The sequence below is a fragment of the Pseudomonas helleri genome, assembly GCF_001043025.1.
Classification (GTDB): domain Bacteria; phylum Pseudomonadota; class Gammaproteobacteria; order Pseudomonadales; family Pseudomonadaceae; genus Aquipseudomonas; species Aquipseudomonas helleri.
Genome location: NZ_JYLD01000008.1, coordinates 171,086 through 286,428, shown reverse-complemented (window position 1 = coordinate 286,428; position 115,343 = coordinate 171,086). Strand labels below are relative to the sequence as shown.

General features: G+C 58.6%; 94 protein-coding genes and 1 pseudogene (2 of these 95 running past the window's edge). 54 read left to right on the top strand and 41 right to left on the bottom strand.

Going from position 1 to position 115,343, the window contains the following annotated elements:
- Nucleotides 1-809 carry the 5' portion of a site-specific integrase gene (locus TU84_RS15245; protein WP_048370298.1) on the bottom strand. 325 nt of this gene lie to the left of the window's left edge, so 809 of the gene's 1,134 nt are visible here — the first part of the coding sequence; it begins with the start codon at nt 807-809; its stop codon lies off the left edge, out of view.
- A 99-nt stretch (nt 810-908) separates the two neighbouring features.
- Between TU84_RS15245 and dusA the strand changes: the two genes are divergently transcribed.
- Nucleotides 909-1,919 carry a tRNA dihydrouridine(20/20a) synthase DusA gene (dusA, locus tag TU84_RS15240; RefSeq protein ID WP_048370297.1) on the top strand — a complete coding sequence of 337 codons (1,011 nt, stop codon included), beginning with the start codon at nt 909-911 and terminating at the stop codon, nt 1,917-1,919.
- Nucleotides 1,920-1,981: 62 nt separating this feature from the next.
- Here the strand turns inward: dusA and rssC are convergent, their stop codons facing one another.
- The 3 genes from rssC to TU84_RS15225 all read right to left on the bottom strand — a co-directional run bounded on the left by rssC (nt 1,982) and on the right by TU84_RS15225 (nt 4,676).
- Entirely contained in the window at nt 1,982-2,464 is a 483-nt protein-coding gene (rssC, locus tag TU84_RS15235) for an anti-sigma factor antagonist RssC (RefSeq protein ID WP_048370295.1), read from the bottom strand.
- Entirely contained in the window at nt 2,461-3,645 is a 1,185-nt protein-coding gene (gene rssB, locus TU84_RS15230; RefSeq protein WP_048370293.1) for a two-component system response regulator RssB, read from the bottom strand. Before rssB ends, rssC begins: the two co-directional genes overlap by 4 nt.
- 341 nt (nt 3,646-3,986) lie before the next feature.
- Nucleotides 3,987-4,676: an MlaA family lipoprotein gene (locus tag TU84_RS15225; RefSeq protein WP_048370292.1), complete on the bottom strand. Its 690-nt coding sequence runs from the start codon at nt 4,674-4,676 to the stop codon at nt 3,987-3,989.
- Between the two features lie 233 nt (nt 4,677-4,909).
- Here TU84_RS15225 and TU84_RS15220 point away from each other — a divergent pair, with 233 nt between their 5' ends.
- A complete protein-coding gene (locus TU84_RS15220) occupies nt 4,910-5,173 on the top strand; it encodes a DUF4404 family protein (RefSeq protein WP_048370290.1) in 264 nt (87 codons plus the stop codon).
- Between the two features lie 78 nt (nt 5,174-5,251).
- Here the strand turns inward: TU84_RS15220 and TU84_RS15215 are convergent, their stop codons facing one another.
- Nucleotides 5,252-10,108: an NAD-glutamate dehydrogenase gene (locus TU84_RS15215; protein ID WP_048370289.1), complete on the bottom strand. Its 4,857-nt coding sequence runs from the start codon at nt 10,106-10,108 to the stop codon at nt 5,252-5,254.
- 497 nt (nt 10,109-10,605) lie between these two features.
- Between TU84_RS15215 and TU84_RS15210 the strand changes: the two genes are divergently transcribed.
- Nucleotides 10,606-10,962 (top strand): hypothetical protein, encoded by a 357-nt coding sequence (locus tag TU84_RS15210; RefSeq protein WP_048370287.1) that lies wholly within the window; start codon nt 10,606-10,608, stop codon nt 10,960-10,962.
- A gap of 42 nt (nt 10,963-11,004) precedes the next feature.
- The gene (locus tag TU84_RS15205; protein ID WP_048370284.1) at nt 11,005-11,754 is read left to right on the top strand and encodes an amidohydrolase family protein; all 750 of its coding nucleotides are present in this window, start codon (nt 11,005-11,007) and stop codon (nt 11,752-11,754) included.
- Here TU84_RS15205 and TU84_RS15200 read toward each other — a convergent pair.
- Entirely contained in the window at nt 11,739-12,587 is an 849-nt protein-coding gene (locus TU84_RS15200; protein WP_048370400.1) for a DMT family transporter, read from the bottom strand. The two genes, TU84_RS15205 and TU84_RS15200, sit on opposite strands and share 16 nt — an antisense overlap.
- 126 nt (nt 12,588-12,713) lie before the next feature.
- Here TU84_RS15200 and TU84_RS15195 point away from each other — a divergent pair, with 126 nt between their 5' ends.
- The 10 genes from TU84_RS15195 (at nt 12,714) to TU84_RS15150 (ending at nt 26,252) form a co-directional block, all read left to right on the top strand.
- The gene (locus tag TU84_RS15195) at nt 12,714-13,580 is read left to right on the top strand and encodes a LysR family transcriptional regulator (protein ID WP_048370282.1); all 867 of its coding nucleotides are present in this window, start codon (nt 12,714-12,716) and stop codon (nt 13,578-13,580) included.
- Between the two features lie 330 nt (nt 13,581-13,910).
- Nucleotides 13,911-14,870, top strand: a complete 960-nt coding sequence (locus TU84_RS15190) for an AAA family ATPase (protein ID WP_016780594.1) — start codon at nt 13,911-13,913, stop codon at nt 14,868-14,870.
- Nucleotides 14,871-14,872: 2 nt separating this feature from the next.
- On the top strand, nt 14,873-15,817 hold the full coding sequence (locus TU84_RS15185; RefSeq protein ID WP_048370278.1) for a DUF58 domain-containing protein: 945 nt from the start codon (nt 14,873-14,875) through the stop codon (nt 15,815-15,817).
- Entirely contained in the window at nt 15,814-16,308 is a 495-nt protein-coding gene (locus TU84_RS15180) for a DUF4381 domain-containing protein (RefSeq protein WP_048370275.1), read from the top strand. Before TU84_RS15185 ends, TU84_RS15180 begins: the two co-directional genes overlap by 4 nt.
- Nucleotides 16,301-17,377, top strand: coding sequence for a vWA domain-containing protein (locus tag TU84_RS15175; protein ID WP_048370274.1), 1,077 nt, complete (start codon nt 16,301-16,303; stop codon nt 17,375-17,377). Before TU84_RS15180 ends, TU84_RS15175 begins: the two co-directional genes overlap by 8 nt.
- Complete coding sequence (locus tag TU84_RS15170; protein WP_048370273.1) at nt 17,374-19,113, top strand: tetratricopeptide repeat protein; 1,740 nt, start codon at nt 17,374-17,376, stop codon at nt 19,111-19,113. Before TU84_RS15175 ends, TU84_RS15170 begins: the two co-directional genes overlap by 4 nt.
- On the top strand, nt 19,110-20,744 hold the full coding sequence (locus tag TU84_RS15165) for a BatD family protein (protein WP_048370271.1): 1,635 nt from the start codon (nt 19,110-19,112) through the stop codon (nt 20,742-20,744). Before TU84_RS15170 ends, TU84_RS15165 begins: the two co-directional genes overlap by 4 nt.
- A gap of 38 nt (nt 20,745-20,782) precedes the next feature.
- Nucleotides 20,783-22,027, top strand: a complete 1,245-nt coding sequence (locus tag TU84_RS15160; RefSeq protein WP_048370269.1) for an exonuclease SbcCD subunit D C-terminal domain-containing protein — start codon at nt 20,783-20,785, stop codon at nt 22,025-22,027.
- Complete coding sequence (locus TU84_RS15155) at nt 22,024-25,665, top strand: AAA family ATPase (RefSeq protein ID WP_048370267.1); 3,642 nt, start codon at nt 22,024-22,026, stop codon at nt 25,663-25,665. The genes TU84_RS15160 and TU84_RS15155 overlap by 4 nt, the downstream gene beginning before the upstream one ends.
- On the top strand, nt 25,662-26,252 hold the full coding sequence (locus tag TU84_RS15150; protein ID WP_048370265.1) for a glutathione S-transferase: 591 nt from the start codon (nt 25,662-25,664) through the stop codon (nt 26,250-26,252). Before TU84_RS15155 ends, TU84_RS15150 begins: the two co-directional genes overlap by 4 nt.
- A gap of 384 nt (nt 26,253-26,636) precedes the next feature.
- Here the strand turns inward: TU84_RS15150 and TU84_RS15145 are convergent, their stop codons facing one another.
- Nucleotides 26,637-27,176, bottom strand: a complete 540-nt coding sequence (locus TU84_RS15145) for a cytochrome b (RefSeq protein ID WP_048370264.1) — start codon at nt 27,174-27,176, stop codon at nt 26,637-26,639.
- Nucleotides 27,173-28,255, bottom strand: coding sequence for a catalase family peroxidase (locus TU84_RS15140; protein ID WP_048370261.1), 1,083 nt, complete (start codon nt 28,253-28,255; stop codon nt 27,173-27,175). Before TU84_RS15140 ends, TU84_RS15145 begins: the two co-directional genes overlap by 4 nt.
- A gap of 183 nt (nt 28,256-28,438) precedes the next feature.
- On the opposite strand from TU84_RS15140, the gene TU84_RS15135 reads away from it, so the two are divergent.
- Entirely contained in the window at nt 28,439-28,945 is a 507-nt protein-coding gene (locus TU84_RS15135) for a sigma-70 family RNA polymerase sigma factor (RefSeq protein ID WP_048370259.1), read from the top strand.
- Nucleotides 28,942-29,691 carry an anti-sigma factor family protein gene (locus tag TU84_RS15130; RefSeq protein ID WP_048370258.1) on the top strand — a complete coding sequence of 250 codons (750 nt, stop codon included), beginning with the start codon at nt 28,942-28,944 and terminating at the stop codon, nt 29,689-29,691. Before TU84_RS15135 ends, TU84_RS15130 begins: the two co-directional genes overlap by 4 nt.
- A 40-nt stretch (nt 29,692-29,731) precedes the next feature.
- On the opposite strand, the gene TU84_RS26300 is transcribed toward TU84_RS15130, so the two are convergent.
- From TU84_RS26300 to TU84_RS15085, 10 genes are all read right to left on the bottom strand, one after another.
- Entirely contained in the window at nt 29,732-29,902 is a 171-nt protein-coding gene (locus TU84_RS26300; protein ID WP_164488144.1) for a hypothetical protein, read from the bottom strand.
- A 147-nt stretch (nt 29,903-30,049) separates the two neighbouring features.
- Nucleotides 30,050-31,222 carry a lactonase family protein gene (locus TU84_RS15125; RefSeq protein ID WP_082148732.1) on the bottom strand — a complete coding sequence of 391 codons (1,173 nt, stop codon included), beginning with the start codon at nt 31,220-31,222 and terminating at the stop codon, nt 30,050-30,052.
- Nucleotides 31,212-31,514: a DUF5629 family protein gene (locus TU84_RS15120; RefSeq protein ID WP_048370254.1), complete on the bottom strand. Its 303-nt coding sequence runs from the start codon at nt 31,512-31,514 to the stop codon at nt 31,212-31,214. Before TU84_RS15120 ends, TU84_RS15125 begins: the two co-directional genes overlap by 11 nt.
- 72 nt (nt 31,515-31,586) lie before the next feature.
- Complete coding sequence (locus TU84_RS15115; protein ID WP_048370252.1) at nt 31,587-36,263, bottom strand: dermonecrotic toxin domain-containing protein; 4,677 nt, start codon at nt 36,261-36,263, stop codon at nt 31,587-31,589.
- A gap of 274 nt (nt 36,264-36,537) precedes the next feature.
- Complete coding sequence (gene pepN / locus TU84_RS15110; protein WP_048370250.1) at nt 36,538-39,195, bottom strand: aminopeptidase N; 2,658 nt, start codon at nt 39,193-39,195, stop codon at nt 36,538-36,540.
- Nucleotides 39,196-39,208: 13 nt separating this feature from the next.
- The gene (locus tag TU84_RS15105; protein WP_048370248.1) at nt 39,209-40,039 is read right to left on the bottom strand and encodes a DUF2797 domain-containing protein; all 831 of its coding nucleotides are present in this window, start codon (nt 40,037-40,039) and stop codon (nt 39,209-39,211) included.
- Nucleotides 40,036-40,296, bottom strand: coding sequence for a YeaC family protein (locus TU84_RS15100; RefSeq protein ID WP_048370246.1), 261 nt, complete (start codon nt 40,294-40,296; stop codon nt 40,036-40,038). The genes TU84_RS15105 and TU84_RS15100 overlap by 4 nt, the downstream gene beginning before the upstream one ends.
- 29 nt (nt 40,297-40,325) lie before the next feature.
- Nucleotides 40,326-41,195, bottom strand: a complete 870-nt coding sequence (locus TU84_RS15095) for a rhomboid family intramembrane serine protease (RefSeq protein WP_048370244.1) — start codon at nt 41,193-41,195, stop codon at nt 40,326-40,328.
- Entirely contained in the window at nt 41,192-42,163 is a 972-nt protein-coding gene (locus TU84_RS15090) for a metallophosphoesterase (protein ID WP_048370242.1), read from the bottom strand. The genes TU84_RS15095 and TU84_RS15090 overlap by 4 nt, the downstream gene beginning before the upstream one ends.
- A complete protein-coding gene (locus TU84_RS15085; protein WP_048370239.1) occupies nt 42,163-43,053 on the bottom strand; it encodes an NAD(+) kinase in 891 nt (296 codons plus the stop codon). Before TU84_RS15085 ends, TU84_RS15090 begins: the two co-directional genes overlap by 1 nt.
- A gap of 99 nt (nt 43,054-43,152) precedes the next feature.
- On the opposite strand from TU84_RS15085, the gene TU84_RS15080 reads away from it, so the two are divergent.
- Together TU84_RS15080 and TU84_RS15075 are read left to right on the top strand one after the other, a co-directional pair.
- A complete protein-coding gene (locus TU84_RS15080) occupies nt 43,153-44,109 on the top strand; it encodes a DUF1853 family protein (protein ID WP_048370238.1) in 957 nt (318 codons plus the stop codon).
- A gap of 92 nt (nt 44,110-44,201) precedes the next feature.
- Entirely contained in the window at nt 44,202-44,747 is a 546-nt protein-coding gene (locus TU84_RS15075) for a cytochrome b (RefSeq protein ID WP_048370237.1), read from the top strand.
- 74 nt (nt 44,748-44,821) lie between these two features.
- On the opposite strand, the gene TU84_RS15070 is transcribed toward TU84_RS15075, so the two are convergent.
- Nucleotides 44,822-45,745: a 1-aminocyclopropane-1-carboxylate deaminase/D-cysteine desulfhydrase gene (locus TU84_RS15070; RefSeq protein WP_048370235.1), complete on the bottom strand. Its 924-nt coding sequence runs from the start codon at nt 45,743-45,745 to the stop codon at nt 44,822-44,824.
- Between the two features lie 194 nt (nt 45,746-45,939).
- Here TU84_RS15070 and mrdA point away from each other — a divergent pair, with 194 nt between their 5' ends.
- On the top strand, nt 45,940-47,835 hold the full coding sequence (mrdA, locus tag TU84_RS15065; protein ID WP_048370234.1) for a penicillin-binding protein 2: 1,896 nt from the start codon (nt 45,940-45,942) through the stop codon (nt 47,833-47,835).
- 110 nt (nt 47,836-47,945) lie between these two features.
- On the opposite strand, the gene TU84_RS15060 is transcribed toward mrdA, so the two are convergent.
- A complete protein-coding gene (locus tag TU84_RS15060; protein WP_048370232.1) occupies nt 47,946-49,994 on the bottom strand; it encodes a c-type cytochrome in 2,049 nt (682 codons plus the stop codon).
- Between the two features lie 267 nt (nt 49,995-50,261).
- On the opposite strand from TU84_RS15060, the gene TU84_RS15055 reads away from it, so the two are divergent.
- A complete protein-coding gene (locus TU84_RS15055; RefSeq protein ID WP_048370230.1) occupies nt 50,262-51,257 on the top strand; it encodes a GlxA family transcriptional regulator in 996 nt (331 codons plus the stop codon).
- Nucleotides 51,258-51,353: 96 nt separating this feature from the next.
- Here TU84_RS15055 and TU84_RS15050 read toward each other — a convergent pair whose 3' ends face one another.
- Together TU84_RS15050 and TU84_RS15045 are read right to left on the bottom strand one after the other, a co-directional pair.
- Nucleotides 51,354-52,694, bottom strand: coding sequence for an MFS transporter (locus TU84_RS15050; RefSeq protein ID WP_048370228.1), 1,341 nt, complete (start codon nt 52,692-52,694; stop codon nt 51,354-51,356).
- Between the two features lie 148 nt (nt 52,695-52,842).
- On the bottom strand, nt 52,843-54,054 hold the full coding sequence (locus TU84_RS15045; protein WP_048370226.1) for a M24 family metallopeptidase: 1,212 nt from the start codon (nt 54,052-54,054) through the stop codon (nt 52,843-52,845).
- A 244-nt stretch (nt 54,055-54,298) separates the two neighbouring features.
- Between TU84_RS15045 and TU84_RS15040 the strand changes: the two genes are divergently transcribed.
- From TU84_RS15040 to TU84_RS15020, 5 genes are all read left to right on the top strand, one after another.
- Nucleotides 54,299-54,997, top strand: coding sequence for a response regulator transcription factor (locus TU84_RS15040; RefSeq protein ID WP_048370224.1), 699 nt, complete (start codon nt 54,299-54,301; stop codon nt 54,995-54,997).
- The gene (locus tag TU84_RS15035; RefSeq protein WP_048370223.1) at nt 54,997-56,346 is read left to right on the top strand and encodes a HAMP domain-containing sensor histidine kinase; all 1,350 of its coding nucleotides are present in this window, start codon (nt 54,997-54,999) and stop codon (nt 56,344-56,346) included. The genes TU84_RS15040 and TU84_RS15035 overlap by 1 nt, the downstream gene beginning before the upstream one ends.
- A gap of 73 nt (nt 56,347-56,419) precedes the next feature.
- The gene (locus TU84_RS15030) at nt 56,420-58,660 is read left to right on the top strand and encodes a TonB-dependent siderophore receptor (RefSeq protein WP_048370221.1); all 2,241 of its coding nucleotides are present in this window, start codon (nt 56,420-56,422) and stop codon (nt 58,658-58,660) included.
- A 19-nt stretch (nt 58,661-58,679) separates the two neighbouring features.
- Nucleotides 58,680-59,561 carry an alpha/beta hydrolase gene (locus TU84_RS15025; protein WP_048370219.1) on the top strand — a complete coding sequence of 294 codons (882 nt, stop codon included), beginning with the start codon at nt 58,680-58,682 and terminating at the stop codon, nt 59,559-59,561.
- Nucleotides 59,562-59,755: 194 nt separating this feature from the next.
- A complete protein-coding gene (locus TU84_RS15020) occupies nt 59,756-60,997 on the top strand; it encodes an MFS transporter (RefSeq protein WP_048370218.1) in 1,242 nt (413 codons plus the stop codon).
- Here the strand turns inward: TU84_RS15020 and TU84_RS15015 are convergent.
- Nucleotides 60,994-62,184, bottom strand: coding sequence for a sugar transporter (locus tag TU84_RS15015; RefSeq protein WP_048370216.1), 1,191 nt, complete (start codon nt 62,182-62,184; stop codon nt 60,994-60,996). The two genes, TU84_RS15020 and TU84_RS15015, sit on opposite strands and share 4 nt — an antisense overlap.
- A 367-nt stretch (nt 62,185-62,551) precedes the next feature.
- On the opposite strand from TU84_RS15015, the gene TU84_RS15010 reads away from it, so the two are divergent.
- A complete protein-coding gene (locus TU84_RS15010) occupies nt 62,552-63,610 on the top strand; it encodes an aromatic ring-hydroxylating oxygenase subunit alpha (RefSeq protein ID WP_048370214.1) in 1,059 nt (352 codons plus the stop codon).
- Nucleotides 63,607-64,557 carry a PDR/VanB family oxidoreductase gene (locus TU84_RS15005; RefSeq protein ID WP_048370212.1) on the top strand — a complete coding sequence of 317 codons (951 nt, stop codon included), beginning with the start codon at nt 63,607-63,609 and terminating at the stop codon, nt 64,555-64,557. Before TU84_RS15010 ends, TU84_RS15005 begins: the two co-directional genes overlap by 4 nt.
- Here TU84_RS15005 and TU84_RS15000 read toward each other — a convergent pair.
- The 3 genes from TU84_RS15000 to TU84_RS14990 all read right to left on the bottom strand — a co-directional run bounded on the left by TU84_RS15000 (nt 64,554) and on the right by TU84_RS14990 (nt 68,098).
- Nucleotides 64,554-65,267 (bottom strand): GntR family transcriptional regulator, encoded by a 714-nt coding sequence (locus tag TU84_RS15000; protein ID WP_048370210.1) that lies wholly within the window; start codon nt 65,265-65,267, stop codon nt 64,554-64,556. The two genes, TU84_RS15005 and TU84_RS15000, sit on opposite strands and share 4 nt — an antisense overlap.
- Before the next feature lie 148 nt (nt 65,268-65,415).
- Nucleotides 65,416-66,642, bottom strand: coding sequence for an OprD family porin (locus TU84_RS14995; RefSeq protein ID WP_048370209.1), 1,227 nt, complete (start codon nt 66,640-66,642; stop codon nt 65,416-65,418).
- A gap of 124 nt (nt 66,643-66,766) precedes the next feature.
- Nucleotides 66,767-68,098: an MFS transporter gene (locus tag TU84_RS14990; protein WP_048370207.1), complete on the bottom strand. Its 1,332-nt coding sequence runs from the start codon at nt 68,096-68,098 to the stop codon at nt 66,767-66,769.
- 1,047 nt (nt 68,099-69,145) lie between these two features.
- Between TU84_RS14990 and TU84_RS14985 the strand changes: the two genes are divergently transcribed.
- Nucleotides 69,146-70,357 (top strand): MFS transporter, encoded by a 1,212-nt coding sequence (locus TU84_RS14985; RefSeq protein ID WP_048370206.1) that lies wholly within the window; start codon nt 69,146-69,148, stop codon nt 70,355-70,357.
- Nucleotides 70,358-70,364: 7 nt separating this feature from the next.
- Here the strand turns inward: TU84_RS14985 and nikR are convergent, their stop codons facing one another.
- Nucleotides 70,365-70,781 (bottom strand): nickel-responsive transcriptional regulator NikR, encoded by a 417-nt coding sequence (gene nikR, locus TU84_RS14980; RefSeq protein ID WP_048370204.1) that lies wholly within the window; start codon nt 70,779-70,781, stop codon nt 70,365-70,367.
- A gap of 92 nt (nt 70,782-70,873) precedes the next feature.
- On the opposite strand from nikR, the gene nikA reads away from it, so the two are divergent.
- From nikA to TU84_RS14950, 6 genes are all read left to right on the top strand, one after another.
- Nucleotides 70,874-72,448, top strand: a complete 1,575-nt coding sequence (nikA, locus tag TU84_RS14975; RefSeq protein WP_048370201.1) for a nickel ABC transporter substrate-binding protein — start codon at nt 70,874-70,876, stop codon at nt 72,446-72,448.
- Nucleotides 72,449-72,451: 3 nt separating this feature from the next.
- Nucleotides 72,452-73,393, top strand: coding sequence for a nickel ABC transporter permease subunit NikB (gene nikB / locus TU84_RS14970; RefSeq protein WP_048370199.1), 942 nt, complete (start codon nt 72,452-72,454; stop codon nt 73,391-73,393).
- On the top strand, nt 73,390-74,235 hold the full coding sequence (gene nikC, locus TU84_RS14965) for a nickel ABC transporter permease subunit NikC (RefSeq protein ID WP_048370198.1): 846 nt from the start codon (nt 73,390-73,392) through the stop codon (nt 74,233-74,235). Before nikB ends, nikC begins: the two co-directional genes overlap by 4 nt.
- Nucleotides 74,232-75,005, top strand: coding sequence for an ATP-binding cassette domain-containing protein (locus tag TU84_RS14960; RefSeq protein WP_048370196.1), 774 nt, complete (start codon nt 74,232-74,234; stop codon nt 75,003-75,005). The genes nikC and TU84_RS14960 overlap by 4 nt, the downstream gene beginning before the upstream one ends.
- Nucleotides 75,002-75,790: a nickel import ATP-binding protein NikE gene (gene nikE, locus TU84_RS14955; RefSeq protein WP_048370194.1), complete on the top strand. Its 789-nt coding sequence runs from the start codon at nt 75,002-75,004 to the stop codon at nt 75,788-75,790. The genes TU84_RS14960 and nikE overlap by 4 nt, the downstream gene beginning before the upstream one ends.
- A 108-nt stretch (nt 75,791-75,898) precedes the next feature.
- Entirely contained in the window at nt 75,899-78,013 is a 2,115-nt protein-coding gene (locus TU84_RS14950) for a TonB-dependent siderophore receptor (RefSeq protein WP_048370191.1), read from the top strand.
- A 50-nt stretch (nt 78,014-78,063) separates the two neighbouring features.
- Here TU84_RS14950 and TU84_RS14945 read toward each other — a convergent pair whose 3' ends face one another.
- The gene (locus tag TU84_RS14945) at nt 78,064-78,936 is read right to left on the bottom strand and encodes an alpha/beta fold hydrolase (protein ID WP_048370190.1); all 873 of its coding nucleotides are present in this window, start codon (nt 78,934-78,936) and stop codon (nt 78,064-78,066) included.
- 172 nt (nt 78,937-79,108) lie between these two features.
- Here TU84_RS14945 and TU84_RS14940 point away from each other — a divergent pair, with 172 nt between their 5' ends.
- The gene (locus TU84_RS14940) at nt 79,109-79,699 is read left to right on the top strand and encodes a CGNR zinc finger domain-containing protein (protein WP_048370188.1); all 591 of its coding nucleotides are present in this window, start codon (nt 79,109-79,111) and stop codon (nt 79,697-79,699) included.
- A gap of 34 nt (nt 79,700-79,733) precedes the next feature.
- Here the strand turns inward: TU84_RS14940 and TU84_RS14935 are convergent, their stop codons facing one another.
- Entirely contained in the window at nt 79,734-80,186 is a 453-nt protein-coding gene (locus TU84_RS14935) for a carboxymuconolactone decarboxylase family protein (protein ID WP_048370398.1), read from the bottom strand.
- Nucleotides 80,187-80,308: 122 nt separating this feature from the next.
- Here TU84_RS14935 and pdxR point away from each other — a divergent pair, with 122 nt between their 5' ends.
- Entirely contained in the window at nt 80,309-81,727 is a 1,419-nt protein-coding gene (gene pdxR / locus TU84_RS14930; RefSeq protein ID WP_048370396.1) for a MocR-like pyridoxine biosynthesis transcription factor PdxR, read from the top strand.
- 25 nt (nt 81,728-81,752) lie between these two features.
- Here pdxR and TU84_RS14925 read toward each other — a convergent pair whose 3' ends face one another.
- On the bottom strand, nt 81,753-82,442 hold the full coding sequence (locus TU84_RS14925; RefSeq protein ID WP_048370186.1) for an HAD-IA family hydrolase: 690 nt from the start codon (nt 82,440-82,442) through the stop codon (nt 81,753-81,755).
- An 806-nt stretch (nt 82,443-83,248) separates the two neighbouring features.
- Here TU84_RS14925 and TU84_RS14915 point away from each other — a divergent pair.
- The 8 genes from TU84_RS14915 to TU84_RS14880 all read left to right on the top strand — a co-directional run bounded on the left by TU84_RS14915 (nt 83,249) and on the right by TU84_RS14880 (nt 94,366).
- Entirely contained in the window at nt 83,249-83,788 is a 540-nt protein-coding gene (locus tag TU84_RS14915; protein ID WP_048370182.1) for a sigma-70 family RNA polymerase sigma factor, read from the top strand.
- On the top strand, nt 83,781-84,740 hold the full coding sequence (locus TU84_RS14910) for a FecR family protein (RefSeq protein ID WP_048370179.1): 960 nt from the start codon (nt 83,781-83,783) through the stop codon (nt 84,738-84,740). Before TU84_RS14915 ends, TU84_RS14910 begins: the two co-directional genes overlap by 8 nt.
- Before the next feature lie 102 nt (nt 84,741-84,842).
- Nucleotides 84,843-87,773, top strand: a complete 2,931-nt coding sequence (locus TU84_RS14905) for a TonB-dependent receptor (protein WP_048370177.1) — start codon at nt 84,843-84,845, stop codon at nt 87,771-87,773.
- 69 nt (nt 87,774-87,842) lie between these two features.
- Complete coding sequence (locus TU84_RS25245; RefSeq protein ID WP_053225241.1) at nt 87,843-88,619, top strand: energy transducer TonB; 777 nt, start codon at nt 87,843-87,845, stop codon at nt 88,617-88,619.
- 189 nt (nt 88,620-88,808) lie between these two features.
- Entirely contained in the window at nt 88,809-89,339 is a 531-nt protein-coding gene (locus TU84_RS14895) for an RNA polymerase sigma factor (RefSeq protein WP_048370173.1), read from the top strand.
- Complete coding sequence (locus TU84_RS14890) at nt 89,332-90,294, top strand: FecR family protein (RefSeq protein WP_048370171.1); 963 nt, start codon at nt 89,332-89,334, stop codon at nt 90,292-90,294. Before TU84_RS14895 ends, TU84_RS14890 begins: the two co-directional genes overlap by 8 nt.
- Before the next feature lie 69 nt (nt 90,295-90,363).
- Nucleotides 90,364-92,742: a TonB-dependent receptor gene (locus tag TU84_RS14885; protein ID WP_048370168.1), complete on the top strand. Its 2,379-nt coding sequence runs from the start codon at nt 90,364-90,366 to the stop codon at nt 92,740-92,742.
- Nucleotides 92,743-92,749: 7 nt separating this feature from the next.
- Nucleotides 92,750-94,366 carry an alpha/beta hydrolase gene (locus tag TU84_RS14880; RefSeq protein WP_048370165.1) on the top strand — a complete coding sequence of 539 codons (1,617 nt, stop codon included), beginning with the start codon at nt 92,750-92,752 and terminating at the stop codon, nt 94,364-94,366.
- 58 nt (nt 94,367-94,424) lie between these two features.
- Here TU84_RS14880 and hemB read toward each other — a convergent pair whose 3' ends face one another.
- Nucleotides 94,425-95,399, bottom strand: a complete 975-nt coding sequence (gene hemB, locus TU84_RS14875; RefSeq protein ID WP_048370157.1) for a porphobilinogen synthase — start codon at nt 95,397-95,399, stop codon at nt 94,425-94,427.
- A 183-nt stretch (nt 95,400-95,582) separates the two neighbouring features.
- On the opposite strand from hemB, the gene TU84_RS14870 reads away from it, so the two are divergent.
- From TU84_RS14870 to TU84_RS14860, 3 genes are all read left to right on the top strand, one after another.
- A complete protein-coding gene (locus TU84_RS14870) occupies nt 95,583-95,879 on the top strand; it encodes an ArsR/SmtB family transcription factor (RefSeq protein ID WP_048370156.1) in 297 nt (98 codons plus the stop codon).
- A gap of 54 nt (nt 95,880-95,933) precedes the next feature.
- Nucleotides 95,934-96,944: a zinc-dependent alcohol dehydrogenase family protein gene (locus TU84_RS14865; protein WP_048370154.1), complete on the top strand. Its 1,011-nt coding sequence runs from the start codon at nt 95,934-95,936 to the stop codon at nt 96,942-96,944.
- An 80-nt stretch (nt 96,945-97,024) separates the two neighbouring features.
- A complete protein-coding gene (locus TU84_RS14860) occupies nt 97,025-97,507 on the top strand; it encodes a YbaK/EbsC family protein (RefSeq protein ID WP_048370150.1) in 483 nt (160 codons plus the stop codon).
- 71 nt (nt 97,508-97,578) lie between these two features.
- Here the strand turns inward: TU84_RS14860 and pgm are convergent, their stop codons facing one another.
- Nucleotides 97,579-99,219 (bottom strand): phosphoglucomutase (alpha-D-glucose-1,6-bisphosphate-dependent), encoded by a 1,641-nt coding sequence (gene pgm / locus TU84_RS14855; protein ID WP_048370148.1) that lies wholly within the window; start codon nt 99,217-99,219, stop codon nt 97,579-97,581.
- 235 nt (nt 99,220-99,454) lie between these two features.
- Here pgm and eco point away from each other — a divergent pair, with 235 nt between their 5' ends.
- A complete protein-coding gene (gene eco, locus TU84_RS14850; protein ID WP_048370392.1) occupies nt 99,455-99,937 on the top strand; it encodes a serine protease inhibitor ecotin in 483 nt (160 codons plus the stop codon).
- Between the two features lie 55 nt (nt 99,938-99,992).
- On the opposite strand, the gene TU84_RS14845 is transcribed toward eco, so the two are convergent.
- From TU84_RS14845 to TU84_RS14825, 5 genes are all read right to left on the bottom strand, one after another.
- Nucleotides 99,993-101,099 carry a PQQ-dependent sugar dehydrogenase gene (locus TU84_RS14845; protein WP_409348716.1) on the bottom strand — a complete coding sequence of 369 codons (1,107 nt, stop codon included), beginning with the start codon at nt 101,097-101,099 and terminating at the stop codon, nt 99,993-99,995.
- A gap of 60 nt (nt 101,100-101,159) precedes the next feature.
- Nucleotides 101,160-101,534, bottom strand: coding sequence for a hypothetical protein (locus TU84_RS14840; protein WP_048370142.1), 375 nt, complete (start codon nt 101,532-101,534; stop codon nt 101,160-101,162).
- A gap of 131 nt (nt 101,535-101,665) precedes the next feature.
- Nucleotides 101,666-102,127 carry a hypothetical protein gene (locus tag TU84_RS14835; RefSeq protein ID WP_228392774.1) on the bottom strand — a complete coding sequence of 154 codons (462 nt, stop codon included), beginning with the start codon at nt 102,125-102,127 and terminating at the stop codon, nt 101,666-101,668.
- Nucleotides 102,128-102,376: 249 nt separating this feature from the next.
- A complete protein-coding gene (gene hdeA, locus TU84_RS14830) occupies nt 102,377-102,691 on the bottom strand; it encodes an acid-activated periplasmic chaperone HdeA (protein ID WP_048370138.1) in 315 nt (104 codons plus the stop codon).
- A gap of 292 nt (nt 102,692-102,983) precedes the next feature.
- Nucleotides 102,984-104,021 carry a zinc-dependent alcohol dehydrogenase family protein gene (locus tag TU84_RS14825; RefSeq protein ID WP_048370136.1) on the bottom strand — a complete coding sequence of 346 codons (1,038 nt, stop codon included), beginning with the start codon at nt 104,019-104,021 and terminating at the stop codon, nt 102,984-102,986.
- 334 nt (nt 104,022-104,355) lie between these two features.
- On the opposite strand from TU84_RS14825, the gene TU84_RS14820 reads away from it, so the two are divergent.
- Nucleotides 104,356-108,687 (top strand): membrane-targeted effector domain-containing toxin, encoded by a 4,332-nt coding sequence (locus TU84_RS14820; protein WP_048370135.1) that lies wholly within the window; start codon nt 104,356-104,358, stop codon nt 108,685-108,687.
- A 108-nt stretch (nt 108,688-108,795) separates the two neighbouring features.
- Here the strand turns inward: TU84_RS14820 and TU84_RS14815 are convergent, their stop codons facing one another.
- Both TU84_RS14815 and TU84_RS14810 read right to left on the bottom strand, forming a co-directional pair.
- Nucleotides 108,796-109,149, bottom strand: a complete 354-nt coding sequence (locus TU84_RS14815; protein WP_048370133.1) for a hypothetical protein — start codon at nt 109,147-109,149, stop codon at nt 108,796-108,798.
- Between the two features lie 49 nt (nt 109,150-109,198).
- Nucleotides 109,199-109,756 (bottom strand): TetR/AcrR family transcriptional regulator, encoded by a 558-nt coding sequence (locus TU84_RS14810; RefSeq protein WP_048370129.1) that lies wholly within the window; start codon nt 109,754-109,756, stop codon nt 109,199-109,201.
- 105 nt (nt 109,757-109,861) lie between these two features.
- Here TU84_RS14810 and TU84_RS14805 point away from each other — a divergent pair, with 105 nt between their 5' ends.
- On the top strand, nt 109,862-110,362 hold the full coding sequence (locus tag TU84_RS14805; protein ID WP_048370127.1) for an HPP family protein: 501 nt from the start codon (nt 109,862-109,864) through the stop codon (nt 110,360-110,362).
- 13 nt (nt 110,363-110,375) lie between these two features.
- On the opposite strand, the gene TU84_RS14800 is transcribed toward TU84_RS14805, so the two are convergent.
- A complete protein-coding gene (locus TU84_RS14800) occupies nt 110,376-110,651 on the bottom strand; it encodes a DUF2798 domain-containing protein (RefSeq protein ID WP_048370125.1) in 276 nt (91 codons plus the stop codon).
- Between the two features lie 129 nt (nt 110,652-110,780).
- Between TU84_RS14800 and TU84_RS14795 the strand changes: the two genes are divergently transcribed.
- Entirely contained in the window at nt 110,781-111,722 is a 942-nt protein-coding gene (locus TU84_RS14795) for a LysR family transcriptional regulator (RefSeq protein WP_048370124.1), read from the top strand.
- 748 nt (nt 111,723-112,470) lie between these two features.
- Nucleotides 112,471-113,217, top strand: coding sequence for an outer membrane beta-barrel protein (locus TU84_RS14790; protein ID WP_048370123.1), 747 nt, complete (start codon nt 112,471-112,473; stop codon nt 113,215-113,217).
- 52 nt (nt 113,218-113,269) lie between these two features.
- On the opposite strand, the gene TU84_RS14785 is transcribed toward TU84_RS14790, so the two are convergent.
- Nucleotides 113,270-113,806 carry a hypothetical protein gene (locus tag TU84_RS14785; protein ID WP_048370122.1) on the bottom strand — a complete coding sequence of 179 codons (537 nt, stop codon included), beginning with the start codon at nt 113,804-113,806 and terminating at the stop codon, nt 113,270-113,272.
- Between the two features lie 172 nt (nt 113,807-113,978).
- Here TU84_RS14785 and TU84_RS26485 point away from each other — a divergent pair.
- Both TU84_RS26485 and TU84_RS14780 read left to right on the top strand, forming a co-directional pair.
- A pseudogene (locus TU84_RS26485) lies at nt 113,979-114,191 on the top strand (site-specific integrase); the annotation flags it as partial.
- Nucleotides 114,192-114,211: 20 nt separating this feature from the next.
- On the top strand, nt 114,212-115,343 hold the 5' portion of the coding sequence (locus TU84_RS14780; protein WP_082148731.1) for an ABC-F family ATPase. Its footprint extends 455 nt past the window's final position; only the first 1,132 of its 1,587 coding nucleotides appear in the window; its start codon is at nt 114,212-114,214; its stop codon lies off the right edge, out of view.

Genomic DNA, 115,343 nt, shown 5'->3' with positions numbered 1-115,343 from the left:
GACTTCATGATGCGCCACGCCTCATCAGGCACAAGGCACCAAATGTCATTTCCGTATTTCTGGCCCGGGTTTTTCATGTCCGTAATGAGGACCATCTTTCGATCCTCATCAATGTCGGCCCATTTGATGCGGGTTATCTCTTCCTGTCGTCGCGTAGAGAAAAGGGCAAACGCGACGACACGCACCATATCTATTTCTTGTCTGCGCCTGTCGCGCATTTGGCTGAAATACTCAAACAGCTTGTCCAACTCCTCTAGGGTTGGCCGACGATTCCTTTCCTTGCTGCGGGTGACCGCACCCATCTTTCGCAAGACTTTGCGTGCGTCGGGCATGGCCATCGGGTCAATGTCATATCCCCAGGCTGGCCGGGCTACCGAAAGGACCGCACCAAAGTGAGCCAAGTCATTGCCAACAGTCTGAGCCTGGATTCCATCATCCTTCATTCGACCGTTCGCGTACTCAACCAGCTTTTGGCTGGTTATCTCTTTGTCTTCCAGTTTGCCAAGCCAGGTTTCACCAATCGCCTTCAGCGTGGCCCGCTTCGTTTTACCCAGGGGCCTGAGCTTCTCGTATTCAAGAAGGTAACGGTCAATCATTTCCTTGACCGTCACTCCTGAGCGATTGGCTTTGGTTATTGCCCCAGGAGCAGCCATTTCTGTTTCGACACGTTTGATCCAAGCGAGCGCGGACGCCTTCCGATCGAAGGTCTGGCTTTCCTGATAAACTGTGACGCCCTTTTGCATGATCCGGACCTGCGCGTTGTAAGCGACAGACCCGTCCTTGCGCTTGCGAACGGTTATAGAGCCCATTTTTTGCTGAACGCCTGAATGATTTTGCTGAATTTCAGCAACACCATATCAAAAATAAGCAAAAACGGTGGTAAACAGTAGTGAATGAGAGTTACACGAATGCACACAGAACCCACAGAAAACCTAGCCCGCCCAGTAGATTCGGTAGTTAGGAGGTTTTCTGTTGCGCCCATGATGGACTGGACTGACCGCCATTGCCGCTTCTTCCTGCGGCTGATGTCCAAACATGCACTGTTGTACACCGAGATGGTGACCACCGGTGCTTTGCTGCACGGGGATGCCGAGCGGTTTTTGCGGCATGACGATACTGAGCATCCGTTGGCATTGCAGTTGGGCGGCAGTACGCCTGCGGATTTGGCGGCGTGTGCGCGTTTGGCGCAGGCGGCGGGTTATGACGAGGTGAATCTGAATGTCGGCTGCCCGAGTGATCGGGTGCAGAACAATATGATTGGCGCGTGTTTGATGGCTCATCCGGCGCTGGTCGCCGAGTGTGTGAAGGCGATGCGCGATGCAGTGTCGATTCCGGTGACGGTCAAGCACCGTATCGGGATCAATGGCCGTGATAGCTACGCGCAGTTGTGCGATTTTGTCGGCACGGTGCGTGATGCCGGTTGCGAAAGCTTTACGGTGCATGCACGTATCGCGATTCTGGAAGGGCTTTCACCGAAAGAAAACCGTGATATCCCGCCGCTGCGCTATGACGTTGTGGCTCAGTTGAAGGCTGATTTCCCGGAGCTGGAGATTGTCCTAAACGGCGGTATCAAGACGCTGGATGAATGCCATGCACATTTGCAGGTGTTTGATGGTGTGATGCTGGGTCGTGAGGCGTATCACAACTCTTATTTGCTGGCGGAGGTCGATCAGCAGTTGTTTGGCAGCACAGAGCCGGCTATCACCCGTGCGCAGGTGCTGGAGCAGCTAAGGCCGTATATCGCTGCGCATATCGCCTCGGGCGGTTCGATGCATCACATCACGCGGCATATTCTGGGCTTGGGTCAGGGCTTCCCTGGCGCGCGACGTTTTCGTCAATTGCTGTCGGCGGATATTCATAAAGCCAAGGATCCGCTGGCGCTGCTGGATCGAGCCGCCGAGTTGCTGGAAGGCCGCTAATACCCGGGCAAGCAAAAGGGGCCGTACCTGTACAGGACGGCCCCTTTTTTGTGCGCCGTGGATCAATGGCGCTCGAGCGCGTTCACCAGGTCATGAAAGGCTTCACGGTTGGAATCATTGAGGCCCATCAGGATTTTGTGCGCTTCAAGCACCTTGACCCGCACCACGTCTTCAGTCTCGTCTTGCGACGGCAAGTCTGTGAGGCACTCAGGGCAAGGTATTGGTCTGTTGATGATATTGAAGACCTGATCGAAGCCCATCGACTGCAACAGTCGGGTGATGTCTTCGTGGGTGGTCACGACCGTCGGCAACAGGCCTATTTTTTGGCGCGACAAAATCGACAGTTTCGCCAGCAAGCCCAATGTGGTGCTGTCGATACTGCGAGTCTCTGTCAGGTCAATCACGATGGCCGTAAAGTTGCGCGCCGTGAAGATCCTTTCGATTGTCGCATCCAGTGCTGAACACAGTGTCAGACGCACTTCACCGACAAACTTCAGGACGAAGGTGCCGTCCTGTTCGGCGAACTGAATTCTACCGGTACTCATGTAAGATTCCTGCTTAACACCATCAGGGCGATATCATCCGGCATCTCCCCTAGCGTAGCTAATCCAAAAACCTGGCGCAGACCATCCAGGCTGCCACCCGCTGCTTTTACCAATTGAGGTAGAGCAGCTTCTTTCTCTTTGAGTGTAGGCTCGGCCAAAAGGTCCAAAATTCCGTCAGACATCAACGTCAGGCTGAATGTCTCGGGCAATTTAAGCACTTGATCTTCGTAAGTGGCCTCGTTGAACAGGCCGACCGGCAACCCTCGCCCTTCCAGATAAGTCACGCTGTCCGGGGTATAAAGTACCGGTAATGGCAGGTGCCCACCGATGCTGTAGGTCAGCAGGCCGGTCTCTTGGTCGATCACACCGCCGACCATGGTCACATGTTTGCCCAGCTTGCAGTTGATCAAGCCACGGTTGATGTGCGCGAGCACTTCAGACGGTTTGAACTCAGGCAAAGTGCCATTGCGCTTGGATTCAAATAGCAGACGCGTGGTCATGAACTTGAGCAACACGGTCACGAACGCTGAAGACGCGCCATGGCCAGAAACATCCGCCAGGTAAAACGCTACCCGACGCTCATCGACCTTGAAATAGTCGACGAAATCGCCCGACAAATACAACGACGGAATAATCTGGTGCGCGAAGTCGAATCCGTCGAGCGACCAAGGGCTGGTAGGCAGCATGTTCATCTGCACCTGCCGCCCGGCGTTCTGGTCTTCCTGCAGCAAGTGCAGGCTGGCTTCAAGCTCGCGGTTGGCAGATTCCAGCTTCTCGCGGTAGCGCTGGTTCTCGTGCAATAACCGGGCGCGGTCCAGCGCTCGATGCACGGAGTGCTCCAGCACCGCCAAGTCTTCAAGCGGTTTGATCAGGTAGTCGGCGGCACCCAGACGCAGAGCTTCGACCACATCGCTCATCACACCGGCGCCCGAAATCACGATCACCGGGGTCTGTGCCGAGCGCTGGGCGACCTGGCGAATCAACTCCAGGCCGCTCATTTGCGGCATGCGCAGATCGCAGATCACTAAGTCCGGTTGCTCTTGCTCGAACACCTTGAGACCTTGCACGCCATTACTGGCCTGCAGGACGCTGAAGCCGCTGTCTTCCAAATAGGCTGCCAAACTGGCACGGACTACTTCGTCGTCATCAATGATCAGCAGCGTGGCACTGGTTTTTTGCATGTGGGCAAACGGCGCCAGAATTAGGTTTGCGTCAGGGCTCGAACACATCGGGCCCAACGACTGAATAGGCTTTTGAACATCCCTCGTCAGAACGATTGTTTTAATCATTCCTGCAAAGGTGCTCGTGTAAGGCGCAGACGGTACTCCCATCTGCGGGGGGTTTCAAGCTCAGGCCGATAGCGGCTTGACGTGTTCACCCGGTTAAATTCCCTCGGGTTATAAGAACATCGTAAACAGCAACTAAAACCTTGGTTTAAACGCCCTTAAAGATGCATTTTTTTCATGAACTTGCATGCAAAAAACGGCCATAAAGGCCGTTTTTTGTGGGCAGGGTGAATGACTTAAAAGTCGTCTTCAACCTCGCCGTCTTTGATTCTGAACTCACGGTTTTGCAGGTACGCGTTACGAATAAAGACGTACTTGTCGCCGGTGATCAGTTTTTCTGCCGACAACAGGCTGGCACGCGCATCGATCACATCCATGCCGATCGCCATGTTGCGCGCCGGAATATCGTTCATGTAGCGGTATGGCTTGGTGAAGGAGTCCGGGTAGATACCGGCTGCGTCACGCACGGTGCTTGGGCCCAGCAGCGGCAAGACCAGATAAGGACCGCTTGGCAGGCCCCAACGGCCCAGCGTCTGGCCGAAGTCTTCGTCGTTGCGTTGCAGGCCCATTTTGGTGCCCACATCAAAGAAGCCACCAATACCGAAGATGGTGTTCATCAACATACGCGAGGTGTCGACAGCTGCGGCGTGAGGCTTGCCTTGCAACACGTCGTTGGCCAGGTTGCGCACATCGCCGATGTTTCGGTACATGTTGTGAATGCCGTCTTGCAGAAACTGCGGCGTGATGAACTGGTAACCCTGAGCAATCGGCTTCAAGGCATAGGTATCAAGCGTGTCGTTAAACGTGAATATGGCACGGTTGAAACCTTCCCACGGGTCAGCCTCGGTGGCCGCATTGGCAGCAAACGGTGCCATTGACACAGTGGCACACAGGCCAATTTGAGCAAGACGCTTGGTCCAGCGCATAGCAAAACTCCTTGAGAATACGTATCACTTGGGCGCTACGCCCTGGGGTCAGGCGATGAGTATAACGGCAATTGCATTTTTGACAGCCCCCTAAGCAGAGTTGGAGTGATGCTGGCCGATTTGATAGAGATCATGCACTCTAAGCGCGACTGGATTAATCTAGACGCCCGCTTGTTGATCTTTTGCGCTCCTCGAAGGTCTACAACAGTGCCTATCAATAAAGGATGAATGCTATGCCTGCCCGCGAACTGCAAGAACAACTCAATACCTTGCGCGAGCAACTGGACCAGAATCCGCCGCTCAATGAAGAACAACGTGAGCATCTAAACGATCTGGCCAAGCAGATTGAAGCCGAGATTGCTCTGGAAAAAGCCACTAACGACAGCAGCCTGGCTGACAACGTCAATCTCGCCGTTGAGCGTTTTGAAGTTGAACATCCCTCACTGGCGGTCACTCTGCGCAATATCGTGCAGACCTTGGGCAGCATGGGCATCTAACGCTCGCTCAGCTACCAGAAACAAAAAAGCCCCGGCTCAGTTCTACTGAGCCGGGGCTTTGTTTTACTGCTCAGGCTGTCAGAGCCCTGTTTGACCGCTCAATGCCAGATCCAGCAGCTCACGGTTGGCCACGGCATACATCGCGTAATCGTTGCCGGTAGCCGCACGCAGGTCGACCAGCATCGAGCGCCAGCGCTCAACCATCGACTGATTCTGCTCAAGCCACAAAGCTACACGTGCTTCGATTTCAACCGGGGCATCAGCCATCTGCAACACCGACACGGTGATTGCGCGCTGCTGCCAGTCAATATCGTCACGGAAGGCCTCGCGGGCCAGCGCCTGCCAATTGTTCTCCACCGGCAAGTTGCTGATCTGCTGCAGGTACCAGGTCAGGTCCAGTGCGCTGCCCACGGCAAAGTACGCCTTGGCCACATCCGCGGCGTTCTGACCTGTGACGTCAGACGCCTCGATGATCGGCAACAAGGTGTACAGGTGCGTGGTGCCTGCCACCATGCGCGACAGCAACTCCGGCACGCCCGCATCAACGTACGCCTGATAACGGGTCTCCCAACCTTCGCGGGTCGGGCCTTCCAGCAGTTCGTTAAGCTTGAGGCCCAACGCAGCTAGATGCGGACCAAAGTGCGCAACATCGCGCGCTGCGTCCAGCTCGTTACGACGGCTGCGCAAGAACCAGCGGGTGGCACGACGGCCCAGGCGCATCAGTTCGTCCATCAATGCCAGCTGAATCTCGGCCGGCACTTGATAGTCCAGCGCTTCGATCTGACGAAACCAGTGCGGGAGGTGGAAAATGTCACGCACGATGACATAAGCCCCGGCCACGTTGGCCGCGCTCATGCCAGTCGACTCTTTCAGGCGCTCCACAAAGGTGATGCCCATGTGGTTGACCAGGTCGTTGGCGATCTGCGTGCTGACAATCTCGCGCTTCAAGCGGTGACGGCGCATGGCTGCGGCAAACTTGTTGACCAGCATCGGCGGGAAGGCCGTTTCCATGTCGCGGGTCAGGTAGTCGTCATCCGGCACCTGGGAGTTAAGCAACGCCTCCTTGAGGTCGATCTTGCTGTACGAGATCAAGACCGACAGTTCAGGGCGTGTCAGCCCATGACCTGCGGCCACGCGCTCGTTGAGCTGCTCTTCAGACGGCAGGAACTCGATGGCGCGGTCCAGCTTGCCACGGGATTCCAGGTCGTTCATCAGGCGTTTGTATTCAGCAATGCGCTCATAGGCACGACGCGCTGCCAGAGAAATGGCCTGCGTCTGCTTATAGTTGTTGCCCAAGACCAGCGCACTCACTTCGTCAGTCATGCTGCCGAGCAGTTGGTTGCGCTGCTTCTCGGTCATATCGCCTGCCTGCACCACTTCATTGAGCAGGATCTTGATATTCACTTCGTGGTCAGAGCAGTCCACGCCGCCGGCATTGTCGATAAAGTCTGTGTTCGAGCCGCCGCCGTTCAGGCCAAACTCCACACGGCCCAGTTGGGTCATGCCGAGGTTACCGCCCTCGCCCACCACCTTGCAGCGCAACTCGTTGCCATTGACGCGCAACGCATCGTTAGCCTTGTCACCCACATCGGCATGGCTTTCCGTGCTGGCCTTGACGTAAGTACCGATACCGCCGTTCCACAACAGGTCTACCGGGGCCTTGAGCAAGGCATTGAGCAGCTCGGTCGGGGTCAGTTTGTCGGCAGTGATCGCAAAGCGCTCTTTCATCTCAGGCGAGATGGCGATGCTTTTCGCACTACGGGAGAAGATCCCGCCGCCCGCTGACATGATGCTGGTGTCGTAATCCGACCAGGCTGAACGCGGCAGGTCGAACAAGCGCTGACGCTCGGCAAAGCTGTTGGCCGGCTCAGGATTTGGGTCGATAAAGATGTGCAGGTGGTTAAAGGCCGCAACCAGCTGCAATTTGTCAGACATCAACAAGCCATTGCCGAACACGTCACCGGCCATATCGCCGACGCCCACTACGCTGATGCTGTCTTGCTGGACGTTGATCCCGCGCTCTCTGAAGTGACGCTGCACGCCCACCCAGGCACCACGGGCGGTAATGCCCATTTTCTTGTGGTCATAACCGGCCGAACCGCCCGATGCGAAGGCGTCACCCAGCCAGAAGCCGTAGTCAATGGCAATGCCGTTGGCAATGTCCGAGAAAGTAGCCGTGCCTTTGTCCGCCGCGACCACCAGGTACGGGTCATCGTCGTCATGGCGCACTACGTTCAATGGCGGCACCAGCGCGCCATCCTTGAGGTTGTCAGTGATGTCCAGCAGGCCGGAGATGAAGATGCGGTAGCAAGCGATGGCTTCGGCCTGTACTTCATCACGGCTACCGCCCAGTGGCAGGCGACGCGGAACAAAACCGCCCTTGGCCCCAACCGGCACAATCACCGAGTTCTTCACTTGTTGGGCTTTTACCAGGCCCAGCACTTCAGTACGGAAGTCTTCTTCACGGTCCGACCAGCGCAAGCCACCTCGGGCTACGTTGCCGAAACGCAAGTGAACACCTTCAACCCGAGGCGAATAGACAAAGATTTCAAACTTCGGCACCGGCTTGGGCAGCTCTGGAATCAGGTGCGGATTGAACTTGAAGCTGAAATACGAACGGTTCTGGCCATTGGCATCCGGCTGGTAGAAGTTGGTTCGCAGGGTGGCTTTGATCAGGTCCAGATAACGTCGCAGGATGCGGTCTTCGTTGAGCACCTGAACGTCGTCCAGTGCGGTCAGAATCGCTTGCTCCAGACGCTGTTGCTTGTCTTCCAGGTCTTCGGCGGTCAGCTTGCGCGCCAGATAGAAGCGAGTCTTGAACAACCGGGTCAATTCGCGGGCGATGTCGGTGTGGTTGTTCAGGGTGCTGGCGATGTAGCCCAGATCGAAGCCCAGGCGGATCTGCTTCAAGTAACGCGCATAAGCCCGCAGCAACGCCACATCACGCCACGGCAAACCGGCCGTCAGCACCAGACGGTTGAACGCATCGTTCTCGGCATCGCCCTGGACGATATGCACAAAGGCATCTTGCAGTGTGTCGTTGAGCTGCTGGATATCCAGGTTCAAGCCTTCGCCAGCGGTAAAGGCAAAGTCATGGATCCAGAACTCACGACCATTGGCGTGACGCAGGCGGTACGGGAACTCGCCCAATACGCGCAAGCCAAGGTTTTCCAGAATCGGCAATACGTCAGACAGCGCCAGCGGCGTATCGGCATGGTACAGCTTGCAATGCAGTTCCTGCCCGGCGCTTTGGCCCAGCGGCTGGTAGAAACTCATCACCAGCGGTTTCTTTTCGCTCAAATTGGACAAATGCTGCATGTCCACCACCGCCGAGTGCGCGGCAAAGCGCTCGCGGTAACCTGCCGGGAAGCCTTTCGGGAAGTCTGCCAGCACCTTGGTGCCATTGGCTTCACCAAAGCTTTCAACCACCAGACTGGCGTAGTCGTCGTTCCAGCTGCGGCACGCCTGAACCACTTCTTTTTCAAGCAACAACGGGTCGATGTCGATGCGGTTTTTCGGATCAACCCGCAGAATCAGCTGAACCCGCGCCAGCACGGATTCCGAGAAGAAGGTCCAGAACTCGCAATCCGACGCTTGCAGACGGTCCATCAGCACTTGCTGAATCTTCTGTCGCACTTCGGTGGAGTACACGTCACGCGGCACATAGGCCAGGCAGTAGCAGAAACGCCCATACGGGTCTTTGCGCAGGAACACGCGGATCTTGTTGCGCTCCTGGATTTGCACAATCGACATCACGGTGCTGAACAGCTCATCCACCGGGGTCTGGAACAGGTCATCACGGGGCAGGACTTCCAGCACCTGCGCCAGTTCCTTGCCCAAGTGAGCCTTGGCCTGGAAGCCAGAACGGCGCTCGATCTCGTCCACTTTGCGACGGATATAAGGAATCACTCGCACGCTTTCGCCATACACCGACGAGGTGTACAAGCCCATAAAGCGGCATTCCTTGATCACTTTGCCATCCGCGTCGATCTGGCGGATCGACACGTAGTCCGGGTACGCCGGGCGGTGCACACGGCTCGGGTGGGCAGCCTTGGTGAACGACAGCAGGGTCGGCTCACGCAGGTAGCTCACCGCATAATCTTCGATACGCAGGTCTTCAGCGGTCAAGCCGACGCGCAGCAGCTTGGTCAGGCCGAGGAACGACTGCGGGTCATATTCGATATGACCGCCGTCTGCCTCGTCACGTACCACAAACTCTTCATAGCCCAGGAAGGTGAAGTGGTTGCCCAGCAACCACTCCAAAAAGCTCTTGATCTCGGCTTTTTCACCTGCATCCACGGCATATGGGCAGTTATCGACACTGGCCAGCAGCTCCCTGACCTTTGCCTTCATCGGCTCAAAGTCAGCCACGGCAATGCGCACTTCACCCAGAACCTGCTCCAGCTCCTTGCTCAGTACATTCAATTCAGCGGCGTTCGAGCAGCGGTCAATCTCCAGGTACATCAACGACTCTTGCGCGATGCCTTCACCGGTAGTGCCTTTGGGCAGAATTTCCAGCAGCTCGCCCTTGCTGCCACGACGCACGCTCAATACGGTGGTTTGCAGGGTGTGGATGCTGTAACCACGGCGGTTCAGCTCGGTACGCACCGAGTCCACCAGAAACGGCAAATCGTGATGCAACACTTCAACCGCGGTGTGGGTTGATTGCCAGCCATGACGCTCGTAATCGGGGTTGAACACCCGCACTTGCGGCTGGTCCGGGTCAAAGCGCTCCAGCAACCGCCAGGCCGACAGGGTGCAGCCGGCGAGATCGGACATGCGCCGTTGGGTGAGTTCGTCCAGTGAAATGATGCCGAAGAATTGCTCAGCAAACAGGGCTACTTGTGGCAGAGCCTGCTCACTGACGTGCTGGGCCAGTGCAGATTGCAGTTGATGCTGGAAGTCGGCTTTGCTGGCTGCGGTGAAGAACGCCATCTGTGGTACTCCGCTTGGGCTTGTTATTGAGAGAAGCGTCGCGTGCTATTCCCGCTTGGGGGAGCTGTCACTACTGTGCTCAACCTTCAAGAACACAGCGTGACAGGGAGGTGAAGCTGGCTGAAACCCTGAGGTCACAACATTATTCCGGGATGCTTATCGGTAAAAACGACTGCCAGGTCCACAGGCTGCATGTTTAGCGATAACCATCAACAACGCAGCTTAACGACTGCATCGCCCGGCCTGCTTGCGGTGCGGCGACATATTCGGTCATGGGGCGGCAATCTTGTGACCCGGACAGGAACAACCCTAGCAGTGGACACTCATATAACTTCATAAAAAAGCCTTAATTTCTGTCGGCAGTATCAGAAATATCTGACACGAAATAACAGGCCATCAGCCACCTACCCAGATTGAGCCAGCATAAAAACGCGAGGGCTGGCAAAATCGCCGCTTGTTCAGTGATTAGATGCGCTCAGCGCCAGGAATTCCCCACCATGCAAATGACCACCGCCCTGCTCATGGCCAACCCGTGTGACGACGAAGAAGACAACATGGCCATGCTGTGCTGCCACAGCGACAAGGGCGAAATGTTTCTGATGTCGCGCTATCCGGACGAGGACGAACTGGAAATCACCCTGGATGATGAGCCCTCCAGCCTCGACGGCGTAAAGGTCACACTCAGCCCGACGCGCCTGCTGATCGAAGTGGCGCCCGGCGATGCCGACGTGCTGAACGGCAGCGACCATCTGGAGATCCTCCATAGCGCTGATGCCGATGAACTGGCCGAGATCGAGCAAACCCTGAAAAACATTCTCGACGGCACCGGCACCTACATCAGCGAATTGAACTGACCCACTACAGCCCGAACCCGCACACCGACAGGTATGACCGCCATGCGCCAACTCTTCGATGCCCACTGCCACATCATCGACAAGGCTTATCCGCTGATTCCCAATAACGGGTACGTGCCAGACTTTTTCAGCGTTGATGATTACCTCGCGCGTACCCGCGATCTGGGCGTCGTCGGGGGCGCGGTGGTTTCAGGCTCGTTTCAGGGCTTTGATCAAACCTACCTGATCGCCGCACTCAAACGCTTGGGCGCAGGCTTTGTCGGCGTCACCCAACTGCCCGCCAGCGTCACTGACGCCGAGCTTGAAGCGTTGAACCAGCACGGCGTTCGTGCCCTGCGCTTCAACCTCAAGCGCGGCGGCTCAGAGCAACTCGACCAGCTCGAATCACTGGCCAAGCGCGTCTACGACTGCGTGGGCTGGCATTCAGAGCTGTACGTCGACTCTCGGGAACTGGCGCCGTTGTACGAACGTTTGCTGCGATTGCCAGCGCTGAGCATCGACCATCTGGGGCTGAGCCACGAAGGTTTGCCGGCTTTGCTGCGCCTTGCCGAGCACGGGGTGCGCATCAAGGCCTGCGGTTTTGGCCGGGTTGACTTCGACGTACCGCAGGTACTTAAAGACATTCACGCGGCCAACCCGAGCGCCTTGATATTCGGCACTGATTTACCGTCAACCCGCGCACCAAGAACATTTGAAAACAATGACATAGATGTTGTAGTTAATGCCTTGGGTGAAGCCGGGGCGCAAAAGGCACTGTGGCAAAATGCCCGGAATTTTTATCGCCTGGACTGAGGTTCGCGGCTCATCGCAATCACGCTCCCCAGCACAATAGCCGCCCCCGCAATCACTCCGGCTGAAACTTCACTGCCCAACACACCCGCCGCCAGCGCCATGGCGACGGGCGGGATCAGGTACATCACGCTGACCGAACGGCTGACTTGGGTGTGATTCAGTACAAAGCCCCATAACAGGTACGCCAACGCACTGGGAAACAACCCAAGGATTAACACCGCCACATTCACCCGGACCGGCGCCTTGAGCACCTCGTCCGTCAGCCCGGGCCAGTACACGCAGAGCAGCAGTGTGCCGCCCCAGACCATGTAACAGACGATGGTTAACGGGCTGTAGCGAGTAGAAATGTGTTTTTGCAGCACGAAATAGATGCTCCAGGACAACGCCGCCAGTAACAGCACCAGGCCCTGCGGGTGGAACTCACCCACGCCTTTATCGCCCCAGATCACCACCACGACCCCGAGCAAACCAACCGCGACCCACAACCAGCGCCACCCGCTGACGCGCTCCTTGAGGCACACCGCGGCGATAAATGTGCTGAACAACGGCGCGGTTTGCGCCAGCACACTGGATGCGCCGGGGCTGACCCAACGCTGGCCCATGTTCAACGCCATGTGGTGCAACGCCACGGCGAACAACCCCAACAGCATCAACCAGGGCACATCCCGCATCCGAGGCACGCCAATGCCGATAAACAGCGCAATCAACGCCATAAACAGCGATGCAATTAAAAATCGCAGCCAAGCCAGGTGCCCCGGCGAGTAGCTTTCCAGCCCGATATGGATCCCGATCGGTGAATAGGCCCAACACAACACGACAGCCGCCATGGCCATGGCCAGTTTGAAAGGTAACGACACGTTAGTGATCCTGAACCCATTGAAGTGGTGTTCAGTGTTTATCGCGCTCACGTGGGGCCACAAGTGAGATATAAAGAGCCCAGAATTCATCAGGAGTGAACAATGGAGCTCAGCCAGTTGCGCATGGTCAAGGCCGTGGCAGAGTGCGGCAGCATTGCGCTGGCCGCCGAACAGTTGCATTGCGTACCGTCGAACATCACCACTCGCATTAAGCAGCTGGAAAGCGAACTGGGCACCGCACTGTTCACCCGCGCCGGTCGCGGCTTGCGCATCAGCGCAGCCGGGCAGGTGTTTTTGGGCTATAGCGAGCAGATTCTGGCGCTGGTCGATCAGGCCAAACGCGCGGTTGCGCCCCAGGCCGTGCCCACCGGCAAGCTGCGCATTGGCGCAATTGAGTCCTGTGCAACCGGCAGACTGCCGCCCTTGCTCGCCGACTACCATCAGCGTTACCCGCAGGTCACCTTGGAGTTGGTCACCGGCAAATCAAAACAATTGCTCGATGATGTTAAACATCACCGACTTGACGGGGCCATGGTTGCTGGCTCAATCACTCAAACAAAACTATCTAAAACAATGCTTTACAACGAACACCTAGTGTTGATTGCGAGCCCTAAACTGGCGCCGCTTGCGCAACTGGCTGACGTGCACCGGCATACCGTGTTTATGTGGCCGCCCGGCTGCCCTTACCGTGCGGCGCTGGAAAACTGGGTGGCGGAACACGGGCTGGAAGTCAGCAAAATCGACTACGCCAATTGGGGCAGCATCATTGGTTGTGTCAGTGCTGGTGCAGGCTTGGCGCTAATACCCGAAGGCATGCTTCAGCAGTTTGGCGCCTGCGCACACCTTGTCACTTACCGCTTCCCCGAACTTGCACCCATGCCCAACCTGTTTTTCTGGCACAGCGAAACCGGCTCGCATGCCGCACGCGACGCCTTTGCCGCACTGCTGGCAGAGCACTTTGCGCCATAACACACAAAACCCTGTAGCCGCTGACGAGGCACGAGGCTGCGATCGGCTGCGATCGGCTGCGCAGCAGACGTAAATGGGCCGCTGGGTTTATCCGCCAAATCGAGGTCTGAGGATTTACGATCGCTGCGCAATCGATCGCAGCCTCGTACCTCGACAGCGGCTACAACCCCACCCAAATGAACACCATTCTCAACAACCTGTCTGATTTGGTTTTTTTGCACAAAAAGCCCGCCTGCGATTAGTCCGAAACCCTCGCAATGGATTAAAGTAACGCCCCCGGCAACGGCGTAATTTATGCGGCGTTGCAGTCCTTTTCAGGAACAGTCATCGATGGAACATCGTGAAGCGCTACTGGCGCTGCGAACCTTTCTTTCAACGCAGATTCTCGGTCAAGAAAAACTCATTGACCGCTTGTTGATCGCGCTGCTGGCTGACGGCCATATGCTGGTCGAAGGCGCGCCAGGCCTTGCCAAGACCAAAGCCATCAAAGAGCTGGCGGAAGGTATCGAAGCGCAGTTCCATCGCATTCAGTTCACCCCCGACCTGTTGCCTGCCGACATCACCGGCACTGAAATCTATCGCCCCGAAACCGGCAGCTTTGTCTTCCAGCAAGGCCCGATCTTCCACAATCTGGTGCTGGCCGACGAAATCAACCGGGCACCGGCCAAAGTGCAATCGGCCCTGCTTGAGGCGATGGCCGAGCGCCAGGTCAGCGTCGGGCGCAGCACTTACGAGCTGTCACCGCTGTTTCTGGTCATGGCCACGCAAAACCCCATCGAGCAAGAAGGCACTTACCCGCTGCCAGAAGCCCAGCTCGACCGTTTTCTGATGCACGTGAAAATTGGCTTCCCTGACGCAGCAGTTGAGCGCCGTATCCTGCAACAGGCCCGTGGCGAAGCCCTCAACGGTGAAACCAAGCCTGAACGCCGGGTCAGCCAACAGGCCATTTTTGCCGCCCGCAAGGAAATCCTCGGGCTGTACATGGCCGATGCGGTAGAGGAATACCTGGTGCAATTGGTCATGGCGACCCGTACGCCCGGCAAATTCGACCCGGAAATGGCCGAATGGATTGCCTACGGCGCCAGCCCCCGTGGCTCGATTGCCCTTGATCGCTGCGCCCGTGCACACGCCTGGCTCGCCGGTCGCGACTTCGTCAGCCCGGAAGACATCCAGGCCGTGCTGTTCGACGTGCTGCGCCACCGTATTATTTTGTCTTTCGAAGCCGAGGCGGCTGGCATCGACCAGGACCGCGTGGTGCAACGCATCCTTGACGTTGTTGCCGTTGCCTGACGATGACCGCCCTCCTGCCCGCCGAGCCCGGCATTCGTGTGACTCTCACCGAACTGATCGAGATGCGCCATCGCGTGCGCGAGGTGCAGCTGTTCTCCACCCCCGGCCACCGTAGCCCGCTGGTGGGCTTGCACCACTCCAAGCTGCGCGGGCGCGGGGTCGACTTCGATCAGGTACGGATTTATCAGGCCGGGGACGATGTGCGCACCATTGACTGGCGCGTTACCGCACGCACCCAGGAACCACACACCAAGATGTTCCATGAGGAGCGCGAACGGCCAATCTTCATTCTCGCCGAGCAAAGCCGTCGGCTGTTCTTCGGTTCAGGGCTGATGTTCAAGTCGGTGCTTGCCGCTCAAGCCGCGAGCCTGATTGGCTGGGCCGCGCTAGGCCATAACGACCGGGTGGGCGGCCTGGTGTTTGGCGACCACGAGCATTACGAAATCAAGCCACGGCGCAGCAAGCAAAGCCTGCTGCAATTGCTCAACCGCTTGGTGCGTGTCAATCAATCGCTGCACACAGAAGTCCAGTCAGACCGTGATGCACTGGGAATGGCCTTGATCCGCGCCCGCGAGGTGCTGCGCCCCGGCAGTCTGGTGGTGGTGATTTGTGATGAGCGGGCACTGACCGACGCCGCCGAACAGCAATTGAGCCTGTTATCACGCCATTGCGACTTGATCCTGCTGCCGTTGTCCGACCCACTGGATCACGCCCTGCCCGCCGCCGGGCTGCTGCGCTTTGCCGAGCGCGGAGCCCAACTGGAACTGGACACGCTCAACTATGATTTGCGTCAGGCTTATCGCGCTCAGGCTGAAGCCCGTATCGCCCGCTGGGAGCTGCTCGCGCAAAAGCTGCGGGTATTGTTGATGCCCCTCAGCACACAAAGCGAAATGATCGAACAACTGCGTGAGTTCCTGAACGCCAAACGCCCCGGCAAATCGTCATGAACGAGCTCGAACACTTGCAACCGCTCATCACCCCGCCCGCGATTGGCTTGTGGCCACCAGCGCCGGGCTGGTGGTTGCTGCTGCTCCTGATTCCGGCTCTGGGCTGGGGTTTGTGGTGGTTGCGCCGTTATCTGCCTGCCAAGCGTCAATTGACCAACACCGAACAGCCCCTTGACCCGGTACGCGTAGCGGCCCTGGAAGAGCTGGCGCGGTTCAACAAACCCTACGATGGCGCGCCTGCCGGTGCATGGCTGCAGCAACTCAACGGCCTGCTCAAACGCCTGTGCCGCAGCCACTACCCGTACAGCCAGAGCCATACGCTCAATGGCCGCAAGTGGCTGGCGTTTCTCGACAACCGCTGCCCGGCCGCCGGTTTGACCCGCTGGATGGTGCTGGTAGAAGGCGCGTACAAGCCCGAGTGCAAACTCGATGACAAGGCCATCGCCGGGCTCAATCAAGCGGTTGAAACCTGGATTCGCAAACATGTTTGAGTTCGCCTGGCCCTGGCTATTCGCCTTACTGCCACTGCCCTGGGTGATGCGCCTGGTGCTGCCGGCTGCCGACAGCGGCGAACCTGCACTCAAAGTCAGTTTTTTGGGCGATCTCGAAGAACTTGCCCGGCGCAAAGCGCGGCCCACCCTGCCTTCGCTGCGTCAGCAAATTCCGTATGTGTTGCTGTGGTTGTTGTTGCTGACCGCCGCAGCCCGCCCGCAATGGCTGGGCGAACCACTACCGATTGCCGCCAGCGGCCGCGATTTGTTGGTGGCCGTGGACGTCTCGGGCTCCATGGACTACCCGGACATGCACTGGCACAACGAGGACATCACCCGCCTCGATTCGGTGAAAAAGCTGCTGGGCGACTTTCTTGAACACCGTGAAGGCGACCGTGTCGGCCTCATCCTGTTTGGCAGCCAGGCGTATCTGCAAGCCCCGCTGACCTTCGATCGGCACACCGTGCGCACCTGGCTCGACGAGGCGCGCATCGGCATTGCCGGTAAAAACACGGCCATCGGCGACGCTATTGGTCTGGCCGTCAAGCGCCTGCGTCAACGCCCGGCGCAGAGCCGGGTGTTGATCCTGGTCACCGACGGCGCCAACAACGGCGGCCAGATCGATCCCTTGACCGCGGCCCGCCTGGCGGCTGAAGAAGGCGTCAGAATCTACCCGATCGGGGTCGGTTCCGACCCGCAAGAGAACACCGCCAAGGGTCTGTTCAGCATTAACCCGGGCGTGGACCTGGACGAGCCGGCCATGGAAGAAATCGCCCACATAACCGGCGGCCGCTACTTCCGTGCCCGCGACGGTAACGAACTGTCCACCATCAAAGACACCCTCGACCAACTTGAACCTGTCGCCCAGCAGCCCACTCAGGCACGCCCGGCGCAGGCGCTTTACAGCTGGCCTTTGGCTGGTGCACTGCTGCTCAGCGTGCTGCTGGTGATCCGCGAGCTATGGCCCAACCATCCGCTGCAACGTTTACTGAGCAAGGAACACTTTCTGCCTCAAAATCCTGACTGGCGCTCGCGGCTCAAACGCCTGCGCTTGCGGAGGCGCCGATGAGCGCGCTCTGGCCGCATTGGTTTCGCCCCGAATGGCTGCTGGCTCTGCCGCTGCTGTGCTGGCTGCTATGGAAACTCTGGCACCGGCAAAAACGCGCCGGGCGCTGGCAGATGATCCTGCCTGAAGCCTTTCATCGCGTCTTGCTCAGCGGCGGTAATGGCCGCGACAGCAAACTGCCGTGGATCGCCCTCGGCCTGGCCTGGCTGCTGGCGTTGTTTGCCTTGCTCGGACCAAGCTGGGAACGCGTTGAACAGTCCGCGCAAAAACCGGCCGACCCGCTGGTGGTGATGCTTGAGCTGACCCCGCAAATGCTCGCGACCGACAGCCAGCCCAACCGCCTCGAACAGGCACGGCGCAAACTCTACGACCTGCTGCAAAGTCGCAGCGATGCGCAAACGGCAATCATCGTCTACGCCGGGAGCGCCCATACGCTGGTGCCGCTGTCCGATGACATGGCCACCAGCCGCAACCTGCTCGAAGCGGTCAAGCCATCGATCTTGCCGCAACCGGGCAATCGCGCCGACCTCGCCGTCAACAAAGCCCTCAAGCTGCTGGATCAAGGAGCGCTGGGCGAAGGTCGTCTGCTGCTGGTGACCTCATCGCTTAGCGAACAAGAGCGCGCAGGTATCCGCAAGGAACTGGACGGCCACACGCTGCCGCTGTTGATACTTGGTGTCGGCACCCGTGAAGGCTCGCCGGTGGTCGAAGAAAACGGCGAGTTTCTGAAAGATGCCCAGGGCGCCATCCTCCTGCCGCGCCTCGACAGCCCGAGCCTGCGTGCCTTTGCCGAAGACGTAGGGGGGAGTTACCGACAAGCAAAGCTGGATGACAACGACCTGCGCGGCCTGGGTTTGCTCGATGGCCCGCAACATTTACGCGACGACGGCCAGACGCTGCGCCTGGACACCTGGTCTGACCAAGGCTACTGGCTATTGCTGCCACTGCTACTGCTGGCCGCGTGTGCGGGTCGTCGTGGCTGGCTGTTCTGCCTGCCGCTGCTCTTCATGCTGCCTCAACCCAGCTACGCCTTCAGCCTGACAGATCTGTGGTTGCGCCCCGACCAACAAGGCCAGCGCCTGCTTGAGCAGAAAAAACCGTTACAAGCCGTCGAACACTTCAAAGACCCATTGTGGCAAGGTCTGGCGCTGTATCAGGCGGGCGACTACAGCGCGGCAGCTCAGCGCTTTGGCGAGGTCAACAGTGCCAGCGCACACTACAATCGCGGTAACGCATTGGCCATGAGTGGTGAGCTTGAGGCGGCAATTGACGCCTATGAGCAAGCACTGGAGCTGCAACCCGACCTGCAAGTCGCCGCGCAGAACAAGGCGCTGGTCGAGCAAGTGCTTGAGCAAAAACGCGAACAAGACACACCACCGCCGGACAAAGTGCCAGAAAAACCCGCCGAACCCGACGAAACCGATCCGTCCGTCAGCAGCAGTAATGCCACGACCACCGGCGAGAACGGCCAACATGATCAAAGCAGCGCGGCCACCGACCCGGCCGCCCATGCCAACCCGGACGACGCCGTCGAACCGCCACCGGCCGCCAACGAGCCCGGCAACGAACCGGAAGAACAGACCACAACCCGTCCACCCGCCCCGACCACGGATGTGCTGGATGACGAACACCACCAGGCGCTGGAGCAATGGCTCAGACAGATTCCAGACAACCCCAGTGAATTGCTACGACGAAAATTTTGGTACGAACAGCAGCAACATCAGGACTCGCCGCAATGAATCGCTTCTGCGTTTTACTCTTTTTGCTCTGTTGCTGGACAGTACCCGCCCATGCGCTGGGGCTGGTCGCCAGTGTTGACCGCGATCAGCTCAACTCCGGTGAAACCGTCGAGCTGACCCTGGAGACCAATGACGCCACGTTGTTCGGCAAACCCGATCTGGCGCCACTGGACACCCTGTTTGAAGTGCGCGGCACGCGTCAGGTCAACCAACTGACCACACTCAACGATGACAACAAAGCCACCACCCGCTGGATTATCACCCTGCAACCCAAGCAAACCGGCACCGTGACCATTCCGTCCCTGCAAGTGGGCGATTACCACAGCTTGCCGATCAACCTTACGGTGACCCAGAGCAGCGCCAGTGACTCCGAGCTGGCCCCTGTATTCATTGAGGCCAGCCTCGATCAGCCTAGTGTGTACGTACAAGCCCAGGCGATTTTGACCTTGCGCGTTTATCACTCGGTGGCGCTTTACGACGACAGCAACTTGACCCCGCTGCACCTGCAAGACGCCATCGTTGAGCAACTGGGCGAGTCGCGCACTTACGAAAAGCTGATCAATGGTGTGCGCCACGGCGTGATCGAGGTGCGCTACGGCATCTACCCTCAACACAGCGGCGAGCTGCAAATCCCTGCGTTGACCTTCAGCGCGACCCAGGTGGACAACCAGCCCGGCAACACCTCGACACCCAACGCGCCAAAGCCCGGGAAAATGGTCCACGTGACCTCCACCGAGATTCCCTTGCAGGTCAAACCCAAGCCAGAAGACTACCCGGCCACTACCGCTTGGTTACCGGCCCGCAGCCTGAGCCTGAGCGAAACCTGGAACCCCGAGCCAGATCATTCCAAAGTGGGCGACTCGCTGACCCGCACCCTGACCCTCAAGGCCGAAGGCCTGTCCAGCGCCCAATTACCGCCGCTGCCCGCCACCGACGTGAATGGCTTGCGGCGTTACCCCGACTTGCCGCAACTGAGCAATCAGGTCACTGACAATGGTCTGATCGGCAGCCGCGAAGAGCGTGAGGCCTTGGTGCCGACGCGAGTGGGCCAAGTAGAGCTGCCCGCCGTTGAACTGGTGTGGTGGAACACCCACGAAGACCGTCTTGAACGCAGCTACCTGCCCGCCCGCACCTTGCAGGTGGCGGCCAACACCAGCCTGGCCGCCGACACGCTGGCCGGCGCTGGCCCGGTCGTCGACAGCGATGACTCAACGCTGTGGCTGTGGCAACTGAGCACCTTGCTGCTGGCCTGCACCACATTGATTGGCTTCGGCCTGTGGTGGCGCGCACGCTGGCAACCGGCCATTCTGCGAGCTGCGCAAACCGGCCCGAGCCCACGCACACTGCTCGACGACATCAAGCGCGCCAGCCTGGCCAACGACCCGCAGGCCACGCGCCAGGCGCTGGACGCCTGGGCGCGGCAACAACCAGAAACCCTGGCCGAAATGGCCGCACGTTTTGTACTGCTGTCCGATGCTCTGGATGGCCTTAACGGCGCGCTCTACAGCGAAACCGGCCAATACTGGCAAGGTGAAGAGCTGTGGAAAGCGATTCGCAGCATCCCGGCCGCCGAACGCGAGCAGGACACCGCCAGCGAATCCAGCAGCCTGCCGCCGCTCTACCCCAAATAATCGCGGGTACGCTTTACCCTTTTTAAACGGATTTTGTTATGCGCCTTTTTCACACTTCCGACTGGCACCTGGGGCAAAACCTCCACGGCCAGGAACGCGACTTCGAACACACTTGCTTTCTGAGCTGGCTACTCACCCAACTGGCCACTGAACAACCCGATGTGTTGCTGATTGCCGGGGACATTTTTGACACCGTCAACCCGCCGGTCAAAGCTCAGGAACGCCTGTACGACTTCATCGTCAGCGCCCACGAGCAACAACCCAAGCTGACCATCGTGATGATCGCCGGTAACCACGACTCCGGCTCGCGCATCGAATTGCCCGCGCCATTGATGCGCCGTTTGCGTACCCATGCACTGGGCCGTGTGCTGTGGCTCGATGACGGCCAACTGGATGCCGAACGCCTGTTGATTCCACTGCCTGACACCTCTGGCGAAATCGCCGCATGGTGCCTGGCCCTGCCCTTCTTGCGCCCGGCCGAAGTCACCGGCGCGCACTTGGGGGATGATTACTTGCGCGGCATTGGCCAGGTCCACGAATGGCTGATTGAAGCCGCCAACGCCAAACGCAAGCCCGGGCAAGCGCTGATTGCCATCAGCCACGCGCACATGGCCGGCGGTTCGGTGTCCGAAGACTCCGAACGCAGCCTGATCATCGGCAATGCCGAAGCCCTGCCCGCCAGCCTGTTCGGCCCCAGCATCAGCTATGTTGCGCTGGGCCATCTGCACAAACCGCAACGGGTAAACAGCGAAGAGCGCATCCGCTATTGCGGTTCGCCGATCCCGCTGTCGTTTTCCGAGATCGGCTACCAGCACCAGATTCTCGACGTCAAACTCGACGGCGAAACCCTGGTCAGCGTCGAAAGCCGCTTGATCCCGCGCGCCGTCAATCTGCAACGGGTCGGCCCGGCGCCCCTGCTTGAAATTCTTGGTCAGTTGGCAGAGTTGCCGGACATTGACCTGCTGGCCGACACCCAGCGCCAACCGTGGCTTGAAGTGCGGGTCAAGCTGGACGAGCCGCAGCCCGACTTGCGTCAGCAAATCGAAACCGCCCTGCAGGGCAAAGCCGTGCGCCTGGTGCGCATCTCTGCTGAATACGCCGGTAATGGCAGCCACGCCGGGGACAACGACGCCGCACAATTGATCGAGCTGGACCAATTGACCCCACAAGAGCTGTTCAGTCGCGCCTGGCAGGACAACTACGGCAGCGAAGCCGATGAGCAAACCCTCAAAGACTTTGCCGTGCTGCTGCAAGAAGTCCAGATGGAAGGTGAACAGCCATGAAAATCCTCGCGATTCGCCTGAAAAACCTGGCTTCACTGGCGGGCCCTTTTGAGCTGGACTTTACCGCCGAGCCACTGGCCAGTGCCGGGCTGTTTGCAATCACCGGTCCCACTGGCGCCGGTAAAAGCACCCTGCTCGACGCCTTGTGCCTGGCCTTGTTCGGTGCAGTGCCACGGCTGAACAACACCGGCCGGGATGCCAAGGTCCCGGATGCCGACGGCGAGATCGCCACGGGCGACCCGCGTACCCTGCTGCGTCGCGGCACCGGCGAAGGCTATGCCGAAGTCGATTTCGTCGGCATTGATGGCCGCCGCTATCGTGCTCGCTGGGAAGCCAATCGCGCCCGCGAAAAGGCCAATGGCAAGCTGCAAGCCAGCCGCCAGAGCCTGCGCGATCTGGACAGCGATCAACTGCTGGCCAGCCAGAAAAGCGATTACAAAGTGCAGCTGGAGTCACGTCTGGGCCTGAACTTTGAACAGTTCACCCGTGCCGTAATGCTGGCGCAAAGCGAGTTCAGTGCGTTTCTCAAGGCCGATGACAACGAGCGCAGTGAACTGCTGGAAAAACTCACCGACACGGCGCTGTACACCCGTCTCGGCAAGCGTGCCTTCGACAAAGCCAAAGAAGCCCGCGATGCGCACAAGCAGCTGCTAGATCAAGCCGTCGGCGTAACCCCGCTGGAGCCCGAAGCCCGTGCGGAGCTGGACCAGCGTCATAGCGAGGCGCAAAAGCTGCTGAAAACCCGGCAAAGTCAGCTCAAGCAACTTGAACAGCAACACACGTGGCTCAAAACCCTGCGCGAGCTGCAAGAACAGCAACAGAGTGCCGCCGAACAGCTCCATCAGGCCCAAGCCGAGTGGGACGGCCAGGCCGAGCAACGACAAACCCTCGATTTACTGGAACAGCTGGCGCCCCAGCGTCATCAATTCACCCGCTTGGCCGAACTGGACGCGCAACTCAGCCCACTGGCCGAGCAGATCGCCGGGCACTTGCAACAGCAGACTGAGCTGGGTCAACGCCAGACTCAACTGCAACAAGCACTCCAGACTGCCCAACAGGCGGCCAATCAGGCCCAGGCCGAGCTACGGGATGCCGCACCGCATCTGCAAAAAGCCCATCTGGAACACGCCAATCTCACGCGTCTGACCCAGGCCCTGGACGCGCAACAGGCGCTTAAAAAGCAGGCTGAAGACGCTTGCGCCGAAGGGCAAAAGGCCTTGCACGGCTTGCTAGAGCGCCAGCAGCAAGGTACAGAACGCTTGGCGCAGATCGCTGCGCAGTTGGAACACAGCGCCGAACTGGCCCCCTTGGCCAATGCCTGGGACGGTTACCGTCGCGGCCTGCAGCAATTGGTGCGCCTGAGCACCACGCTGAACAAAGGCCGTGAGGAATTACCGGCGCTAGAACAACGCGCCAGCCAGGCAGCTCAGCAGCTCACTGAACTGCACAGCAGCCTGGAAATCTTGTTCCAGGAAGCCGCTGCCGAACCCCACGCCGTCAATGAGCAGATCCAGACCCTGGGCAGTCTGCTGGCAGACAACCGTCAGCAACAGCGCGCCTTTGAAGACTTACAGCGCCTGTGCAGCAGCCAGTTGGCCCTTGAGGCACGTTTACAGGCGGTGCAGGTCAAACTGCAAAACCTGCAAACCGAACGCGAAACGCTCATCGGCCAAGGCACCCAGACCAAAAAAGAATTTGAAGCTGCCGAGCAAGCCTTGCGCGTGACTCAGCAGTTGCTTGAACGCCAGCGCCTGGCCCGCAGCGCCAGCGTCGAAGAGCTGCGCGCACATCTTCAGGACGATCATCCCTGCCCGGTCTGCGGCAGCCATGAACACCCGTATCACCAGCCTGAAGCGCTGTTGCAGAGCCTGTCGCGCTTTGACGAGGAAGAAGAGACCAATGCGCGCAAGACGGTCGATACCCTCAAAGAAACGCTCAACCAGTTGCGTGAGCAACTCGCCGGGGTCAACGCGCAACAGCGCGAACTGATACAGCAGCATCAGCAACTTGGCGAAGAAATTCAGGCGCTGGCGCCCGGCCTGGAAGCCCATCCGCTGTATGCGCAATGGCAAGGGCAAGACCCGGCCAAGCGCGAAGCCTGGCTGACTCAACGCTTGAGCCAGTTGCAGCACAGCATCAGCCAAGACGAACAACGTCAAAACGCTCTGCTCGCCCTGCAAAAAGAAGCTGCTGCATTGCAGCAACAGCTGCAACGCAGCACAGAAGCCAGCCAGCAAGCCACGCAGCAACTCAGCGAGCAGCAACAACACCTCAAGGCCGACACGTTGCGCTTTGAGGAAGAACTTGCCGAGTTTGCCAATCTGCTGCCGGAGACCACACTGGCGGCATTGCGTGAAAACGCCTCAGCCTGCTTTATGCAGCTTGATCAGCAGGTCACCCATCGCCTTGAACAACTGGATCAACAGCGCGATGAACAGACTGAGCAGACTGAACGCGCCGGCCGCATCGAGCGTGAGCAGTATCAGCAAGCCACCCACACTAAAGAGCTGGATGCCCTGCAACGCAGCGTAACTGAGTTGCTCGAACAACAGCAGGCAGGCCAGCAAAGCCTCAAGCAACTGCTGGGCGATCACCCGAGCGCCGAACAGTGGCAACAGCACCTTGAACAGGCGCTTGAGCAGGCTCGCAACGCCCAGACCCAGGCCAGCGAAGCGCTGCAAACCACCGCCCACCAATTGGTGCAACTGGCGGCCCAGCTCAAGGCTCAACAAGAGCACCTGCACGCCCTGCAAACTGAACATAGCAGCGTGAGCGAGCAGGTCGAGCAATGGCGCGGGCAGCACTTAGCGCTCGATACGGCCCGGTTGCAACAATTGTTGAGCTTCGACGACACGCACATTCGCGACCTGCGCCAGCAGTTGCAAGCCAGCGAAAAAGCCGTCGAGCAAGCCCGCGTCCTGCTCCAGGAACGTGAGCAACGCCTCAACCAGCATCAGGCGCAGGCCAATGGCAACCTTGATGCCCAAGCGCTTGAGGTTGCCCTCAATGAACTGAACGCGCTGATCGCCGCCAGCGAACAACACGTGGCAGAACTGCGGGCGCAACAGGCAGAAGACCAACGTCGCCAAGAGGCCAACCAGGCCTTGGCGCAACGTATCGCCCAAGCCTATGAAGAATGGCAGCGCTGGGCGCGGCTGAGTGAACTGATCGGTTCGGGTACCGGCGACAAATTCCGCAAGATCGCCCAGGCCTACAATCTCGACCTGCTGGTACACCACGCCAACGCCCAACTGCGCCAACTGGTTAAACGTTACCGCCTCAAGCGCGGCGGCAGCATGCTCGGTTTGCTGGTGATGGACACCGAAATGGGCGACGAATTGCGTTCGGTGCACTCGCTGTCAGGCGGTGAAACCTTCCTGGTGTCGTTGGCACTGGCGTTGGGGTTGGCGTCGATGGCGTCCAGCACGCTGAAAATCGAGTCGTTGTTTATCGACGAAGGGTTTGGCAGCCTGGACCCTGAGTCATTGCAATTGGCCATGGATGCCCTCGACGGCCTGCAAGCCCAGGGGCGCAAAGTTGGGGTGATATCCCACGTACAGGAAATGCATGAACGCATTCCGGTGCAAATACAGGTGCGGCGCCAAGGCAATGGCCTGAGCACCGTGGAGGTCAAATGACCGGCAACGTGCTGTATTCCTTCCGTCGCTGCCCGTATGCCATGCGGGCGCGCATGGCCCTGCGTTACAGCGGCGTGCCGTTATCGATTGTAGAAGTCAGCCTCAAGGCCAAGCCGGCTGAAATGCTCGCGCTGTCGCCCAAGGGCACCGTACCGGTATTGGTCAGTGCCGATGGCCGGGTGATTGAGCAAAGCCTGGAGATCATGCACTGGGCCTTGGCCCGGCATGACCCGGACAACTGGCTTGGTCCGGACAGTGCCGCGCTGATTGAAGAAAACGACCAGGTCTTCAAGGTCAACCTTGACCGCTACAAATACGCCATCCGCTACCCGGAACAGCCGATGGAACACTATCGCGCCCAAGGAGCGGCGTTTTTGCAGCGCCTGGAAGTGCTGCTCGAACAGACGCCATACCTGGCTGGCGACACCTTGAGCCTGGCGGACATTGCCCTGGCCCCATTTGTGCGCCAGTTCGCCCACGTCGACCGCGACTGGTTCGAACAAGCGCCCTACCCGCGCCTGAATGCCTGGCTGGAACGGTTTTTAGCGTCTGAATTGTTTACCGCCGTCATGGCCAAAACTGCCTGACAGGATTTTCGCCAACTTGTAGTCGCTGACGAGGCACGAGGCTGCGATGCGGGCCGCAGGACCGCCGCCTTGGGGTCGCTGCGCAACCCATCGCAGCCTCATCCTTCGGCAGCGACTACAGGATTTTCGCCAACTGTAGTCGCTGACGAGGTACGAGGCTGCGATGCGGGCCGCAGGACCGCCGCCTTAGGGTCGCTGCGCAACCCATCGCAGCCTCATCCTTCGTCAGCTCCTACAGGATTTTCGCCAACCCTGTAGCAGTTGCCGAGCTCCGCGAGGCTACGTCTGTAGTCGCTGACGAGGCACGAGGCTGCGATGCGGGCCGCAGGACCGCCGTCTTGGGGCAATTCGCAGCCTCATGCTTGGGCAGCGACTACAGGGTCTTCAATCCTTGCCCCGCACCATGCTTTCCAACACCCCGTCACGGCGCACCCAGCCGTGCAGCAACGCTGCCGCCAAATGCGCCAACACGGTAAAAAACAACAAATACGCCAGGTACGTGTGGGCTTTGCGCAAGAACGCAAAGGTGCTTGGGTTGGCAGCCAGGATGGATGGCAGTTGCAAGGAACTGCTCAACATCACCGGATCACCCGCCGCCGAGATCATCGCCCAACCGATAAGCGGCAGGCTGAACATTAGCGCGTACAGCAACACGTGCGACAGTTTTGCAGCCAAAACCTGGACCGCCGGCAAATCAGCAGGCAACGCCGGTTGATGGGTGGTAAAGCGCACAAACAGCCGCACAATCACCAGCAGTAAAATGGCTATCCCCAGGGGTTTGTGCAGGTTGAGCAACCATTCATGCCGCTCGGAGACAGAGGCCGCCAGCCCGGCCCCAATAAACAGCATGGCAATGATCATCAACGCCATCAGCCAATGCAGCAGGCGCGCCAGAGGTGCGAAATGCTTGTTAGAGATGCTCATGGACGTTTCTCCTGGGACAGCTGATCAACTTCACTGGTACGCCGCAGATAAGAACTGGCATAGGCAGCCGAACGTGCAGCCAGCAAGGGGTCGCCCGAGCCTTCGACGCCATTGGGCAAGATCAACGGGTCGTAGTTGATGTCACGGCACTCGCCATCGTTTTGTGGCTGCGCACTTTGCAGCACCAAGGTTCCCGCATTGATCACCTTGCGGCTGGCTGGCCAGGTTTTACTCGCATCGTTGATCGGGTCGCCTGCGTCGGCCAAGGTCAGGTTGAACTGCCATCTCAAAGGCCCGGCAGACAATCGCTGCACCAGGTCTTTTTCCAGGTAGTCCGCATCATTGGGAGCAGTTGCCCCGGCGGCATCCTGATCTTCCGGCACCACGCCCCAGCGCACGGCCTGACGCTGCCCGGCAGCATTCACCAGATAGAACGCGTTAATCCCGTTGTAGCTTTCAGTCGCAAAGCTGGCCGAAGGTTTGGCGGTTTTTACCCATTGCAGAAAGGCTGCGGTTTCCGGGTGTGCGGCAAAAAACGCCGGCATGGCGTCGGGCTTCGGCTTGCCGGTAGCCGGGTCTGGCGTTCCCGCTTGCAACATCGCATAGAACGCTTCAGGCGTGCCCACCGGGAAGACCGGCATGCTGTTCATTCCGGTCCGCCATTGCTGACCATTGGCCTGGGTAAAGCGCAATGCCAGGCTGCGGATCGGCACACTGCTGTCCGGCGCATAGGGGTTGCCGCTCGGCAAGGCAAAGCGGCCCACGACCGGAGTACGACCGGCTTCAAAGACTTGTGCGCGGGACAACGGCTGAGCATTGCCGTTGCTCTCGAAATACCCGATCACGCACATGCCTTTGGCATGGTTACGCCGATACCCCGGATGCACGCCATTGTTACGCTCCAGGGCATTGACCAGGGTTTTAGGCCGCAAGCGTTCGGCATCCAGTGTGCCGTTGACGTAAAAGAAGGTGGTGGCGATGACCGCTACCACTGCGCCAATACCCGCCAGACGCAGCAACACACTGGTGGGGCTCAATGCAGCTTTCACGGGCCGTACGGGCGGTAATTGATCTACCATAAAGTATTCCTTGGCCACGGGCCATCAGGTGGATGGCCTATGAGACGCAGGCCGATCAGGCTTATTCCCGGCGCCAGGCAATTATTTTCAGTTTATTTATTTTCAAGCCAAGGGAATAAAGGCTAAGCCTGGTCGTCTTCATGACGCTGATCCGATTAACAGACCCACCCGGCGCCAGTCACCATGCACCCATTTGACGAGCAATTGCGCGAACTCATGCCGAGCCTCAGGCGCTTTGCCCTGTCGTTGACGCGCCACGCCAGCAATGCCGACGACCTGGTGCAAAATTGCCTTGAGCGCGCCCTCGCCAGTGTCGCCAGTAAACGCCCGGACGGTGATTTACGGGCCTGGCTGTTTACCATTCTGTATCGCCAGTTTGTCGACAACCATCGGCGTACCCGGCGTTATGCGCGGATGCTGGAGTTTTTTACTGGCCGCGACGACGCGCAACCCTCTACCGAACGCACCGTAATAGCCCAAACCACGCTGCAAGCATTCGACCAGTTGAGCACCGAGCAACGGGCGCTGCTGTTATGGATTTCTGTCGAGGGATTGAGTTACCAGCAAGTGGCCGACATCCTTGAAGTGCCGATCGGCACAGTGATGTCGCGTCTGTCACGCGCACGCCAGGCCCTGCGCGCACTCAGTGAAGGCGAAATTACCCGCCCTGCTTTGCGGAGACTTAAATGATCACCACCCCGCCCAGTGAGCACGACCTGCATGCTTATGTCGATCACGCGCTCAGTGAGTCTGACCGACAGCACGTCGAACGCTATCTAGACGCCAACCCCGAGGTCGCGGCCAAGGTTCATGCCTGGCAACGCGATGCGCAAAACCTGCGCACGGCGTTGCAGCAAACCCTGCTTCAACCGGAGAACCCGGCACTCGACCCCGCGGCCATTCGCCAGCGACAACGCCGCCAGGCCACGCGTCATTGGGCTACGGCGGCCGTCTTGTTGATTGCGGTCAGCATGGGGGGAGTCGGCGGTTGGCAGGCCCGGCAAATGACTCTGAGCCCGGCCATCCTGCCGATGACCGACGCACTGGCGGCGCACCGCATGTTTGCCGAACAAGGGTTTCTGCCTGCCGACTATAAGGTTGAGCAAAGCAGCGACATGCAAGCCTGGATGGACCGTTATTTCAGCCACGCCGAACGCTTGCCGGACTTGAGCCGCGCAGGCTTCAAACCGGTCAGTTGCCGCTTGCTCTCCACCGATCAAGGCGGCGCAGCGATGGTGCTCTATGAAAACCCGCAGGGGCAGCAAATCAGCTTTTACATCCGCCCGCCAGGCCCGCAAAACAGTTTGCTGCCCCGGGGTAGCCGACGCGATGGTGACTTGCAGGCCGACTACTGGTCAGGCCCCGGCTATAACTACGCTATGGTCGGCCCCGCAGAAGGGCCGACTGCGACGCTGCTAAATACACTGAGTTTTTGACAGTGAACCTGGCTGCGATCAGCGTTTAAATGGGGGGAGATTATTGCGCCTTGTGGTCCAGGGCCGCATAGAAGTTAGCGCTTTGCTGCAGGTATTTCTGGGTATAGGCGGTGGACTTTTTGTCGCTGGCCACGGTGTTGGCGCTGGCTGGCAGGGCCACGGTGGCAGAGATGGCGGAAGCAGCGATGACGGAGAAAAGATTGAAGTTCATTGCGGTAACCCTCGACGATTCAGTTAGCTTGCTTGCCTGTTCAGGCCGTGGAGCCAACTTAACGCCAAGGGTCTTCACACTGAAATTCATTGCGCCACTAACCAGTATCAGCGCGATTGATAGAAGGCGCAGCCTTCTACTCAAGCCTTAAGGGCAGTGAATGAATTTCACATCGGAGGGCGCATCCATCGCCAGCTTTTGCAAGGTTTTACCCAGCTTGCCGGTCACGGGATCACGTTCAACCACTACGATTTCATTGCTCATCTGGTTCGCAATCAGCACAAATTTACCATTGGGGCTCAAGGTAAATTCACGCGGATGATCACCGTCAACCGAACGACGCTGGATCTCGCTCAACTCGCCATTCGCCGGGTTGATGGCGAACACCAAAAGCTCGTTGGCCTTGCCGCGGTTGCTCACGTACAGGAACTTGCCATCGGCTGAGGCGTGCAATGCCCCTGCTGCGCGGTTCTGCGCGGGCATGCCATGGGCCAGGTCCAGTGTCTGACGCTGTTTGAGCTGACCGTTGTCATAGTCAAAGACAAACACCTGCGCGCTCATTTCAGTGGTCAGGTACGCATGTTTGCCGTCCCTGGAGAACAACAAATGACGCGGCCCGCTGCCAGCAGGCAACTCAATGGCCGTAGGCGTGGCTGCAACCAGCGGGTGTTCCGGGTTGGCCACAGGGTCGTAGCGGTAAACAAACACTTTGTCTGCGCCCAAATCACTGGCGTAGACAAATTTGCCGTCAGGTGATGACACCACCGAATGCACATGGGCCGACATCTGCCGTTCAGGGTTAATCCGGCTTGGCTGATGGCTGCTCATTTGCGTAACAGGCTGCAATTGGCCGTCGGCATTCACCGGCACCACGGCCAGGCTGCCACCCGGGTCTTCATGCACCCCGTAGTTGGCGATAAACAGGTATTTTTCATCGGCACTCAAACCGGAGTGCGTCGGCTCTTCGCCCAAGGTTTTGACCTGATTGACCAGGCTCAACGCGTGGGTTTTGGGATCAATCGCAATACTGCTGACACGCCCGACGACATCAGCCTGACCTTGCCCATTCTCATTCACCACAAACAGGCGGCTCTGATCTTTGGACAGGGTCAACCACGACGGGTTGGCAGCCTTGAAGACTTGCAACGGCTCAGGGGTAATGCGCCCGCTCTCACTGTCAAACTGCAAGCGGTAAATACCCTGGCTTTTGCCTTGGGTATAAGAACCCACCAGCAACTCTGCATCAGCGGTGCAGGCGGCGTGAGCCGACATCGCCCCCACGCTGGAGGCCATCAACAAGGGCAACCATTTAAGCTTCATCATGCGTCTCATCTTCATCGTCATCGTCGTTGCTGGCACACACGGCGCTAATGCAAACGAGGCGGTGTTCACTGGCGTCGCCGGTCAGCGTCCAGCTTTGCAAGTTGTCGTCAAACACTGCCGCTTCAACCTGCTCCGGGGTCAAGCTCCAGCGCTTCCTGGCCCGACCATCCATGGCTTCAATGAGCAGCCCTTGGTCGTCAAGGGAAAACTCAAAAGCATGCAGCCCGTCAATTTCCAGCATATCGCTGGTTTCAAGGGCTGCGCGCAAGGTCTGGTTTGCATCACTCATTAATCATTCACCTGTGGGAAAGGCGTAATGATAGGCCATTAAGGCCTTCAACCCTATGCTTGCCAGAAGCGTTTAGCCTTCCAGGGGCCAAAAACGATCATTGAGCATTTTTTCGCTGATTTTGCCGTAATGCACCGTAGCCGTTTTCCCTTTGGCAGCCAGGCTGGCCTGGCTGTCATAACGCTGATTCTTGAGCTTGAAATGCGCCGCCGACGGCGATTTAGCAGGTGTGGTGAGGTCGGGGTAATGCAGATGCGCGTACCACAGCACCTGGTTGTTTTTAGTACGCACCTCGTACTCTTGAACCACATCCCGACGCTCCCCCTTCAAAACCACACGCTGACCAATGCGCACCAGGCTGACCTCGCCTTTGCTCAACAGAAACTCAACCACCGGTGTGGTCGGCGGCACCGACTTAAGCACCCAGACCCCTTGCTCGCGCAACTTGGTTGCCCCTTCGCGCAAGCGCTTGAGCAATGAACGCGGAGTACCCGGTTTGGGTTTGTCCACGACCGGTTCATTGGTAAAGGTGCGTTCAATTTCAGCGATCAGCACGTCCAGCTTTTGCGCCTCTCTCTCCAGGGTTTCTTCCATCTCCAGCGGGTATCTGGAGCGGCCCGAGTACAGTTTCACCAGCCTGATTTTTTCATCGAGTTTGCCCAGCAACGTATTGCACTGACTACGAATAGCTCCCAATGCGCGGCCATCCTGTCGAGGCAACGGCCTTTGGATCTCGTCCCACGTGCTCTCGGGTGATCGGGTGAACACAAGCTTGGGATTATCGGGTTCAGGACTTTGCGTACGGCGGTCGACAGTAGACGTGGGAGTCATGACATCGACGACTTCCGGCTCCTGCTCAGATGCACGAGCACGGGCGACGCCGATCAGAATGCCTTGATTGCGCGTGCGTATCATTCGTCGCGCAGAGCGCTGGGCGCTGGAGGTTCCGGGTTGCTGTTGCTGAGGCAGCCATTCATCATGTTCCTTGATTTCTTGGGCCAGTTCCTGCTCTACCGTCACATTGAGCCTTTCGAGCACTTCGTTCAGCCGGTGGTAATCAGCCATATTCAACTGCTCGCCCACCTCCAGTTGCAACAGCGCCAGGGCGTCATGAGCCTTGGCATACTGCTCACGCACGCTCTCCAGAATTTCGATGCGCTCGCCATACGTGAACAGGGTTCTGTCGGCCAGTTGCGAATGCGCCGCAACCGTATAGCCCAAGGGTCCGGTAATGGCGCTCAATCGTTCCCAGACCTCACCAAACAGGTCTTTGGGCATCAGGTCACACAACGTTCTTAACACCAGGTTTTGAAAGTCCATTTCCGTGCCCTCGCGGTCCATGCCGGTGGCGTCCGTGAAGAACTGTCCGATCACCTGTTCACGGGCCATTTTCTCGCCCACACGGGGCACATCCTTGAGCGCTTGATGATAGCGTTTGAGGGTCTGAAACTCTTCGACTTGTTGGATCTGGACTTTCAGCAAGTCACGTTTGAACCCGACATACTGCGCTGTGCCGGCGGCGTCCAGCGTAAGCGCCTCATGGGTATTGAAAACTGGATGCAACTGCCTCAACAGCCCGCCCTGAACATTATGGGCAAAGAGCATATTGGTCGACACCATGCACAGTGATCGGTAAAAACTACCAAGGATGTGGTGGTCCTGTGGGTCCGGCTTTAAAGCGTGACGGGCCTGTATATTCTCTAGCCCCATCACAAGATCGGCCTTGGCGTGGTCCAACACGGTGCGCAAATACTTGATCCGCAGGTTCTTTTCCATATGAGTAAACTGTTGGCTTCTCTCACCCTCCGTGGCTTCCAGGGCTCTGCCCAGCTCTTCAATGATTTTGTCATTGGTGGTTTTTTCCCCCTCCACAAAGACTTCAAGCCTTCGCGTTAGCTCACTCACCTGACGATTGCGTTGCGCCAGTCGCTCATCCAACGCCTTGCGACGGCCGGGTCCGCCACCGCGCAAGCGCATGCCGGTGTCAAAATCCCACGTGCCTGCCCCGTCACTGCGCAACCAAGGACCTGTATCCAGTGGGTTGCCCGGGTTAACGGTAACAACGCCCTCGTCCTCCAGGGACACCTGGTAACTGAAGCCCCGCACCACCGCACACCAGCCATTTTTCGTGACATACAGGCCTTTGCGTTGACCGTGTGCAATAGGCTTGGCCGTACCGATGTCCGGCCCCCGGTTGCGGTCCAGCCAAAACAGTTGTGCGGGTGTGAAGTCAACTCTCGGATTGTTGAACCACGTAAAATCCAGGGCACTGAGATTATTACCCACCGGGACATCCAAAAAATACACCTGCCCAGTCTTGACCTCGACAGGGGCCTGGGGCTTATCGATCAGAGGGGCTTCATCGACGGAGGCCAGCCACGGTTCAGGCTTTTCATTCGCCAGACTGACTACCGGCGAGCGTGGCACCCCATGCAGCAGCACCAGAGCAATATTGAACAGCAGGTCGATAATCGCAGGTGCCCGGGCACGTTCATCATCGCTTTGCAGCACTTGAACATCCTGACGAACTGCCGTGATGGTCAAATACACCCACCCCAGCAACGCCAGCGGACCTTTGACCCACGGCGACCCCAGCACACTGTTCAGCAACAACCAGCCTCCCGTTTTAAGGCTCGCCCAACGGCTTTCAGTATTCGAGACGGTTTGCCGTTCAGCCAGCATCGCCAGCGCCCGAGCGGTACCCAGAAACAGGTCATGCTTGAAGTGACTGTTCAGCGGCTGAGTAAAGAACTGTGCCTGTGCGGGTCGACGGGCAAGGCTCAAGGCACTGTCGGCATAGCTGGATCGTGCCGCATCCGGCAACCAGTCCAGCACGCTGTCGCGCAAAGAACCTGCATGCGTGAACGCATCCAGCATTTCTTGCACCGAGGCATACTCAATCAGCGCCTCCTTGAACAGTGGTCGGTACAGCACGCACCGCCCGTTTAACGGGTTGCCAGTACCGATCACATAGAAGTTGCTCACAAAATCAGGCACCGCGCGAGGGTGTTTCACCAGGCCCAACGGGCAGATGTTCACTGTCTGCCCTTCTAACACGCGGGTCTCGGCATGGGGCCGCATCAAGGCTGCTACACACCGGTAGCCCCAGTCGGTCAATCCCCCCTGCCCCTGCAGCTTCATTTCCAGCGCAAGCAAAGGCAAAGACACCCGCAACTGCTCAACATACAAGCCTTCGCGACGCAGGGCTTCGGGCGCATCGTCCAGCAGCAGCCGACGGATCAAGCCTGGATAGACCTCACCGATATTCATTCGCCAAATGAGCTGCTTGATGTAGGCAGGGGTGAGCCACCAGTCTTGAATCAGTTGGTTGTGTTTATGTCGCAGTGTCATGTGACCACCCGGCCAGGCCACCAGGTTTTGTAGGGCCAGCTCGGTCAACGTAAACGTGACAGTGTGCACCTGCCCGGCGGTGCCAAACGGCCCGGAAGGCACTGCAAAGTCGAGCATAAGGTCATCCGGGTCATACCCCGGTGCCAGCGGCTGGTCCTGACGCATCTTGTGCTGCAACTGTTGCCTGGCCCAGGTGTGAAGGTCGGCAATGCCTTCGTTGAAAACCCGGCCTCGGGCCTTGCGGGTGATGTCCGCAAGGTCGGTGAGGTGCGAACGGTAAGCAAATCGATCTTGCACAGGCGCGGTGCGTAACCACGCCGGTAAGGCGTTGTACACGCGAGCCAGCGGCTCGGATGCCGGCAGCTCATCGTCTTCGACGATGGCTGCGGGGTCGGTAATGTCCCTTAAGTGCTGTTCAAGTTGAACCAGCGTACGCACGCCGGAGGTTGCCCGGTCCACCAGCGAGGTTATGCGTTCGAGCTGGTTGTTGAGCACGATCATCGCTTGCACCTGCAAGCAGTGACCTGCGGGTTCGTAACGTTTGCAGGTCAGGGTCTTGGCCGGGTAACGGTGCGGGAGTGTCCGACCCAGCACGCGCTCATACGCTCCGAGCGTAGCAAAGGACTCGATGTGCCCGCCTGGTCGGCACTGCAAAAGCTGCTCCTGCCCGTTAACGCCATGCACAATCAACAGATCAGGCAGCAGCAGATTGACCGTCGGACCATCCCCGCCCAGCACCATCTGGGCGAAGTAGACCTTAGGCTGCTCCCGATACCGCAGTTGCTGAAGGCGATCACTTAACAAAGGGGTTCTGACGATGCCCCTTACCACCTGAATCTGCTCATCACTCAGACCGGCCGAGTTATTGGCGGCCGCCAGCAAGGTGTCACTCAACCATTGTCCCAGCCATAAGGTGCGGCTCTGATAGCCGGGCACAGGCTCGTTCCAGAAATCCAGCATCGCCTGCTGAAATGACCAGATCCAGTGCTGCAGCACATGGCGCATAGCCCGTTCAACAGTGGTTATATCAAGGAATGAAGGGGTATCGGCACTGAGCACTTCACCTTCGGCCAGTTGCACCAGATAGCATTGTTTTGACTCGTAGTAGCTGTAATTCAGAGGCGTGCCGACCGCAATGTGCTCGAGCATGGCGTCCAGCAACGGTACGCAGCGCAGTGCAGGCAAAGGCTTCTCATTGGCGTCGACGGACCAGACGATTTGCATCTGCTGTACGTGAACTTTTACGCGCCAGCCTAAAAAGGGGTACTTAAGAGCCTTTTCCAGCGCATTAGCAATGACCGCGCGCAGTGTTGGGCGGCCATCGAATTGATGGATAAGGCTCTGTTTTAGCAGTTCAGTGCGGCCGAGGGATAACGGGGGCGCGAGCGGAACAGTCATGGCGGTGTACCTGCACATAGAAGGAGTTGGTCGGCGCCATTGCGTCAACCTTGCGCAGGTATCTAAAAATAAATAGCAATCACAACTGCGGTATTCCGTTACCGACAGCGCTAACGTGGCTTACAGCAATGGGGCGGGTCAGTGACGCTTGACGCAGTAAAACGTTGCTGGCTGCCTCTCAACTCGGCTCCATTGTTCAGCGACTACCGGTGTTCAATGCACACAAAAAAGGCGCTGACCGAGTAGCCGGTCAGCGCCTTGTCAGCCGCCGAATTTACGCCAGGCTTTTGCTGACCACTTCAAACACGTCGCTGGACAGCTCGCCTGAGCTACGAATGCGCTCAAGCTCTGCCTTCATCAGCGCCTGACGGGCGCTGTCGTATTTGCGCCAGCGGGTCAGCGGGGCCAACTGCCGCGAGGCGATTTGTGGGTTAAGGGCATTGAGCTGGATAACCAGATCCGCCAGGAAGCGGTAGCCTGAGCCATCGGCGGCGTGGAAGTTGATCAGGTTCTGCCCGGCAAAAGCACCGATCAAGGCCCGGACCTTGTTCGGGTTTTTGATGGTGAACGCAGGGTGCTCCATCAGTTGCTGAACGCGCTGCAAACCACCCGGCAGCGGGCTGGCCGCCTGCACGCTGAACCACTGGTCCATGACCAGCGGATTGTCCTTGAAGTGCTCGGCAAAACTGGCCAAGGCCAGGGCTTTTTCAGCTTCAAACGGCGAGTTGACCAGTATCGCCAGCGCGTTCAGGCGCTCGGTCATGTTGTCGCTGTTTTCGAACTGTTCCAGTGTGGCTTTCACAACTTCAGGTTTGCCACTGAGGCTCAGGTACGACAGCGCAATATTTTGCAGGCTGCGGCGGGCGAAATGCTGATCTTCGGCCACATAGGGCGTGACTTTAGACACCTCACGGTTGGCCTGATAACGCGCCCACAACTCGTCGAACAGGCTGTCGGCCAATTGCTTGCGCGCAAACTCACGGGCCGTGTGAATGGCATCAACATCAGCCACTTCGCTGATTTCGGTCAGGTAGGCTTCACCCGGCAACGACAGCATCTCGGCCACCATCGCCTGATCCAGCTGCGGATTGGTCAGCACGCTGCGCAGGGCTTCAACCAAGCGCGGGTCCATGACCAGGGTTTCGCCACGTTGATACTGGCCAATTAGCGTCTGCAAGACTTGCACCGACAGTTGCTGGCCCGCGTCCCAACGGTTGAAACCGTCGGTGTCGTGTTGCATCAGGAACACCAGTTGGTCACTGCTGTAGGCAAACTGCAATTTCACCGGCGCCGAGAAACCGCGCAGCAAGGACGGCAGCGGTTTTTCATTGATGCCGACAAAGGTGAACGTCTGCTCTGCTTCGGTCACTGACAAAACACGGCTGGTGCCGACCGCCGCCGATTCGCCGGCCAGTTGCAGTGGCAACTCACCGCCCTGGGCATTCAACAGGCCCAGCTCGACCGGGATCACGAACGGCAGTTTCTCAGCTTTGTCCGGGGTCTGCGGGCAGCTTTGAGCAAAGGTCAGGCTGTAGGTTTTTTGTGCGGCGTCGTAGTGCTCGCTGACTGCCAGACGCGGGGTGCCCGCCTGGCTGTACCAGCGCTTGAATTGGCTCAGGTCTGCGCCATTGGCGTCTTCCATGGCCTTGATGAAGTCGTCACAGGTCACGGCCTGACCGTCGTGGCGCTCAAAGTACAGGTCGCTGCCCTTGCGAAAGCCCTCGGCGCCGAGCAAGGTTTGCAGCATGCGCACCACTTCCGAGCCCTTCTCATAAACAGTCAGGGTGTAGAAGTTGGAGATTTCGATAAAGCTCTCAGGGCGCACGGCGTGAGCCATCGGGCCTGCATCTTCGGCGAACTGATGCGTGCGCAGGAAGGCAACGTCCTGAATGCGCTTGACCACCCGCGAGTTCATGTCGGCCGAGAACTCGGAATCACGGAACACCGTGAAGCCTTCCTTGAGCGACAACTGGAACCAGTCACGGCAGGTCACGCGGTTACCCGACCAGTTGTGGAAGTATTCGTGGGCAACAATCGCTTCAACCCGCTGGTGAGCAGCGTCGGTCGCCGTCTCTGCACGGGCCAGCACGGCGCTGGAGTTGAAGATATTGAGACCTTTGTTCTCCATGGCGCCCATATTGAAGTCGTTCACCGCAACGATCATGAAGATGTCCAGATCGTATTCACGGCCGTAGGCTTCTTCGTCCCAGCGCATGGATTTTTTCAGGCTGTTCATCGCGTGCTGGCATTTGTCGATGTTCTCGGGTTCGACGTAAATGCGCAGCGCCACGGTGCGGTTGGTCATGGTGGTGAACGTGTCTTCGACGCACCACAGGTCGCCCGCGACCAAGGCAAACAGGTAGGCCGGCTTTTTGAACGGGTCTTCCCAGGTCGCCCAGTGGCGTCCGTCTTCATCGGGGCCGCTGGCCAGCGGGTTGCCGTTGGACAGCAGGATCGGGTAGCGATGCTGCTCGGCCACCACGGTGGTGGTGAACGTGCTCATCACGTCCGGGCGGTCAAGGTAATAGGTGATCTTGCGAAAGCCTTCGGCCTCGCACTGGGTGCAGAACATCGTGCCGGACTTGTACAAGCCTTCCAGCGCGGTATTGGATTCGGGGTGGATCTTGACGCTGGTGTCGACCACAAACTGCTCGGTGGTCGGGTGCAGGGTCAGGTGGCTGTCTGTCAGCTCGTAGTCCGCTGCGGTCAGCTCGACATCGTCAAGCTTGACCGACAGCAGCTCCAGTTGCTGGCCGTCCAGCGCCAGGGCCGGGAAGCCCTCGCCACGGGCGGGATTGCGGCGCATCACCAGTTGCGCATGAACCAACGTGTGGTCCTCGAACAACTCGAAGGTCAGGTGCGTCTCGTCAATCAGGTACTCGGGCGCCTGGTAATCCTTCAGGTAGATCATTTGCGGTTGTTCGGTGCGCATGCTGCAATCCTTTTTACTGATGCACGGCCAACTGGTAGGCCGTGTATTTGCGAATATTGATAACGCCGGTGTCGAAGATCAGGTATTGACCCTTGATCCCCATCAACGTGCCTTCAACGACAGGGTCTTTGTCCAGATTAAAGCTCACGATCTTGCTCGGGTACTGCTCGACCGGGTAGCGAATCTCGATGGGCTCGACGCTATGCAAAGGTTGTACCGCCTGCAGCCCGAAACGTTCTTGCAAGATCTGCAGGCCTTCTGCGCAACTGCCAAACAGCTCATCACGCACCGCCGCCAGATCCACCGGCTGTGCATCGCCCTTTAGCAGTGCGCGCCAGTTGGTGCGGTCGGCCACTTGGGTGCGCAGCAGGTCCTCGACAAACCCCGACTGCTGGCGCGTCGCCACACGCACGATCGGCAACGCCTGGCTCGCGCCCTGATCCAGCCAGCGGGTCGGCAGTTGCGTGGCACGGGTAATGCCGACTTTCACACCTGACGAATTGGCCAGGTACACCACATGGTCAGTCATGCAGAACTTCTCGCCCCACGATGGCTCACGGCACGTGCCTGCGTCGTAATGGCAGCGCTCCGGGCTCATGATGCACACATCGCACTGCGCCAGTTTAGTCATGCATGGGTAGCAATAGCCCTGGCTGAAGCTTTTTTTGGTTTTGCGTCCACAGTGGGTGCAGTTGATCTCCCCCAGGAACTCCAGACGCAGTTTAGTCCCGATCAACGGATTGACCGGCACCTCGGTATCGCCCAAACGAAACGCATATTGAACGGTCGGCTCTTGCAGGCTTGCCGACATTTTGCTGATTGCACCGCGACCAATCTCAATCAATGGATAGCATCCGATTTGAACAGGATGTTTGGCACGGGCGCCGACTTGGAGCTGCATTCTTGCGGGCCCATGTAGCCGGTACGCTCTTCTTCGGGCAGGTTTTGCACTTCCCAGGCGATCATCGCCTGCAACGACAGCTCGCGCTGTTCGGCGGTCAGCTTGTTGCCATCGGCCCACTTGCCGATTTCGACCGCCAGTTTCAGGCTCTGATAGATATCAGGGGTGATGTTTTTAATCATTTCATTGAAAGAGGACATGCTTTTCTACTCTCGAAATACGGATGAAATTAAACCTGTTTGCGGCTGGCCCACAGCCCGCCCAGCAAACCGGTGAGGCAACCAATCAGCAACCCGCCGACGTGGGCGGCGTTGGCGATTTCGCCAAAGCCGATCATCGACACCAGCCCGGACAGGCACAACGCCAACCACACCAGCATCATCACCAGCACGCCTTTGGGCAGGTGGTAAACCGGGTTGGGCGCCATCACCTGATAAATCCACACATGCCCCAACAGGCCGTAGAGCACACCCGACAACCCGCCGAACAAGCTGGGCCCGCCAAACAGGTATTGGGCAAAGTTGGACACCAGGCTGAACAACAAACTCAAGCCCACCAGATTAATGCTGCCCTGGCGTATTTCAACCCGGCGCCCGAGTTCCCAGAACCACATGCCGTTCATGGCAATGTGCAGGACACCAAAGTGAATGAACATCGGGGTGATCAAGCGCCACCATTGCCCGGAAGCAAGGCTTTCAGACAAGGGGGTGAATTCTACGTACTGGCCATGAATGTTAAAGCCGACAAAGGTCAATGCACTCAAGGTGGACAGGTTGTCACCCAACTGCGTGATCACCGCCACGATGATGCAGATCAGCAGGATCACAGCAGTGGCCGGGCTGGCCTTCAATTGCTGGGCAAAGCCGGGACGGCCCATCGCCGCCGGGCGTTCGGCAATCGGGATCTGGTTATCAGGGTCGCCCAAGGGGAATTGCTCATACAGCCTGCGCACATCGTCAGCAATCTCGGAGGGCGCCCACAACACTTGCTCGCCCGCCTCTTCGCTGACTCTATGGGGCACTTGCATGCGTTTGAGCAATGCAACAAAGCCTGCAAGGTCGACCGAAATCGGTAAGCGTAAAACCTCCACCACACTCATTGCACAGCCTCCGGGCGCTCTACATCCACCCATACAAACTTGGCGGGATCGAGCCGGGTTTCTTGATCAAGCCTGTAGGCCACTAATTTTCCGTAGAGCACCGCGCTGTAGTCCAGGCAGGCCAGGTTTGGCCGTATGGGCGCGGGTTCACCGCTGCGCCAATAGTGGCCGACAAACAGCATCGGCTCATCGACGGGATAGCGCAGCAAGGTGCCTTTTTCTGTCGAGGACAACGGCTTTTGCGCCACGCGCTCAGGCAATGCGTCGGGTTGAAAGACAATATCGCCGTAGGTCTTGGGGTCGTCCTCCCAGAACTTGGTCCTGAAGAACGCCCGCGTCAGGCCATCGCCGCCGGTCAAGGTCAGGCCATCCGGCAAGCGCATGTCGGTGCCGCGCAGCAGCCGGTTGAAAGCCAGATGAGCAAAACTGTCAGCGTACGCGGCCGCCTGTACAAACGGCTGATCGATACAGCCGTCAGGGTATTGGGCGCGCAGCGGGGTTATTACATCTGCATCCCAACAGGCGTGCACTACCCGGAAGCGCCCGGCGTCGACAAACAGCGGCATGTCATAAAACCACTGCACAAAGTCGTGCCACTCGCCGGGGTACTGGGCGAACTGCTCAAGGGTTTCGTGGATCAGCCGGGTGTGCCGCGCATTGTGTTCGCGCACATACTCTTTGCGACTCCCCGGAGGGGCCGGTGTGCACCAGCCCAGCGCGTTGAATTCATGGTTGCCCATCAGGCACAGCGCCTGACCGGTCCGGACCATGTCGTAAACGATATGCAACGACTCGCGAATTCGCGGGCCGCGATCAATGATGTCACCGAGAAACACCGCCATCCGTTGCGGGTGTCGCCAGATACCGGCGAGTTTGCGATAGCCCAGACGTTCCAGCAGGTGCTCAAGGGTATGAGCACAGCCATGCACGTCACCGATCAAATCGTAACTGCGCGCAGGATCGAGCATCAGTCGCTCCTACCGCCCAGTCGGCTGCCCCAGCCGAGCTTGGTCCGACACACTTCATAGTAGTTGTGGTCCAACGGGTGGATCAGACGCAGCTTTTGCGCCTTTTTGCTGACGGTAATGGTATCGCCCGGCGCGCAGGTGAAATGGTTCTGACCATCGCACGAGACTTGCGGGTAGATCTGCATGTCCTTGGCCACAACGATTTTCAGCTCGCTGTTACCATCGACCACAATCGGCCGGCTGCTCAGGGTGTGCGGGTACATCGGCACAATCACGATGGCATCCAGCTTGGGATGCATGATCGGACCGCCTGCCGACATGGCATAAGCGGTAGAGCCGGTGGGCGTGGCGACGATCAGGCCATCAGCCTTCTGGCTGCAGACGAACTGGCCGTCGATGTGCATTTCAAATTCGATCATCCGCGTCGACTTGCCGGGGTGCAGCACCACGTCATTCAAGGCATCGCCCTGGCCGATGGCTTCACCGTGACGGCGGACTTCGGCTTGCAACAGAAAGCGGTTTTCGACTTTAAAGTGGCCATCGAGCACTTCGGCGACTTTGACTTCCAGCTCATCCGGGCGGATATCAGTCAAAAAGCCCAGGCTGCCACGGTTAATGCCCAGCACCGGGACATTGTGGCGGGCCAGTGCGCGGGCCGCGCCGAGCAAACTGCCATCACCGCCCACCACAATCACCATGTCACAAACTTCGCCGAGCATTTTGCGCGAGGAGGTCTGCAAGCCGTGCCCGGGCAATACCTCGGCAATGGTGTCTTCGAGGATCACGTGCATGTGCCGCTCAAGCAGGAATTTTTTCAGTCGGCGAACCGTATCGAGCACCTGAGAACTGCCCAAACGACCAATAATGCCGATATTACGAAATTGCTCCATGAGGCTCCTGCAAGGTTGTAGGCGTGCGAAAACAGCGATTATGGTCGAAACACGACAATAGACAAAACCCTTTCAGGCTACGGGAGCTATGCTCGCACAATGATCCTCTTTCCCGACTTGCTCAACCTGCCCCGCCAATTACGTCACCCTGAGGTGCGTGATTTGGCGTGGGTCATCCTCGCCCCGCCCATGCTCAGCCAAACCCCGTGGCCACAGCGCCACCCGCTGGCTGGCAGCGACTGGGTGCAGGCACCGGACCAACTGGAGCACTGGTTGCGAGCGCTGGACCAGCACAGTGAGCCGTTGCAGCAGTGGCTGGCGTTGGCCACCACGCGCCGACTGGGGCGCTATTACGAGCGGCTCTGGCAGTTTGCCGTCAAGCATGCGCCGGGGGTAGAACTGCTCGCGGCCAACCTGCCAATCCGCTTGGGCGGTCACACCTTGGGTGAACTCGACCTGTTACTGCGCGACCGTGACGGGGTTCACCACCTGGAACTGGCGATCAAGCTGTACCTTGGCCCGCAGCAGGCCGATGGCCGCGACCCCGGCAACTGGCTGGGCCCCGGCAGCAATGACCGCCTGGACCGCAAACTCAAACACTTCAGCCAGCACCAACTGCCAATGTCCAACCGCCCTGAAAGCCGGGAGATCCTGGCCAGGCTGGATATTCAGACGTTCACTGCCAGCCTGTGGCTGGGCGGTTACCTGCTGTACCCGTGGCCGGGGCATGCGCTTTCACCCGCAGGCGCACACCCGCAGCATTTACGGGGGCGCTGGCTGCATCAGCGTGATTGGCCCGCCTTTATCCACCAGAGCGCTGAAGGTTGCTGGCAACCCCTGCCCCGCCACGCCTGGCTGGCCCCGGCGCACGCAACGCCTGAGGGGTTATGGAGCGAACAACAGCTCAGCGTGTGGCTGGCCGAGTTGCATCCTCAGGCTCCGGCACAGCTTATGGTGCGTCTGGTTGAGAACGGCAGCGGCGACTGGGAAGAAGCCGAGCGGCTGTTTTTGGTGTCTGACCTATGGCCCAACGTGCCCGGCAACCCTGAAAACTGACCCACCTCAGCTTTTTCCCTGGCAGGCGTATTACAGTGTGAGCACTCCGTCGAACAAGAACGGAGGCTAAACCTGAACCGTGAGGAAACCCCATGTCCTGGAAAAGCACCCCTGAGCGCTACAGTCGTGTCTCCATCGCCTTGCACTGGCTGATGGTGCTGCTGTTTGTACTGATTTACGCCTCGATTGAATTTCGCGGCATCTTCCCGAAAGACAGCGACGGTCGCAACCTGATGAAAGACGCCCACTTTATGCTCGGCCTGACGGTTTTTGCGCTGGTCTGGCTGCGGCTGTTGGCGCGAACCTTGGGCGTCGCGCCGAAAATCATCCCCACGCCCCCGGCCTGGCAAAGCGCGCTGGCCACGTTGATGCACTGGGCGCTGTACCTGTTCATGATCGCCATGCCGGTGTTGGGTTATTTGATCCTCAGCCATAACGACAAGCCGGTGTTCTTCTATGGCCTCGACATCCCGCCCCTGACCGCGAAAAACGTAGACCTCGCCAAGCAAATCAAAGGCTGGCACGAACTGGGCGCAACTATCGGCTACTGGCTGATCGGCCTGCACGCCCTCGCCGGGCTCGGCCATCACTACCTGATTAAGGACAACACCCTGCTGCGCATGCTGCCTGGACGCTAATTTCACGCCTTAGGGGTGAGCTGTCTTAAAGATCAAAAGATCGCGAGGCAAGCTCGCTCCTACGGGGGTGGTGTTTACGAAGCGAAGGCAAACCCCCGGCGGCCTTGCAAGCCGCCGGTGTGCACGAACACCAGACGTTGCCCCCGGCCGATGCGCCCCTGCTCAACCGCCGCTTTGAGCGCCATCAAGGCTTTGCCGGTGTAAAGAGGCTCCAGCGGCAAGCCACTGGCCGCTTCACTGGCCTGGATAAACGCCAGCAAATCTTCATCTACCTTGGCAAAGCCGCCACGACTGGCGTCGATCAGTTCAAAATCGCGCCCGACATGCCCCGCTGCCTGCAAAATTGCTTCGATTTGCGGGGCGACACCATGATCGTCCGGCACCGCCAACGCGCCGTACACCTTGTGCTGCCCCGCCTCACCCAACACCAGGCCGGCCAGGGTGGTGCCCGTACCGGCCGCCAGCCACCAGGCGTCGTAGTCGTCCCAACCTGGCGCCGCCAGTTGCTCACGCACTTGATGCACCAGGGTCATGCAGCCCCGCGCACCCGGCAGCCCACCGCCGCCTTCCGGAACCGGCTGCAATCCAGGGTATTGCGCCTGCCAGGGCGCCCAAAAGCCCGGTGCATGCCGCGCCCGATAACCGGCAAAGCCCAGCCAATGCAGGTGCATGCCATAGCGTTCAAGGTCCAGTGTGGTCGGGGTCTGTTGCGGGTGGCCGCGCAACAGACCGACCGTCGTAAAATCAAAGCGCTTGCCCGCCGCCGCCAACGCATGCAAATGGTTCGAATGAGCCCCGCCCAGGCTGATCAAACCCTGTGCGCCTGCGGCGTGCGCGGCTGTCAGGTGCTCGGTGAGTTTGAACCACTTGTTGCCACTGATCAGTGTGTCGATCTGATCCAGGCGCAAGACCGCCACCTCGACACCGGCCTGTTGCAGCCAATCCAGGTGTAAGCTCTGCAACAGCGCGCGCGGGCGCCAGTCAATCAAAGGCAACATCGCCATCGTTCCCCTAAAAGGAAGCGAGTTTACAGCAGCCCGCCGCATCAGCAGACTGTCGGCTTTGGCTGAACAACCGACCAATAAACCGACTTGAATCCCAGCTTCTTGGTAAGGTGTGCGCCGACTTTTGTTGCCCGTTATCGTCCTGCGGGCTGCTGCACTTTTGTTTACTGACATGAGACACCCGGAACATGCCCGAGCCGATCCCTCTTAAAGATCACGACACCGAGAAACGGCTGGTCAATAAAAGACTGATTGCGTGCGCCCTGCTGGTCCTGGCGATCAGTTGCACGCTGATCGGCCGCCTGTATTTTCTGCAAGTCACCGAGTTCGACTACAACTCCACCGTGTCTGAAAACAACCGGGTTCACGTGCTGCCCATCCCGCCGGAACGCGGCCTGATCTATGACCGCAACGGCGTGCTGCTGGCGGATAACCAGCCCAGCTTCAACATGACCATCACCCGTGAACGCGCTGGCGACACCGCCAAGGTGCTGGACAACGTGATGAGCATCCTGCACTTGCCGGAAGAAGACCGCGCGGTATTCACCAAAGCCATGAAGCAGGCCCGGCATCCGTTTGACCCCTCGACCCTGCTCTACGAGCTGACCGAAGAGCAAATCGCCCTGCTGGCGGTCAACCAGTACCGTTTGCCGGGTATTGATGTCGAAGCCCAGTTCGTACGCCATTACCCGCAGGGCGATCACTTTGCCCATTCGGTGGGCTATGTCGGGCGCATCAACGAGAAAGAAGCCAAGCAACTGGACCCCACCGAGTATCGCGGTACCCAGTCGATTGGCAAAACCGGCATCGAGCGCTTTTACGAGCACGAACTGCACGGCCAGGTGGGTTTTGAAGAAGTCGAGACCAATGCCCAGGGCCGGGTGATGCGCGTGCTGCGCCACCACGACGCAGTGGCGGGCAAGAACATTGTCCTGAGCCTGGATATCCACCTGCAAGAAGCCGCCGAAGAAGCCTTGGGCGACCGTCGCGGTTCCATCATCGCCATCGACCCGAAAACCGGTGAAGTGCTGGCGATGGTCAGCAAGCCCAGCTTCGACCCCAATCTGTTTGTGACCGGCATCAGCTCCAAGGATTACTCGGCCCTGCGTGACTCGGTCGACAAACCCCTGTTCAACCGGGCCTTGCGCGGCCTGTATGCGCCGGGCTCGACCATCAAGCCTGAAGTGGCGATTGCCGGTCTGGACAGCGGTGTGATTTCAGCCTCGACGCGGGTCTTCGACCCCGGCTATTTCCAACTGCCCAATGTTGACCACAAATACCGCAACTGGAACCACAGCGGCGACGGCTGGGTCGACTTGAATGCGGCGATCATGCGCTCCAACGACACCTACTTCTATGATCTGGCGTCCAAGCTGGGCATTGACCGTATGCACGACTACATGTCGATGTTCGGCCTTGGCCAGAAAGTCTCGATGGACATGTTTGAAGAGTCGTCAGGCTTGATGCCGTCCCGCGAATGGAAGCGCAGCACCCGCCGCCAAGCCTGGTTCCCCGGTGAAACGGTGATTCTGGGCATTGGTCAGGGCTACATGCAGGTCACGCCGCTGCAACTGGCGCAAGCCACCGCATTGATTGCCAACAAAGGCGTGTGGAACCGTCCCCACTTGGCCAAGACCATCGACAGCACCCCACCGGTCGATGAAAACCCGATGCCGAACATCGTGCTGCACGACCCCAAGGAGTGGGAACAGGTTAACCACGCGATGCAATTGGTGATGCATGACCCGCGCGGCATCGCTCGGGCGGCGGCACAGGGCGTGCAATACCGGATCGCCGGTAAAAGTGGTACGGCGCAAGTGGTGGCGATCAAGCAAGGTGAGCGCTACGACCGTTTGAAAACTGCCGAGCGCAACCGTGACAACGCCTTGTTCGTCGGCTTTGCCCCGGCAGAAGACCCGCAAATCGTGATTTCGGTGATGATTGAAAACGGTGAAGCCGGTGGCCGCGTAGCTGGCCCGGTAGTACGTAAAGTGATGGACGCCTGGTTGCTGGACAACCACGGCGTGCTCAAGCCGCAATACGCCAGCCCACAGGAAAAACCTCACACCACCCCGCACGTTTGATATCACGCGGTCTTTGACGACTGGCGAATGCCCTGTAGGAGCGAGCTTGCCTCGCGATCTTTTGATCTTTTAAAAGATCGCGAGACAAGCTCGCTCCTACACGGGTTTACTCAGTAACGCGCATCCACCGGTTTACCGCCCTTGGGCCAGTCCTTGGCCTTGTCGACGAAGTCTGGCCGGGGTTTGTGCGAGAAGTACTCGGCCACGTCCACCGCGTCCTGATCTGACAAGCCGCCCTGCCCCAACGGAAAGTTCGCGTGAAAACCGATCGGCATGTTGCGCTTAACAAAGGCCGCCGCCGTGTAGGTACGCGCCATGCCCGCGCCGATATTGAACGACTCATCGCCCCACAACGGCGGGTACACATAGCTGCCATCCGCGTGTTTGAGGCCTTGGCCGTCATCACCGTGGCACACGGCGCATTGCTGCACATACACCACTTTGCCGTTGTCGACATTGGGCTTGATGCCCGGGTCGATCTTGCCGACGCCACGGCCCGCCACTTTATCGCCGGGGGCGGTGTTCATTTTCATCCAGTCGAAATACGCCACCATGGCCTGCATGTCAGGGGACGCAACCGGCAGCGGCTTGCCGTCCATCGAGCGGCGGAAACAGCCGTTGATCCGCTCCTCCAGAGTGATTTCCTTGCCCGCACGCGGCGCATATCCCGGAAAGAACGCGGACACGCCCACAAACGGCGAGCCATCCGCCACAGTGCCCGCATTCAAGTGGCAACTGGTGCAATTGAGCGCATTGCCGACGTTATCCGGGAGCAAAGCCTTGGTTTGCAAGTGCAGACGCATGCCGCGCACCACTTGATCGGCGTTGGATGCGCTTAACAAATTGGCCAGACGCGGGGTTTCAAAGGCGCTGGAATCAGTGGTCTGCGGATCGAGTTGCTTGCGCATCTTGGCTACTTGCGCAGGCTTGATGGCCGCGGCGTCATTGCCCCAACTGCTGCGCACAAAGCTCAGGATTTCAGCGATTTCGGCATCGCTCAGCCTCGCGAAGCCGGGCATGGTGTAGACCCGTGGATGAGCCGCCGTTTGCGCGGTTTGCCAGCCGGTCAGGGTGATATGCAACAACGAGGTCGGGTTAGGCGAAAGGATGCTCGGGTTGCCATTTAAGGGCGGGAAGATACCTTTGACCCCGCCGCCGTCCGGGCGGTGGCAGTCGGCGCAAAACTGCGTATAACCCAGCCCGCCACGGGTGCTGAACAAGGTCTCAGGGGCGAGCGCCGGGGCGTTGGCCACTGCGGGCATCGGCAACTCGTCCTTGCCTGCTGGCAACGATTTCAAATAGCTGGCAATGGCCGTCAGGTCAGCATCGGTGAAATGCTGGGTGCTGTGGTGAATCACATCGACCATGTTGCCCGAGACCGTGGCGAAGCGGTTTTGCCCGGTCTTGAGCAATTGCACGGTGTCATCAACCGTCCACAGGTTACGCAGGCTCAGCGCTTGCCACTCCTCGACCGTCTCGCCAGCCAGGTAGTGCTTGCCACTGTTGCCGGCATCGCTCATGGCTTTTTCCTGGAAAGCCAGCCCGCGCGGCGTATGGCATGAGCCGCAGTGCCCAAGCCCTTGCACCAGATAGGCGCCACGGTTGATCACGTCAGTCCTGGCCGGGTCAGGCACAAACGGCCGGGTATCGAGGAACATCATGTTCCACAACGCCAGGCCCCAGCGCTGATTGAACGGGAAGCTCATTTCAGACTCTAGGTTGGCGTTTTTGACCGGGGTTACGCCCTGCATCAGGTAGGCATACAAGTCCTGCATATCGCCTTCGCTCATCTTCGCGTAAGACGGGTACGGCATGGCCGGGTACAGGTGTTGCCCACTCGGGGTCACGCCTTTGCGCATCACCTCATCAAACTGCTCAAAGCTGTAGTTGCCGATACCTGTGTCGCGGTCAGGGGTGATGTTGGTCGAGTAAATGGTCCCCATCGGGGTTTTCAGCGCCAGACCACCAGACATGGGCGCCGCGCCTTTAGCGGTGTGGCAAGCGATGCAGTCACCCAGTTGGGCAACATACTGGCCGCGCTCGGTCTGCGTGGATTGGGGGGCGCTGCCAACTGCCGGAGTCGGCTCATTGGCGCAGGCTGCAAAGGTACTCATCAGCGTCAGACCGGCTATGGCCAGACGCGGGAAGGTTAAAACCATGACGTTATTCCTTTAAGGCGCCGACCTGGGGTGGACCCCTCGGTGCGGACCATTATTTTTATGAACTCCTCATGGGTGGTTGTACCTGATAACAAAATGACATCACTTGACCCGGATCACACCACACGCCGCAACGCACGTTCATCTGCTGGCATAACAAATGCTTGGCTACGCTCCAGCACATTGCAGATTGTTTAAATGGGACTGCAACGAACTGCGAAAACCCCGACGCTAGACGCGTCCTGGAGCGTAAGAAGGAACCTTGGAATGCCAGCACCTGTTACAGGCTCGTCGATTAATGTGCCCACGGCGAAAACCGTGGGTTTTTTAGTGATACCGAACTTCACCACTATCGGTTTTGCCTCGGCGATTGAGACCCTGCGCATGGCCAATATGGCGGCGCGGCGTGAGTTGTTCCGCTCGGTGATCATTGCCCCCAACCTGGACCCGGTGACCGCCAGCAACGGCATGCGCATCCTGCCCGACTACGCCATTGGTGACGCACCAAAACTGGACATATTGCTGGTGGTGGGCTCAAACCCGATCGTGTCTCACCTCAGCAGTCGGCCTTTGCTTAACTGGTTGCGCAAGCTGGCCCACGAAAAAGTCACCCTGGGGGGCATTTGTACCGGCAGTTACTGGCTGGCCCGTGCGGGCTTGCTCAAGGGCTATCGCTGCACCATCCACTGGGAAGACATTGAGACCCTCAAAGATCACTTCCCCGGAATCATCATTTCCAACCAGTTGTTCGAAATGGACCGCGATCGCTTCACCTGTTCCGGCGGCGTCGCGTCCATGGACATGACTTTGCAATTGATCGCCCGTGAACCGGGTGGCCGGGAGATCGCCGCCCACGCTGCCGAACTGCTGTTGTGCGATCGGGCCCGAGGCGCGCAAGAGCAACAACGCGTGCCTTTACGGCAAAAGCTGGGGACTTCGCAGCCCAAGCTCAGCCAGGTAGTGGCGATTATGGAGGCCAACCTGGAAGAACCGGTCAGCCTTGAAGACTTGGCCCGGTTCAATGACGTGTCGGTGCGCCAGTTGGAGCGCCTGTTCAACAAACACCTGCAACGCACGCCAAGCCAGTACTACCTGGAACTGCGTCTGGCCCGCGCCCGTACCTTGTTGCTGCGCAGTGAGTCGCAAGTGCGTGACATCGCCCTCGCCTGCGGCTTTGTCTCGGCGGCGCATTTCTCCAAATGCTACAGCCGCCTATTCGGTGTCTCGCCGGTTGGCGAGCGTAAGCAAGTGGCGTTGCACTGATCCCGCAGACGTAGAAGCGAGCTTGTCGCGCGATCTTTTGACTATTTAAAAGATCGCGAGGCAAGCTCGCTCCAACAGAAACCCGCGCGTTTTTTGTTAATCCTGCAATGCCTTGTACGCGGTCTCGCGGCTGGCGAGCATTGCGATCAAGGCCACGGCGGCTGCCGCCAACAAGTACCAGGCCGGGGCCATTTTGTTGCCTGTCAGCTGGATCAGCCAGGTCGCGATAAACGGCGCGGTGCCGCCAAACACGGCATTGGCGATGTTAAAGCTGAAGGCAAAACCGCTGAAGCGCACCCGTGTCGGGAAAATCTCGGCCAGGAAACACGGCAAGGTGCCGTCGTTCATCGCCAGAATCGCCCCGAAAGCGATCTGAATCATCAAAATCACCACCAGCGACGGGTTACCGAGCATCCCGAACAGCGGAAAGGTCAGCAGCAAAAACAGTACCGATGCCGCCACCAGCATGGTCTTGCGGCCGTATCGGTCGGACAGTTTGCCCATCAGAAAGATCAAGCCGATATAGGTCGCCAAAGACACGGTAGAAGCGATAAATGAATCGCTTTCACTCATGCCCATTTCTGTCGACAGGTAGGTCGGCATGTAACTGAGCAACAGGTAAAACGCCACGGCATTCAAGCAGGTCACGCCGATCCCGATGACCACTGCACGGCGATGCACCGTGAGCAATTCGCGAATCGGCGCGTGGGTCGCGCATTCCTTGGCCTCCAGACGTTTTTCCATCTCCAGGAACTTGGGTGAATCCTGCAAGCTCACGCGGATATAACGCCCGACCAGACCAAACGGCGCGGCCAGCAAGAACGGCAAGCGCCAGCCCCAGTCGTGGAGGTTTTCAACGGTCATGAGCGCATGCAGCCCCGCGACAAATATCGCACCGAACAACAGCCCGGCGGCGGTGCTCGCCGGGACAATGCTGGTGTAAAAGCCGCGTTTGCCCTGAGGGGCGTACTCGGCCAAAAACGCCGAAGCCCCCGCGTACTCACCGGAGGCCGAAAAACCCTGCACCAGCCGGATCAACAACAGCAGCGCCGGAGCCCACAGGCCGATGTGGTTGTAACCCGGCAACAAGCCAATGCAAAAGGTCGAGACAGTCATGATCAGAATCGACCAGGCCAAGGCGCTGCGACGCCCGTATTTGTCGCCAAAATGGCCCCATACCAACCCGCCGATGGGACGCACGATAAACGACAGCGCAAACACCGCGAAGGTTGCCAGCAGACCGGTTGCCGCATCGGTCTGCGGGAAGAACGTCAAGGCGATGATGGTCGCCAGATAGCCATACGCAGCGTAATCAAACCACTCGACAAAATTGCCCAGAAAACTGGCGGTGGCGGCGCGGCGCAAGGCCTTGCGTTCACTGCTGAGTTCGAGCTCTTGTTCGGCGGTCAGGGAAAGCGTGGACGAGACGGTGGACATGACAAATACCCTCATTGTGTTCTTGTTGGCAGGGGTAATGGGTCAGAAACGCTGCGCGTCTAAGGCGCGCATGCGTTGAGCAGGGCTTTGTAGTCGCTGCCGCAGGCTGCGATGGGTTGCGCAGCCTGCGGCAGCGGATAAAAGTGTTCTATTTCTTGATGATGTTGTGCTGCGGGCCATACGGGAAATGGGTGATGTTTTCACCGCCCTGTTCGTTCACGATCAAAATGTCGTGTTCGCGATAGCCGCCGGCACCGGGGCGACCTTCGGGAATCATGATCATCGGCTCAATCGACACCACCATCCCGGGCTCCAGCACCGTGTCGATGTCTTCACGCAGCTCCAGCCCGGCTTCACGCCCGTAGTAGTGGCTCAAGGTGCCAAACGAATGGCCGTAACCAAAGGTGCGATATTGCAGCAAATCGTGTTCCAGAAAGATCTCATTCAACTGCCGGGCAATGTCCGAGCAGCGCATGCCCGGCTTGATCAGCTTTAACCCGGCCTCGTGCACCTTGACGTTCACTTCCCACAGGCGCAGGTGTGCGTCAGAGCAATGATCCAGGAACAACGTACGCTCCAGCGCGGTGTAATATCCGGCAATCATCGGGAAGCAGTTCAGGCTCAGAATGTCGCCTTTGTTGACCTTGCGAGTGGTCACCGGGTTGTGTGCGCCATCGGTGTTGATGCCGGACTGGAACCAGGTCCAGCTGTCCATCAACTCAGAGTCCGGGAAGGTGCGGGCAATTTCCCGGACCATGGCCTGGGTCGCATGCAGCGCCACTTCGTATTCCGGCACCTGATCGGCCAAGGCTTCGACAACCGCCGCGCCGCCGATATCGGCGATACGCGCACCATGACGAATAATCGCGTGTTCTTCGGCCGATTTGATCATGCGCAGGCGCATGCAGGGGGCGGCGATGTCGACAAACTCTGCTTGCGGGTAACGGCTGGCGAGCTTGTCGCGATTGAGCAAATTCATGTGATCGAACTCGATCCCGATGCGCCCGGCCTTGGGCAACGCTTGCTGGATGGCGACAAAGTAGTTGTCGCGCTGCCAGTCGGTGTAAACGATGTTGTCGGTGCCCATGGTCCGGCGCCAGGGTTGGCCGCCATCGATGTTGGCGCTGATGGTTACTACGCGGTCCTGCGTGACCACCAGTGCGTAGTTACGGCCAAACGAGCAGTACAGGAAGTCACTGTAATAGTTGAGGTTGTGGTACGAGGTAAACACCGCTGCATCGATATTGTTCTGCGCCATGTAGGCACGCAGCTTGGCCTGGCGATGGGCGTACTCCTGGGCCGAGAACGTTGGGGTGACTTTTTCGCCGTTCTTGATCTGGATGGTTTTAGGCATTTGCATGTCAGGTACCCTTGTCGGTGATCGCACTTGAAAGCCGCCTGCGGGGCCGGCCGTTGAGGATCATTCGAACAGAAGCAAGACCGCCCTTTTTGTGCGAATCCGACCTGTAGTTGATCAGATCCGCTGTGCATCCACCGGGCTAGACAGATGACAACTGTCATCCTGTCCGTCATAGCAATTGCACAGCATCGGTATTAGTGGGATATTCGCGAATGTGAAATATTCTCATTGATACCTTTCTCCTATGCCTAGCCCCACCCACTTGCTGTTGGTCGAAGACGATTTCCGGCTTCGCCACGACCTCGAACGTCATCTGTTGCAGCGCGGCTTTACCGTCACCAGTTGCCCGGATGGCATTCAGGGCCTCAACGCACTGCAACAACGCCCTTTTGATCTGGTACTGCTGGACATCATGTTGCCAGGCATCGACGGCTTGTCACTGCTCGAAGCCCTGCGCAGCCAGCAAAATGTGCCGGTGATGCTGATGTCGGCCCTGGGCAATGAACAGGACCGCATCACCGGCTTTACCCGTGGTGCCGATGATTACCTGCCCAAACCCTTCAGCCTGGCCGAACTGGACGCGCGCACCGATGCGCTGCTGCGGCGCATGGCCATGTTCAAGCCAGTTGCGGTTGAGCGTCAGCACGGCTCAATAATCTTTGATGAGAGCGCCCAAGATGTGCTGCACAACGGCCAACTGGCCGGGTTTACCGGCTCGGAGTTCAGGCTGCTGCTCACTTTGCATGAACACGGCGGCGAACCCTTGAGCAAGGCGTTTCTATATCAACAGGTGTTGCACCGTATCTACACACGGCTGGACCGTGGCCTCGACGTGCACGTGTGCAATGTCCGGCGCAAGCTGGCGGCGATCGGCGCGCAACATATTCAGATCCAGTCGATACGCGGCCAGGGCTATATTCTGGTCGACACGGAAAAACACTGATGCGCCGTCACCCCTTGCTGTGGAAGCTGGCGCTGTTACAAGTCAGTTTTTGTTTGCTGCTGACCTGGATCATCTGGATCTGGGGCCTGTCGACTGAACGCCAGACCTACTTTCTGACGCCTGAAGAGCGCGATTACCTGGCCGAGTATGCCCAGCAAGCCGAAGACATTTGGCAGCAACAGGACCGTGACGCACTGCAGCGCTTTACCCGGCAAGTTGCCGCCAAAGAGAACACCTGGGTCACGGTGCTGGGGCCGCACCTGGAAAGCTTGAGCAACACCCCGCTGACGCCCGAGATTTATCGCCAGCTGACCTTTATGCGCCAACTGCATTGGCCCATGAGCCGACGCCTGCAAGACGAACTGCCCTATGTCAGCATTCCGTTCCCCACGCATCCCGAGCAAGGTCAGTTGGTTATCCAGTTGCCCGAGCGCCTGTTGCCCAGCGGCCTCACGCCGTGGACCCATGTGCTCAGTCACGGCGTGATGCCAACCTTGCTCGCCGCACTGCTCGGCCTGCTGCTGTATCGAAACCTGGTGGTGCCACTCAATCGCTTGCGTGATCGCGCCGATGCCTTGCGCGCAGATGACCTGGACAGCGAAGTGCCTTTGCCGTTGATCAAGCGCCGCGATGAGTTGGGCGAGCTGGCTCAAGCCTTCGAACATATGGCCAGCCGCTTGCGCCAAAGCCTGAATCAGCAGCGCTTGTTGTTGCGTACCCTGAGTCACGAATTGCGCACACCGCTGGCACGTCTGCGCATCGCCCATGACAGCCGGTTACCGGCGCAGCAGTTGCGCCAGCGACTGGACCGCGAAATCGACGACATGCAGCGCTTGCTCGAAGACACCCTCAACCTGGCCTGGATGGACACCGAGCGCACGCAACTGCCCAGCGAGCCAGTCCTGGTGCTGTCGGTGTGGGAAGCCTTGTGTGAAGACGCCTGCTTTGAAAGTGGCTGGTCAGCCGAGCGTTTGCCTTGCCTGTTGGGCACCGAGTGTTACGTGCAAGTGCACCTCGACAGCCTGGCCCAGGCCCTGGAAAACCTGTTGCGCAACGCCATTCGCTATTCACCGCCAGATGGCAGCGTCACCCTCAGCGGCTGGCGCGAAGGCGATGCCTGGCATTTATGCCTGCAAGATCAGGGACCCGGCGTGGCAGAAGAAGACCTGCTTAACCTGTTTGCGCCGTATCAGCGACTCAAAGGTTCGATTGGGGAAGGGTTTGGCCTGGGCCTTGCCATTGCCCAGCGCGCCATCGAGCTGCAACAAGGGCGCTTATGGGCGACTAACGGCGAAACCGGTCTGTGCATGCACCTGTTGCTGCCGGCCCAGAAGTGTTTAGAAAGTTAATGCGCTTTACTCTCAATTAGCAGTCATTATCATTCGTGATCTTCTTGTATCTGGTTGTCTCGGAGATCACCCGATGTCGTTACATGCGCTGCGCCCTTTCGCCCCTTTTGTGTTGTCCAGTTGCTGGCTGCTGACCAGTTCCGTTCAGGCTGCGACTCAGGACACCACGCCTGCGGCGCTGGAACTCGAAAACACCAACGTCGTCGCCACTGCGCTGGAAGAAACCAAGCAGATGCCCGGTGTGTCGATCATTACCGCAGAAGACATCAAAAAGCGCCCTCCGGCCAATGACCTGTCCCAGATCATTCGCACCATGCCGGGGGTCAACCTGACGGGCAACTCCACCAGCGGCCAGCGCGGCAACAACCGCCAGATCGACATCCGTGGCATGGGCCCGGAAAACACCTTGATTCTGGTGGATGGCAAGCCGGTCAACAGCCGTAACTCCGTGCGTTATGGCTGGCGCGGTGAGCGGGACAGCCGCGGCGACACCAACTGGGTGCCGGCCGATCAGGTCGCACGCATAGAGGTATTGCGTGGTCCCGCCGCTGCCTTGTACGGCAACGGTGCTGCTGGCGGTGTGGTCAATATCATCACCAAACAGCCGGGGGCTGAAACCCACGGTGAGGCCACGGTCTACAGCAACTTCCCGACCCACAAGGATGAAGGCGCCACCGAGCGCATGAGTTTCGGCCTGAACGGCCCGCTGACCGATAACCTGAGTTACCGGGTTTACGGCAACATCGCCAAGACCGACCCGGATGACTGGGACATCAACCAGGGCCACGAATCGCTGCGCACCGGCAACCAGGTCGGCACCCTGCCCGCTGGCCGTGAAGGCGTGCGCAACAAAGACGTGAACGGCTTGCTGAGCTGGCACCTGACCCCGCAGCAGACTCTGGAGTTCGAAGCGGGCTTCAGCCGCCAGGGCAACATCTATACCGGCGACACGCAAAACACCAACAGCAACGCTTACGTAAAAAGCCTGCTGGGCCATGAAACCAACCGAACTTACCGCGAGACTTATGCGCTGACCCATCGCGGTGAATGGGATTTCGGCAGCAGCATGGCTTACCTGCAATACGAAAAAACCCGTAACACGCGGATCAACGAAGGCTTGGCCGGGGGCACCGAAGGCATCTTCAGCAATAGTGGCTTCTACACCGCCGTGCTCAAGGACCTGACCGCCCATGGCGAGCTTAACTTGCCATTGCACGCAGGGCTGGATCAGACCTTGACCCTGGGCACCGAGTGGACCCAGCAAAAACTCGATGACCCCAGCGCCAACACCCAACTGACCACCGAAGGAGGCGCGGTTCCGGGCTTGACCAGCACCAACCGCAGCACCAGCTCCTCGGCGCAGATTTTCTCGCTGTTTGCGGCTGACAATATCGAGCTGCTGCCCGGCACCATGCTGACCCCGGGCTTGCGCCTGGATCACCACAGCATCGTGGGCAACAACTGGAGCCCATCGCTCAACCTGTCACACGAATTGACCAACACCGTAACCCTTAAAGCCGGTATCGCCCGAGCCTACAAGGCACCCAACCTGTACCAGTTGAACCCGGACTATCTGCTGTATAGCCGCGGCCAGGGTTGCTACGGGCAAACGACCAGTTGCTACCTGCAAGGCAACGCCGACCTCAAGGCTGAAACCAGCGTCAACAAAGAGTTGGGCATTGAGTACAACAACGAAGGCGTTGTCGCAGGTTTGACCTACTTCCGCAACGACTACAAAAACAAGATCGAATCCGGCCTGTCACCCATCGGCCAGGCCGTGGGCGGTACCGGCGAATATGCCAATGCAGGGATCTATCAGTGGGAAAACGTGCCCAAGGCTCTGGTTGAAGGCCTTGAAGGCACCCTGACGCTACCGCTGTCAGCGCAAGTGACCTGGACCAACAACTTCACCTACATGCTGCAATCGAAAAACAAGCAAACAGGTGATTACCTGTCGGTGACCCCGCGCTACACCCTGAACTCGATGCTGGACTGGCAGGCCACCCAAGACCTGTCGCTGCAAGCCAGCGTGGCCTGGTACGGTAAACAGACGCCGAAAAAATTCGATTACCACGGCGAACGCGTCACGGGGACGTCCAACAACCAGCTGGCACCTTACGCCATCGCCGGGATCAGCGGCACCTACGCCATCACCCGTCACCTGAGCATCACCGCAGGCGTCGAGAACCTGTTTGACAAGCGCTTGTACCGCGAAGGCAACGCCCAAGGTGTGGCCAATATCGAAGGCGCCGGTGCCGCGACTTACAACGAACCGGGCCGTACGCTGTTCACCAGCCTGACCGCGTCGTTCTGAGCCATAACGAGATCGCCTGATGAGAACGATGATCCTCCCTCTGGCGCTGCTGCTTGCACTGGCCCTGCCCGTGCAAGCAGCTCAGGCCCGACCTGCGCCTGACCAGCCCATGGACACCAGCCTGCTGCAGCGCAAAGACCTCAAATACAGTTTCAGCTCGCTACTGCTGGACTCTGCTGACGGCCAGCGCCACTACCAACTGTGGATTGGCCGCCCCGCCAGCGCACCGCCCAAAGACGGCTATCCGGTGGTCTGGATGCTCGATGGTAATGCCGCAATGGGCGCGCTGCATCCTCAGTTGCTCAATACGTTGGCGGACGGAAAAGCGCCGTTGCTGGTGGCCATCGGTTACCAGACGCCGCTGCGTATTGAGCGCAACGCCCGCACCTATGACTACACCCCGAGCAGACCGAGCGCCGCCCGGCAAACCGACCCGCTGACCGAGCAACCCAGCGGCGGCGCTGACGTCTTCCTCGACCTGCTGCGCGAGCGCATGCGCCCGGCGATTGCCGCTCAGGCGCCGATCAATCTGCACCAGCAAACCTTGTGGGGCCACTCGTATGGCGGCCTGTTGGTGCTGCACGCCCTGCTCAACCGGCCGGGCGAGTTTGCCCACTACGCCGCGGCCAGCCCGTCACTGTGGTGGACCGACGTGAATATAGATGCGGGCTTCAAGCAACGCCTCAAAGGCCATCAACCGCACCTGCTGTTGATGCGCGGCACTGCCGAACCCGGCAACCCGCGCGGGCCGAGCGTCGGGCAACCGGATCAGCGCATGCAAACGCTCAAAAGCCAATTGAACGGCCTGCCAGGACTCACCGTTGACTACCACACCTTCGATGGCATGAGTCACGGCGAAACCCTGCCCGCCTCGCTGCGTTACGTGCTGCAAGCTCTGTAACCCCTCGAAACTGTAGGAGCGAGCTTGCCTCGCGATCTTTTGATCTTTTAAAAGATCGCGAGACAAGCTCGCTCCTACAAAAAGGGTTGCGCGTGCATTTATTCCAATACGGAATCCAGTCTATAAAAAACATGAATTTTATTTATGGCATGCCTTTCTTTATCTTCACCTGACCTCCATTACCGGGCACCGCCATGACCAGCCAAGCACACTCGAACCCGCTGGATGAACCTCCTGTCGAGGTCAACTGGCAGCGCAACCTGGCTGTCAGTGTGTTCGGCGCGTTCACCACGATTATTGCCATGACCCTGTTGCTGCCCTTTCTGCCGTTGTACGTCGAGCAGCTTGGGGTCAGCGATCCGGCGGCTATCGTGCAGTGGTCTGGCATCGCCTTTGGCGCAACGTTTTTGACGGCAGCCCTGACGGCACCGTTGTGGGGCCGCCTGGGGGATCGTTACGGGCGCAAGTTGATGCTGATTCGCGCAAGCCTGGGCATGGCCATCGCCATGTCATTGATTGGTCTGGCCGAAAACATTTACCAACTGGTCGGCTTGCGGCTGTTGGCCGGTTTGCTCGGAGGCTACGCGTCGGGGGCAACCATCCTGGTGGCCACGCAAACGCCCAAAGCGCGCTCGGGTTGGGCGCTGGGCATGCTGGCGTCGGGGATCATGGCCGGTAACCTCACCGGGCCGCTGATTGGAGGGCTGCTCCCGCCGTTGGTGGGTATCCGCAACACCTTCTTTCTCGCCGGCGGCCTGATCTTTATCACCTTCCTCGCCACGTTGTTCCTGATGAAAGAAGTGCCCCGCCGCAAGCCTGCCGCCGGTACGCCTAAAGCCACAGCGGCCAGCGCGTGGAGCGCAATCGCGGACAAACGCCCGGTCATGACCATGTTTGTCGTGGCGGGCCTGATGATGTTCGCGATCATGTCCATTGAACCCATCATCACCGTGTACTTGATCCAGTTGCACACCCAGGATGTCACCCTGATGGCGGGCGTGGTCATGTCCGCCACCGCGCTGGCCAGCGTTTTGTCGGCATCGCGGGTGGGTAAATTGGCCGATCGCATTGGCCACTGGAAAGTCGTCACGGGGTGCATGAGCGTCGCCGCCCTGCTGCTGATTCCTCAGGCGTTCGTGACCAATGAGTGGCAGCTGGTGGGGCTGCGTTTTCTGATGGGGTTGGCGCTGGGCGGGTTACTGCCAGGGATCGCCGCGATCATTCGCCACTCTGTGCCCGACAAAGTCGCCGGGCACATGCTCGGCTACTCAACGTCCTGCCAGTACATCGGCCAGGTGCTCGGGCCATTGACCGGCGGCTTTGTCGGCGGGCATTTCGGCATGCCCGCCGTGTTCATCATCACCTGCGTGTTGATGGCAGGCTGTGCTGCGGTGATGCTAGCCCTGCGGCCCCGCCACTCAGTTCAAGCGCATTAAGGGGCATTCGCGGCTTCTGAACGGGCAACCCGGTACATCGTCCATGTGTAGGCGGCCAGGGCCAAGCCGGCCAGCGTGCCGCCGATCAAACCGATGTACGAGAAACCCAAGTGGCTGCCGACCCAACTGCCCAGCAGCGCACCGCCGCCGATACCGATGTTGTAGATGCCCGAGAACATCGCCATGGCCACGTCAGTGGCATCCGGCGCCAGGGTCAGCACTTTCGATTGCAGGGCCAGACCAAAGCCCATGATCGACATGCCCCAGATAATGCTCAGGACACTCAACGACTCGACCCAACCACTGGCCGGCAACAGCAGGAGCAGGCACAGCGCCAGCAAGCCGATAGCGATCAGCAGGAACAGGTGCGGGTTGTATTTATGGAACAGGCTGAAGCACAGCGAGCCAATGATCCCGGCGCCGCCGAACAGCAACAGGGTGGTGGTCACGATAGTACCGCTCATGCCCGCCACGCTCTGCACGAACGGCTCGATGTAGCTGTAGGCCGTGAATTGCGCGGTGATCACCACCGCAGTCAGCACGTAAACCGCCACCAGCGCAGGCCGCCTGAACAATACCGGCAAGCTTCTCAGCGACCCCGAGTTCTGGCTCGGCAGCAGCGGCAAGGTCTTGAACAGCCACAGCACCAACAAGGACGCCAACCCGGCGATCACCAGGAACGTGGTGCGCCAGCCCATCGCCTCACCCAGCAAACGACCCAGCGGCACACCTAGCACCATGGCCAGCGAAGTACCGGTGGCAAGCAGACCCAATGCCTGCACCTGCTTGCCTTCCGGGGCCATGCGCACGGCCAGGGATGCAGTGATCGACCAAAACAGCGCGTGGGACAAGGCCACGCCAATCCGGCTGAGCAGCAAAATGCCGAAATGAGTCGCGACGCTGGACAGCAAGTGGCTGACGATAAAGATGCCGAACAACGACAGCAGCAGCTTTCGGCGCTCGACGTTGCGCGTCAGCAGCATGATCGGCAGCGAGGTCAGGGAGACCACCCACGCGTAAATCGTCAGCATCAGCCCGACGCTGGCGGTGGTCATGTCGAAGCTGGCGCCAATGGCACTCAGCAAGCCGACGGGAACAAATTCAGTGGTATTGAACACAAAGGCGGCCAGCGCCAATGCGATGACAGGTTGCCAATTTGCCTGAGGTGTTGCGCCATGGCTGCTCATTTCTGGGGTGTTCTACTCGCATTCGGGAAGCTGACAGGTTCTTTTTGCTGCACTGGCGGTCACGTGCTGCACATACAACACGCCCCGGTGCCAGAAGCATAGCCAGAACCACACGGGGCGGCATTCTATAGCGTTCTTGACGGTATGACGGTGAACATCGAGTGACGCCTGCGAGACATTTAGCCGCACGGTGACGCCACAGCACGAAGCATTCTTGCAATGGATCCACTAAATCCACACTGCACCCAATTTTGTGTTCGTTAATCGCCTAAAACTACTGCTATTCACTGATTACAAATTGACTCGCCCAAGACCAATCCCGCCTAATGGATCCATAAAAGCAATAACACCTGATCTGGAGATTGGTATGTATCCAAAAAATACGTGGTACGTCGCCTGCACCCCCGACGAAATCGCCGACAAGCCGCTGGGTCGGCAGATTTGCGGTGAAAAGATGGTTTTTTATCGCGGCCTGGAAAACAAAGTCGCGGCCGTCGAAGACTTTTGTCCGCATCGCGGTGCCCCGCTCTCGCTGGGGTATGTCGACAACGGCAACCTGGTGTGCGGCTACCACGGCCTGGTGATGGGTTGCGACGGCAAGACCGTCGAGATGCCCGGCCAGCGCGTGCGCGGCTTCCCCTGCAACAAGACCTTTGCCGTGGTCGAGCGCTACGGGTTTATCTGGGTATGGCCGGGCGAACAGGACAAAGCCGACCCCGACCTGATCCATCACCTGGAGTGGGCCGTCAGCGATGAATGGGCCTACGGCGGCGGGTTGTTTCATATCGGTTGCGACTACCGCCTGATGATCGACAACCTGATGGACCTGACGCACGAAACCTACGTGCACGCGTCCAGCATCGGCCAGAAGGAAATTGACGAAGCCCCTCCGGTGACCACCGTCGAAGGTAACGAAGTGGTCACCGCCCGGCACATGGAAAACATCATGGCCCCGCCGTTCTGGCGCATGGCGTTGCGCGGCAACAACCTGGCCGATGATGTGCCGGTGGACCGCTGGCAGATCTGCCGCTTCTCTCCCCCCAGCCATGTGCTGATCGAAGTCGGCGTGGCCCATGCGGGCAAAGGTGGTTATCACGCCCCGGCGCAGGCCAAGGCATCAAGCATCGTAGTGGACTTTATTACCCCCGAAACCAACACCTCGATCTGGTACTTCTGGGGCATGGCGCGCAACTTCAATCCGCAGGATCAAGCGCTCACGGCGACGATCCGCGAGGGCCAGGGCAAGATTTTCAGCGAAGACCTGGAAATGCTCGAGCGCCAGCAACAAAACCTGCTGGATCACCCGCATCGCGCCTTGCTCAAGCTCAATATCGACTCGGGCGGTGTGCAGTCGCGTCGCGTCCTGGAACGCATCATCGCCAGCGAACGCGAGCCCGCCGAAAGCGTTGTGAGGATCCAGCCATGATCGAAGTGCAGGTTGTTTCGCGCAAAACCGAAGCCCAGGGGATTTGCAGTTATGAACTGGCCCGTCTCGATGAAAGCCCCCTGCCCGCTTTCAGCGCCGGGTCGCACATTGACGTGCACTTGCCCGACGGGTTGATTCGCCAGTACTCACTGTGCAACCACCCGGACGAACGCCATCGCTACCTGATTGGCGTGCTCAGGGACCCGGCCTCACGCGGCGGCTCTCAACACCTGCACGAGCAAATCAATACTGGCGACCGCTTGCAGATCAGCGAGCCGCGCAACTTGTTCCCGCTGGTCCACGAAGCCCGGCGCAGCCTGTTATTTGCAGGCGGTATCGGCATCACGCCGATTCTGTGCATGGCCGAGCGTCTGGCCCATAGCAATGCTGACTTCGAGCTGCACTACTGCGCCCGCTCCAGCGACCGCGCAGCCTTTGTGGAGCGGATTCGCCAGTCAGCGTTCGCAGACCGCGTGTTCGTGCATTTTGATGAGCAACCCGAGACGCTCATGAACGCCGCCCAAGTGCTGGCCAATCCGCAACCTGACCTGCATCTCTACGTGTGTGGACCCGCTGGTTTTATGCAGCACGTACTGGACAGTGCACGCGTCCAAGGGTGGGCAGAAGACCGCTTGCACCGCGAATACTTCGCCGCCGCAGCCATCGACAGCAGCCACGATGGCAGCTTTAGCGTCAAAGTCGCGAGCAGCGGCCAGATCATCGAGATCCCGGCCGACAAAACCGTAGTGGCGGTGCTGGAAAGCCATGGCATCGACATCCCCATGTCGTGCGAACAAGGCGTGTGCGGCACCTGCCTGACCAACGTGCTGGAGGGCATACCCGACCACCGCGACATGTTCCTGACGGAAGAGGAGCAAGCGTGCAACAACCAGTTCACGCCGTGCTGCTCACGCTCGAAATCGCCGCTGCTGGTGCTGGATATCTAGTCGGCGCGCAAAATCACCCGCATCCGCTCACTGGCCACTGCCGAGCTGAAAATCTCGGCATACCGCAAGGTGGCATTGGCGTGCTCGCGCATCATGGCTTCAGCGCGAGCACCCTGACCATTGACCAGCGCATCGAACACCGAATGGTGCTGCATGTGTGCGTAATTGAAGCGTCGGTACTCGCGGGCCATATCTTTACGATCAACCGCCAGCGCCGTAACCGAGGCAAACGGTAAATGATCATTGCGCGCCAGCGCATCGGCAATTGCCGGGTTGTGGCTGCCCTCAATAATCACCTGATGAAAGCGCATGTTGAGGTCGTGATAAGCCTCAAGGTCATCTTCGGTCACAAAGCCTTTATCGAATAGCTCGTCGCCTTGCAGCAGGCACAGTTCAAGGGCTGCCCGGCCTTCTGGCGAAAGCCCGCGCTCAGCGGTCAGACGCGCCGCCAACCCCTCAAGCACCCCGCGCACCTCGACGGCACCGGCAATGTCATTGGCACTGACAGAGCGCACCTGAAACCCGCGACCACCAAAACGCACCAGCAAGCCTTCCTGCTCCAGCGTACGAAACGCCATGCGCACCGGCATGCGTGAGACACCGAACAGTTCAGCGGTAGGGATTTCCATCAGACGTTCGCCTGCGGCCAGCTCGCCCGAGGCAATCATTTTGCGCAGTGCAATCAGCACCAGTTGGCCGGGCTTGCTCATCCAGGCGGCTTCCAGAAAACAGGGGGCCGACATAGTAGCCCAGATCGACCTCAAAACCCTGTAGGAGCGAGCTTGCCTCGCGATCTTTTCAACATCAACAGATCGCGAGACAAGCTCGCTCCTACAGGGCGGGTTGAGTGCCGGGGTATTACATCGACAACGGGTAGCTGATGATCACGCGGGTTTGGTCAAAGTCGCTGTTGAAGGTGCGCCGGTTGGTCGAGTTGTTGACCCGCAGGCTGAGGTTTTTGAAGCTGCCACTCTGAACGGTGTATCCGATCTCGGTATCGCGCTCCCATTCCTTGCCGTTGGTGCCTTGCTTGGTGGTGGCATTGTCGCCGTGACCATATCGCACCATTGCCAATAAGCCCGGCACGCCCATGGCGGCAAAGTTGTAGTCGTAACGCGCTTGCCACGAACGCTCGTCCGCGTTGCTGAAGTTGCCGTTGAACATGTCGTTGCCCAGGGTTCGCCCGCTGCTGCCGTACACCGACATCCAGCTGGTATCGCCACTCACTTTCTGCAAACCGAGGTACAGCGTGTGTCCGCCCGTCGCGGCGGAAAACAGGCCGTACGCCGTGCGGCTGCTGACGTTGCCGATGCGCGCGCTGCCGTCATCCTTGTCGATAAAGTAGCCCAGGTTGGCGCCCAGCACCCAGTCGCCCACCGGCTGCTTGTGCAGCAGGTTGAAGTAGCTCTGCTGGTAGATGTCTTTGAGTTGCGAATGCCAGACACCCACCTGGGTACGCTGCTCGTTGAAGCGATAGTCTGCCCCCGCATAGTTAAAACGGTCAGACGTCACGCCCGGTGCCGCCCACGTCGACAGCTCTTGCATGTCCGAAGAGTTACGCAGGCTGACCTTGCGGTATTGACCAGCCTGTACCGCCAGCCCTTCGATTTCTTTGGACACCAGCATGGCTCCGCGGAAGGTTTGCGGGAGCAGGCGACCATCGTCATAGCGCAGTACCGGCACGTCCGGCATCAGTTCACCGACTTTGATTTCAGTGGCCGAGAAGCGCATTTTTGCCGCTACCCCGGCACGGCTGAAATTGTCTGCAGCGCGCCCATTGCTGCGCACCGGCAGCAGCTCCGAACCACTGGCCTCGCGGCTGCTGTCGAGCTTGACGCCGAGCATGGCAATGCCATCCACCCCGAACCCGACAACGCCTGGGGTAAAGCCCGAACTGAACTTGAGGATAAAGCCTTGCGCCCACTCATCGACCTTGCTTTTGGTCGCCCCAGGGTCGCGAAAGTCGCGGTTGAAGTAGTAGTTGCGCAGCAGCAGATCTGTGCTGGAATCTTCAAAAAAGCCTTGATCCTGCGCCATGACAGGGGCGCACAAGGTCAACGACAGCAAGCCAATGGTGTTCTTCATTATTATTGTTCTCCGTTTTTTGGACGCAGCCGCTCCCCGCAGCTGAAAAAGCCCGCCCAGCTCTGGTTGAGGTGTACGTGTGGAATGTGCCCGGCCAGGGCCGGGCATCAATCAGCGCCTGAGATCAGGCTGCCGAAAGCACCGGCTGCGCGGTAGGAGCGCCCGGTTTGAGCAGCAACAAACAGCCTGCTGCGATCACGAATACGATGGCGAACACCCCGTACAAGTGCAGCGGTTGCCAGCCGCCATCGAGCAGAAAACCGGCCACGATGGGCGACAGGATCGCGCCGATCCGGCCAATCCCGATGCCCCAGCCCACGCCCGTGGTGCGCACCGAGGCGTCATAGACGATCGGCGACAGCGCATACAGCCCGGCCACGCAACCGTTGGAGAACATCCCAATCAACAGGCCCAGACCCAGCGCCGCCATGACCGAAGAAGCCGAGCCCACAAACAGCACCAGCAAGCCCGCCGTCACCAGCATGAACAGCGACAACACCCGTGTCAGCGGCCAGCGCGAGGCCAAACCACCGACCAGCGCGGCGCCAAAGATCCCGCCCACGCTCAACAACACCCCGCCGGTGATGCCCTGCTGCGCAGAAAGCCCGGCAGACACCAGCAACTTGGGCGTCCAGCTCATCACGAAGTAGAAGCCGAACATCACCAGGAAGAACAGCGTCCAGATCAACAGCGTGGTGCGGCGCAGTGCTGGCGTCAGCAGCTTGGTAAAGCCCTTGCCCTCGCCTGCCACGCTCGCCACCACGGGCGGCATTTGGCTCAAGGTCTGTAGCCCCATGCGCTGGGCCAGACGGTTGATACGTTGCAAGGCGGTTGCCGGACGACGGGCCAGCAGAAAGTCCAGCGACTCCGGCAACCACAGCAGCACCAGCGGGATAACCGCAAAGGTCACGATGCCGCCGAACAGAAACACCGAACGCCAGCCCCAGTGCGACAACAACCACACGGCAATCAAGCCGCCGAGCGTTGCGCCCAGGGCATAACCGGTAGACTGCAAACTCACCGCCAGACCGCGCCAGCGCTTGCTCGCGTACTCACTGGCGATCACGTTGCTGCTGGCCAGAATGCCGCCGATACCCAGCCCGGTCAGGCCGCGCAGCAGCGCCAACTGAGTGGGCGACTGGCTCATCGACGAGAGCAGCATGCCAACGCCGGAAACCACCAGGCACAGCAAGATCAATGGACGGCGACCGATGCGGTCCGCCCAGGGGGCGATAAACAGAGAACCGGCAGCCATGCCGAACAAACCGGCGCTGAGCAGCATGCCGATTTGCGCCCCGCTCAACGCCCACTCAGCTGATACCGAGGCGGCGGTGAAGGCCATCACCAGCACATCGAAACCGTCGATCATGTTGAGCACAATGCAGATTCCGATGGCGAGCCATTGGAAAGAACTCATCGGGCCAGTGTCGACAGTGGTTTTCAGATCGATAGCCATGCGCGTGCCTCCTGCCCGGACATCACCGAAGCAAAAGAGCCGCACAACACGGCGTGACTCACAGACATAAAGCATGCAGAACCCAGGCGGTTCTTTGCCCTTGAGAAGGCTTTCATGACGAGACCCTTTTTGTAGTTTTTATGGGTAACGGTCAGGGGCGAGACCCCGGACATCACCTGGCCGATAGTCAACCCGTTAACGGATCCATAGACAAGATGAGGGCCAGGGCGGGACAGGGCAAAACGTCTCTGTTTAACTTTTAGAATTAGTAATAATTGCTTATTTATCAAGTAGTTATATGTTCACAGCATGACTGATATTACTGTGCGATTATCGATCACCATCCGTTCACTGTAGGAGCGAGCTTGCCTCGCGATCTTTCAAAAGATCAAAAGATCGCGAGGCAAGCTCGCTCCTACAGTGAACGGATGGTGCACACAAATCCCGTAGCAGTTGACGAGCTTTGCGAGGCTACGCCCGGCTGTAGTCGCTGACGAGGCACGAAGGCTGCGAAAGATCAAAAGATCGCGAGGCAAGCTCGCTCCTACAGCGGCTGGTTTACACAACCCCCGTAGCAGTTGACGAGCTTTGCGAGGCTACGTCCGGCTGTAGTCGCTGACGAGGCACGAGGCTGCGAAAGATCAAAAGATCGCGAGCACGCTCGCTCCTACAGCGGCTGGTTTACACAACCCCCGTAGCAGTTGACGAGCTTTGCGAGGCTACGTCCGGCTGTAGTCGCTGACGAGGCACGAGGCTGCGAAAGATCAAAAGATCGCGAGCAAGCTCGCTCCTACAGCGGCTGGTTTACACAACCCCCGTAGCAGTTGACGAGCTTTGCGAGGCTACGTCCGGCTGTAGTCGCTGACGAGGCACGAAGGCTGCGAAAGATCAAAAGATCGCGAGGCAAGCTCGCTCCTACAGGCGTCATTGTGCCCATTGTTTAGAACATCCAGACCTCAGGATCCGAAGGTTTGAATCCTGTGTGGCCGGGCAAGTCTGGTATTAAGTACCGCACTACAAAAATTGCCGCTTAAGGACCCCATTCCCATGCCGTTTTCTGCACCTGCCACCCGCACGTCCAACGGCGTGTTCGGCCTGTTTTGTCTGGGCAGTTACTTGTTGTCCGTGTCGTACGGCACGACGTTTTTGTTGGCCATGATGCTCAGCGCACACGGTGGCAGCGAGTCAGATGCAGGCACGATTATTTCGGCGGCCATGGTCAGCACGTTTGCTGCGGTGATTTTCTCCGGGCACCTGACCGATCTGTTTGGCGCGCCCAAATCCATTGCGGCAGGCGCCGTGCTGCTGGCCGCCGCGTGCCTGGGCTTCGCCAATGTGCAGACGTTCGGCGTCGCGGCTCTGCTGTTCGGGTTGCTGCTGGGCCTGGGTTGGGGGGTGTTTTACACCTTGGGCCCGATCATCGTGGCAATGATTATCGAACCCGCGCGCCGGGTTAAATATTTTGCCCTGCTGTCGGGCAGCATGATGACCGGCATCGGCACCGGCCCCTTGCTTGGCCGGGCCAGTGAAGCGCTGGGGTACCCGGTCGAAACCGCGTTTATCGCGGCCACCGTCGCCAGCTTGCTCGGCGGCCTGGCGTTTGTCCTGATCGGCCCGAAAATCAAGGAGCAAAGCGCAATTGTCGGCCCGGTCAGCGTGTGCAAAATCACACCACGTGCCGCCGTAACGGTGCTGCGCTCAAAAGCACTGTTCGCGATTGTCATGGTCGGTTTGGGCGGTGCGATTTTCGGCGGGCTGTCGAGTTTTCAAACCTCTTACGCGACGCTCAATCAGCTGGATTATTCGCTGTTCTTTCTGGGCTTCATGAGCGCCGCGATTTCCTGCCGGCTGTTCATCGCGGGCTTTATCGTCAAGCGCGACCCGTACTGGATGGCCTGTGCATTGACCGCCATGATCGTGCTCTCGGTGCTGATGTATATGTTCAGCGTCACTTCCAGCGCGACCTATGTGCTGGCCGCGGTGACGCTTGGGGTGGGTTACGGGCTGACCTATTCAGTGATCAACGGGCTGGCCGCCAACGAAGCACCCGCCGGGCACACCTCGCAATCACTGGTGCTGTTCAGCCTGGCGTATTTTATCGGGGTGTTTGGTTTCCCGTGGCTGGCCGGGCACATCATCGTCAGTTACGGCATCCCGACCCTGCTGTCGATCATTCTGCTGATCGCGCTGTGCAATTGGTCCATCACTGCGGGCCGTCTGTTGTGGCGCACGCGAACCGCCACGTGCGCCAATGCCTGAACTCAGGTCACTGTTCAGCGACGAGCGCCTCCAGCGGAATGATCTGCGCGCTACCATGGCGCACGCCACGCTCGGCCATGACCTGACGCGCCAGTGCTGAAACCTCCCCCACCGCGCCCTTGAGCACCGAGACCTCCATGCATTTGCCCTCGTCGAGGTGCACATGCAAGGTCGACAGGGTCAGGTCGTGGTGTTCATGAAACGCGTTGTTCAGGCGCTTGGACAGCTCTCGCGTGGCGTGATCGTAGACATAACTCAAGGTCGCCACACAGGGTGCCTCTGGGTCGTCTGCCGCCTGTTCCAGCAAGCCTGCACGCAACAAATCCCGGATGGCTTCGGAGCGACCTTGATAGCCGTGCGCCGCAACCCGCTCGTCAATGACGGTCAGCAAGGCATCGTCCAGCGAAATTGTGACCCTTTGCATTAAAATTTGCCTCGCAGTTATGAGCTTTTTACATAAACTTCACACCCAACGCGTGAATAGGCTACTGACCATCAATCATTGGGAGACGCAGTGTGAAGCAGTCAAGTGTGAAAAAACAGCTTGCCCTCTGGATCATGGGCGCCTGCCTGAGCATCGGCACAATATCGGCCTACAGCGCCACTGCCGCCCCGACCCTGACCTATTCATGGCCCACCAATGCCGGGCCGCTGGACCCCAGGGGCTACTCGCCAAACCAGATGTACGCCCAGGCCATGGTGTATGAGCCCTTGGTGCGCTACACCGCCGAGGGCACGCTCGAACCGTGGCTCGCCACACACTGGAGCGTCTCGCCTGACGGCAAAACCTACACCTTCACCCTCCGTGACCATGTGCAGTTCAGCGATGGCAGCCCGTTTAATGCGGCCGCAGCCAAGGCCAACCTGGATGCTGTCCTGGCCAATGCCAAACGCCATCAATGGATGGAGCTGGTCTCGACCCTGGAGCGCGTTGAAGCCCCCGACGAACACACCCTGGTGTTGCATCTCAAGCACCCGTATTACCCGACCCTGATGGAACTGGCGCAGGTGCGCCCGCTGCGGTTTGCCGCGCCCGACGCCAAACCCGGCACACCGGTCGGCACCGGGCCGTGGGTATTGGCGCAAACCCGACGCGGCGAGTACGACCGTTTCGAGCGCAACGAGCATTACTGGGGAGCCAAACCAGCCTATGGCGCAGTGCTAGTCAAAGTGATTTCAGACCCGGACAGCCGCGCCATTGCCTTGCAAACAGGCGAACTGGACCTGATCCAGGGTGCCGAAGGCGAGATCTCCCCCGGGACCTTTGTACGGCTGCGTGACGCCGGTTTCAACACCGCCATATCCGCGCCGCTAGCCACCCGCACGGTGGCGATGAACACCGGGCAAGCGCCGACCAACGAGTTGGTGGTGCGTCAGGCCATCAATCAGGCGGTAGACAAAGACACCATCATCGCCAAGGTGCTGCACGGCCTTGAACCGCGCGCCGACGCGCTGTTTTCCAGCAACATGCCCTACGCCAACATCGGCCTTAAAGCCTTGCCTTATGACCCCGATCACGCCCGACAAGCCCTGGACGCTGCAGGCTGGAAAGTGCCCGCTGGTAAAACCGTCCGCGAAAAAGACGGCCAGCCGTTGAGCACCGAACTGGTGTTTCTGGGCACCAGCGCACTGCAAAAAAGCCTGGCTGAAATCATTCAGGGTGAGCTGGCCAAGGTCGGCATCGAGGTCAAGTTACGCGCCGAAGAAGAAGGCTCATTGGTGCAGCGCCAACGCGAGGGCCGCTTCGGCATGATCTTCGCGGATACCTGGGGCGCGCCGTACGATCCGCACTCGTTTGTGAGCTCCATGCGCTACCCGGGGCATGCCGATTACATGGCCCAGCGCGGGCTGCCGATGAAAGATCAGATCGACCACACCATAGCCGAGGTACTGGGGCAAACCGACGAAGCCAAACGTGCCGAAGGTTACCGCGAGATCCTCACCACGCTGCATGACCAGGCGGTGTACCTGCCGGTGTCGTACCTCACGGCCATCAGTGTCAGCGCCAAAGGGGTCGATAACGTGCAGTTCGGCAGCACGCTGTTTGACGTGCCGTTTGAGGCCATGCGCCCTGCCACCGGGAAGCCCTGAGCCATGCTGCGTTATATCGTTTTGCGGCTTTTGCTGCTGATCCCGGTGTTGTTGGGGGTGTCGTTGATCGTCTTTGTCCTGCTGCACCTGGGCAATGGCGACCCGGCGCTGGATTACCTGCGCCTGTCACAGATCCCGCCCACTGACGCGGCGCTGGCCGAGGCGCGGCATGCCCTGGGCCTCGACCGGCCTTTGGTTGAGCAGTACGTCAGTTGGCTATGGAACGCTGTGCACCTGGATTTCGGCACGTCGTATATCACTGGGCGCCCGGTGCTGGATGACGTGCTGTATTACCTGCCCGCCACACTGCAACTGGGTGGCCTGGCGTTGCTCGTGACCTTGCTGATGAGTATTCCGCTGGGCCTGGCGGCGGCCCGCTGGAAAGGCCGCTGGCCGGATCAAGTGGTGCGTTTTATCACCTTTATCGGGGTGTCGATGCCGAACTTCTGGCTGGCTTTTTTGCTCATCGCCCTGCTCTCGCTGTGGCTCGGCTGGCTGCCGCCCATGGGCCGTGGCGGCCCGCAACACTTGGTTATGCCGGTGCTGGCGATTGCCCTGATGTCGATGTCGATCAATGCCCGCCTGCTGCGCGCCAGCCTGCTCGATGTGCGCCAGCAGCGGCATGTGTTTTATGCCCGGGCCCGCGGCCTGAACGAGCGCCGGGTTTGGCGCGACCATATTCTGCGCAACGCCTGGATGCCATTGGTCACCGCCACCGGCATGCACGTTGGCGAGTTGTTGGGCGGCGCACTGGTGATCGAAACCATTTTCGCCTGGCCCGGTATCGGCCGTTTTGCGGTGAGCGCGGTGCTTAACCGCGACTTCCCGGTGATGCAATGCTTCACCTTGCTGCTCACCACGCTGCTGGTGCTGTGCAATCTGGTGGTCGATATCTGCTACGCCTGGCTCGACCCGCGCACGCGTCTGTCGGGGGTGATGGCATGAGTAGCGTGAACGCTGTGTTGGCAGGTAAAAAAAGCGGCCTGCGTGTCGGCTATGTACTGGTTGCACTGCTGCTGATATTCGCTTTATTCGGGGCCTGGATCGCGCCCTACGACGCCACCCTGGTCAACCTTGACGACCGTTTGCTGCCCGCCAGTACCAGCCATTGGCTGGGCACCGACCACCTGGGCCGCGATGTGCTGTCACGGTTGATCGTCGGCACGCAATGGTCGCTGGGCAGCGTGGTGCTGGTGTTGGGGCTGGTGCTGATCTTGGGCGTAACCATTGGCGGCATCGCCGGGATTGTTGGCGGCAAGGTCGACATGTTTTTGATGCGCCTGTGCGACATGTTCCTGACCTTTCCGACCCTGGTGCTGGCGTTCTTCCTGATTGCCCTGCTGGGCACCGGGCTGACCAACGTGATCATCGCCATCGCCCTGTCGCACTGGGCCTGGTATGCGCGCATGGTGCGCGGCATGGTGCTGGCTCAGCGCAACCGTGACTACGTGCTGGCTTCGCGGCTGTCCGGGGCTTCACGCCTGACCCGCCTGCGCCAGCATGTGATGCCCAACGTGGTCGGGCAGTTGCTGGTGCTGGCGTCGATGGACATCGGCCACATGATGCTGCACGTTTCAGGGCTGTCCTTCCTCGGGCTCGGGGTCAGCCCGCCGACGCCCGAGTGGGGGGTGATGATCAACGACTCCAAGGAATTTATCTGGACCCACCCGCAACTGCTGCTGTGGCCGGGGCTGATGATTTTTATCTCGGTGATGGCCTTCAACCTGCTCGGTGACGCCTTGCGCGACCGGCTCGACCCCAACGTACTGGCGGAGATCAAGGAATGACCTGGACCCTGAGCATTCAAGGCCTGTGCCTCACACACCAGCAACGCACATTGGTGGATCAACTCGACCTGACGCTCAAGGCTGGCGAGGTACACGCGCTGGTGGGCGCCAGCGGTTCGGGCAAGTCCCTGAGCTGCCTGGGCATTCTCGACCTGTTGCCTCCCGGCGTGCACAGCCAGGGCGGCACGCTGCGTCTGGACGGCCACGTGGTGCAACCGGCGCAGTTGCGCGGGCGCGAAGCCGCGCTGGTGCTGCAAAACCCGCGCAGCGCTTTCAACCCGGTGCGCTCATTGCGTCAACATGCCCAGGAGACCCTGCGCAGCCGAGGATTGCGCGGGGTGCACGCCGATCAATTAATTCTCGACACCCTCAACGAAGTCGGCCTCAACGATGGGCCGAGGGTGCTCGATTCTTTTGCTTTTCAGCTCAGCGGCGGCATGTTGCAACGCTTCATGATTGCCCTGGCGCTGCTCGCGGACAGCCACTTTTTGTTGGCCGACGAACCCACCAGCGATCTGGATGTTGTCGCCCAGGCACGCTTTCTCGACTTGCTGGAGCGCCTGGTCGCAGAGCGAAACCTCGGGGTGCTGCTGATTACCCACGACATGGGCGTGGTTGCGCGCTGTGCCGACCAGGTGTCAGTCATGGCCCATGGCCGAATCGTCGAACAGGCCGATGTCCACACCCTGTTCAACACCCCGCAAAGCGAAGAAGCGCGCACGCTGCTGGCCGCGCACCATGCATTGACTCTGGAGACTTGCACGCCATGACGCTTATTCAGGTATGCGATCTTAACCACGGTTACACCGCTGGCGGAATGTTCAGCAAACGCCACCGCGTGCAGGTGCTCAAAGGGCTGAACCTCGACCTGCACGCGGGCCAGAGCCTTGGTTTACTGGGCGCAAGCGGCAGCGGTAAAAGCACCCTCGCCCGCTTGCTGATGGGCCTGGAAACACCCGTTCAGGGCACTGTCCTGTTCGAGGGCCAGACGTTACAGGGGCTAAACACGCAGCACTTTCTGCGCCGGGTGCAAATGGTCTTTCAAGACGCCATCAGTGCCTTCAACCCCCAGCGCAGCATTGGCTGGAGCATTGCCGAGCCGCTGCGCCATCTTTCGGACATGAACGCCGAAGCCATCCAGGCCCGCGTTGAGCGCCTGTTACTGCAAGTCAAACTGTCGGCCAGTGACAGCGACAAGTTGCCAGCACAACTCAGCGGCGGCCAGTTGCAACGCGCCGGTATCGCCCGGGCGCTGGCGATAGACCCGCAGATGATCATCCTCGACGAAGCCCTGTCCAACCTTGACCGGGTATTGCAGGTGCAAATACTCGACCTGCTGGCTGACGTGCGGCGCGAATCTGGCACCGGTTTTTTACTGATTACCCATGACCTGAGCCTGGTCCGGCGGTTTTGCCAGCGGGTGGTGGTGCTGGCCGATGGGAAACTGGTCGAAGACCGCGAGGTCATCCCCGGCATGCGCTTCGAACACCCGGCGGCACGCACCCTGCAAGAGGCGGTATTGCCGGCCATGCCGTCCAAAACGCGCGCCTGCTGAATACAAATGGTAAAGATTTGTAAATAGAAATGATTTGCATCCGTATAGATGTAAAACTTTGTAACCGATTTCGGCTACGCAGTTCCACATCCGGAGTACTCGCAGATCATGCACAAACTGTTCACCCTGCCAACGTCGGCACTGACGTTGGTTGCCTTAGGTATGTTCAACCACGCTTTCGCCGCTCAAGGCGCTGTCGACCTGCCCGCCACCACGGTCAATGCTGCTGACACCGAAGAGGACTCGCCTGAGGGCTATCAGGGCAAACCCAGCGCCACCACGACCCGCCTGAACCTGACCGCGCAAGAAACTCCGCAAGGCGTTACCAGCATCAAGCGTGAGCAACTGGATGACTTCAAGCTCAACAGCATTCGCGATGTACTGGACAGCACGCCGGGGGTGAATGTGCAAAAGGTCGAAACCGACCGTACCTACTTCACCGCGCGCGGTTTTGACATCACCAACTTCCAGTACGACGGCATGGGCATGCCGCTGAACGGAGGATTGCTGGTGGGCGATATCGACATGGCGCCCTACGAGCAAGTGGACATTCTGCACGGCGCCAACGGGTTGATGAGCGGCACCGGCAACCCGTCTGCCACGGTCAACTTTGTGCGCAAACGGCCGACGGCTGACACCCAGGCCACCGTCAGCGTCAGTGCCGGTTCGTGGGACAAGCGCCGGGTTGACCTGGACGTTTCCGGGCCGTTGACTGACTCAGGTAATGTGCGCGGCCGTTTTATTTATGCCAATGACACCGGCAACTCCTACCTCGACCGCTACTCCCGGGAAAAGAACATTCTCAGTGGCCTGCTGGCTTTTGACCTGACTGACAGCGACACCCTGACCGTCGGCATCGAAGACCAGAAGTCCAACTCCAATGGCGCCAGTTGGGGCGCGCTGCCGCTGGCCGATGCCAACGGCAACCCGATCCACTATCACAGCACCCGTTCGAATATTTCCCAGCCGTGGGTGTATTGGGACGTGCACACCACCCGCGCCTTTGCAGAGTGGGAACACCGCTTCGAGAATGACTGGAAGTCGACGCTGACCTTGACGGCGATGGAACACCGTGAAGACACCAACATGTTCTACGTCTACAGCAACAGCGCGTCGGCCACCGGCTATACCGGCCTGGCTTCCAAGTACAAGGACGATACCCGCGAGCTGGATGGCGATCTGTCTTTCAGCGGCCCTTTCAGCCTTGGCGGGCGTGAGCATCAGTTGACCTTCGGCGCCAACATCGCGCGCTCGCACACCCAGGAAACCTCGTTGTACGGCACCTCGTCGTACTACACCTCGGTGTCGCTGCAAGACGCCCTGAACGGCGATATCCCCAAGCCGACGTACAACATTGCCACAGACGCCGCGACCTCCAACTACACCGATCGGCAAAAGAGCCTCTATGCCGGGGCGCGGTTTAACCTCACCGATGACCTGCACCTGATCACCGGCGCACGCATGCTCAGCGCTGACAGCGATGGCGAAAACTACGACACCGCCCGCGATGTGAGCATTCATGGCAAGGTCACGCCTTACGCCGGGGTGATCTACGACCTGAGTGAGCAATACTCGGTGTACGCCAGCTATACCAAAATCTTTAACCCGCAATACAACCTGAACACCCAGGGCAAGGTTATCGACCCGCTGGAAGGCAAGAGTTATGAGGCAGGGATCAAAGGTCGTTTGCTCGACAATAAACTGAATGTCACGGCGGCGGTGTTCCACACCCAACAAGACAACGTGGCGACGTATGCCGGTTACAACCCCGCACTGGGCGGCTATGTGTACGATGGCGAGTCGTACAAGAGCAGCGGGATTGAACTGGAGGCGTCGGGCGAACTGGCCCCCGGCCTGCAAGTCAGCGGCGGCTACACCTATGTGTACATCACCAACGCTGATGATCAGCGCGGCAACAAATTTATCCCGCGCAATGCGCTGACCTCCTCCATGACCTACCAGTTGCCGATGGCGCCCAAGGTCAAGGTCGGTGGCAGCCTGAAATGGCAAAGCAAGGTCGAGAACGACACCACCCCGGCCGCCAGCCAGGATGCCTACGCGCTGGTGGGCCTGATGGCCAGCTACCAGATCGCCCCGCACTGGAGCACCCAACTGAACCTCGACAACCTGACCAACCAGAAGTACCTGGACAGCGTGCGTTACGCCCAAAGCAATTTTGGCGACCCGCGTAATGTCACGGCGTCCGTGAGCTGGAAGTTCTAAAAGCACCCGGCAGGCTTGCCCTTGCTGGCAAGCCTGCCGGGCTTCAAGGCTCAAACCCGTGGCAGCACCGCCAAAATCCGCTGGGCGATGTTCTCGGCGTGGGTTTCCAGAGCAAAGTGGCCGGTGTCCAGCAACTCCACCACCGCGTTGGGATTATCGGTTTTATAGGCGTGAGCCCCCGGCGGGATGAAAAACGGATCGTGCTTGCCCCAAATCACCAGCGTCGGCACCTGTGCAGCCTTGAAAAACGCCTGAAACTGCGGGTACAGGGTCAGGTTGTTGCGGTAGTCGAGAAACAGGTCCAGCTGGATGTCGTCATTGCCCGGCCGCTGCATCAACAGCAGGTCCAGCATCCATGACTCCGGGGCCACCAGTTCTGGCCTATCAACGCCGTGCAGATACTGATAACGCGTGCCTTCCAGGCTCAGTACCGCGTTGCGGATAACCTCACGATTAGCCGCCGTCGGCTCGGCCCAATACGCACGAATCGGCGCCCAGGCATCGCCCAGCCCTTCGAGGTACGCATTACCGTTTTGCGAGACCAGCGCACTGACTCGCTGCGGCTGTGCCACGGCCAGACGAAAACCCACCGGCGCGCCGTAATCAAACACATACAGTGCATACCGCGTGAGTTTCAACGCATCGACAAAATGCTCCACGGTAATTGCCAGGTTATCGAAGCTGTAACTGTAGCCCCGCGCCTCAGGCACTTCAGTAAAACCGAAGCCCGGCAAATCCGGCGCAATAACCCGGTAGTGAGCCGCCAGCAACGGGATCAGGTCGCGAAACATATGCGAAGAGCTGGGAAAACCATGCAGCAACAACATCACCGGCGCCGACGGATCACCGGCCTCGCGATAGAACACACGAATACCATCGGCCTCAATGTGTTTATAACGCACCACGGGGTTTGAATTGGGCATACAGACGCTCCTAAAGTAACCATTAAAATCAAATATTCGGGTTAGCTTTTAAAAAGCTGCGCCCAAATCAGTAACCTGTCAAATTAATTATTATGGTTACACCATCTAATTAGGTAACTACCCAGATCACTCATTAACGGTTACGATAGCCCAGCTTTTTCGAGGACCGACCATGAGCGCCACCCCCGCCACTCCACCGCTAGAGCCGTATGTACTGGCTGACCATCCCGTGCTGGACATGCTCAACACCCGAGCCAATGTCGAGGCTGTACCGGTCGACTTTTGGCAAAGCGATGCCGACGTCAAACGCTGGCTCGTGCGTCTTGAATGGTTTGCGCCGGGGGAAATACCCGAGTTTGAGGAAGGCGCCCTGCTGACAGCCGCACGGCATCTGCGAGAAGTGATCCGTGATCTGCTGGAGCAACGTAAGACGGGGCAGCAAGGGGATCCCGCTGCGCTGAACACCTTTTTGCGCAAGGCGGTGAGTTACCCGCAACTGGCCTGGAACGAAGCGGGCGAACTCAGCCTGCAACGCCTGCACAAACAGCAAACGGCGGAACAGTTTCTGGCGCCGATCGCTGAAGCCGCCGCTGACTTGCTGGTGAATGCCGATGCCGAGTTGATTCGCACCTGCGAACACCCGGACTGCGTGCTGTGGTTTTATGACCGCACCAAGGCTCACAAACGCCGTTGGTGCAGCATGGCGCTGTGTGGCAACCGCCATAAAGTGGCTGAATTTCGTAAACGCAAACTGCAGCAATAGCGAGTACGCCAAGGGCGTACTCGCCAATTTCATCTCAAGCTTTGGCTGCCGTCGGCACCATACGGAACGCCACGCCCAGTCGGTTGTAAGCATTCATCAGGCTGATGGCATAGGTCAGTTCAGCCAGCTCTTTGTCGTTGAACTCGGCGGTTACCGCGTCATAGTCAGCCTGAGGCACACCAGTCTGCTCAACCCGGGTGACGCTTTCGGCCCATGCCAGTGCTGCTTGCTCGCGGGCGGTAAACAGCGATTGGGCTTCGTGCCACACCGGCACCAACAACAGCTTGTCGACAGTCATGCCCAGTTTGAGCAAGTCACGCGAGTGCAAGTCGATGCAGTAAGCGCAGCCATTGATTTGCGACACTCTGAGGAACACCAGGTCGATAAGCATTTTGGAGAGATCGCCGTTTTGCAGTGCAACGTGCACACCGCCGAACGCTTTGAAGGCTTCAGGGGATGCTTTGGAGTAGTCGATACGCGTGCTCATGGTCTGCCCTTGCATTGATAAGTGGAGTGGCGCCATAGTGCGGTTTCTTGGCCCTGTCACAAAGGGCCATGATTCAGCTCCATGGCTGGACCATGATTGTGCTCACCCGTGCAGGCCTCACCATGCAAACCTCTGTCCCCAGTTTATCGGCGCTTGACCCCGCCTCCAGCGAGCCGATTTACCGTCAGCTCTATTGGCGCTTTCGCGAAGCCATCAACACCGGCCTGCTCAAGCCGGGTGACCGCGTGCCCGCAGCCCGAGCATTGGCCAAAGAATTGGGGCTGGCCCGTGGCACCATCGACAACGCCTATTCCCTGCTCACCTCTGAAGGCTACCTGGTGGCATGTGGTCAGGCCGGTACGCGAGTGGCTGACGGCATTAGCGGCACAAGCTCTTCACCGCCCGCCTCCGCCATCGCACAGGCAGCGCCGCATCAGGCGATCCGCCAACAGTCGGCAGTGCTGCCATTTCAAATGGGCGTGCCGGCGCTGGATGCCTTCCCCAGAAAAATATGGGCGCAAATCGGCGCCCGTTGCGTGCGCGGCACACAGCCCCAAGACATGGCCAACCCTTCGGTCTATGGCTTGCAGGCGCTGCGCGCAGCAATTGCCACGTACTTGCAGGTGGCGCGCGGAATCGCCTGCTCACCGGCTCAAGTTTTTGTCACCGCAGGTTATCGGGAGACGCTGTCGCTGATCACCCACACCTTGCTCAAACCCGCCGACCGCGTGTTGGTTGAAGACCCTGGCTATCCGCCGACCCGGCGCCTGCTGCAAAGCCTGCATATCACGCCGGTTGCGGTGCCCGTTGATCAAGACGGCCTGCAAGTTTCAACGGCCCTTGAAATCGGCCATAACGCCCGCGCCGCCGTGGTTACCCCTGCGCATCAAAGCCCTTTGTGCGTGTCGCTTTCATTGCCACGACGGTTGGCGTTGCTGGAGTGGGCGAGCCAGCAAAACGCCTGGATCGTCGAAGACGATTACGACGGCGAATACCGCTACGTCAGCCGCCCGCTCCCCGCCCTCAAGAGCCTGGACCGTGAAGGTCGCGTGCTCTATAGCGGCACCTTCAGCAAGGTGCTGTTTCCGGGCATGCGCCTGGCCTACGTGGTCGTTCCTGCGGCGCTGGTTGAGCGTTTTGAAGAAAGCTGCAAAATCTTCCAGGGCGGTTGCCCGGAATTAAACCAGGCCATCGTCGCAACCTTTATGGCTGAAGGGCATTTCGGGCGCCATATCCAGCGCATGCGCAAGCTCTACAGCGAGCGTCGGGCGATGGCGGTGAACGGGCTTAAGAGCGTGCTTGGCGAGCGGATCCAAATTGACGCCAACCCCGGCGGGATGCACCTCATCCTGCGGCTCAACGCGTCCTGCGCAGACAGCCTGATGGTGCAGCGCATGCGCGAGGCCGGGCTGTTTGCCGAAGCGTTGAGCGAATGGCACCAAGGTGCGGACAAGCCTTCGGGGTTGCTGCTGGGCTTCGCCAATATCGACTCGCTGGCCAGCGCTCAAGCGCTGGGCCAACGTATCCTGGCGTTGATGTAACCGCCGTGTCGATTCAGCTCGCCTATCAGCGCAGCGGCGGCAGACCGTAGGCGCCCAGATCAAACTCTGGCAACTGGCGAATAATCAGGTCTGCGTGGTGGTACTTGCTGTCGGGCATGGCGGCATCGGGTACGGCGATGGCAGTCATGCTGGCGGCCTTGGCGGCGGTTACGCCAAACGGCGAGTCTTCAAACACCAGGCAATCCTGTGGCGCAACGCCGAGGCGGCGGGCAGCGGTCAAGAAGATGTCGGGCGAGGGTTTGGCTGCGCCCACCTCAGGGTCATCGGCCGTAACGATAGTGTCGAACAGCGCAAACCAGTCGCGATGCAACGTGGTTTTGTGGCCAAAGCCGCTGCTGGTTGAACTGGTGCCCACGGCAATCGGGATGTTGTGCGCCTTCAAGTGCCGCACCAGCGCTTCAGCCCCTGGCATGGCGAGAGCCTTGGAAAAGTACCCGGCCATCAGCGGCTCGCGCGCCTTGAGGAACTCTTGCCAGGTAATCGGCAGATCCAGCGCTTTGACAATGTACTCAGCCAGGTCCTGGGCACCGCGCCCGATGATGTGCTGCTTGATGCTCCAGTCATACGTGCGGCCATAACGTTCGACGACGATCTGCGTGACTTCGGAGTAAATGCCTTCGGTATCCAGCAACAAACCGTCCATATCAAAAATCACGGCCTTGATCGGGCCGACAACAGTACGCGGTGTATTCATCACAACAGATCCTTGGTAGAAGGCGAAAGGATTGCAGCACCTTAACTGGCGGGCTTGCCTGAATGCCAGTGCAGACCCGTATTTCATTCACCTTGCCTCGCGATCGCAGCCTTCGGCAGCGACTACAGGTTAAGAAGATCAAAAGATCGCGAGCAAGCTCGCTCCTACCGGTTTGTGGAGTATTTTTCTACGCCTAGAGCAAACCTGACCCTGCCACTGTAGGAGCGAGCTTGCCTCGCGATCTTTTGATCTGGCTTGTGATCTGGTTTTTGATCTTGATCTACCCGCCCCTTCGGGGCCGAGTGAAAATTCCGAGCAGCGGCTCACCCTCTCGATCGCAGCCTTCGGCAGCGACTACAGGGTTAAAAGATCAAAAGATCGCGAGGCAAGCTCGCTCCTACCGGTTTGTGGAGTATTTCTAAGCCTAGAGCAAACCTGAACCGGTCACTGTAGGAGCGAGCTTGCTCGCGATCTTTTGATCTGGCTTGTGATCTGGTTTTTGATCTTGATCTACCCGCCCCTTCGGGAGGCCGAGTGGAGGTTTCGCGCAGTGGGTCTCCCGGCATGGATATGCACTCACATCAAGAGCCCCCCTCACCCTAGCCCTCTCCCGAAGGAGAGGGAACCGATTGGGGGGATGCTGAAGATATTTGATGGCCTGTTTGCTGCGCGATAGCGCGGATTCGATGACGGGGCAGCCGTTTTGTGGCAGGTGGGGTATTCCCACACAAACAACGGTATTGATAATTACTCTCAATTAAATTAACGTCGCCGCGCTTTCAGGCTCATCACTTTTGAGTTCACCCGTGAACGACTCCAACGCCAGGCTGCAACTCTATCTCGAGCATCGCATTGCTTTGATCAACTACGCCAAGGTGGTAGTGGGTGATCACGCGCGCGCTGAAGATGTGGTGCAGGATGCCTTTTTGCGCTTTTGCGCCAGCACTGAAGAGGTCGTCGAGCAACCCGTGGCGTATCTGTATCGCATCGTCCGCAATCTGGCCCTGGACGCCGTTCGCCGCCAGGCCGCAGAGAAACGTCAGCAGCAGTCGCCACCACAATGGATGCGCCCCGGTTACGAGTTGTCGCCCGAGCAACGGGTGGTGCACAGTGATGACGCCAGCCGTATTGCTGCTACGCTGGCCAGCCTGCCCGAGCAAATGCGCATCGCTGTAGAGATGCATCGCCTGGGTGGTTTCACATTGCAGCAAACCGCCGATCATCTCAAAATCTCGCTTTCCAGCGCTCATCGCCTGGTCAAGGATGCCATCGTTCACCTGGCCTCAAGCGTCGCCACCCACGACTCTGGCCACAGCGCGCACAGTAAGGAACGCCCGTATGCATAACGCCCCCCTGCCCCGGACTGTCTCGGCGCAAAGCCTGGAAGACGCCGGCCAGTGGCTGCTGGACCTGCAACAGCAACCCGAGCGTTTCGAGGAGTTCGACCGCTGGTTGCACAGCCACGAGGAGCACTTTGAGGCCTGGGCGCAGGTCAATCGTGCGTGGGAAGCCCTCGGTTCGCACTCCCCAAGCACCGGGCAACAATGGCCACAGGCGCCTGCGAACGTCACAACGCTTAAACCGCGCCCACGCCTGCCGCTGTTGGCCGCAGCCTGCATCAGTGCCTTGGCGGTGTGTGCCGCGCTGGTGCTGAGCCCGAACTGGCGGGCGGATTACAGCACCGGGACCGCGCAGACCCGTGAGGTCACCCTGAGTGACGGCAGCCGCCTGACCCTGGCGCCGCAAAGCGCGATTAACGTGAGCTTCGACGATCACCAGCGCCAGGTCACGCTGGTGCAAGGCGAAGTGTTTTTCGACGTGGTGCATGACGCCAGCAAACCGTTTGAAGTGCGCAGCGAAGAAGCCGTGATCAGGGTCTTGGGCACCGCCTTCGATGTGGCACAGCGCCAAGCTGGCCTGAGTGTCGAGGTGCGCGACGGCACTGTCGGCGTCAACAAACAGTATCGGCTGGGCGCAGGCCAGCGTTTGTGGATCGACCGCAACACCGGCAACGCCACGCAATCTCTGGTCATGCCTGATGAAGTCGCGGGCTGGATCAAAGGTGCGCAGTTTTTTGAAAATGCCAGCGTTGCCCAGGTGGTGGAACAACTCGACCGCTACCAGCGCGGCTGGATCGTGATTAATGATCCGGCCCTGGCCAACAAACGGGTGACCGGACTTTACGACATGCGCGATACCCGGCGCGCGCTGCAAGCCCTGGTCGCGCCGATTGGCGGTGAAGTGCGTCAGTACTCGCCTCTGCTGACGGTCATTGGCACTGCCAAAAAAGCTAAATGAAAAATATTTTCGTTATCACTGAAAAAAATCCTGAAGGTGTTCGTCTTTGTAGCTCCTTGTATTGCGAATGACTCGTAATACCAAAACGAAAGGCGATGAAGCATGGGTAACCGATCACACGTTGCGCACTCCAAAGTACCGGTGGCGCTGGCCGTACTGTGTGTGGCAATCAACAGCGCGATTTTCCATCCGCCGTCGGCGGTGGCAGCAGAACCCAACGCGCTGCCAAGTGATCAAGCTACCCGTTTCTTCGATATCCCGGCCCAGCCGCTGACCAACGCCCTCAGCGCTTTTGCGCGTCAGGCCAATCTGCAACTGGGTCTGGCGGCCGGGCTGGTAGATGGTCTGCAAGCCCCTGCTGTGCGCGGTAATTTCAGCAACGAACAGGCCTTGCGCCAGTTGCTCGGCGATGCGCCGGTAAGCTGGAAAATCGACGGCCAACGCAGCCTGATCCTCAGCCCGCGCAGCGAGGCCAGCACCGGCCTGGACGGTGATCTGGACGAATCTGAACTGCTCGGCGCCGTGACCATCAAAGGTGGCCAGAGCAGCCGCTTGACCGGCCCGGCCGCGCAGGTTTACACCCAGGCAGGCTCAAGCGTGTATATCTCCGGCGAGACCATCAATCGCTTTCGCGGCTCCTCCCCGGCCGACATTCTCAAGGGCGTGCCTGGCGTGCAAACCGGTGACACCCGCAACGGCGGCGCGCTGGACGTGAACATCCGTGGCATTCAGGGCCAGAGCCGCGTACCGGTGACCATCGACGGCAGCCAGCAAGCGATTGACGCCTATCGCGGTTACGGCGGCATGCAGCAACGCAGCTACATCGACCCCGACTTGATCAGCGACATCACCGTCGACAAAGGCCCTAGCCTGGGCGCCGATGCCGCGGGCGCCATCGGTGGGATGGTGAAGATGAAAACCCTGCAACCCAAAGACATTCTTAAGGACGGCGAAACCACCGGTTTCCGTCTCAAGGGCGATATCTCCAGCAACAGCGTCGACCGCCCGCACGAGTACAACGCCACTCCGCGCAAAGGCAGCAACAGCATTTTCGATCCGCAGGCGCATTCGGGCAGCGCGGCGTTTGCCAGCACCAGTGACACCATCGATTTTGTCGCGGCCTACACCCAGCGCGAAAGCGGCAACTACTACGCCGGTAAAAAGGGCTTCAAGGATTACCAGGTGTTCAAGCAAGTGCGACGCTGGGACCCGGCGACCAAGCAGTACGTCTACAGAACCGAAGAGGCCAACGGCCCGGCCAAAGTGTTCAAGGCCGGCAACGAAGTGCTCAACACGTCCACCGACTCCAAGGCGGTATTGCTCAAGACCATCATCAAGCCTTCACCGGATCAGGCCCTTGAGCTGGCCTATCGCTGGACCGATGGCGAATACGGCGAAGTGATGCCCTCGCGCATCATCCGCAACACCACCGGCACCGTGCCGCAGTGGCAGCCCGGCACCATGCGGATCAACGCCTACACCGCACGCTACACCTTCAAGCCTGAAGACAACCCGCTGATCGACTTGAGCGCCAACGCCTGGGTGACCAAGGCCCAGAGCAAGGCCTACAACGGCTTGAGTACCGTGACCCCGCTGTTTGGCTATGAAGGCGAGCCGGATCAACTGAGCGAAGACGGCTATCAGGACGCCCTGCTTAACCGCAGCAAGGATTTGCGCTGGGGCACGGACGTGAGCAACACCTCACGCTTCGACACCCAGGTCGGCAAATTCGCCTGGAACTACGGCGCCTCATACCAGAATGAAAAACTGCGCCCTGACGACAACTCGCCCGTGCTGCAATCTGACCTCGAGCAAAACCGCTTTATCCGCAGCGGCGACCGCCAGGAAGGCAGCCTGGTGAGCTCGCTGCAATGGGCGCCGATCAAGCCGTTGACCTTTACCGTGGGCGGACGCTACAGCGAGTTCCACAGCAAAGACCACAACCAGTTGGCCAGCCCCGCAACCTTTGCCAATCGCCCGGTTCGCTGGACATGGCTGTACAAAGGCAATGACCGCTTCGGTTATGTGTACTGGCGTCCGGACCAGCAAGGCAACTTCACCAAGGACTCGCTCAACGCCACGCCGTACGAAAAAGGCACGGTGGGTGACACCGGCTACGATAACTTCGAAGCCAATGACACCGAGATGAAGAAGTTCGCCACCAGCTACAGCTATGCCAAGCCGATCGAACGTCGCGACCATGCCTTTACGCCTTCATTCGGCGTGAAGTACGACATCAACGACAGCAGCTTCGTGTACCTCAACTACAGCGAAGGCGTGCGCATGCCAAGCCTGTTCGAGTCCACCCTGGGCTTGTTCACGGCGGCCGTGCCCGGTGCCAACCTGAAACCTGAGCGCAGCAAGAACTGGGAAGTGGGCGCCAGCACGCTGAAGAACGACGTGTTCCTCGACGGCGACAGCGCCGCTGCCAAGCTGGCGTACTTCGACAACAAGATCGAAAACTACATCACCCGCGACTATCAGGACATCTTCGCCGGCAACCTGCAAAACGTTGACAGCTTCAGGGTCAAGGGCGTCGAGTTGCAGACCAGCTACGACATGGGCCGCGTGTTCACTGACGTGTCCGCTACCTACTACCTGAACGCCAAAACTTGTGCCCCGGACCTGGCGCAAAAACTGCGCGACGACGGCACCCCGACGCCTAACTGCGTGGACGGCGGTTTCCCGGGTTCTTACACCAACACCCAGAACCCGCCCAAGTACTCGGTCAACACCACCGTCGGAACCCGCTGGTTTGACAACCATCTGGTCCTCGGTGGACGCATGGTCTACAACAGCGCACCAACCGCCAAGCTGAACAAACCGTGGAACGATGGCATTACCACCAACCAGATCTACTACCGCCAATCGGCGATTTTCGACCTGTTTGCCAGCTACGAAATCTACAAGGGCACGCAGATCGACTTCGGCGTGCAAAACCTGACCAACGTGTACTACCTCGACCCGCTGGCACAAAGCTTTATGCCTGCACCGGGGCGCACGCTGCGCACAGGCCTGACGGTCAAGTTCTGACCTGACTGTGGTTAAAACACGGGATGCCCACGGGCGTCCCGTTTTACGTTGATTACTATTGATGAGCTCATGACCTACCTGAACCAATCCCGCAAGGCGCTCTGGAGCGTGGCCACGCTGATCACCCTGAGCGTGTACACGGGCATCACCGTCTGGCTGTTGCACACTTCACCGATCCCCTCGGCCGAGGCAGCACCGGCGGCGATGATGATCGAGCTGGCCGCCGTGCCCGTGGCACAAGTGGTCGAACAAGACCTGCAAGTGGCGCCTGACAAGCAGGTGCAAAAACAGATCAGCACGCCATCGGCCAAACCGCCCAAAGAGGTGGTAAAAAAAGTCACGCCCACCCCGCAACCGTCACCGGCCAAACAGGCCAAATCGCCCTTCAAGGACACCGCCCACGGGACGTATCAAAGCGCACCGCAACAGGGCTCGGAGATTCAGGCACCGCCGAAAAAACAGGAAGAACTACCGGCGTCGTCGACCACCACCGCCCCGCCCAAACTTGACGCGCAAAAGGCGGCGACCACTGCGGCGGCAGAGTCCTCGCGCGGCGCTGCTGATCCGGCGTTGAAAGTGCAATGGGAAGCGCAGTTGCTGGCGCACCTGGAGCGCTTCAAGCGCTACCCGCAAAACGCCCGCGATCGGGGTGACCGGGGCGTGGCCTACTTGCGGTTTGAGATCGACAGCAATGGCAAGGTTCTAAGCGCTACGGTGGTGCGTTCAGCAGGTTTCAGCGAGCTGGACAACGCCACCCTCGACATGATCAACCGCGCCTCACCGGTACCGCGACCGCCAGAAGGCAGCAAGCTGAGGTTTACAGTGCCGGTGGTGTTCTCGAAATAGAGTTTTTGTGGGAGCCGGGCTTGCCCGCGATGGGTTCGACACGGCGTCAACAGGCGCACCGGGTTGTACGTATCGCGAGCAAGCCCGCTCCCACCGGGCTTGGGGGCACGATTACACGCTGGCACAAAGAGTTACACATATGTGAGAATGATACGAATTCCTATTAGCATCTCTCTCCAGCGGCTCTGCATGTCATTCCTTACCCCGTCTTGCACATCCTCTTTGAACGCAGTGGTCGACGATCTGTTGGCCAGCTACACCGAGCTGCGCCGCTATTTGTGCGGGCGTTTGCGCAACCCTGACGATGCGGCGGATATTGCCCAGTCCAGTTTCGCCCAGGCTTATGCCCACGCGTTGAACAGCCCGGTGGCCAATCCTCGGGCGCTGTTGTTCAAAGCCGCGCGCAACCTGTGCATCGATCAATATCGCCGCCACAGCAGTGAGGTGGCGGCGCTGGATGACTGGATGAGCCGGCTTGATGTGCTGAGCCCCACCGTTGAAGAAATCGTCATTGCCCGCGAACAGTTGCAGCATTTGATCGAGCGCATCGAGCGCATGCCGCGCCTGCGCCGTGAGGTGTTTGTGCGGGTGCGGCTGGAGGGCTGTAGCCATCGCCAGGTGTGCGAGGAGCTTGGGCTGTCGGCCAAGTCAGTTGAGTTGCACATCGCCCGGGCCGTGTTTGATCTGTCTGAACTGAGCCTGGCTTGCCGCCATGTCTGAGCCACTCTCTGCGCGCAAGGTGCAACAGGCACTGACGTACCTGGCCAAGCTCAATAGCGATGACCCTTTGCGGGTGGAGCAGGCCCACAAGCAACTGGCGCGCTGGCGCAGCCAAAGCAGTGAACACGAGCATGCCTGGCTTGAGGCCGAGCGGCGCTGGCAAATGATCCATCGGTTGACGCCACAGTTGCGCGGCACGGTGCAGTCGCAGCCGGTCAACCTGAGCCGTCGCCGCCTGCTGCGCCAGGGCACCGGGCTGCTGGCGGTAATCGGCGCATCGGGCTGGTTGAGCTGGTTGTGGCGCGAAACCAGACCTTTCACCCAGTCGCTGCTGACTGAACACGCCGAGCCGTCGCGTCCGGTCACCTTGCCCGATGGCAGCGAGCTGCTGCTGGCCGCTGAATCCAACGTGCGCGTTGAGTTCAGCCACGCTCAACGCCAGGTGATGCTGCTGCACGGCAACGTGTATTTCGACGTGGCCCACGAAACCTTGCGCAGTTTTGTCATCAATACCCGACTGGGCCAGATCAAGGTGCTGGGTACGGCGTTCAGTGTCAGCGACCGTGGCGGCTGTATTCAGGTGGCGGTGGCCCGCGGCCGGGTGCATGTGCAAGGACTCAAGGGGGAAGCGAAAATCCTCACCGCCGGGCAGCACGTCAGCCTCAATGCCCAAGGCGAGGTGATCGCGCTCAATCCGCACCGCCAGGCCGGGCCTGATGTTGAAAACTGGCGCAAAGGCTGGTGGTCATACACCGATGCGCCGCTGTCCGAAGTGCTCGCTGAGTACAACGCTTACGCAGCCCGCCCTGTGCGGGTCAGCGCCGACGCCGCGCATTTGCGCCTGACCGGCAGTTTCCCCAGCGATAAACCGCAGATGCTGCTGCAAACGCTGCCGCGAATCCTGCCCGTGCAAGTGGTCAACAAGGCCGGTGAGCTCTATGTGCAATTGCGTTGAATTATTTTTGAGGGGTAAACGCGCCGAGGTCCGTCTTCACCCATAACTACACTCGAGTCAGGACTGACCATGTCGCATTACGCCTCCCCTTACCGCGCCCCACTGAGCCGCCTGGCACTGGCGTGCTCTCTGCTGTTCGGCGCCGGGACCGCTCTGGCGGGCAGCAACACGCCGCTCAACTTGAACCTGCCCGCACAGCCGCTGGAGGCTGCGGTTCATACCCTGGCCCGTGAAGCGGGCGTCGCCATCGCCGCCGACAGCCAATTGCTCGCCGGGCGCAGTGCACAGCCACTGAATGGTCAGTACACCCTGCACGAAGCCTTACAGCACTTGTTGGACAATACCGGGCTGGTTGCCAGCGAAGAAAACGGTGTAATCGTGTTGCGCCAGGCACAGATTGACGGCGCCCTGAACCTGGGTGAAACCCGGGTCAACGGTGCCGGCCTGGGCGCCAGTGACTTGCCTGAAGCCTACAGCGGCGGCCAGGTGGCCACCGGTGCCCGGCTGGGGCTGCTGGGCGATACCCAGATCATGGACACGCCGTTCAACATCACCTCATACACCGCGCAAACCATCGAAAACCAGCAAAGCGGCACCGTGGGAGCCGTCCTGCGCAACGACCCGTCGATCCGCTTCAGCACCGGCGAAGGTCACGCGTATGAGAACTTCATGATCCGTGGTTTTTCCCTCGACTCGGCAGAGCTGGCACTCAATGGCTTGTACGGCATGGCCCCGGACGGCCACGTGCCGACCGAATTTCTGGACCGCGTCGAAGTGCTCAAAGGCCCGGGCGCCCTGCTGTCCGGCATGGCACCCAGCGGTGGCGTGGGCGGCGTGATTAACCTGGTGCCCAAACGCGCCGGGGAAAAACCGCTGACCCGCCTGACCACAAGCTATGTGTCTGACGGCTATTTTGCCGAGCACCTGGATTTCAGCCGTCGCCTGGGTGACGAACAGCGCTTTGGCATTCGTTTTAACGGCGTGTACGGCGACGGCGACACCGGCGTCGACAAACAGTCCAAGGAACGCACGCTCACCTCGCTGGCCATGGATTATCGTGGCGACGGCTGGAAGCTCGCACTGGACGCTTATGAAACCCACGAGCGCGCCATCAACGGCAGCCCGATGATGGTCGGCTTCAGCGACATTGGCCATGTGCTCAAGGCGCCGAAAGCTGACACCAACATCCTCAAAGGCATCAGCGCCAAGCAGATCAGCAAGGCCGTGATTGTGCGCGGCGAATATGAACTCAACGACGACTGGACAACCTTCGCCAGCGCCGGCAGCTCGAAAAGCCGCTATCAGGGTTTTCTCAACGGCACCCGCCTGCGGGTCAACAATGACAAGGGCGACGCTACCGGCGAAACCTACAACCAGGCCGGTTATACCGCCAGTACCGCTTACGAGGCCGGTATTCGCGGGCATGTGACCACCGGCCCCATCGACCACAAGCTGGTGTTCACCGCCAGCCTGTTGCACCAGAACATTGGCCGGGCGCCCACCGTGACCGGCGCGCGCTACCCGAGCAACATCTACCACCCTGGCAAGCCGATTATTGCCGGGCACACGGGCTCCAACTCGAAAACCGGTGACAACACTCTCTCCAGCTTTGCCGTTGCCGATACCCTGGCCTTCGCTGATGACAAAGTGCTGCTAACGTTGGGAGCTCGTTCACAACGGGTGCGCCAGCAGATGAGCAAGCCAAAAACCTACGATGAGCAAGCCATCACCCCGGCGGTGGGCCTGGTGATCAAACCCTGGGATGTGCCCGTGTCGTTGTACGCCAACTACATCGAAGGCCTGACCCAGGGCAACACCGTCGGCGACGTGACAGCGGCCAACTACGGCGATCAGTTCGAACCGTATAAAGCCAAGCAAGTGGAAGCCGGTGTGAAATGGGACCTGGGCACGTTCACCCATACGTTGAGTGCGTTCCAGATCGAGAAACCCAGCCTGATCCTCAACAAGACCAGCAACCTCTACAGCGACGACGGCAAACAACGTAACCGTGGTGTGGAATGGAACATGTTCGGTTCGATCATTCCTTCGGTGCGACTGCTGGGCGGCGTCACTTACACCCACGCCGAGCTGACCCGCACGGCTAACGGCGCGCTGGACGGCAACACCGCACGTGGCGTGCCGAAGTTGTCGGCCAACCTGGGTGCCGAGTGGGACACGCCGTGGGTCGAAGGCCTGACCCTGAACACACTGGTCATTCACAGCAGCTCGCAATACCTGAATGACGCCAACACCCTGAAAATCCCGCAATGGACCCGTTACGACCTCGGCGCACGTTACAGCACACGCATCCTGAGCAAAGACGTGGTGTTTCGCGCCAGCCTGGAGAACGTTGAAAACCGTTCCTACTGGGCAGGCGTCTTTAACGATGGCTTCGCTACGGTCAGTGAACCGCGCACGCTGAAGCTCTCTACCAGCATCGACTTCTGAGGTGAGCATGAGCCCATTCAATCGCTGGAGCCTTGGTTGCCTGTTTAGCGCCATGGCCTGCGCGTCAGCCCTGGCGGTCGAACCGCTCAGCCAGGGCCAAAGCGTTCGCGCAAGTGTTGCCAAAACCCTGCAGCCCAGCTGGAGCCTGGATCTCAAGGCCGGTGATCTGGTCCAGGGCAAGGTAGTGGGCGATGTCAGCCTGCGCCTGCTTGACGCGCGGGGTAACCCGCTGCGCCTGCTGGTGGATGGCGCGGACATGTCGCGGGACTTTATGTTTGTTGCCCGCGAGGATGGCCAGTACCTGCTGCGCGCTGAACAGTTGTCGACACGGCCACAGGCCGAGTTCACCCTCACTTTGAGCCAGGTGCTGGCGCTGAGCGAACAACAGCGCGCTCCGACCGCCCTGCTCAGCCCGGCCTTGGGCCAATTGGCAGAGCAACTGAAACAGGGCGCCACCACCCAAGCGTTCTGGAAAGACCGAGAGCAACAGGGCACGCCACTGGTTGAAGCGCTGGCTGACAGCCCCAACGAGCGGCTGGTCACGTTCCTGTGGCGCGGGGCCCGGCAAAATGTCCGGCTGTTCGGCTCGCCTTCCGGCGGCCACGACGCTTTACAGCGCCTGGGCGATAGTGACGTCTGGTACGCCACGTATCGGGTGCCGTCCAGCGCCCGCTTGAGCTATCAATTGGCTCCGGACGTGCCAGAGGCCGGCGATCGCCGCACCCTCTTGGCCACGGCTCAGCGCGATCCGCTCAACCCGCACAGCTTCGGCAAGCAAAAATATGAGCCGAGCCTGACCCGCTCGGTCATGGAATTGCCAGATGCCCCGCCCCAGCCCTGGCTGAACAAACGCGCGCACGTGGCCCCCGGCAGCGTTGAGCGCGAATCCCTGAAAAGCGAGATTTTGGGCAACACCCGGGATGTTTACGTCTATCGCCCGGCGGGCTGGAATAACATCGACCAGCAACCGGGCTTGCTGGTGCTGTTCGATGCTCACGCGTACACGCGCCAAGTGCCCACGCCGACGATTCTCGACAACTTGATTGCCGACGGCCTGATCCCGCCAACCGCAGCGTTGATCATTGCCAATCCGAGCGATGAAACCCGCCCTGTGGAGCTGCCGCCCAACGCGGATTTCGCCCGGTTTATGGCACAAGAGCTGATGCCGTGGGCCAAGCAACAAGGCCTGGCCACTGACGCCAGACACACAGTGGTCGCGGGCTCCAGCTATGGCGGGCTGGCCTCGGCCTGGCTTGGGCTGCAACACCCGGAACTGTTTGGCAATGTGTTGAGTTTGTCCGGCTCGTACTGGTGGAGCCCGCCGAACACTGAAGACCAATGGCTTGCCCGCCAATACGCGGCCAGCCCACGGCTACCGTTGCGCTTTTATTTGCAGGCGGGTTTGTTTGAAGACAAATCAGGTTCGCCGGGGGCCGGGATCCTCGACAGCAACCGCCAACTGCGCAATGTCTTGCAGGCCAAGGGCTACCCTGTTGAACACGTTGAATACGCCAGCGGCCACGATTACCTGCAATGGCGGGGTTCACTGGCGTGCGGCTTGATCAGCCTGATAGGCAAGAGCCCCGAGACACCCGAGGCGTGCGTGCCGGTAGCGTTGAGGTAACAACGGCCTGCGATCTTTTGATGATCAAAAGATCGCAGGCCGTCATCTCTCAGCTAAATCAAATGCCTTGCAGGGCAAGGTCCATCGCAAAGTAGGTGAGGATCATGTCGGCGCCGGCACGTTTGATCGAGCCGAGGGTTTCACGTACCACGCGGGCTTCATCAATGGCACCGGCCTGGGCGCCGAACTTGATCATCGCGTACTCACCGCTGACCTGATAAGCCGCCAACGGCAGGCGCGAGGCTTCGCGCACATCACGAATGATGTCCAGATACGCGCCGGCCGGTTTCACCATCAGCACATCAGCGCCTTCCTGTTCGTCGAGCAACGACTCGCGGATGGCCTCGCGGCGGTTCATCGGGTTCATCTGGTAAGACTTGCGATCGCCTTTCAAGGCACTGCCGCCCGCTTCACGGAACGGGCCGTAGAGTGCCGAGGCAAACTTGGTGGAATAGGCCATGATCGAGGTGTCGATAAAGCCGGCCGCGTCCAGCGCAGAGCGGATCGCTTGCACCTGACCGTCCATGGCGGCCGAAGGCGAAATGAAGTCGGCGCCAGCGGCAGCGGCAGCAACGGCTTGCTTGCCCAGGTTGATCAGGGTCGCATCGTTGTCCACGCCGTGGTCGTGCATCACGCCGCAATGACCGTGAGAGGTGTACTCGCAAAAGCAGGTATCGCTCATCACGATCATTTCCGGCGCGGCGTCCTTGCAGATCCGCGCCATACGCGACACCAGGCCATCCTCACGCCAGGAATCGCTGCCCGTCGCGTCCAGGTGGTGCGACACACCGAACGCCATCACCGACTTGATACCCGCGCGAGCATACCGCTCGATCTCGCCTGCCAGTTTCGACTCAGGAATACGCATTACGCCCGGCATGCTGGTGATGGGCACAAAGTCGTCGATTTCTTCTTCGACGAAAATCGGCAGCACCAGGTCGTTCAAGCTGAATTCGGTTTCCTGGAACATGTCGCGCAAGGTTTGGTTACGGCGCAGACGACGGGGACGAACAGAGGGGAACTGGTTAGGCATCATGGTTCCTGAAGGGCAGGTTCATAAAACGAACGGCAAAACAGTAGAGCCTTGACCCAGGCTCAATGGCGCAACAAATACAGGAATGAACCTGCAATTGCAAAACTTGCGGCCTGCCTGCGTCCCGTTGTCGCGGGCCATGACCGGTTGATCATTTCGTTAAAAAGCGTAATATCGCTGTCCATGATTCTCGAACAGCTAAAAGCCTTGGGCAATGACACCCGCATGCAAATGATGCAGTGGCTCAAAGCCCCTCTCACGCATTTCCCGCCCCAGGACCATGGTGATCCTGCGATTGGTGTCTGCGTGACACATTTGCAGCACAAAGCCAGGTTGTCCCCTTCTACCGCGTCTGCCCATTTGGCGATTTTGCAACGTGCAGGTTTTGTGCTGACCACGCGCATCGGCAAGTGGACCTACTATCGACGCAATGAACAGGCGATTACTGACTTTGCAGCTAGGCTGAAAATCGAGTTGTAATTTTTAACCAATCATTTCGTTATTTCGCGGAATGTAAAAACATGAGGAAGCCCCATGAGCAACAAAACCATTTTCGTCCAACCTGGCGGCGGCTATCAAAATGTAGTGGTCGGCAGCAGCGACGTGCGCGCGCCGGCGAATGACGAAATCACCGTGCGCCTGCACGCCAACTCACTGAACTACCATGACTTCGCGGTCGTGAGCGGCATGTGGGGCCCGACTGAACAACGCATCCCGATGGCCGACGGCGCCGGTGAAGTGGTTGCTGTTGGCGCTGGTGTCAGCGAGTTCAAGGTTGGCGACTCCGTGGTCAGCACCTTCTTCCCTGAATGGATTGACGGCACGCCGCTGGTTGAAGGTTTCGTCACTGTGCCGGGTGACGGTATTGACGGTTATGCCCGTGAGAAAGTAACCGCCAAGGCCACCTCGTTCACCCTCGCCCCAGTCGGCTACAGCCACGCAGAAGCCGCGACACTGACCACCGCCGGGCTAACCGCCTGGCGCGCACTGATGGCCGATGATTCGCTCAAACCGGGCGATACGGTATTGGTACAAGGCACGGGTGGCGTGTCTATTTTCGCCCTGCAGTTCGCCAAAATGGCCGGTGCCACCGTGATCGCCACCTCCTCCAGTGACGCAAAACTCGAGCGCCTCAAAGCGCTGGGCGCGGACCACGTGATCAACTACCGCAAAGACGCGAACTGGGGCGAAACGGCACGCGCATTGACCGGCGGCCGTGGTGTCGACCACGTGATCGAAGTCGGCGGTCCATCAACGCTTGAACAGTCGATGATTGCCGTGCGCGTGGCCGGTCATATCTCGGTGATCGGTATCTTGAGCGGCGTCTCGGGCGCCATGAACTTCGTGCCTGCGCTGGTCAAGCAAGTGCGCCTGCAAGGCGTACTGGTTGGCAGCCGCACTCAGCAACAAGACATGGTCCGTGCAATCAATGCCGCTGGCATGCGCCCGATTATTGATCGCCACTTCCCGCTGAGCGAGATTGTTGACGCGTTCAAATACCAGGAAACCAATCAGCATTTCGGCAAGATTGTCCTGGACATCTGACCCGCCTCTACCGGATGGCGCATTGACAGTGCGCCTCCGGCTTTACTAGATTCGAGGTTTTGCCCAGCGAGCAGAACCTTATGAGCCTTGAATCCGTACGCGCTTTCTTCACTGCCAACGCCCCTGACTTGCACATCATCGAATTGGCCACCAGCACCGCGACCGTTGCCTTGGCGGCTGAAGCCCATGGCGTTGAACCGGGGCAAATTGCCAAGACCCTGGCCTTTCGCGTGGGTGAGCAGAATGTATTGTTGGTGGCCCGTGGCGATGCGCGTATTGATAACAAGAAGATCAAGAACGCACTGGGCAGCAAGGCCAAGATGCTTGATGCCGAGACGGTGGTTGCGCTGACCAGCCACCCGGTGGGCGGCGTCTGCCCATTCGGCCTGGCCACTGATCTGCCGGTGTATTGCGATATTTCTCTGCAGGCGTTCAGCGAAGTCATGCCCGCCGCAGGCACCACGAACTCGGCCGTGCGCATCAGCCCGACCCGTATGGCACAACTGGTGAACGCCCAGTGGGTGGACGTGTGTCAGGAACTTGAGGCACCGTGCGCGGTGTAGCACGAGCCTGCTCCAGGCCGTAAAAAAGGCTGGACCCTTGCGGGGCCAGCCTTTTTTACAGGTACTGATGCTTACGCGATGGCGTTATCAACCAGCACTTGAGCTTCTGCGACCAGACGGCCGAGGTGCTCGTCGCTGACAAAGCTTTCAGCGTAGATCTTGTAGATGTCTTCGGTGCCCGACGGGCGTGCAGCAAACCAGCCGTTCTCGGTCATTACCTTGAGCCCACCGATTGGCTGATTATTGCCCGGTGCATGGCTGAGGATCTGGGTAATCGCTTCGCCCGCCAAAGTCGTCGACTTGACTTGCTCCGGCGACAGCTTGCCCAGCAGGGCTTTCTGTTGCGGGGTGGCTTTGGCGTCGACACGGGTCGAGAACGGCAAACCGAGGTCTTCGGTCATTTTCTGATACAGCTGCGAAGGATCGCGGCCTGTACGAGCGGTCATCTCGCCGGCCAGCAGCGCAGGGATCAAGCCGTCCTTGTCCGTCGACCACACCGTGCCATCCAGACGCAAGAACGAAGCCCCGGCGCTTTCTTCACCACCAAAGCCCAGCGAGCCGTCAAACAGGCCATCGGCAAACCATTTAAAGCCGACCGGCACTTCGTACAGGCGACGACCCAGACGCGCAGCCACACGGTCAATCAAACCGCTGCTGACCACGGTTTTACCCACCGCCGCATCAGCACGCCAGTGCGGACGGTTCTGGAACAGGTAGTCAATGGCCACCGCCAGGTAGTTGTTAGGCGCCAACAGGCCGCCAGACGGGGTCACGATGCCATGGCGATCGTGGTCCGGGTCACAGGCGAAAGCCACGTCAAAACGCTCTTTAAGGCCGATCAGCCCTTGCATTGCGTGGCTGGAGGATGGGTCCATGCGGATACGGCCATCCCAGTCCACGCACATAAAGCGGAACGTTGGATCGACCGAGGTGTTGACCACTTCAAGGTTCAACCCGTAGTGCTCGCCGATTGCCGACCAGTAACGCACACCGGCACCGCCCAACGGGTCTACGCCCAAACGCAAGTTGGCACCGCGCAGGGTGTCCATGTCGATGACGTTTTTGAGGTCTGCGACATAGCTGTTCAGGTAGTCGTGGCGGTGCGTGTTGCTGGCTTTGAGCGCCTGCTCATAGCTGATGCGTTTGACACCGGCGAGCTTGGCGGCCAGCAGTTCGTTGGCCTTGGCTTCGATCCACTTGGTGACATCGGTGTCGGCCGGACCGCCGTTAGGCGGGTTGTACTTGAAGCCGCCGCTTTCCGGCGGGTTGTGCGAAGGCGTAATCACCACGCCATCAGCCAGCCCGGAAGTGCGGCCACGGTTGTAGCAAATAATGGCGTGGGAAATGGCGGGCGTCGGGGTGTATTCATCGTTCGCAGCGATCATGGTGTCGACACCATTGGCAGCGAAAACTTCCAGCGCGCTGGCACCCGCAGGGGTGGACAAGGCGTGGGTGTCGATACCGACAAACAGCGGACCATTGATCCCTTTGAACTGGCGGTACAGGCAAATGGCCTGACTGATTGCCAGCACATGCCACTCATTGAAGCTCAGCTCAAACGAGCTGCCGCGGTGCCCGGATGTTCCAAAAGCGACTCGCTGGGTGGCAATCGCTGCATCGGGTTGACCGGTGTAGTAAGCGGTCACCAGTCGCGGAATATCGACCAGCAATTGAGCTGGAGCCGGTTTGCCCGCAAGAGGACTGAGTGTCATGCAAAACCTCAAAAAGAAATGATTCGGAGGAAAAACCGCAGTTTACTGGCACTTCGACATTGGCGCGAAGCAATTGTCCTGACACAACGTATCAATTATGTCTTGTCAGCAAATTCTGCTTTATATGACGGCACAATTTGCATCCTGTTCCCGCTCATGGCAAAAATTGCCTCATCCCGGTGCGTCTGCAATGTGTTTACGGATGCGTATGTTTAAGTTCGAAAAAGGAAGCAGCATGAAACCACTCGTTATCAGCGCGGCCCTGACCCTCTCGTTGAGTACGCTGTGCAGCGTGGCCAACGCCGCCAAACTGGAAGATGTAGCCCCCTACCCTAAAGCCGATGCGGGTTTCACTCGTCAGGTCATTCGCCTGCCATCGCAAAAGAACGAAGAAGATTACAAGGTCCAGATCATTGCCGGTAAGACGCTTCAGGTTGACTGCAACCAGCAACGCCTGACCGGCAAGTTGCAAGAAAAAACCCTCAAGGGCTGGGGCTATCCGATGTACCGCCTGGATAAGGTCAGCGGCCCGTTGAGCACCATGATGGCCTGCCCTGACGGCAAGCCGCACCCCGACTTTGTGCCGGTGGTGGGCGATGGCTTCATGCTGCGTTACAACAGCAAATTGCCGATTGTGCTCTACGTCCCTAAGGGCGTTGAAGTGCGCTACCGGATCTGGTCCGCGTCCAAACAGATCAAGCAAGCGACCGCTGAATAATCCCTACGCAAGCCTTCAGGCGAGCAGGCATGCGTCTGCTCGCCCGACCCTTCGGTTACTCCAGGCCGACGCGATACACCGCGCCTTTGTCCTCATCGGTCAATACGTACACGTAACCGTCCGGCCCTTGGCGAACATCACGAATTCTCGCCTTCAAGCCACCCAGCAGACGTTCCTCGTGCACTACTTTGTCCCCGTCCAGCTGTAGACGGATCACATCTTTGTCCGCCAGGGCACCGATAAACAGGTTGTGCTGCCAAGGCTTGAAACGCTCACCATCATAAAATGTCATCCCGCTGATCCCGGGCGACTTCTCCCACACGTGATAAGGCGCAACCGTCCCTTCGACCACTTTGCCCTTGGCCTCAGGAATCGGCTTCGATGAGTAATCAATGCCGTGAGTCGCCAGTGGCCAGCCGTAGTTTTGACCACGTTCGATCAGGTTGATTTCGTCGCCGCCCTTTGGCCCGTGCTCATGGGTCCAGAGTGTGCCCGTCCAGGGGTTCAGGGCTGCGCCTTGCTGGTTACGGTGGCCATAAGACCAAATCTCGGGCCTGGCGCCTTTTTGCCCGACAAACGGGTTGTCCTCGGGGATGCGCCCGTCCGGGTAGATGCGCACCACTTTGCCCTGCAACTTGTCGAGGTCTTGAGAAGTGGAACGCTGGTTGTTTTCGCCCAGCGCGATAAACAGGTAACCGTCTCGATCAAAGACCAGCCGTGAGCCAAAATGATTGCCGGTTGAGAGCTTGGGCTCCTGACGGAAAATCACCTTGAAGTCGCTCAGCGAACTCATGTCATCGGACAAACGCCCGCGCCCGACCGCCGTGCCTGCGTTGCCGTCCTGGCCCTCTTCAGCGAATGACAGGTAAACCAGTCGATCGTTGGCAAAGTCCGGGGACAAGACCACATCCAGCAAACCGCCCTGCCCTTTGGCCCAGACCTTGGGCACGCCCGCCAACGGTGCCGACAGCTTGCCCTCAGGGCTCACCCAACGCAGGTGGCCGGGGCGCTCAGTGACCAGCATGCCTTTTTTATCGGGCAAAAACGCCAGCGCCCAGGGATGGTCTAGCCCCTGCACCACAGGTGTGGCGGTGACGGGGCCCAACTCAGACTTGAACGTCTGCGCCTGCCCGGTCTGGGCATTCGCCGTCAGCGCAAACATCGAGGTGACGACAAAGGTCGCCAATGCGGTTTTTTTCAACATCCGATAGTCCTTTTTCGATTAACGCGCATCCCTGGGCTGTACCGAGGGTGCCGTTGGCTGCAAGGTTTGAGGTACGGGTGGGTTTCGCGGGTAACCGTTGCCGATCTGGCCATTTTCAAGCGACGGCCTTTGCCCTTGAGGCACAGGTTGACCGGGGCGAATCAGACCGGGAGCGGGGCCTGTGCCTTGTCGACTGTTTGGGTTGATGCGCCGGATGGCGTTGTTGTTGGAAGGTGCCACGCCGGGGGTAAGCGTGTTCTGCGCCAGCAACACGGTGGCCGGTCGTTGGGCATGACCACCGTTGGCTATGTCGGGTTGAGCCTGGGCTGACGCGTGGGCGGCCATTGCGGCCAGCAGCAAGAGCCCAAAAGCACTGTGTCGCGCACTGATCATGGTTTGCTCCAATTCAGGGAAGCCTGAGCGTTGGAGTGCAGTTTGCCGATCCGGTTCGCGATTAATCCAGCGAACGCTTCATGCGCGCCCGCTCAAATGTCACATCTTGTTGCCAGCGCGCTGAGTCCGCCTCATTGCTCGTCCGTTTCGGGGCCGATAACAATGACCGTCGATTGCCGGGCTTCCTCCAGCAACGCTTGACGACAGACTTCATAGCAATCGTCGATATGCCCGTTACCGACCATCTTCATGACCCCAAAACTGATGCCCGCCGCCACCGCCTGCCCGACAAACGGGACGAAGCGCACCACAGACTTGGTCGCCACCTTGGTGCCCATCTTCTTGAGCATCGACATGACCAGGGTACGGCTGATGAATTTGCCGATGGCTTCGCTGCCAATGCTGCTGACCGCCACGATCACCAGGCGCTTGGAGCGCGAGTCCATTTGCTCGATTTGCTGCGGGGTCAGCCCGAATTTACTGTTGATCGCCGGCAGCATCTCGACCAGCAGCGCCACGTCGGTGCCAAGGTCCAGCCCCGGAACGGGAATGGCGGCAGCCCCCGCAGACACAGCGGAGCGCTTGGTAACCATGGACTTGCACTCGTCACGAATGCGGTCAAGCTCGGCTAATGACCTGATTAACATAAGATTCCCCAACAAAAAGAGATAACACGCAGGCAGTCTACTACGTCACCCCTGCGCACCAGGCAGCAGGTCTTTATATAGAGGGCGTGTCGCTCAGGAAATTCAGGTGGGATGTGGGAGTTTTTTGCAGGTGAAGGGCTCAAGCTAACAGGCGGGTGCAGCCTGTACTTGGGGAAAGTACAGGCTGAAAAGACGTTAAACGTCTTTTTTGACCTTGCTCCAGGCATCTTTGATTTTGTGCACGAAGGTGGCTTTTTTGTCTTGCTGGCAAGCAGTGATGACTTCAGGAGTCACTTTTGCCACACCATCAACATCGAGCACAGCGTCTTCTACCTTGCCACTTTTGTTAACGGCTTCACCCAGGCCGACAGCGACAGGCTGGAAGCTTTCATTGACGGCCAGAAAATCTTCGCAAGTCCACTGCGCCAATGGCTTCTTGGCGTCTGCCTGAGCCAGTGTCGACATCGCCAGCAGGCTTGCTGCGCCAATCATCAGAATGTGCTTCTTCATATGAATATTTCCCTATTATCAATGAGACAGTTACGTTGGTTCTGCCGCCAAAGACCATAGTTGTGGATATGGCTTCTGTCAAACCACACCCCCGGCTTTTTGTGATCGCTAAAAAGACAACTTCGCACGGCAGACAAGTGATAAAAAAATTATAAATAACAGACAGATATCAAACATCAACTGAACGTCAGTTATATAAATTTACAGGTTATCACCCGAGGGCTAGAAGCAACTGACTCAAGTCAACGCCGCCACTATAAAAGCCGCTTATATTGACGGCGCACCGCCTTGATTATTGAGTCAAGATGACCTTCATGGCTTTTTCCTGGGCAGCATTACCGAACACTTCATAGGCTTTGAGAATGTCGTTCAACGCAAAGCGGTGGGTGATCAGTTGCCCGGCATCGATCTTGCCCGACTGCAGTGTTTTCAACAGCATCGGGGTGGTGTTGGTATTCACCAGACCGGTTGAGATATTAACGTTCTGGATCCACAGTTTTTCCAGGTGCAACTCAACACTTTTGCCATGTACCCCGACGTTAGCAATGGTGCCACCCGGTGCGATCACCGACTGGCACGTGTCGAATGAAGCGGGAATACCCACTGCCTCAATGGCGACATCCACCCCTACCCCGTCCGTCAATTGAAGAATGCGCTCAACGGCGTTTTCGGTCTTGATGTCGATCACATGGGTTGCCCCAAAACGCTTGGCAACGTCCAGGCGATTGCTATCACCATCCACCACAATCAGTGTCGCCGGTGAGTAAAACTGCGCCGTCAGCAGCGCAGCCATGCCTACCGGCCCGGCGCCGACAATCACGACGCTATCGCCTGGCTTGACCTTGCCTGCCAGAACGCCGATCTCGAACCCGGTGGGCAAAATATCGCTGAGCATCACCAAGGCTTCTTCATCGGCCCCTGCCGGGACCGGATACAAACTGTTGTCGGCATGGGGAATGCGCACATATTGCGCCTGGGTGCCGTCAATCAAATGGCCCAGAATCCAGCCGCCATCGGCACAATGCGAATACATTTGGCGACGGCAATTGGTACAGCTGCCACATGAAGTAATACAGGAGATCAGCACGTGATCACCCTTTTTGAAGTTGCGAACCGCCGAGCCGACCTCTTCAACCACGCCGACGCCTTCATGCCCCAACACCCGACCTGCCGTCACTTCAGGCACATCGCCCTTGAGGATATGCAAGTCGGTGCCACAAATGGTGGTGTGCAAAATCCGGATTATGGCGTCGGTAGGTTTATCGACGACAGGCGTGGGGATTTCAGACCATTGTTTTTTACCGGGGCCCTGGTAGGTGAGCGCTTTCATGACAGCCTTCCTTTAGCAGTTCAAGAATCAGCAGCACTGCCAATCGGTACTCCGTGATCAGCAGACCGAAAATTACTCGATGCAGTTAAGCAGTCTTTGGCAGATATGCCTTCGTCTCCAGTAAAAAACGCCCTGTTCCCGACGAGGAGCAGAGCGTTATTCAAAGACCAGCACAAAATGGTATGGACTCGATGGCACAAAGCTACCGGGGCATGTTGCCTGTATGTATTTACAACAAAAATATTTATATAGGCCCACTACGCTTTGAACTTGCGATTACCTGATGCATCCGCGCGCAACACTGCCCATTTGCGGATCAACAGGAAGATTCAACATGACGGACCATATAGCCAAACTTAAACAGGCTGCACAGCAACTAAGCGAACTGATTGACGCACAACCGGGTTTTCGTGAGGTGTTGAATCACCGCCTGATGAGCAAGCATTCGCGTCTGCCTGAAGGCAGTTGCACCGATGACCTCTATGTAAACCTTGAAGCTCCAGCCACACTTGGACAAACGCCTGCACTCCTCAGCCATTCGATCACCAAGCTCATTGAGTTCAGTTTTTCCAGCCGGCAATTCCCCACGTATGTACAGGGGTCAACCCGGGTTTACAACCATCCCTATACCCTGGCCGATGAAGACGTGGCCCCGGTTATCGATATCGTTCACGTCGAAGAATTTGTTCATGACATTTGCTTCCGTCTTCAACAGAACGTAGAGACCGCACTTGAGCATTTTTGGCAGTCGCCATTGAGTTATTTGCAAGACCAAAGTCCCAAGGACTGGTTCTACACGTTCTTGCGTAACGTGCTCGTCACAGAAAGCAAACTTCGGTTGGCTGATAACACTTTGAGTGCACAGGGCCATGCCGCAATCGCTCAACTGCAAGCGTTTCCGACCGCCAGGCAGCGCCTGGACAGCCAAGAGCCTTCGCCGCGAGTGGTGTATGAGATCGATTTTAAAAGGCCACCCTTTCCGAATATCTATTTCCAAGGCTTGCTGGCCATCGTCGACAACAGTGCAGCCGAATCGGGGGATACGTCGCCCAAGGTCGTGCTCTACGTCCCCGGCAGCGGCCTCGAGGAATTCGAGTCTCTGCACACCTTGAGTCAAGAACTGCTGGCCAGGCTCGGTGATCCTTACCAACGTACTGCGCTGCTAAGTTATGTCGCTGTCAAAGACCGCGCAGCCGCATTGGACCTGACAGAGCTCAGTTACCATGAAATCAAGGGCGACGTGTTTAGCCATTTTGTCGATGGGTTAATCCAGCAACAAGCGCTCAACCTCCGTGAGGTGTGGAAAACCATTCGTGCCGAGCAGGTTGAGTACGACCTCGATGCGCTGAGCGAACACCTTGAAAAAGCCCTCGCTGCCAGTTTCTACCTTGATCCGGCCGGCATTCTCAAAGCGCGCTACACCCGATTGTTTGAAAACCAGTTACCCGAGTGGCTCAAACAGGCGCCCGAGGCGCGTAAACAGGCGTGGCGCATGGCCGTCCAACAGCTTTATCAAGCGCAACTCGCCGCTCAAACTCGCGACACCCAGGGATTTTTTGCCAGCGGCAGCAAAAACAGCCTGCTGGCTTACGCCAGAGCACGTCTCAGGCAACAGATACAAAAGGATCACAACGCAGACATTGACCCCGACAACGTGATCATCGCGACCACCGAAGCCTTTAACACAAGCCCTGGGTTTTATCCTTTTAGCACCTCGGGCTATGTAGCCGGGAACTCTGTTAGACGCACCGGCCCAACGTTCACCTACAAAACAACACGACGCACCCTGAGCGACCTGGCCCTGGACAATGTCGGGAAACTCGACATCACTTTTGCCCTGACGGCTCAAATTGAAGATGACAAACGTAAGCGTCACCCCTTTCTGACCAGTGCCTACCTCAAAGCTCTGGTAAGAACGCTGGATATTGGTGCCACCTATAAAAAAACCATCGAGGATGCACTGCTTTACGAGCCCGCGCTTAACTTCAAGTCAGCCCAGGCCCAATGGCGTCAGGAACGTTATGTCGCGCTCAACGACGCGCAATTGAACCTGGACCTCCTTGAAGCTCAACTCACCGACAACACCGAAAACACGCTGTCGCCAGAGGAAGTGTCGTGGGTTGAAGAGCTGCGCAACTACCCCATTGAAAAAGACCGACCCCTGGTGGCTGGCCATCGCATCAAGGTGAATGAGCTCATGCTCAAAGGCTACCCGTTGCCGGGCGTCTGGGTCATAACGGCAACCCCTTCCAGGCGCCTGCTGTGTTACACGCCCAACGCCCCGGATAAAGTCTGGTTTCGCAGAGTCGACTCCTTTAACGAGCTGGGCCGCGTTCTGTCTTCTGATGCGCTGCGCAGTTATGTATTAAACCGCGTGACACCCGCCAAGCAGCCCTATATCAAACCGTTGCTGATAGATAATTTGCTGGCGGCGAAGATTAACCTTCAGTCCATCAGTAAACATTTTCAAAAAACGGCTTACGCCATAGAAGCGCAATTTGCAATCCGCAATGCCGATGAGCAGTCAACCTCTACCTATGAAATCAATGTGCAAACCGCCAAAGACGTTGCACTCACTGTGATTGACATCATCAGCTTTGTCCTGCCGACCAAAATCATGCTACCGCTGGTGTTAATGAGGTTTATCTACAGTGTGGCAGACGGGATGGATGCGCTAGAACGTGATGAAAAGCTTGAAGCAATGCTGCATTTTTTAGACTCGCTGGCTCACCTCACCGATGGCGCTTCAGACTTTGCCGGCTCGATGGTTTTTGGCCGATCCCTGCGCAACCGGGCCACACCCCGCAGCTCAGGTCTTAACCCTGAAGCGGCCAGTACCCTGTCCCCCGATGCCATGACATTACGCACAGGCGGGCACTTTGGCTCAGGTGTATATGAGCACATCGACCCCTCGAACAAACAGGTCAGTCACTACTTAAAGGACAGCGCAGGCAAGCTGCATCATGGCCAATACGACAACCTTAACGAAAGCTGGTACGCGCTGGATAAACGCCAGCCTGATGCGCTGTACCGCACTCGCGCACTTGAGATTGCTTATGGCCGCTGGGACTCTGCTCCAACAACCGGCTCAGCCAAGCAACCGCTGGCAGTCCATCAATTATTAAACAAGTATGAGGTCATAGCGCTTGATGTTTATGGGACCCGCCCTACTCGCGAAGGTATTTACACCGTCACTAGAGCCGTAGGCACACCCGACAGCAAAGGTGTTTATCCGCACACAACTCACCATTTTATTCTCCAGGACGGCCGTGTCTTTGAAGTTAAAAAAGGGTGGTTGGGAAGGCATTGGTATTTGCATTTGAACTCAGGTGATCACCGCTCCACGTACAAAGTACGACGCCATACAAGCAGCGATGTTTGGGAAGTAAAAAACCGTCAAGCAGATAAAACCAAGCTGTGGCAACCTTTAAAACTGCACACGCCTGAGGTTTTGCCGGATACACCCGTGGTTCGGTACAGCGAATACGCTGCAAGCCCCGAATTCACTGACACATTGGACAGGCTGACAACCCATAACGATATTGACTTTACTAACTACTGCTACAGTGTCGACTCTCTGGAGAGTGCACGATCTCATGCGCATCAGTTGCAATTAAAAATGTACAAGGATGCGAAAGCATTCTTCAAAGACTTGCCTGCAAAACAACGTATACCCTCACCCGGCTTCGCGCCGGATACCGGTGTGCCCGAAATACTCACAACCCTTCATAAGAAATACACCGGGCTCATTATCGGAGAAACACACTCGGCCGTTTCAAGTAAACAGGTGATCATTGATAATTTTGATCTGTTTAAAAAAAACGACGTAAAAACGTTGTATCTGGAGCATTTACAGGCGGATCTCCACCAACTGCATTTGGATGCTTTCTCGAAAACAGGCCAGGTTTCACCCAGGCTTAACACCTTCCTTCGCGATCTGGACAACGGCTATAGCATTGACGCGAGCAGCCCTTACTCATTCAGCAACCTGGTCTACAACGCTCAAAAGCATGGTCTGAGGATAATCGCCATCGACTGTGTTGCAAGCTACTACACCAAAGGTATCGAAGGTTCGGCTGATAACGCGCGCACGACATTATTTAGCTACGGTGCCAGCCAAATCATCCGCAACCACCAGGCACAAACAGGTAGCCATAAGTGGATCGCCCTGGTCGGTAACAGCCACGCCAACGCCCATCAAGGCGTGCCCGGACTTGCAGAGCTGGAGGGCGCAATTTCACTGCGTGTGGCAGACGTTAAGCCAGGATCACAACGTGGCATAACAGTAGACCGCGGGGATGTTGGAAAACCCGACTTCATAGGCTCGAACGTCGCTTTTCTGAAAAACGACTTTTTGCTTGAAGTAGAAATACCCGGCAAACGCCCTAAAACGCCTCCCTTAACCGAATCTCAACTTGAGCAAACACTTCCCGAAACCGGCCAGTTCCTGTTCGATAAAGATCACCAGCACTGGCCCGAATTGATTCATCGTTCAAGCAGCCGGGAAATACTGCGTACGCCCTTGCAAACCGATGCAGAAGGCAAGCTCTACATCGAACGTCCCAATTGGGAGCACATTCACCAAAAGCGCTACAACCAACTGGATAACCTGATCAATGACCTGAAAGCGTATGGCATGAGAATGGTGCCTAACAGTCAACACTAGAGATTGTTGCCCTTTCACTTGGGAGCCCTTGAAGAGGGCGCAAGCGATAAAAGCAGAACGTTTTTCACGCTCTCTTCTTGCAGACTTGCCTGAGCTCGACGGGGCTACTTAACGTTGCTGCGAAACCGAGAAGTCAGTCTCGCCTTTGTCATCTGCCCGCATCACCACCTTATAAGCCTCGTTCGTCCCGCAACCGGAAACCCGCCAGGTCTCCTCGGCTTTCTGGACTGCGCCGCTCGGTGACTGATCTATGTTGGTAATACGGCTATCAACGGCGCTGATTGAACGGCACTGGGTTACCGCTGAAAACAGACGCTCGACTGTTGCATATACATCCTTGCGCAGCAGCGGATCAGTGACCGATTGCCCCGAGAACTGAGGGCTGCTGGCGCAGCCTGCCAATACCGTCCCGGCCAAAGCGAGGCTAATAAGGGCGCTGTGTTGCTTTGTCTTGGTCAACATAATCATTCCTTGAGATGGCGTCATGCCGTGTTGAGATCCCTTATCGTGGTTATTCACGGGGTGACGAGGCGCAGAGCACAGCCACCATTTCGCGTATTGGCGGGAGCATCGCCGGCACGAGTCCACTGACCTGGGAAGTGACAATAAGACCTTCGCCAATCACAAAGAGTTGCATCGCAACCGCCGCCGGCTGCGTCAGGCCTGCCTGCGTGCAAATACCTTGCAGGTAATTCAGGACCTGCTGCTTGTGTTGACTGGCCAGGACATGAGGCGGAGCGCTCTGAGCGCTGTATTCAGCCGAAGCATTGATAAACGCGCAGCCGTGGAAATCAGCCGACTGCACCCAACAGATAATGAAGTCGATATAGGCCTGGGGTCTGTTCGCTTGGTCAGCGCCCCCTACCGCCGTGGCCATTTGATCTATGAACTCGGCGTGCCTCAGTTGCAGCGCAGCCTCGACCACGTGTTCCTTGCTCGGAAAATGCCGGTACAGGGTTTTCTTGGTCACACCAGCCATCTGGCTAAGTTGCTCGACCCCCGAGGCATGAAAGCCCTGGCGGTAGAACAGATCGAGGGCCGCCCGGGTGATCACATCTGCAGTACTCATCACGAATTCCTTTGGAGTGAATGCGGCCAGTGTATACCGATCGGTTGACTTACAGGTAAACCGATCGGTATCCTTTTGTCACTGTCCCCTCGCCGAGTTAACGCCATGCCTATTATTCGCCTGCCTAAATCAAGCGCTCCACCCGCCCCCGATCTGCGTTTCAGCCTGATGTCGTTTATCGGCGTGGTCATCGCCATCGGCGTCACCGGCTGGCTTAGCCTGATCAGCGGAACGCCCTGGCTGATGGCCTCATTTGGCGCCAGTTGTGTGCTGGCCTTTGGCGTACCCGATTCCCCCCTGGCCCAGCCGCGCAGCATCATTGGCGGGCACATGGTGTCGACACTGGTCGGGCTCGTGGTGCTGCACACCCTGGGCAATGAATGGTGGGCTTGCGCATTGGCTGTCGGGCTGGCGCTGGTCTCCATGCAGCAGACACGCACGGTGCATGCCCCCGCCGGTGCCAACCCGTTGGTGGTCATCACCGCCGGTGCCCCGTGGAGTTTTTTGCTGACGCCCGTGTTGGCAGGCTCGCTGGTGGTGGTGATCACTGCCTTATGCCTTAACAACGCACGCAGCAAAGGCAGCTATCCCAAATACTGGCTGTAAAAGCTACCCCCGGTTAACGATGCGGATGAACCGTCATGGCCACCAGTTTGATTACGATGGGGCGCACCACAAGGATGCACAGGAAGGCGGCAGGCATGGCCAACTTATAAGCCTGCAAGGTGTTGTTCAGGTAATCCGCATCGATACCCGTATTCGCAGCAGTAATCACCAGCGACATTAAAAAGGCCATGATCGTGGACATGTACAACGCGAATACATAGGGCGTTGCACGCACCGAGAACTTTAGGCGGTTTGAAATCAAGGTGTTTGAAGTGCTTTTAGCGTTCATGTGTGGCCCTTTAATCCTGAAAGTGGTGGATGGCGCACCTTAACAAGATCAAAAACACGCAACTAGACGGCCATTTCTAGTTTGTTTATAAAGCAGATCTTACGAATACGGCCCGTTCAGGATCAAAACATGGATCTGTTTGCTGCGATTAACAGTTTTATCAAAGTAGTTGAAGCCGGATCGATTGCTGGCGCGGCGAAAAATCTCGGCCTCAGTGCCGCCGCCGTCAGCCAGACCATCAACCGCCTAGAAGCACACTTGGGCACGCGTTTGTTGCAACGCACCACCCGAAGCATGGCGCTGACCGAGGACGGAGCCCTTTACTACAACAAAGTGCAGCGCATTGTTACGGATGTGGAGCTGGCGCACCGAGCCATCAGCCATAGCGACAGCGAACTGCAAGGGCGGTTGAGCATCGCGTCGACTTCCGCTTTCGGGCGGCATGTCGTCGCCCCGTTGGTCGCGGGTTTTGCCACGCGCTATCCGCGTCTGACCCTGGAACTGAACATCACTGACAACAAAATCAGCCACATCCACAGCGGCATTGACCTGAGCCTGAGAATCAAGCCGCAACTGGAAGACGGGATCATTGCCCGCAAAATCGTCTCGGTGCCTTTTATTGTCTGCGCCTCACCGGCTTACCTCGAACGTGCGGGCTGGCCGGCTTCCCCCGACGACCTGCAACATCACGCCTGCCTGGGTTTTCGCTACCCTCTGGATGGTCGCTTTCTGCGCTGGGGGTTTATCAACAATGGCCAGCACAGTTATGCAGCGCTTAATGTTACGGCCACCAGTGACGACATTGACGCACTTGCACAAATGGCTGCCCATGGCGCCGGTATTGCGCGACTGGCAGAGTACATCGCCGCACCTTATATCGAATCGGGTCAGCTTATCCCGCTGCTTCAACACAGCCATTCACCGACTGAGTCATACACCAAGCCCCTGGATATTTATGCCTGCGTTCAAGACCGAGCGGCCATGACGCCAAAAGTTAAAGCTTTTATCAGTTACCTGAGCGAATACCTGGAAATACGCTGGCCAAAAGAGAACATATTTACCGATGTTTGATCTTCGACACAGGGCGCTAATGACCGACAAAATTTAACGTTTAACGCTTGCCTGCCGCAACCATAGACACCAGGCCCGGCCAAGCGAATCGCCCGCAAAGCCGCAGACTGTCGCGATCGGCAGTGACACCTTAGAGGTCTGATCGTGCCGGAGGGTAGACCTCTATAGACGCAAATCCCTCTGCCCGCCAATTAAACGGCCTAAGTTGCCAGAGTTGGCGTATTGACTCCCCACTCGAGTGTCAGTAAAACAAAAGCGTTAACCCTGATTAGCTCTCGACAAAGCCCGACGATAAATAACAAAACACGCAACTTACGACTTTTAAATAAGCTCATTTGGCTTATCTGTGCACCCGCAAGTGTCATCTTTTGTCGCTAGCATCTAACACTATTAGATGCTCCTTGTGTGAGGCTAAGGCTATGGAGAATAAAAGCAAACGCGGCTGGTCATGGGCTTATAAAAAGATCCGGGGCTTGCACTGCTCAAAGTTTACATCGGCCTATCGTGCAACCCGTTATGCCCTGCTGGGCGACACCGGGACTTTTTACAGCAAGGTGAGCTGGCGGAAAATTCGCATTTATCGCTAACGCTCAATAACCTGCCTGCAAGACGCCGATTGATTGATAACGGACTTCGCCGGTCTGTTACGAACAGTGCGTAACTCCCTCGCCATTATTTTTGAACTTTCTCTCTGACGCTTTATCGAAACGCTCGTTCGATATTTTTCAAGTCATGGAGACTCTTGCGAATGTTTACAAAAAAACTGCTACGTCACTCCTGCGCCCTGGCGCTTTTCAGCGCTCCGCTGGCAGTGATGGCCGCCCCAAGCACCGACCCGCTGTTCAACGTGGGCTTGCTGGGTTCCTACACTGACTTCAAATTCGAAGGCGGCAGCAGATCCGACAAGGAACACATGGGCCAAGGCGGTGTATTTGCCAACTATGGCAACAAAATGACCGCTGAATCGGGTTTCATCTACCAGTTGGGTGGCGAAGCCAAATACAGCAAGAAGGATGGCAACAAGCTCAAGGAAGCCCAGGCTGACCTCGACCTTGGCTGGCGTGCCGCGCTGGATGCGCGCAACTTTGTCGACGTGATCGTGGGTGGCGGTTACACCTGGACCCGTTTCGAGCCAGAGATCAACGATATCGACACCAAGCTGACCTACAAATCGCCGTTCGCCAAGGCCGCCCTGGGTTACAACCACCAGTTCGACACCTCGACCCTGCGCGTTGAAGTGGGTGCCCGCCAGACCCTCGATGGCCGAGCCAAGGTCAAAGTTAAAAACTTCGGCAGCGACACCGTGGACATGAAAGACCGCACCAACCCGTACGCAGAAGTGTCGCTGCTGATGAACCAGCAAGGCGACCTGCCTATTCAAGCGGGCGTGTACTACACCCGTACCGAGTACAAGATTGACGAGGATTCACCGGTTGCTGACAACACCAAACTCAAGCGTGACGAGTTCGGCGTGAAGGTCGGTATGGTCTTCTGATCCGCCCGGTCAGGCCCCGGCGTTGTCGGGGCTTGCACCGCGTAGATTAAGCTCACTGACTGGCGTTGGCCAGCTGCACATAGATGCAAAAACTGGCGAGAAGCAGCCAGAAAATCACAAACAGCCAAGGTGTTCTCATTGAGAACATGAGCGACTTTCGATAGCCCTTCTGACTGGATTCCTTTTCGTTAAACAAGGGCGATTCATCGTAGGCTTTACCCATCACCGGCTCACTTCGCAACAAATGGCTTTGCTTGAAATGCCAGTGATCAATAATCACATACGAAGCCCGAAACCCGGGCCAGGCATGCAATGAGCTAAAGATGCCCAGAACGGCCATCAAGCTTGGCACCACCAATGTGAACAGCTCTCCCCACTCAGGATTGAGATTGGCCATTGACGATGCAAACGCAATGACCAGGAACGACTGCGCCGTTAAATAGGCGTTCGTTCTATTTGAGAGCAGGCTGGTTTCGTACTGAATTTCTCTGCGATAGAAGTCCAGACGATCTTTCGGTGTACCAAATAACAAGACGTCAGCCGTGCACTCCTGTTGAAGGCGGGTATCTTCAGTGATGATTTTGGCCACAATGTGCCTCCGATAGACTGAATCATCTTAGAAGGCGTTTGGTTAAAGGGGTTCATTCTCACGTATCAACTGCCGTCTACTCCCGCGCAGTCATGAGGACCTGTATCGCATCAATGGCCCATCGAAACAGGGCTATCGCGCAGCGTTCACTCTGCGCTCATTCGGTTTCAATGGTCGCCTGCCATACAACTGTCGTCACACCTATGCGACAATGCGCGCCATGTCTGGCATGAACCCCGCTTTTATTCCTCAGCAGCTTGGCCTTAGCGTCCAATTGTTGCTGTCGACTTATGCGCGTTGGGTCAACTCAAGCTCAGATCGGAGTGGGCTTGAAAAGCTCCAGGTTGGTACCAAACGGCTACCAGCTCAAATACGCGCTCTCTAAGTTATTGATAGGTAAAGTAATTGATCTCCACAGCTAACATCACGATGCAGTTCGGCGCAAAGCCGCTATTCGAGAACGTTTCAGTAAAATTCGGCGCAGGTAACCGCTACGGTTTGATCGGTGCCAACGGTTGCGGCAAATCCACCTTCATGAAAATCCTCGGCAGCGATCTCGACCCGTCGGGCGGCCAGGTCATGCTGGAACCGAACGTGCGTCTGGGTAAGCTGCGCCAGGATCAGTTCGCTTACGAAGAATTCACCGTGATCGATACCGTGATCATGGGCCACGAAGAACTGTGGAAGGTGAAGGCTGAGCGCGATCGCATCTACTCGCTGCCAGAAATGACCGAAGAAGACGGCATGGCCGTTGCTGAACTCGAAACCGAGTTCGCAGAAATGGACGGTTACACCGCTGAGTCCCGCGCCGGTGAATTGCTGCTGGGTCTGGGTATCGGCATTGAACAGCACAACGGCCCGATGAGCGAAGTGTCGCCGGGCTGGAAGCTGCGTGTATTGCTGGCTCAAGCGCTGTTCTCTGATCCTGAAGTGCTGCTGCTCGACGAACCCACCAACCACCTGGATATCAACACGATCCGCTGGCTGGAAAACGTTCTGACTCAGCGCAACAGCCTGATGATCATCATCTCTCACGATAGACACTTCCTGAACAGCGTCTGCACCCACATGGCTGACCTGGACTACGGCGAGCTGCGCCTGTTCCCGGGCAACTATGACGAGTACATGACTGTCGCGACCCAATCGCGTGAGCAACTGCTGTCTGAAAACGCCAAGAAGAAAGCTCAGATCAACGAGCTGCAAGCGTTCGTCAGCCGCTTCTCGGCCAACGCCTCGAAATCCAAACAGGCAAGCTCGCGCGCCAAGGCAATCGACAAGATCACCCTGGCCGAGGTCAAGCCTTCCAGCCGTGTCAGCCCGTTCATTCGTTTCGAGCAGACCAAAAAGCTGCACCGCCAGGCCGTCATTGTTGAAAACATGGCTAAAGGCTTTGATGGCAAGACGCTGTTCAAAGACTTCAGCTTTACCGTTGAAGCCGGTGAGCGCGTGGCAATCATTGGCCCGAACGGTATCGGTAAAACGACGCTGCTGCGCACTATGGTCAATGAGCTGACTCCGGATGCCGGTTCGATCAAGT

What these genes read in the sequence shown, in the direction of transcription:
- dusA (WP_048370297.1), top strand. Translation starts at nt 909, where the DNA reads ATGCACACAGAACCCACAGAAAACCTAGCCCGCCCAGTAGATTCGGTA.
- rssC (WP_048370295.1), bottom strand. Translation starts at nt 2,464, where the DNA reads ATGAGTACCGGTAGAATTCAGTTCGCCGAACAGGACGGCACCTTCGTC.
- rssB (WP_048370293.1), bottom strand. Translation starts at nt 3,645, where the DNA reads ATGCAAAAAACCAGTGCCACGCTGCTGATCATTGATGACGACGAAGTA.
- TU84_RS15225 (WP_048370292.1), bottom strand. Translation starts at nt 4,676, where the DNA reads ATGCGCTGGACCAAGCGTCTTGCTCAAATTGGCCTGTGTGCCACTGTG.
- TU84_RS15220 (WP_048370290.1), top strand. Translation starts at nt 4,910, where the DNA reads ATGCCTGCCCGCGAACTGCAAGAACAACTCAATACCTTGCGCGAGCAA.
- TU84_RS15215 (WP_048370289.1), bottom strand. Translation starts at nt 10,108, where the DNA reads ATGGCGTTCTTCACCGCAGCCAGCAAAGCCGACTTCCAGCATCAACTG.
- TU84_RS15210 (WP_048370287.1), top strand. Translation starts at nt 10,606, where the DNA reads ATGCAAATGACCACCGCCCTGCTCATGGCCAACCCGTGTGACGACGAA.
- TU84_RS15205 (WP_048370284.1), top strand. Translation starts at nt 11,005, where the DNA reads ATGCGCCAACTCTTCGATGCCCACTGCCACATCATCGACAAGGCTTAT.
- TU84_RS15200 (WP_048370400.1), bottom strand. Translation starts at nt 12,587, where the DNA reads ATGGCCATGGCGGCTGTCGTGTTGTGTTGGGCCTATTCACCGATCGGG.
- TU84_RS15195 (WP_048370282.1), top strand. Translation starts at nt 12,714, where the DNA reads ATGGAGCTCAGCCAGTTGCGCATGGTCAAGGCCGTGGCAGAGTGCGGC.
- TU84_RS15190 (WP_016780594.1), top strand. Translation starts at nt 13,911, where the DNA reads ATGGAACATCGTGAAGCGCTACTGGCGCTGCGAACCTTTCTTTCAACG.
- TU84_RS15185 (WP_048370278.1), top strand. Translation starts at nt 14,873, where the DNA reads ATGACCGCCCTCCTGCCCGCCGAGCCCGGCATTCGTGTGACTCTCACC.
- TU84_RS15180 (WP_048370275.1), top strand. Translation starts at nt 15,814, where the DNA reads ATGAACGAGCTCGAACACTTGCAACCGCTCATCACCCCGCCCGCGATT.
- TU84_RS15175 (WP_048370274.1), top strand. Translation starts at nt 16,301, where the DNA reads ATGTTTGAGTTCGCCTGGCCCTGGCTATTCGCCTTACTGCCACTGCCC.
- TU84_RS15170 (WP_048370273.1), top strand. Translation starts at nt 17,374, where the DNA reads ATGAGCGCGCTCTGGCCGCATTGGTTTCGCCCCGAATGGCTGCTGGCT.
- TU84_RS15165 (WP_048370271.1), top strand. Translation starts at nt 19,110, where the DNA reads ATGAATCGCTTCTGCGTTTTACTCTTTTTGCTCTGTTGCTGGACAGTA.
- TU84_RS15160 (WP_048370269.1), top strand. Translation starts at nt 20,783, where the DNA reads ATGCGCCTTTTTCACACTTCCGACTGGCACCTGGGGCAAAACCTCCAC.
- TU84_RS15155 (WP_048370267.1), top strand. Translation starts at nt 22,024, where the DNA reads ATGAAAATCCTCGCGATTCGCCTGAAAAACCTGGCTTCACTGGCGGGC.
- TU84_RS15150 (WP_048370265.1), top strand. Translation starts at nt 25,662, where the DNA reads ATGACCGGCAACGTGCTGTATTCCTTCCGTCGCTGCCCGTATGCCATG.
- TU84_RS15145 (WP_048370264.1), bottom strand. Translation starts at nt 27,176, where the DNA reads ATGAGCATCTCTAACAAGCATTTCGCACCTCTGGCGCGCCTGCTGCAT.
- TU84_RS15140 (WP_048370261.1), bottom strand. Translation starts at nt 28,255, where the DNA reads ATGGTAGATCAATTACCGCCCGTACGGCCCGTGAAAGCTGCATTGAGC.
- TU84_RS15135 (WP_048370259.1), top strand. Translation starts at nt 28,439, where the DNA reads ATGCACCCATTTGACGAGCAATTGCGCGAACTCATGCCGAGCCTCAGG.
- TU84_RS15130 (WP_048370258.1), top strand. Translation starts at nt 28,942, where the DNA reads ATGATCACCACCCCGCCCAGTGAGCACGACCTGCATGCTTATGTCGAT.
- TU84_RS26300 (WP_164488144.1), bottom strand. Translation starts at nt 29,902, where the DNA reads ATGAACTTCAATCTTTTCTCCGTCATCGCTGCTTCCGCCATCTCTGCC.
- TU84_RS15125 (WP_082148732.1), bottom strand. Translation starts at nt 31,222, where the DNA reads ATGAAGCTTAAATGGTTGCCCTTGTTGATGGCCTCCAGCGTGGGGGCG.
- TU84_RS15120 (WP_048370254.1), bottom strand. Translation starts at nt 31,514, where the DNA reads ATGAGTGATGCAAACCAGACCTTGCGCGCAGCCCTTGAAACCAGCGAT.
- TU84_RS15115 (WP_048370252.1), bottom strand. Translation starts at nt 36,263, where the DNA reads ATGACTGTTCCGCTCGCGCCCCCGTTATCCCTCGGCCGCACTGAACTG.
- pepN (WP_048370250.1), bottom strand. Translation starts at nt 39,195, where the DNA reads ATGCGCACCGAACAACCGCAAATGATCTACCTGAAGGATTACCAGGCG.
- TU84_RS15100 (WP_048370246.1), bottom strand. Translation starts at nt 40,296, where the DNA reads ATGTCCTCTTTCAATGAAATGATTAAAAACATCACCCCTGATATCTAT.
- TU84_RS15095 (WP_048370244.1), bottom strand. Translation starts at nt 41,195, where the DNA reads ATGAGTGTGGTGGAGGTTTTACGCTTACCGATTTCGGTCGACCTTGCA.
- TU84_RS15090 (WP_048370242.1), bottom strand. Translation starts at nt 42,163, where the DNA reads ATGCTCGATCCTGCGCGCAGTTACGATTTGATCGGTGACGTGCATGGC.
- TU84_RS15085 (WP_048370239.1), bottom strand. Translation starts at nt 43,053, where the DNA reads ATGGAGCAATTTCGTAATATCGGCATTATTGGTCGTTTGGGCAGTTCT.
- TU84_RS15080 (WP_048370238.1), top strand. Translation starts at nt 43,153, where the DNA reads ATGATCCTCTTTCCCGACTTGCTCAACCTGCCCCGCCAATTACGTCAC.
- TU84_RS15075 (WP_048370237.1), top strand. Translation starts at nt 44,202, where the DNA reads ATGTCCTGGAAAAGCACCCCTGAGCGCTACAGTCGTGTCTCCATCGCC.
- TU84_RS15070 (WP_048370235.1), bottom strand. Translation starts at nt 45,745, where the DNA reads ATGTTGCCTTTGATTGACTGGCGCCCGCGCGCGCTGTTGCAGAGCTTA.
- mrdA (WP_048370234.1), top strand. Translation starts at nt 45,940, where the DNA reads ATGCCCGAGCCGATCCCTCTTAAAGATCACGACACCGAGAAACGGCTG.
- TU84_RS15060 (WP_048370232.1), bottom strand. Translation starts at nt 49,994, where the DNA reads ATGGTTTTAACCTTCCCGCGTCTGGCCATAGCCGGTCTGACGCTGATG.
- TU84_RS15055 (WP_048370230.1), top strand. Translation starts at nt 50,262, where the DNA reads ATGCCAGCACCTGTTACAGGCTCGTCGATTAATGTGCCCACGGCGAAA.
- TU84_RS15050 (WP_048370228.1), bottom strand. Translation starts at nt 52,694, where the DNA reads ATGTCCACCGTCTCGTCCACGCTTTCCCTGACCGCCGAACAAGAGCTC.
- TU84_RS15045 (WP_048370226.1), bottom strand. Translation starts at nt 54,054, where the DNA reads ATGCAAATGCCTAAAACCATCCAGATCAAGAACGGCGAAAAAGTCACC.
- TU84_RS15040 (WP_048370224.1), top strand. Translation starts at nt 54,299, where the DNA reads ATGCCTAGCCCCACCCACTTGCTGTTGGTCGAAGACGATTTCCGGCTT.
- TU84_RS15035 (WP_048370223.1), top strand. Translation starts at nt 54,997, where the DNA reads ATGCGCCGTCACCCCTTGCTGTGGAAGCTGGCGCTGTTACAAGTCAGT.
- TU84_RS15030 (WP_048370221.1), top strand. Translation starts at nt 56,420, where the DNA reads ATGTCGTTACATGCGCTGCGCCCTTTCGCCCCTTTTGTGTTGTCCAGT.
- TU84_RS15025 (WP_048370219.1), top strand. Translation starts at nt 58,680, where the DNA reads ATGAGAACGATGATCCTCCCTCTGGCGCTGCTGCTTGCACTGGCCCTG.
- TU84_RS15020 (WP_048370218.1), top strand. Translation starts at nt 59,756, where the DNA reads ATGACCAGCCAAGCACACTCGAACCCGCTGGATGAACCTCCTGTCGAG.
- TU84_RS15015 (WP_048370216.1), bottom strand. Translation starts at nt 62,184, where the DNA reads ATGAGCAGCCATGGCGCAACACCTCAGGCAAATTGGCAACCTGTCATC.
- TU84_RS15010 (WP_048370214.1), top strand. Translation starts at nt 62,552, where the DNA reads ATGTATCCAAAAAATACGTGGTACGTCGCCTGCACCCCCGACGAAATC.
- TU84_RS15005 (WP_048370212.1), top strand. Translation starts at nt 63,607, where the DNA reads ATGATCGAAGTGCAGGTTGTTTCGCGCAAAACCGAAGCCCAGGGGATT.
- TU84_RS15000 (WP_048370210.1), bottom strand. Translation starts at nt 65,267, where the DNA reads ATGAGCAAGCCCGGCCAACTGGTGCTGATTGCACTGCGCAAAATGATT.
- TU84_RS14995 (WP_048370209.1), bottom strand. Translation starts at nt 66,642, where the DNA reads ATGAAGAACACCATTGGCTTGCTGTCGTTGACCTTGTGCGCCCCTGTC.
- TU84_RS14990 (WP_048370207.1), bottom strand. Translation starts at nt 68,098, where the DNA reads ATGGCTATCGATCTGAAAACCACTGTCGACACTGGCCCGATGAGTTCT.
- TU84_RS14985 (WP_048370206.1), top strand. Translation starts at nt 69,146, where the DNA reads ATGCCGTTTTCTGCACCTGCCACCCGCACGTCCAACGGCGTGTTCGGC.
- nikR (WP_048370204.1), bottom strand. Translation starts at nt 70,781, where the DNA reads ATGCAAAGGGTCACAATTTCGCTGGACGATGCCTTGCTGACCGTCATT.
- nikB (WP_048370199.1), top strand. Translation starts at nt 72,452, where the DNA reads ATGCTGCGTTATATCGTTTTGCGGCTTTTGCTGCTGATCCCGGTGTTG.
- nikC (WP_048370198.1), top strand. Translation starts at nt 73,390, where the DNA reads ATGAGTAGCGTGAACGCTGTGTTGGCAGGTAAAAAAAGCGGCCTGCGT.
- TU84_RS14960 (WP_048370196.1), top strand. Translation starts at nt 74,232, where the DNA reads ATGACCTGGACCCTGAGCATTCAAGGCCTGTGCCTCACACACCAGCAA.
- nikE (WP_048370194.1), top strand. Translation starts at nt 75,002, where the DNA reads ATGACGCTTATTCAGGTATGCGATCTTAACCACGGTTACACCGCTGGC.
- TU84_RS14950 (WP_048370191.1), top strand. Translation starts at nt 75,899, where the DNA reads ATGCACAAACTGTTCACCCTGCCAACGTCGGCACTGACGTTGGTTGCC.
- TU84_RS14945 (WP_048370190.1), bottom strand. Translation starts at nt 78,936, where the DNA reads ATGCCCAATTCAAACCCCGTGGTGCGTTATAAACACATTGAGGCCGAT.
- TU84_RS14940 (WP_048370188.1), top strand. Translation starts at nt 79,109, where the DNA reads ATGAGCGCCACCCCCGCCACTCCACCGCTAGAGCCGTATGTACTGGCT.
- TU84_RS14935 (WP_048370398.1), bottom strand. Translation starts at nt 80,186, where the DNA reads ATGAGCACGCGTATCGACTACTCCAAAGCATCCCCTGAAGCCTTCAAA.
- pdxR (WP_048370396.1), top strand. Translation starts at nt 80,309, where the DNA reads ATGCAAACCTCTGTCCCCAGTTTATCGGCGCTTGACCCCGCCTCCAGC.
- TU84_RS14925 (WP_048370186.1), bottom strand. Translation starts at nt 82,442, where the DNA reads ATGAATACACCGCGTACTGTTGTCGGCCCGATCAAGGCCGTGATTTTT.
- TU84_RS14910 (WP_048370179.1), top strand. Translation starts at nt 83,781, where the DNA reads ATGCATAACGCCCCCCTGCCCCGGACTGTCTCGGCGCAAAGCCTGGAA.
- TU84_RS14905 (WP_048370177.1), top strand. Translation starts at nt 84,843, where the DNA reads ATGGGTAACCGATCACACGTTGCGCACTCCAAAGTACCGGTGGCGCTG.
- TU84_RS25245 (WP_053225241.1), top strand. Translation starts at nt 87,843, where the DNA reads ATGACCTACCTGAACCAATCCCGCAAGGCGCTCTGGAGCGTGGCCACG.
- TU84_RS14895 (WP_048370173.1), top strand. Translation starts at nt 88,809, where the DNA reads ATGTCATTCCTTACCCCGTCTTGCACATCCTCTTTGAACGCAGTGGTC.
- TU84_RS14890 (WP_048370171.1), top strand. Translation starts at nt 89,332, where the DNA reads ATGTCTGAGCCACTCTCTGCGCGCAAGGTGCAACAGGCACTGACGTAC.
- TU84_RS14885 (WP_048370168.1), top strand. Translation starts at nt 90,364, where the DNA reads ATGTCGCATTACGCCTCCCCTTACCGCGCCCCACTGAGCCGCCTGGCA.
- TU84_RS14880 (WP_048370165.1), top strand. Translation starts at nt 92,750, where the DNA reads ATGAGCCCATTCAATCGCTGGAGCCTTGGTTGCCTGTTTAGCGCCATG.
- hemB (WP_048370157.1), bottom strand. Translation starts at nt 95,399, where the DNA reads ATGCCTAACCAGTTCCCCTCTGTTCGTCCCCGTCGTCTGCGCCGTAAC.
- TU84_RS14870 (WP_048370156.1), top strand. Translation starts at nt 95,583, where the DNA reads ATGATTCTCGAACAGCTAAAAGCCTTGGGCAATGACACCCGCATGCAA.
- TU84_RS14865 (WP_048370154.1), top strand. Translation starts at nt 95,934, where the DNA reads ATGAGCAACAAAACCATTTTCGTCCAACCTGGCGGCGGCTATCAAAAT.
- TU84_RS14860 (WP_048370150.1), top strand. Translation starts at nt 97,025, where the DNA reads ATGAGCCTTGAATCCGTACGCGCTTTCTTCACTGCCAACGCCCCTGAC.
- pgm (WP_048370148.1), bottom strand. Translation starts at nt 99,219, where the DNA reads ATGACACTCAGTCCTCTTGCGGGCAAACCGGCTCCAGCTCAATTGCTG.
- eco (WP_048370392.1), top strand. Translation starts at nt 99,455, where the DNA reads ATGAAACCACTCGTTATCAGCGCGGCCCTGACCCTCTCGTTGAGTACG.
- TU84_RS14845 (WP_409348716.1), bottom strand. Translation starts at nt 101,099, where the DNA reads ATGTTTGCGCTGACGGCGAATGCCCAGACCGGGCAGGCGCAGACGTTC.
- TU84_RS14840 (WP_048370142.1), bottom strand. Translation starts at nt 101,534, where the DNA reads ATGATCAGTGCGCGACACAGTGCTTTTGGGCTCTTGCTGCTGGCCGCA.
- TU84_RS14835 (WP_228392774.1), bottom strand. Translation starts at nt 102,127, where the DNA reads ATGGTTACCAAGCGCTCCGCTGTGTCTGCGGGGGCTGCCGCCATTCCC.
- hdeA (WP_048370138.1), bottom strand. Translation starts at nt 102,691, where the DNA reads ATGAAGAAGCACATTCTGATGATTGGCGCAGCAAGCCTGCTGGCGATG.
- TU84_RS14825 (WP_048370136.1), bottom strand. Translation starts at nt 104,021, where the DNA reads ATGAAAGCGCTCACCTACCAGGGCCCCGGTAAAAAACAATGGTCTGAA.
- TU84_RS14820 (WP_048370135.1), top strand. Translation starts at nt 104,356, where the DNA reads ATGACGGACCATATAGCCAAACTTAAACAGGCTGCACAGCAACTAAGC.
- TU84_RS14815 (WP_048370133.1), bottom strand. Translation starts at nt 109,149, where the DNA reads ATGTTGACCAAGACAAAGCAACACAGCGCCCTTATTAGCCTCGCTTTG.
- TU84_RS14810 (WP_048370129.1), bottom strand. Translation starts at nt 109,756, where the DNA reads ATGAGTACTGCAGATGTGATCACCCGGGCGGCCCTCGATCTGTTCTAC.
- TU84_RS14805 (WP_048370127.1), top strand. Translation starts at nt 109,862, where the DNA reads ATGCCTATTATTCGCCTGCCTAAATCAAGCGCTCCACCCGCCCCCGAT.
- TU84_RS14800 (WP_048370125.1), bottom strand. Translation starts at nt 110,651, where the DNA reads ATGAACGCTAAAAGCACTTCAAACACCTTGATTTCAAACCGCCTAAAG.
- TU84_RS14795 (WP_048370124.1), top strand. Translation starts at nt 110,781, where the DNA reads ATGGATCTGTTTGCTGCGATTAACAGTTTTATCAAAGTAGTTGAAGCC.
- TU84_RS14790 (WP_048370123.1), top strand. Translation starts at nt 112,471, where the DNA reads ATGTTTACAAAAAAACTGCTACGTCACTCCTGCGCCCTGGCGCTTTTC.